This window comes from Streptomyces sp. NPDC012794, assembly GCF_042901085.1.
GTDB lineage: Bacteria > Actinomycetota > Actinomycetes > Streptomycetales > Streptomycetaceae > Streptomyces.
The window spans coordinates 19,882-131,629 of sequence record NZ_JBIBCI010000011.1; the positions used below are offsets into that span (position 1 = coordinate 19,882).

The 111,748-nt window shown below is 74.6% G+C and carries 98 protein-coding genes, 1 tRNA gene, 4 pseudogenes and 1 riboswitch (1 of these 104 cut by a window edge); of the genes and pseudogenes, 59 read left to right on the forward strand and 44 right to left on the reverse strand.

What is annotated here, in order from left to right:
• Positions 1–247: 247 nt before the first annotated feature.
• Complete coding sequence (locus tag ACFY7H_RS21095; RefSeq protein ID WP_388940065.1) at positions 248–892, reverse strand: TetR/AcrR family transcriptional regulator; 645 nt, start codon at positions 890–892, stop codon at positions 248–250.
• Positions 893–1,042: 150 nt separating this feature from the next.
• Here ACFY7H_RS21095 and ACFY7H_RS21100 point away from each other — a divergent pair, with 150 nt between their 5' ends.
• From ACFY7H_RS21100 to ACFY7H_RS21130, 7 genes and pseudogenes are all read left to right on the forward strand, one after another.
• A complete protein-coding gene (locus ACFY7H_RS21100) occupies positions 1,043–1,945 on the forward strand; it encodes a phosphatase PAP2 family protein (protein WP_388940067.1) in 903 nt (300 codons plus the stop codon).
• Positions 1,942–2,811 carry a hypothetical protein gene (locus tag ACFY7H_RS21105; protein ID WP_388940068.1) on the forward strand — a complete coding sequence of 290 codons (870 nt, stop codon included), beginning with the start codon at positions 1,942–1,944 and terminating at the stop codon, positions 2,809–2,811. The genes ACFY7H_RS21100 and ACFY7H_RS21105 overlap by 4 nt, the downstream gene beginning before the upstream one ends.
• Positions 2,812–2,852: 41 nt before the next feature.
• Positions 2,853–2,986: pseudogene (locus ACFY7H_RS21110) on the forward strand (GlsB/YeaQ/YmgE family stress response membrane protein); the annotation flags it as partial.
• Between the two features lie 68 nt (positions 2,987–3,054).
• Positions 3,055–3,444 carry an S-adenosylmethionine--2-demethylmenaquinone methyltransferase gene (locus ACFY7H_RS21115; RefSeq protein ID WP_388940070.1) on the forward strand — a complete coding sequence of 130 codons (390 nt, stop codon included), beginning with the start codon at positions 3,055–3,057 and terminating at the stop codon, positions 3,442–3,444.
• Between the two features lie 72 nt (positions 3,445–3,516).
• Positions 3,517–5,205 (forward strand): peptide-N4-asparagine amidase, encoded by a 1,689-nt coding sequence (locus ACFY7H_RS21120; protein WP_388940072.1) that lies wholly within the window; start codon positions 3,517–3,519, stop codon positions 5,203–5,205.
• 27 nt (positions 5,206–5,232) lie between these two features.
• Complete coding sequence (locus tag ACFY7H_RS21125) at positions 5,233–6,891, forward strand: serine/threonine-protein kinase (RefSeq protein ID WP_388940073.1); 1,659 nt, start codon at positions 5,233–5,235, stop codon at positions 6,889–6,891.
• A 102-nt stretch (positions 6,892–6,993) separates the two neighbouring features.
• A complete protein-coding gene (locus ACFY7H_RS21130) occupies positions 6,994–7,923 on the forward strand; it encodes a squalene/phytoene synthase family protein (protein ID WP_388940075.1) in 930 nt (309 codons plus the stop codon).
• 21 nt (positions 7,924–7,944) lie between these two features.
• On the opposite strand, the gene ACFY7H_RS21135 is transcribed toward ACFY7H_RS21130, so the two are convergent.
• From ACFY7H_RS21135 to ACFY7H_RS21145, 3 genes are all read right to left on the reverse strand, one after another.
• On the reverse strand, positions 7,945–8,721 hold the full coding sequence (locus tag ACFY7H_RS21135) for a transglycosylase SLT domain-containing protein (protein WP_388940076.1): 777 nt from the start codon (positions 8,719–8,721) through the stop codon (positions 7,945–7,947).
• Between the two features lie 433 nt (positions 8,722–9,154).
• A complete protein-coding gene (locus ACFY7H_RS21140) occupies positions 9,155–9,565 on the reverse strand; it encodes a RidA family protein (protein ID WP_388940078.1) in 411 nt (136 codons plus the stop codon).
• 100 nt (positions 9,566–9,665) lie between these two features.
• Positions 9,666–10,595, reverse strand: a complete 930-nt coding sequence (locus ACFY7H_RS21145; RefSeq protein WP_388940079.1) for a dihydrodipicolinate synthase family protein — start codon at positions 10,593–10,595, stop codon at positions 9,666–9,668.
• Between the two features lie 71 nt (positions 10,596–10,666).
• On the opposite strand from ACFY7H_RS21145, the gene ACFY7H_RS21150 reads away from it, so the two are divergent.
• The 5 genes and pseudogenes from ACFY7H_RS21150 to ACFY7H_RS21170 all read left to right on the forward strand — a co-directional run.
• A complete protein-coding gene (locus ACFY7H_RS21150) occupies positions 10,667–11,662 on the forward strand; it encodes a LysR substrate-binding domain-containing protein (RefSeq protein WP_388940081.1) in 996 nt (331 codons plus the stop codon).
• A gap of 85 nt (positions 11,663–11,747) precedes the next feature.
• The gene (locus ACFY7H_RS21155) at positions 11,748–12,833 is read left to right on the forward strand and encodes an S-(hydroxymethyl)mycothiol dehydrogenase (protein ID WP_388940083.1); all 1,086 of its coding nucleotides are present in this window, start codon (positions 11,748–11,750) and stop codon (positions 12,831–12,833) included.
• A 213-nt stretch (positions 12,834–13,046) separates the two neighbouring features.
• On the forward strand, positions 13,047–14,357 hold the full coding sequence (locus tag ACFY7H_RS21160; protein WP_388940085.1) for an alpha/beta fold hydrolase: 1,311 nt from the start codon (positions 13,047–13,049) through the stop codon (positions 14,355–14,357).
• 87 nt (positions 14,358–14,444) lie between these two features.
• The gene (locus ACFY7H_RS21165; RefSeq protein WP_388940087.1) at positions 14,445–15,209 is read left to right on the forward strand and encodes a PIG-L deacetylase family protein; all 765 of its coding nucleotides are present in this window, start codon (positions 14,445–14,447) and stop codon (positions 15,207–15,209) included.
• A 49-nt stretch (positions 15,210–15,258) separates the two neighbouring features.
• Positions 15,259–15,762: pseudogene (locus tag ACFY7H_RS21170) on the forward strand (enoyl-CoA hydratase/isomerase family protein); the annotation flags it as partial.
• 78 nt (positions 15,763–15,840) lie between these two features.
• Here ACFY7H_RS21170 and ACFY7H_RS21175 read toward each other — a convergent pair.
• Positions 15,841–16,197: pseudogene (locus tag ACFY7H_RS21175) on the reverse strand (SDR family NAD(P)-dependent oxidoreductase); the annotation flags it as partial.
• A 17-nt stretch (positions 16,198–16,214) separates the two neighbouring features.
• Positions 16,215–17,342, reverse strand: coding sequence for a hypothetical protein (locus tag ACFY7H_RS21180; RefSeq protein WP_388940089.1), 1,128 nt, complete (start codon positions 17,340–17,342; stop codon positions 16,215–16,217).
• 340 nt (positions 17,343–17,682) lie between these two features.
• On the opposite strand from ACFY7H_RS21180, the gene ACFY7H_RS21185 reads away from it, so the two are divergent.
• The 6 genes from ACFY7H_RS21185 (at position 17,683) to ACFY7H_RS21210 (ending at position 22,994) form a co-directional block, all read left to right on the forward strand.
• Positions 17,683–18,693 (forward strand): NADPH:quinone oxidoreductase family protein, encoded by a 1,011-nt coding sequence (locus ACFY7H_RS21185; protein WP_388940091.1) that lies wholly within the window; start codon positions 17,683–17,685, stop codon positions 18,691–18,693.
• Positions 18,690–19,880 carry an acyl-CoA dehydrogenase family protein gene (locus ACFY7H_RS21190; RefSeq protein ID WP_388940093.1) on the forward strand — a complete coding sequence of 397 codons (1,191 nt, stop codon included), beginning with the start codon at positions 18,690–18,692 and terminating at the stop codon, positions 19,878–19,880. The genes ACFY7H_RS21185 and ACFY7H_RS21190 overlap by 4 nt, the downstream gene beginning before the upstream one ends.
• On the forward strand, positions 19,877–21,034 hold the full coding sequence (locus tag ACFY7H_RS21195; protein ID WP_388940095.1) for an acyl-CoA dehydrogenase family protein: 1,158 nt from the start codon (positions 19,877–19,879) through the stop codon (positions 21,032–21,034). The genes ACFY7H_RS21190 and ACFY7H_RS21195 overlap by 4 nt, the downstream gene beginning before the upstream one ends.
• A 74-nt stretch (positions 21,035–21,108) precedes the next feature.
• Positions 21,109–21,669: a GNAT family N-acetyltransferase gene (locus ACFY7H_RS21200; protein ID WP_388940097.1), complete on the forward strand. Its 561-nt coding sequence runs from the start codon at positions 21,109–21,111 to the stop codon at positions 21,667–21,669.
• 67 nt (positions 21,670–21,736) lie between these two features.
• On the forward strand, positions 21,737–22,105 hold the full coding sequence (locus tag ACFY7H_RS21205) for a tyrosinase family oxidase copper chaperone (RefSeq protein ID WP_388940098.1): 369 nt from the start codon (positions 21,737–21,739) through the stop codon (positions 22,103–22,105).
• 25 nt (positions 22,106–22,130) lie between these two features.
• Entirely contained in the window at positions 22,131–22,994 is an 864-nt protein-coding gene (locus ACFY7H_RS21210) for a tyrosinase family protein (RefSeq protein ID WP_388940100.1), read from the forward strand.
• A gap of 93 nt (positions 22,995–23,087) precedes the next feature.
• Here ACFY7H_RS21210 and ACFY7H_RS21215 read toward each other — a convergent pair whose 3' ends face one another.
• Positions 23,088–23,375, reverse strand: coding sequence for a chaplin (locus tag ACFY7H_RS21215; RefSeq protein ID WP_388940102.1), 288 nt, complete (start codon positions 23,373–23,375; stop codon positions 23,088–23,090).
• 278 nt (positions 23,376–23,653) lie between these two features.
• On the opposite strand from ACFY7H_RS21215, the gene ACFY7H_RS21220 reads away from it, so the two are divergent.
• Complete coding sequence (locus tag ACFY7H_RS21220; protein WP_388940104.1) at positions 23,654–25,108, forward strand: carboxylesterase/lipase family protein; 1,455 nt, start codon at positions 23,654–23,656, stop codon at positions 25,106–25,108.
• On the opposite strand, the gene ACFY7H_RS21225 is transcribed toward ACFY7H_RS21220, so the two are convergent.
• Entirely contained in the window at positions 25,086–26,513 is a 1,428-nt protein-coding gene (locus ACFY7H_RS21225; RefSeq protein ID WP_388940106.1) for an alpha/beta hydrolase-fold protein, read from the reverse strand. The genes ACFY7H_RS21220 and ACFY7H_RS21225 overlap by 23 nt on opposite strands.
• Positions 26,514–26,834: 321 nt before the next feature.
• The gene (locus tag ACFY7H_RS21230; RefSeq protein ID WP_388940108.1) at positions 26,835–27,521 is read right to left on the reverse strand and encodes a GNAT family N-acetyltransferase; all 687 of its coding nucleotides are present in this window, start codon (positions 27,519–27,521) and stop codon (positions 26,835–26,837) included.
• 140 nt (positions 27,522–27,661) lie between these two features.
• Between ACFY7H_RS21230 and ACFY7H_RS21235 the strand changes: the two genes are divergently transcribed.
• From ACFY7H_RS21235 to ACFY7H_RS21245, 3 genes are all read left to right on the forward strand, one after another.
• The gene (locus tag ACFY7H_RS21235; protein ID WP_388940110.1) at positions 27,662–28,468 is read left to right on the forward strand and encodes an alpha/beta fold hydrolase; all 807 of its coding nucleotides are present in this window, start codon (positions 27,662–27,664) and stop codon (positions 28,466–28,468) included.
• Positions 28,469–28,553: 85 nt separating this feature from the next.
• On the forward strand, positions 28,554–29,783 hold the full coding sequence (locus tag ACFY7H_RS21240; protein WP_388940112.1) for an MFS transporter: 1,230 nt from the start codon (positions 28,554–28,556) through the stop codon (positions 29,781–29,783).
• A gap of 12 nt (positions 29,784–29,795) precedes the next feature.
• Positions 29,796–30,479, forward strand: coding sequence for a (2Fe-2S)-binding protein (locus ACFY7H_RS21245; protein ID WP_388940114.1), 684 nt, complete (start codon positions 29,796–29,798; stop codon positions 30,477–30,479).
• A 25-nt stretch (positions 30,480–30,504) separates the two neighbouring features.
• On the opposite strand, the gene ACFY7H_RS21250 is transcribed toward ACFY7H_RS21245, so the two are convergent.
• Positions 30,505–31,329, reverse strand: coding sequence for a peptidoglycan recognition family protein (locus ACFY7H_RS21250; protein WP_388940115.1), 825 nt, complete (start codon positions 31,327–31,329; stop codon positions 30,505–30,507).
• A 227-nt stretch (positions 31,330–31,556) separates the two neighbouring features.
• Between ACFY7H_RS21250 and ACFY7H_RS21255 the strand changes: the two genes are divergently transcribed.
• Positions 31,557–32,675 carry a hypothetical protein gene (locus tag ACFY7H_RS21255; protein ID WP_388940116.1) on the forward strand — a complete coding sequence of 373 codons (1,119 nt, stop codon included), beginning with the start codon at positions 31,557–31,559 and terminating at the stop codon, positions 32,673–32,675.
• A gap of 83 nt (positions 32,676–32,758) precedes the next feature.
• Here ACFY7H_RS21255 and ACFY7H_RS21260 read toward each other — a convergent pair whose 3' ends face one another.
• Together ACFY7H_RS21260 and ACFY7H_RS21265 are read right to left on the reverse strand one after the other, a co-directional pair.
• The gene (locus ACFY7H_RS21260; protein ID WP_388940117.1) at positions 32,759–34,528 is read right to left on the reverse strand and encodes a S8 family serine peptidase; all 1,770 of its coding nucleotides are present in this window, start codon (positions 34,526–34,528) and stop codon (positions 32,759–32,761) included.
• 282 nt (positions 34,529–34,810) lie between these two features.
• Positions 34,811–36,178, reverse strand: coding sequence for a cation:dicarboxylate symporter family transporter (locus ACFY7H_RS21265; protein WP_388940118.1), 1,368 nt, complete (start codon positions 36,176–36,178; stop codon positions 34,811–34,813).
• Positions 36,179–36,335: 157 nt separating this feature from the next.
• Between ACFY7H_RS21265 and ACFY7H_RS21270 the strand changes: the two genes are divergently transcribed.
• Positions 36,336–37,988 (forward strand): ATP-binding protein, encoded by a 1,653-nt coding sequence (locus ACFY7H_RS21270; protein ID WP_388940372.1) that lies wholly within the window; start codon positions 36,336–36,338, stop codon positions 37,986–37,988.
• Positions 37,985–38,683: a response regulator gene (locus tag ACFY7H_RS21275; RefSeq protein ID WP_388940119.1), complete on the forward strand. Its 699-nt coding sequence runs from the start codon at positions 37,985–37,987 to the stop codon at positions 38,681–38,683. The genes ACFY7H_RS21270 and ACFY7H_RS21275 overlap by 4 nt, the downstream gene beginning before the upstream one ends.
• Here ACFY7H_RS21275 and ACFY7H_RS21280 read toward each other — a convergent pair.
• The 5 genes and pseudogenes from ACFY7H_RS21280 to ACFY7H_RS21300 form a co-directional block, all read right to left on the reverse strand.
• A complete protein-coding gene (locus ACFY7H_RS21280) occupies positions 38,641–39,486 on the reverse strand; it encodes a tyrosinase family protein (protein ID WP_388940120.1) in 846 nt (281 codons plus the stop codon). The two genes, ACFY7H_RS21275 and ACFY7H_RS21280, sit on opposite strands and share 43 nt — an antisense overlap.
• Positions 39,486–39,875 (reverse strand): tyrosinase family oxidase copper chaperone, encoded by a 390-nt coding sequence (locus ACFY7H_RS21285; RefSeq protein WP_388940121.1) that lies wholly within the window; start codon positions 39,873–39,875, stop codon positions 39,486–39,488. The genes ACFY7H_RS21280 and ACFY7H_RS21285 overlap by 1 nt, the downstream gene beginning before the upstream one ends.
• Positions 39,876–40,290: 415 nt before the next feature.
• Positions 40,291–42,762, reverse strand: a complete 2,472-nt coding sequence (locus ACFY7H_RS21290) for a Helicase associated domain protein (protein ID WP_388940123.1) — start codon at positions 42,760–42,762, stop codon at positions 40,291–40,293.
• Between the two features lie 95 nt (positions 42,763–42,857).
• Positions 42,858–44,543: a sigma-70 family RNA polymerase sigma factor gene (locus ACFY7H_RS21295; RefSeq protein ID WP_388940125.1), complete on the reverse strand. Its 1,686-nt coding sequence runs from the start codon at positions 44,541–44,543 to the stop codon at positions 42,858–42,860.
• 391 nt (positions 44,544–44,934) lie between these two features.
• Positions 44,935–46,258: pseudogene (locus ACFY7H_RS21300) on the reverse strand (glycoside hydrolase family 18 protein).
• A 246-nt stretch (positions 46,259–46,504) separates the two neighbouring features.
• On the opposite strand from ACFY7H_RS21300, the gene ACFY7H_RS21305 reads away from it, so the two are divergent.
• Positions 46,505–47,587, forward strand: coding sequence for a dihydrodipicolinate reductase (locus tag ACFY7H_RS21305; RefSeq protein ID WP_388940126.1), 1,083 nt, complete (start codon positions 46,505–46,507; stop codon positions 47,585–47,587).
• Complete coding sequence (locus tag ACFY7H_RS21310) at positions 47,584–48,063, forward strand: carboxymuconolactone decarboxylase family protein (protein ID WP_388940128.1); 480 nt, start codon at positions 47,584–47,586, stop codon at positions 48,061–48,063. Before ACFY7H_RS21305 ends, ACFY7H_RS21310 begins: the two co-directional genes overlap by 4 nt.
• 72 nt (positions 48,064–48,135) lie before the next feature.
• Here the strand turns inward: ACFY7H_RS21310 and ACFY7H_RS21315 are convergent, their stop codons facing one another.
• Together ACFY7H_RS21315 and ACFY7H_RS21320 are read right to left on the reverse strand one after the other, a co-directional pair.
• A complete protein-coding gene (locus ACFY7H_RS21315; protein ID WP_388940130.1) occupies positions 48,136–49,791 on the reverse strand; it encodes a GMC oxidoreductase in 1,656 nt (551 codons plus the stop codon).
• A gap of 125 nt (positions 49,792–49,916) precedes the next feature.
• A complete protein-coding gene (locus ACFY7H_RS21320; RefSeq protein ID WP_388940132.1) occupies positions 49,917–50,375 on the reverse strand; it encodes a DUF4352 domain-containing protein in 459 nt (152 codons plus the stop codon).
• 131 nt (positions 50,376–50,506) lie between these two features.
• Between ACFY7H_RS21320 and ACFY7H_RS21325 the strand changes: the two genes are divergently transcribed.
• Positions 50,507–50,580: transfer RNA gene (locus ACFY7H_RS21325), tRNA-Trp, on the forward strand.
• A gap of 69 nt (positions 50,581–50,649) precedes the next feature.
• Here the strand turns inward: ACFY7H_RS21325 and ACFY7H_RS21330 are convergent.
• Positions 50,650–51,291, reverse strand: a complete 642-nt coding sequence (locus ACFY7H_RS21330; RefSeq protein ID WP_388940134.1) for a PASTA domain-containing protein — start codon at positions 51,289–51,291, stop codon at positions 50,650–50,652.
• A gap of 263 nt (positions 51,292–51,554) precedes the next feature.
• Positions 51,555–51,693: riboswitch (cobalamin riboswitch) on the forward strand.
• A 34-nt stretch (positions 51,694–51,727) separates the two neighbouring features.
• Here ACFY7H_RS21330 and ACFY7H_RS21335 point away from each other — a divergent pair.
• Genes ACFY7H_RS21335 through ACFY7H_RS21345 form a run of 3 tightly spaced genes read left to right on the forward strand, consistent with a single transcriptional unit; the run spans position 51,728 to position 54,542 of the window.
• On the forward strand, positions 51,728–52,717 hold the full coding sequence (locus ACFY7H_RS21335; RefSeq protein ID WP_388940136.1) for an ABC transporter substrate-binding protein: 990 nt from the start codon (positions 51,728–51,730) through the stop codon (positions 52,715–52,717).
• 8 nt (positions 52,718–52,725) lie between these two features.
• Positions 52,726–53,754, forward strand: a complete 1,029-nt coding sequence (locus tag ACFY7H_RS21340; RefSeq protein WP_388940138.1) for a FecCD family ABC transporter permease — start codon at positions 52,726–52,728, stop codon at positions 53,752–53,754.
• Entirely contained in the window at positions 53,751–54,542 is a 792-nt protein-coding gene (locus ACFY7H_RS21345) for an ABC transporter ATP-binding protein (protein WP_388940140.1), read from the forward strand. The genes ACFY7H_RS21340 and ACFY7H_RS21345 overlap by 4 nt, the downstream gene beginning before the upstream one ends.
• A gap of 66 nt (positions 54,543–54,608) precedes the next feature.
• On the opposite strand, the gene ACFY7H_RS21350 is transcribed toward ACFY7H_RS21345, so the two are convergent.
• On the reverse strand, positions 54,609–54,989 hold the full coding sequence (locus tag ACFY7H_RS21350) for a VOC family protein (protein ID WP_388940142.1): 381 nt from the start codon (positions 54,987–54,989) through the stop codon (positions 54,609–54,611).
• A gap of 348 nt (positions 54,990–55,337) precedes the next feature.
• On the opposite strand from ACFY7H_RS21350, the gene ACFY7H_RS21355 reads away from it, so the two are divergent.
• Together ACFY7H_RS21355 and ACFY7H_RS21360 are read left to right on the forward strand one after the other, a co-directional pair.
• Complete coding sequence (locus ACFY7H_RS21355; RefSeq protein WP_388940143.1) at positions 55,338–56,285, forward strand: aldo/keto reductase; 948 nt, start codon at positions 55,338–55,340, stop codon at positions 56,283–56,285.
• Entirely contained in the window at positions 56,282–57,256 is a 975-nt protein-coding gene (locus tag ACFY7H_RS21360) for a D-2-hydroxyacid dehydrogenase family protein (RefSeq protein ID WP_388940145.1), read from the forward strand. Before ACFY7H_RS21355 ends, ACFY7H_RS21360 begins: the two co-directional genes overlap by 4 nt.
• A gap of 36 nt (positions 57,257–57,292) precedes the next feature.
• Here ACFY7H_RS21360 and ACFY7H_RS21365 read toward each other — a convergent pair whose 3' ends face one another.
• Both ACFY7H_RS21365 and ACFY7H_RS21370 read right to left on the reverse strand, forming a co-directional pair.
• Positions 57,293–58,195, reverse strand: coding sequence for an ABC transporter permease (locus tag ACFY7H_RS21365; protein WP_388940147.1), 903 nt, complete (start codon positions 58,193–58,195; stop codon positions 57,293–57,295).
• Positions 58,192–60,939 carry an alpha/beta fold hydrolase gene (locus ACFY7H_RS21370; protein ID WP_388940149.1) on the reverse strand — a complete coding sequence of 916 codons (2,748 nt, stop codon included), beginning with the start codon at positions 60,937–60,939 and terminating at the stop codon, positions 58,192–58,194. The genes ACFY7H_RS21365 and ACFY7H_RS21370 overlap by 4 nt, the downstream gene beginning before the upstream one ends.
• A gap of 153 nt (positions 60,940–61,092) precedes the next feature.
• Here ACFY7H_RS21370 and ACFY7H_RS21375 point away from each other — a divergent pair, with 153 nt between their 5' ends.
• From ACFY7H_RS21375 to ACFY7H_RS21385, 3 genes are all read left to right on the forward strand, one after another.
• Positions 61,093–62,631: an ATP-dependent DNA ligase gene (locus tag ACFY7H_RS21375; protein WP_388940374.1), complete on the forward strand. Its 1,539-nt coding sequence runs from the start codon at positions 61,093–61,095 to the stop codon at positions 62,629–62,631.
• A 78-nt stretch (positions 62,632–62,709) separates the two neighbouring features.
• A complete protein-coding gene (locus ACFY7H_RS21380; protein WP_388940151.1) occupies positions 62,710–63,372 on the forward strand; it encodes a helix-turn-helix domain-containing protein in 663 nt (220 codons plus the stop codon).
• Between the two features lie 238 nt (positions 63,373–63,610).
• The gene (locus tag ACFY7H_RS21385; RefSeq protein WP_388940153.1) at positions 63,611–63,853 is read left to right on the forward strand and encodes a DUF6126 family protein; all 243 of its coding nucleotides are present in this window, start codon (positions 63,611–63,613) and stop codon (positions 63,851–63,853) included.
• 144 nt (positions 63,854–63,997) lie between these two features.
• Here ACFY7H_RS21385 and ACFY7H_RS21390 read toward each other — a convergent pair whose 3' ends face one another.
• A complete protein-coding gene (locus tag ACFY7H_RS21390; protein WP_388940155.1) occupies positions 63,998–65,557 on the reverse strand; it encodes an MFS transporter in 1,560 nt (519 codons plus the stop codon).
• 248 nt (positions 65,558–65,805) lie between these two features.
• On the opposite strand from ACFY7H_RS21390, the gene ACFY7H_RS21395 reads away from it, so the two are divergent.
• The 4 genes from ACFY7H_RS21395 (at position 65,806) to ACFY7H_RS21410 (ending at position 68,716) form a co-directional block, all read left to right on the forward strand.
• Positions 65,806–66,834 carry a malectin domain-containing carbohydrate-binding protein gene (locus ACFY7H_RS21395; RefSeq protein ID WP_388940157.1) on the forward strand — a complete coding sequence of 343 codons (1,029 nt, stop codon included), beginning with the start codon at positions 65,806–65,808 and terminating at the stop codon, positions 66,832–66,834.
• A gap of 109 nt (positions 66,835–66,943) precedes the next feature.
• Positions 66,944–67,732 (forward strand): hypothetical protein, encoded by a 789-nt coding sequence (locus tag ACFY7H_RS21400; protein WP_388940158.1) that lies wholly within the window; start codon positions 66,944–66,946, stop codon positions 67,730–67,732.
• A 37-nt stretch (positions 67,733–67,769) separates the two neighbouring features.
• Positions 67,770–68,462 carry a hypothetical protein gene (locus ACFY7H_RS21405; RefSeq protein WP_388940160.1) on the forward strand — a complete coding sequence of 231 codons (693 nt, stop codon included), beginning with the start codon at positions 67,770–67,772 and terminating at the stop codon, positions 68,460–68,462.
• Positions 68,459–68,716, forward strand: coding sequence for a hypothetical protein (locus tag ACFY7H_RS21410; RefSeq protein WP_388940161.1), 258 nt, complete (start codon positions 68,459–68,461; stop codon positions 68,714–68,716). The genes ACFY7H_RS21405 and ACFY7H_RS21410 overlap by 4 nt, the downstream gene beginning before the upstream one ends.
• Positions 68,717–68,751: 35 nt before the next feature.
• On the opposite strand, the gene ACFY7H_RS21415 is transcribed toward ACFY7H_RS21410, so the two are convergent.
• Both ACFY7H_RS21415 and ACFY7H_RS21420 read right to left on the reverse strand, forming a co-directional pair.
• A complete protein-coding gene (locus ACFY7H_RS21415; RefSeq protein WP_388940163.1) occupies positions 68,752–70,149 on the reverse strand; it encodes a gluconate:H+ symporter in 1,398 nt (465 codons plus the stop codon).
• Positions 70,150–70,182: 33 nt separating this feature from the next.
• Positions 70,183–70,674 carry a gluconokinase gene (locus ACFY7H_RS21420; RefSeq protein WP_388940376.1) on the reverse strand — a complete coding sequence of 164 codons (492 nt, stop codon included), beginning with the start codon at positions 70,672–70,674 and terminating at the stop codon, positions 70,183–70,185.
• A gap of 157 nt (positions 70,675–70,831) precedes the next feature.
• Between ACFY7H_RS21420 and ACFY7H_RS21425 the strand changes: the two genes are divergently transcribed.
• On the forward strand, positions 70,832–71,542 hold the full coding sequence (locus ACFY7H_RS21425; RefSeq protein ID WP_388940164.1) for a FadR/GntR family transcriptional regulator: 711 nt from the start codon (positions 70,832–70,834) through the stop codon (positions 71,540–71,542).
• Positions 71,543–71,577: 35 nt separating this feature from the next.
• On the opposite strand, the gene ACFY7H_RS21430 is transcribed toward ACFY7H_RS21425, so the two are convergent.
• Entirely contained in the window at positions 71,578–73,458 is a 1,881-nt protein-coding gene (locus ACFY7H_RS21430; RefSeq protein ID WP_388940166.1) for an ABC transporter ATP-binding protein, read from the reverse strand.
• A 396-nt stretch (positions 73,459–73,854) separates the two neighbouring features.
• Between ACFY7H_RS21430 and ACFY7H_RS21435 the strand changes: the two genes are divergently transcribed.
• Positions 73,855–74,277, forward strand: coding sequence for a DUF350 domain-containing protein (locus ACFY7H_RS21435; RefSeq protein WP_388940168.1), 423 nt, complete (start codon positions 73,855–73,857; stop codon positions 74,275–74,277).
• A gap of 87 nt (positions 74,278–74,364) precedes the next feature.
• On the opposite strand, the gene ACFY7H_RS21440 is transcribed toward ACFY7H_RS21435, so the two are convergent.
• Complete coding sequence (locus ACFY7H_RS21440; protein WP_388940170.1) at positions 74,365–75,576, reverse strand: pyridoxal phosphate-dependent aminotransferase; 1,212 nt, start codon at positions 75,574–75,576, stop codon at positions 74,365–74,367.
• Between the two features lie 94 nt (positions 75,577–75,670).
• Between ACFY7H_RS21440 and ACFY7H_RS21445 the strand changes: the two genes are divergently transcribed.
• Complete coding sequence (locus ACFY7H_RS21445) at positions 75,671–76,330, forward strand: winged helix-turn-helix transcriptional regulator (RefSeq protein WP_388940172.1); 660 nt, start codon at positions 75,671–75,673, stop codon at positions 76,328–76,330.
• A 65-nt stretch (positions 76,331–76,395) separates the two neighbouring features.
• On the opposite strand, the gene ACFY7H_RS21450 is transcribed toward ACFY7H_RS21445, so the two are convergent.
• The 4 genes from ACFY7H_RS21450 to ACFY7H_RS21465 form a co-directional block, all read right to left on the reverse strand.
• Positions 76,396–77,616, reverse strand: a complete 1,221-nt coding sequence (locus ACFY7H_RS21450; protein ID WP_388940174.1) for an acyltransferase — start codon at positions 77,614–77,616, stop codon at positions 76,396–76,398.
• The gene (locus ACFY7H_RS21455) at positions 77,613–78,656 is read right to left on the reverse strand and encodes an alpha/beta hydrolase (protein WP_388940176.1); all 1,044 of its coding nucleotides are present in this window, start codon (positions 78,654–78,656) and stop codon (positions 77,613–77,615) included. The genes ACFY7H_RS21450 and ACFY7H_RS21455 overlap by 4 nt, the downstream gene beginning before the upstream one ends.
• A gap of 221 nt (positions 78,657–78,877) precedes the next feature.
• Positions 78,878–80,053 carry a glycosyltransferase gene (locus tag ACFY7H_RS21460; protein WP_388940177.1) on the reverse strand — a complete coding sequence of 392 codons (1,176 nt, stop codon included), beginning with the start codon at positions 80,051–80,053 and terminating at the stop codon, positions 78,878–78,880.
• A 111-nt stretch (positions 80,054–80,164) separates the two neighbouring features.
• Positions 80,165–80,323 (reverse strand): DUF6126 family protein, encoded by a 159-nt coding sequence (locus tag ACFY7H_RS21465; RefSeq protein ID WP_388940179.1) that lies wholly within the window; start codon positions 80,321–80,323, stop codon positions 80,165–80,167.
• 306 nt (positions 80,324–80,629) lie between these two features.
• Between ACFY7H_RS21465 and ACFY7H_RS21470 the strand changes: the two genes are divergently transcribed.
• Both ACFY7H_RS21470 and ACFY7H_RS21475 read left to right on the forward strand, forming a co-directional pair.
• Complete coding sequence (locus tag ACFY7H_RS21470) at positions 80,630–81,088, forward strand: hypothetical protein (protein WP_388940181.1); 459 nt, start codon at positions 80,630–80,632, stop codon at positions 81,086–81,088.
• A 44-nt stretch (positions 81,089–81,132) separates the two neighbouring features.
• Positions 81,133–81,669: a hypothetical protein gene (locus ACFY7H_RS21475; RefSeq protein WP_388940183.1), complete on the forward strand. Its 537-nt coding sequence runs from the start codon at positions 81,133–81,135 to the stop codon at positions 81,667–81,669.
• Positions 81,670–81,673: 4 nt separating this feature from the next.
• Here ACFY7H_RS21475 and ACFY7H_RS21480 read toward each other — a convergent pair whose 3' ends face one another.
• Positions 81,674–82,357 (reverse strand): response regulator, encoded by a 684-nt coding sequence (locus ACFY7H_RS21480; protein WP_388940185.1) that lies wholly within the window; start codon positions 82,355–82,357, stop codon positions 81,674–81,676.
• The gene (locus tag ACFY7H_RS21485) at positions 82,354–83,769 is read right to left on the reverse strand and encodes a sensor histidine kinase (protein ID WP_388940187.1); all 1,416 of its coding nucleotides are present in this window, start codon (positions 83,767–83,769) and stop codon (positions 82,354–82,356) included. Before ACFY7H_RS21485 ends, ACFY7H_RS21480 begins: the two co-directional genes overlap by 4 nt.
• Before the next feature lie 109 nt (positions 83,770–83,878).
• Here ACFY7H_RS21485 and ACFY7H_RS21490 point away from each other — a divergent pair, with 109 nt between their 5' ends.
• On the forward strand, positions 83,879–84,274 hold the full coding sequence (locus tag ACFY7H_RS21490; protein WP_388940189.1) for a hypothetical protein: 396 nt from the start codon (positions 83,879–83,881) through the stop codon (positions 84,272–84,274).
• Here ACFY7H_RS21490 and ACFY7H_RS21495 read toward each other — a convergent pair.
• From ACFY7H_RS21495 to ACFY7H_RS21505, 3 genes are all read right to left on the reverse strand, one after another.
• Positions 84,228–85,526: a hypothetical protein gene (locus ACFY7H_RS21495; protein WP_388940191.1), complete on the reverse strand. Its 1,299-nt coding sequence runs from the start codon at positions 85,524–85,526 to the stop codon at positions 84,228–84,230. The genes ACFY7H_RS21490 and ACFY7H_RS21495 overlap by 47 nt on opposite strands.
• A gap of 27 nt (positions 85,527–85,553) precedes the next feature.
• Positions 85,554–87,119 carry an FAD-binding oxidoreductase gene (locus ACFY7H_RS21500; protein WP_388940193.1) on the reverse strand — a complete coding sequence of 522 codons (1,566 nt, stop codon included), beginning with the start codon at positions 87,117–87,119 and terminating at the stop codon, positions 85,554–85,556.
• Positions 87,120–87,238: 119 nt separating this feature from the next.
• On the reverse strand, positions 87,239–90,133 hold the full coding sequence (locus tag ACFY7H_RS21505) for a BTAD domain-containing putative transcriptional regulator (protein ID WP_388940195.1): 2,895 nt from the start codon (positions 90,131–90,133) through the stop codon (positions 87,239–87,241).
• A gap of 336 nt (positions 90,134–90,469) precedes the next feature.
• On the opposite strand from ACFY7H_RS21505, the gene ACFY7H_RS21510 reads away from it, so the two are divergent.
• Entirely contained in the window at positions 90,470–90,898 is a 429-nt protein-coding gene (locus ACFY7H_RS21510) for a hypothetical protein (protein WP_388940197.1), read from the forward strand.
• Between the two features lie 291 nt (positions 90,899–91,189).
• Here ACFY7H_RS21510 and ACFY7H_RS21515 read toward each other — a convergent pair whose 3' ends face one another.
• Both ACFY7H_RS21515 and ACFY7H_RS21520 read right to left on the reverse strand, forming a co-directional pair.
• Positions 91,190–91,834: a class I SAM-dependent methyltransferase gene (locus ACFY7H_RS21515; RefSeq protein ID WP_388940199.1), complete on the reverse strand. Its 645-nt coding sequence runs from the start codon at positions 91,832–91,834 to the stop codon at positions 91,190–91,192.
• 59 nt (positions 91,835–91,893) lie between these two features.
• Positions 91,894–93,495: an IucA/IucC family protein gene (locus ACFY7H_RS21520; RefSeq protein WP_388940201.1), complete on the reverse strand. Its 1,602-nt coding sequence runs from the start codon at positions 93,493–93,495 to the stop codon at positions 91,894–91,896.
• 85 nt (positions 93,496–93,580) lie between these two features.
• Here ACFY7H_RS21520 and ACFY7H_RS21525 point away from each other — a divergent pair, with 85 nt between their 5' ends.
• Together ACFY7H_RS21525 and ACFY7H_RS21530 are read left to right on the forward strand one after the other, a co-directional pair.
• On the forward strand, positions 93,581–95,119 hold the full coding sequence (locus tag ACFY7H_RS21525) for an IucA/IucC family protein (protein ID WP_388940203.1): 1,539 nt from the start codon (positions 93,581–93,583) through the stop codon (positions 95,117–95,119).
• Positions 95,120–95,253: 134 nt separating this feature from the next.
• The gene (locus ACFY7H_RS21530; protein ID WP_388940205.1) at positions 95,254–96,045 is read left to right on the forward strand and encodes a GntR family transcriptional regulator; all 792 of its coding nucleotides are present in this window, start codon (positions 95,254–95,256) and stop codon (positions 96,043–96,045) included.
• A gap of 118 nt (positions 96,046–96,163) precedes the next feature.
• On the opposite strand, the gene ACFY7H_RS21535 is transcribed toward ACFY7H_RS21530, so the two are convergent.
• Positions 96,164–96,523 carry a MarR family transcriptional regulator gene (locus ACFY7H_RS21535; protein WP_388940208.1) on the reverse strand — a complete coding sequence of 120 codons (360 nt, stop codon included), beginning with the start codon at positions 96,521–96,523 and terminating at the stop codon, positions 96,164–96,166.
• Between the two features lie 164 nt (positions 96,524–96,687).
• On the opposite strand from ACFY7H_RS21535, the gene ACFY7H_RS21540 reads away from it, so the two are divergent.
• From ACFY7H_RS21540 to ACFY7H_RS21550, 3 genes are all read left to right on the forward strand, one after another.
• Positions 96,688–97,656: a SigB/SigF/SigG family RNA polymerase sigma factor gene (locus ACFY7H_RS21540; RefSeq protein WP_388940210.1), complete on the forward strand. Its 969-nt coding sequence runs from the start codon at positions 96,688–96,690 to the stop codon at positions 97,654–97,656.
• A gap of 208 nt (positions 97,657–97,864) precedes the next feature.
• A complete protein-coding gene (locus ACFY7H_RS21545; RefSeq protein ID WP_388940378.1) occupies positions 97,865–98,926 on the forward strand; it encodes a glycine betaine/L-proline ABC transporter ATP-binding protein in 1,062 nt (353 codons plus the stop codon).
• The gene (locus ACFY7H_RS21550) at positions 98,926–100,719 is read left to right on the forward strand and encodes an ABC transporter permease/substrate binding protein (RefSeq protein WP_388940212.1); all 1,794 of its coding nucleotides are present in this window, start codon (positions 98,926–98,928) and stop codon (positions 100,717–100,719) included. Before ACFY7H_RS21545 ends, ACFY7H_RS21550 begins: the two co-directional genes overlap by 1 nt.
• Before the next feature lie 66 nt (positions 100,720–100,785).
• Here ACFY7H_RS21550 and ACFY7H_RS21555 read toward each other — a convergent pair whose 3' ends face one another.
• Positions 100,786–102,942: an MMPL family transporter gene (locus ACFY7H_RS21555; RefSeq protein WP_388940213.1), complete on the reverse strand. Its 2,157-nt coding sequence runs from the start codon at positions 102,940–102,942 to the stop codon at positions 100,786–100,788.
• Positions 102,943–103,241: 299 nt separating this feature from the next.
• Here ACFY7H_RS21555 and ACFY7H_RS21560 point away from each other — a divergent pair, with 299 nt between their 5' ends.
• The 4 genes from ACFY7H_RS21560 (at position 103,242) to ACFY7H_RS21575 (ending at position 106,007) form a co-directional block, all read left to right on the forward strand.
• Positions 103,242–104,411, forward strand: a complete 1,170-nt coding sequence (locus ACFY7H_RS21560; RefSeq protein WP_388940215.1) for a sensor histidine kinase — start codon at positions 103,242–103,244, stop codon at positions 104,409–104,411.
• Between the two features lie 35 nt (positions 104,412–104,446).
• Entirely contained in the window at positions 104,447–105,115 is a 669-nt protein-coding gene (locus ACFY7H_RS21565; RefSeq protein ID WP_388940217.1) for a response regulator, read from the forward strand.
• 141 nt (positions 105,116–105,256) lie between these two features.
• Complete coding sequence (locus tag ACFY7H_RS21570) at positions 105,257–105,505, forward strand: hypothetical protein (RefSeq protein ID WP_388940218.1); 249 nt, start codon at positions 105,257–105,259, stop codon at positions 105,503–105,505.
• Between the two features lie 88 nt (positions 105,506–105,593).
• On the forward strand, positions 105,594–106,007 hold the full coding sequence (locus ACFY7H_RS21575) for a hypothetical protein (protein WP_388940220.1): 414 nt from the start codon (positions 105,594–105,596) through the stop codon (positions 106,005–106,007).
• Between the two features lie 46 nt (positions 106,008–106,053).
• Here ACFY7H_RS21575 and ACFY7H_RS21580 read toward each other — a convergent pair whose 3' ends face one another.
• Entirely contained in the window at positions 106,054–106,791 is a 738-nt protein-coding gene (locus tag ACFY7H_RS21580) for a hypothetical protein (RefSeq protein ID WP_388940222.1), read from the reverse strand.
• Positions 106,792–106,967: 176 nt separating this feature from the next.
• Here ACFY7H_RS21580 and ACFY7H_RS21585 point away from each other — a divergent pair, with 176 nt between their 5' ends.
• A complete protein-coding gene (locus tag ACFY7H_RS21585) occupies positions 106,968–107,216 on the forward strand; it encodes a DUF6158 family protein (RefSeq protein WP_388940223.1) in 249 nt (82 codons plus the stop codon).
• 131 nt (positions 107,217–107,347) lie between these two features.
• Here the strand turns inward: ACFY7H_RS21585 and rpmG are convergent, their stop codons facing one another.
• Positions 107,348–107,512 carry a 50S ribosomal protein L33 gene (rpmG, locus tag ACFY7H_RS21590; RefSeq protein ID WP_388940225.1) on the reverse strand — a complete coding sequence of 55 codons (165 nt, stop codon included), beginning with the start codon at positions 107,510–107,512 and terminating at the stop codon, positions 107,348–107,350.
• A gap of 125 nt (positions 107,513–107,637) precedes the next feature.
• Between rpmG and ACFY7H_RS21595 the strand changes: the two genes are divergently transcribed.
• Positions 107,638–109,263, forward strand: a complete 1,626-nt coding sequence (locus ACFY7H_RS21595) for an MFS transporter (RefSeq protein ID WP_388940227.1) — start codon at positions 107,638–107,640, stop codon at positions 109,261–109,263.
• 93 nt (positions 109,264–109,356) lie between these two features.
• Here the strand turns inward: ACFY7H_RS21595 and ACFY7H_RS21600 are convergent, their stop codons facing one another.
• On the reverse strand, positions 109,357–110,712 hold the full coding sequence (locus ACFY7H_RS21600; RefSeq protein ID WP_388940229.1) for a tetratricopeptide repeat protein: 1,356 nt from the start codon (positions 110,710–110,712) through the stop codon (positions 109,357–109,359).
• A gap of 163 nt (positions 110,713–110,875) precedes the next feature.
• On the opposite strand from ACFY7H_RS21600, the gene ACFY7H_RS21605 reads away from it, so the two are divergent.
• On the forward strand, positions 110,876–111,748 hold the 5' portion of the coding sequence (locus ACFY7H_RS21605; protein ID WP_388940231.1) for a M64 family metallopeptidase. 474 nt of this gene lie beyond the right edge of the window; 873 of the gene's 1,347 nt are visible here — the first part of the coding sequence; its start codon is at positions 110,876–110,878; the stop codon falls past the right edge of the window.

Here is a 111,748-nt window from a genome sequence, read left to right on the forward strand (position 1 = left end):
CGGGGGCCCGCATGGGCGACCACGAGACCCGGTCGTACCGACGGGTGCGCGGCGGTGGGGGGGGGGGGGGGGGGGGGGGGGGGGGGGGGGCGGGGGGGGGGGGTGGGGGGGGGGGGGGGGGGGCGCCGCCGGCTGGGGGGGGGCCCCCCCCCCCCCGTCCGGGTGGCGCGCTGCCGCCGTCCCCACGTGGCAGCGCGAGCGGTCCGCCGTCCGGTCATCGTGAACGGCGGCCCGCCGGTTCAGGGGGTCAGGGGTGCCCGGCCGTGGCCGTGTCCGCCGCCGGGGGCGTGATGCCCAGCGCGGGCAGCAGGGCCGCGTCGACGAACCTGACCAGGTAGTCGGCGTCCGCGTAGCGCTCCTCCAGTACGGGCCGGATGCGCAGGACGCCCATCAGCTGCGCGGGCAGGAACTCCACGGCCGGATGGTCCGGGGCGATCTCGCCGCGGGTCACGGCCCGCTCCACGATGGCGCCGAAGGCGGACAGTTCGGGCTCGACCAGCGCCTCGCGCAGCGCGGCCCGGAGCTCCTCGTCGCTGAGCACGGCCACCCCCAGCGCCTGGGTGAGGCGGGTGTCGCGGCCCGAGGTGCCGGCCGCGATCCGGGCGGCCTCGCGGAGGTCCCCCGCCAGCGTGCCGGTGTCCACGTCCGCCAGGGTCCGCTCGCCGCGGCGGGCACGGCTCGCGCGCAGGGCGGCGGCGACGAGCTGCGGCTTGGTCTTCCACTGCCGGTAGAGCGTGGACTTCCCGCAGGACGCCCGGGCGGCGACGCCCTCCATGGTGAGGGCCTCGTACCCGTTCTCGCGCAGCTGGTCGAGGACGACGTCGTAGAACTCCTGCTCGCGCTCCGGGCTGATCTTGGAGCGGCGCGCGGTGGCCTGCGGCGTCGACGTCATGGGTGGGGATTCTCCTCGCGGGATCCAGGCGGTGGGTCCGTGTTCCGAGTGTACGGCCATCCGAGCTTATCGGGACACCAGCGTATCGATACGCTCATGTATCGATACACTGGCGTGTCGATGGAACCCGAAAGATAGTGAGACCGGGGGATGACCTCCCACACCGCTCCGGACCGGCCACCCGCCGGTCACCTCGGCGCCCGCCGCCGGCTCATACGCGAGCTGCTGCTCGTCGCGGGCCTCTTTGCCGCCTACAAGGCCGGCCGGATGCTCTCGACGGGCCGCACAGACGAGGCCTTCCGCAACGCCGGCCGGGTATGGGACGCCGAACGAGCCCTGCACCTGCCCGGTGAGGGCGCCGTACAGGGGCTGCTCCTCCACTGGGACGCCCTCGTCCACACCGCGAACACCTACTACGCGGCCGTGCACTTCCCGGCGACCGCCCTGTTCCTGGTCTGGCTGTACCTGCGCCGCCCCCGGCACTACCTGTGGACCCGGCGGGTGCTCGCCGTCCTCACCGGCGCCGCCCTCGTCCTGCACCTCTCCTTCCCGCTCGCACCGCCCCGGATGCTGGGAGCCGCGCACCTGGTGGACACCGGGCAGGTGTACGGGCCGACCGTCTACGGGGCCGCGCCCGAAGCCGACACCATGGCCAACCAGTTCGCCGCGATGCCCTCGCTGCACTTCGGCTGGGCGCTGATGCTGGCCCTCGGCATGATCGCCGCGACCCGCTCGCGGTGGCGCGCCCTGTGGCTGCTGCACCCGCTCGTGACCCTGCTCGTGATCGTGGGCACAGCCAACCACTACTGGCTCGACGCGATCGTGGCCGCCCTGCTGCTGTGCGCGGCCCTCCTGCTGGTCCCCCGTCCGGCCGCCGACGGCGCGGCCGCCCCGGAGGTACGGAGCCTGCCGCGCCCGCGTCCGGCGGTGCGGCCCGGCCCGGACGGGGTCGTGGGCGTCGCGGGTGCGGGTGTGGGTGCCGGTGCCGGGGCGTCCGGCTCCGGCGGCGCCCCGCGCGTCCCCTCCGCCGTCTCCGCGGGAGCCCGGCGGTGAACGCCACCGTCCTCGCCGTCGCCCTCTGCCTGGCCTCGGCCGCCACTTACGCGGCCGCCGCCGTCGCCCAGGAGCGCCTGGCCCGCCGGGCCGTCGCCCGCAGCGCCCGGGCCCTGCTCGGCAACGGGGCCTGGTGGTGGTCGGCCGGACTGAACGCCGCCGCGGCGCTGCTGCACGCCGCCGCGCTGCGCTACGGACCGCTGACCCTCGTCCAGCCGCTGGGAGCGCTCACCCTGGTCGCCGCCGTCCCGCTGGGCGCCCGGGGCGCCGGACGGCGGGTCGCCGCCACCGAGTGGCGGGGCACCCTGGCCACCGTCGCCGGGCTCGCACTGCTGCTCCTGCCCGCCTCCGGCCCCGCCCCCGACGACACCCTCACCCTGGCCGAGGCGCTCGCCGTGTCCGGAGCCACCGTCGTGGCGATCCTCCTGCTCACCGCCCGCAAGGACCCCGGCCCGGGGCTGCGCCACGCCACCGCCTCCGGACTGGCCTCCGCCGTCGCCTCCGCCCTGACCCAGACGGTGGCCGTGGCGGGCGGCCGGGGCGGCGCCCTGCTCAGCGGCCGGGTGATCACCGTGGCCCTGCTCGTGGTGGTGTTCGCCGTCGGCGGGATGCTGCTCTCGCAGCGGGCCTACCGGGGCGGCCTCGGAGCCCCGCTCGCCGTCGTCAACCTCGCCAACCCGCTCGCCGCGGCCGCGATCGGCATGGTCCTGCTCGGCGAACGCCTCCAGGGCGGGCCGCTCGGGATCCTGCTCGCCGCGGCCGGAGCCCTCGCGGCCACACGCGGGGTGCTGCTGCTGACCCGTACCGCGCCCACCGCACCGGCCGCCGGACCCCACCCCGTGCCGGCCGGCCATGTGACGGCCTGAGCCGCCGGCGCGGGAGAACCGTTCCGCCCCCGGTGTGCGTCCTCTCCGCCACGCTCCTCCACCGCCCGGTCCAGGCGCCTTCTTCGACCTCGCCACCTGGGGTTCGGCCATCGCGGGCTCCCTCGTCCTGCTCATCGGCTACCGCCGCCTCCTCTTCGGCGACTCCCGCGACTGAGCCGCACACCAGGCCCCGGCAGCCCTTTCCGGCCACGGCATCAGGCCGGGCCCCGCGCGACGCACGAGATGCGGGGAGCCCGGACCCCTCAGCCTCACCCCGTCCCCACCGCCGACCTGCACGACGAGCAGGGCGAGGACCTGGGCATCTGCGCCACCCCGTTCCGCCGGATCGGCGGCCGCCACCTGTACGCCGGACCCGTGCGCACGGTCCGCTGCCACGAGGACAACGCCCTGCTGCGCGAACTCCTCCACACTCCCGGCGGGGGAGCGGTCCTCGTCGTCGACGGCGGCGGGTCCCCGCGCACCGCCCTGGTCGGCGACCTCGTCGGCGGCGCGGCGCACCGCTCCGGCGGGGCCGGGCTGATCGTCCACGGCATCGGCGGGGTCACCTTCCGCGCGGGCGACACCGTGTACGTGGACGACGACGGCGTCGTGGTGCTGCCCGCCGGGCACTGAACGGCGGTTTCCCGCCACCCTGCGGCCGGGGGCCTGGCGGCGGCGGTCCGGCAGGGGTTTCACTGCGGGCCCATGAGACGACACAGGATCATGGGCCTGCTCGGCGCCCTCACTCTCGCCGCCGGGGTCCTGGCCGGACCCGCGGCCGCCGCCGGATCCCCCGCCGCCGGACCCGCGGCCGCCGGACCGCCCGCCGCCGCTGACGCCACCGCCGCCGGGCCCGGGGCCGAGGGGCCCCTCCCGCCCGCCGAGTTCGGCACCGACTGGCACGACCCCCTCACCGCCGCCCCGCCCGTGGAGCGTCCCGAGACCCGCTCCTGCGAAGTGATCCTGGCCGAGGCCCAGTTCCGCGACTTCACCCCCTACCGGGGGACCTACGCCCCGCCCGCCGGCTGCGGCCGCTCCGGCTGGGCCAAAGCCGTCCTGCGCCTCGACGGCAAGGTCGAGGGCCGCCAGTACGACCGCCTCGGCAACCTCACCCTCGGCGGCGTCGAGATCCTGCGCACCTCCACCCCGCAGCCCTCGCCCGACGGCATCACCTGGTCCGTGGAGAAGGACGTCACCCGCTACAGCGACCTCCTCGGCCGCCCGCAGCCCGTCGAGATGCTGATCGGCAACGTCGTCAACGACACCTACACCGGCGTCATCGACGTCAAGGTCACCCTGACCCTCTACACCGCCGACCGGCACCACCGGGCCCCCGACACCCCCGACCGGGTCCTGCCCCTCACCACCCCCGCCGTCACCACCCCGCGCAACACCGAGCGGCTCCTCGCCGAGGTGTACGCCACCGGCTCCGGCGGCGGCTGCGAGGAGTACTGGTACATGACCGTCCCCGACGCCGCGCCCTACTCCTGCAAGGCCCCCGACGGCCCCCACCGCGAGGTGCGGATATCCGTCGACGGACGGCTCGCGGGCCTCGCCGCCCCCTTCCCGACCGTGTGGACCGGCGGCTGGTCCAACCCCTTCCTCTGGTACGTCACCCCCGGCCCCCGCGCCTTCGACGTCCAGCCGATCGTGTACGACCTCACCCCCTACGCAGCCCTCCTCAACGACGGCCGCGAGCACCGCGTCGAGGTCTCCGTCTCCGGCGTACCGGCCGGCCAGGCCGGCTGGAGCACCCCCGTCAACCTGCTGCTCTGGCAGGACCACGGCCGCCAGGTCGTCACCGGCGCCCTGACCCGCCACGAGGAGGGCGCCCCCACCGGATCCTCCCGCTGGACGCCCGCCGCCCCCGGCGGCGAACACCGCCTGGACACCGACGGGGGCCACCGCCTGACCGTCGCCGGGTACCTCGACACCTCCCACGGCCGCGTCACCACCACCGTCACCCGGGCCGTGTCGCACACCTCCGCGCACCGCTGGACCGACGGCGAGAACCGGGACGCACTCACGGCTTCCTGGACCGACGAGGAGAGCGTCACCCACGGCGCCGCCACCACCCGCACGGCCCGCACGTACACCATGGACGGCGAGACCACCCTCGGCACCGGCGACCGGCTGCGCACCGTCCTGTCCCTCGGGGACCGGGCCGACACCGTCACCCTGCGCGGCGGCCGCCAGACCGGCCGTTCCCTCCTCGACCACCGGTACACGGGCGACGCCACGTACACGGCGAACGTCCCGCGCGACCAGCGGCACGCGGTCGGCACGTCCACCGAGCGCTACCGGCTGTATGGGACGGACGCCGGGGCCGGCTGTTACGACCGTACGGTGTCCACCGCGCAGGGCACCGTGACGGAGGACCGCTTCCGCTGCTGACGGTGGCGGGGCCTACGATGACCGCCCATGGAGATGAGTGAGGCCGGCAGACGGCTGATCGACGGCCGTTTCGAACTGATCGGCCCCTTGGGCGCCGGAGGCATGGGCACGGTGTGGCGCGCCCGCGACATCGCACTGCACCGCGAGGTCGCCCTGAAGGAGGTGCGCCCGCCGGACCCCGCCACGGCCGCCGCGCAGCCGGACCTCGCCGTCCAGCTGCGCGAGCGGGCCATCCGGGAGGCCAGGGCCCTGGCCCGCCTCGCCCACCCGAACGTGGTGACCATCCACCACATCGTGGAGCCCGCGCCGGGGACGGACGGCCACCCGTGGATCGTGATGGAGCTGCTCAGGGGCGGTTCACTGCACGACCGGCTCGCCACCGGACCGATGCCGCTCGCGGAGGTGGTGCGGCTCGGGCTCGACATCCTCTCCGCCCTGCGCGCCGCACACGCGGAAGGTGTGCTCCACCGGGACGTGAAGCCGGCCAACGTCCTGCTGCGGCCCGACGGCTCGGCCGTACTGACCGACTTCGGCATCGCCGCCGTGCACGGGGCGACCGCCCTCACCTCCACCGGGGTGCTCATCGGCTCGCCCGAGTACATCGCCCCCGAGCGCTGCCGGGGCGAGGAGGGCCTGGCGGCCTCCGACCTGTGGTCGCTCGGCATGCTGCTGTACGTGGCCGCCGAGGGGACGCACCCGCTGCGCCGCGCGACCAGCCTGGCCACGGTGGTCGCCGTCCTCGACGAGCCGATCCCCGCTCCCGTGCGCTCCGGCCCGCTGGGGCCCGTACTGGAACGGCTGCTCGTCCGGGACCCCGCGGCGCGGCCCGACGGCGGTGAGCTGGAAGCGCTGCTCCGGGGTGTGAGCACCGCTCTCGGGATGGGCGCCGGTACCGCCCAGGCCCCGCCGGTCGCGGGCCCGTACGGCCCATCACCCACGGTGTCGGACGCCCGCTCCTTCACCCCCGGTGGCGGCTCCCCGTACGCGCCCACCACGCCCGTCCCCGGTACCGCCCCGGCCCGGGGACGCGGCCGCGCGGCGCTGATCGGCGCCGCCCTGGCGCTGGCCCTCGCCGGCGGGGTGGCCGGCCTCGTCCAGGCGCTGCCCGACGGCAAGTCCTCCGGCCGGCAGGCCACGGGCCCCACCGCCACGGCCACCCCGGCCGCCGTCACCCCCGGCGCGGCGACCCCCGCCGGCCGGACGGGCGCCACGCCGCGGGGCCAGGGCGGCCAGGCCGCGGCCAAGGGGAACCTGCTCGCCCCCGACCAGGTCCGCACCGTAGTCGAGGCGTTCAAGCAGCGGACCGGCACCACCACCTTCGTGGAGATGACCGTCTACGAGGGGTACGTGCTGGCCTCCATCCCCACCGCCCCCGGCGCGGACACCTTCGACCGCTACCAGTACCGCGACGGCCAGGTGACGCACGCCGGCCCCGGCGGCACCGTCAAACAGGACGAGCCGCTCATCGACATGGCGGGCGTGAAGTGGGACGCCCTGCCCGCCCTCCTGGACCGCGCCCAGCAGGAACTGGGCGTCACCCAGCCCACCTCCCGCTACGTCATCGTCGAGCCCTGGCTCTTCGACGCGACCCCCTCCATGCGCCCCTACCTGACCGACGAGTACGGACGGGGCGGCTACGTGTACGCCGACACCCAGGGCAACGTGAAGAAGGTCTACCGCTCCTGACAAGGCGTATCCGCACACCCGCACATACCCGCAGACCCGCCCACCCGTACGCGCGCCCGGGCGCGGACGGGTGGGCGGACACGGTCCGAGGAGACGGCCACCATGCCCAGCTGGCGCACCACCCTGACCCGGGCCGGGATCACCGACCCCCGGCTGCGGGCCGACTTCACCCATGCCGCACGCAGGGTGCTGCGTCGCGAACCGGCCCCCTACCTCACCCTGCGCCTGCTGGCCGCGCCGCCGCTGGTGCCCTGGCTGGCGGCCGGGCTGGCCTTCATGAACCTGGTCGACGACGTGGCCGAGACCGGCACCCCGAGTGCCCGGGCCGCCGGGCTCGCCACGCTGGCGCGGCGCACCGGAGCGGCCCTGGAGAGCGGCGACAGCCCGGACCCGCTGCTGCGCGCCTACGCCCACGCCGTGAGCACCCGGGGCCTGCCCGGGCACTGGGTCACCCGTTTCCTCGACGGCGCCGCCACCGCCGAGGCCGGCTTCGACGGCTTCGCCACCGAGGAGGACTTCCAGACCTACCTCGACGCCTACGCCTGGCCCGGGGTCATGGTCTTCACCGGCCTCCAGTACGAGGGCGGACCCGACGCTGCCCAGGCCGCCGGCTGGCGCGGCTTCGTGGACGCCGCCCAGCGGGTCGACTTCCTCGCCGATCTCGCGGGCGACCTCGCCGACGGGCGGCTGTGCGTCCCGCGCTCCCGGCTCGACGAGCACTCCGTCACCCGCGCCGACCTGGAACGGGCCCGCGACTCCCGGGAGGTACGCGCCCTCCTCGCCGCCGAGTGTGCCCGCGCGCGGACCGCCCTCGGCGCCGCCGAAGGCGTCCTCGGTCTCACCGAGCCCGGACTGCGGCCGGTGGTCGAGGCCATGACGGAGCTCATGGGACACCAGCTGACCGCGGTGGAGAAGGCCGGCACCGGTGCCCTGCGCAAGGACGTCGGCTACGGCCTGACGGCACCCGTGGTCACCCTGGTCCGCGCGCGGCGCCGCCGGTACCCCGGGCGGACCACGGCGGCGCCGCGCTGACGCCCCGCCGGGCGGGACCCGTCAGTACGGGCCGTTGACGTTGTCGATCGAGCCGTAGCGGGCGGCGGCGTAGTTGCAGGCCGCGGTGATGTTCGCGACCGGGTCGTACGAGTCCATGGAAGTGCCCGGCACGTGGTAGGCGCGGAAGGTCGGGTCGATGACCTGGAGCAGGCCCTTGGAGGGGATGCCGGCCGCGGCGTTGGAGTCCCAGTTGTTGATGGCACGGGGATTGCCCGAGGACTCGCGCATCACGTTGCGGTGGATTCCGTTGTAGGTGCCGGGAATTCCATGCTTGGCCATGACGGCCAGTGACTGGCGGATCCAGCCGTCGAGGTTGTTCGCGTACGTGGTGGCCGGTTTGGCGGCGGGCTTCGCCGCGGCCGCCCGTGCCGCCGCGCCGATGCTCAGCTTCAGGCCGGGGCGGATCACCGAGGGGTTCTGGCCGATGGCGTTGCGGTTGGCCGCGTAGAGCGCCTGCCAGCCGCCGCTCACGGAATGCTCGGCCGCGATCTTCGAAAGGGTGTCACCGCCGACCACGGAATAGGTGACGGCCGCCGCGGCCTTTTCCACGGACGCCTTTTTCGAGACGGACTTGTCCACGGCCGGCTTCTGCACCGCCACGGCCTTCTTCACGGACGCCTTGACGAGCGACGCCGGAGCCGGCTGCGTGCCGGCCGCCCCGGCCGTGGTGGCGCTGATCAGCGGAAGGGCGAAAGCCGCTCCGCCCGTACCGGCGACCGCGAGTCCGCGGGCGATCCGGTTCTGCTTCGGCCGACGGTGCTTACCGTGTCGGGGCATGGCGCTGTTCCTCACGTGGGGGTACGGGAGAGCCCCGGCGGCGGCCGGATTCGGCAGTCGGCCGCGGGGAGTGAGGTGACCGTAGGCGAGTGCGACGGGCGGGAACAAGACGAGAATTCCGCCCGGAGATCGACTTCCCGTCCGTTGTCCGGTAAATGACCATGACGGGCGGATCACGGAAAGGCCGATTTCCTTTCCGTGGAAAGGGAATCGGCCGTTCCCGGTGAATTGATGTTGAGTGGGCCCGCGTGACCCACATCACGGGCCGGGCAGGTTTGAGGCCGCCTCGTCCAATACGGTCAATTCGCGCCCCGATGCTGCCGATTCGGGCGACCCGCCCGAGGCTGGCGAATCGCACGCAATAGGACATTCAAGCCCGCCTGCGGCCGCCCCGGGGCCTGCGACCCGTCCCGACTCGGGGCGTGCGGGCCGCTCAGTCGGGCAGCGCGACGGTGAGGTCCACCTCGACCAGCTGCCCTGCGAAGCCCAGCTGCGCGACCCCCAAGAGCGTGCTGGCGGACGTGAAGGCCGGCCCGAGGGCGGAAGCGGCAAGCCGGTGCCAGGCGAGGCCCAGGTCATCCCTGTCATCGCTGCGCACGTAGATCACCGAACGCACCACGTGCTGCGGCTGGGCGTTCACCGCCGCGAGGGCGGTCAGCGCGTTCGCGGCAACCTGATCGACTTGCACCGCGAGGGAGCCCGGGCCGACGAGGGAGCCGCCCTGGTCGAGGGGGCACTGCCCCGCCAGATAGGCCGTTCGGCCGGTCTCCACCACGGTGATGTGGTGGTAGCCCGGCGTCGCGTGCAATTGATCGGGGTTGATGCGGCTGATCTTCGCTGTCATGCCGCGAGTCTGGCCGGTCCGCCCCCGGACGCGCATCCGAATTCGCCCCACCGCGCGGCCGTCCGGCGCGGTGCTGGGTTCGCCCAGTCGAAGAACGAGCTCAGAGGGAGGCCAGCGCCTCCAGTGTGGCGTCCACGGCTCCCCGGGACGCGGGCAGCAGGGGCAGGCGTACGTCCGGGGTGGGGATCCGGCCCTGCGCGTGCAGCACCCCCTTGACCACCGTCGGGTTCGGCTCCGCGAAGGCCGCCGCCGAGACCCGCGCCAGCCCGTGCCCCAGCCCCCGGGCACGCCCGACGTCGCCTTCCCGCCAGGCCGCCGCGAGCTCCACGAACCGTTCCGTCGCCAGATGGGCCGAGGCGAGCACCGCGCCCGACGCGCCCAGCGCCAGCATCGGCGACGCGTACGCGTCGTCCCCCGCCAGGACGGAGAACCCCTCCGGCAGCCGGCCCAGCAACGCCACCGTATCCGCGTCGATCCCGCCCGCCGCGTACTTCACCCCGGCCACCCCGGGCAGCGAGCCCAGCGCGCGCAGCGCGTCCGCGTCCAGCGGCTGCCCCGTCCGGTACGGGATGTGATAGACGATCAGCGGCAGCGGACTGACCTCCGCCAGCCGCGTGAAGTGCGCCAGCACGCCCGCCGCCGAGGGCCGTACGAAGGACGGTACGGTCACCAGTGCCGCCCGGGCCTGCGGCCACCGCGCCAGCCGCGCCAGCGCCGCCTCGCTCGCCCTGGTCCCGCTCGCTCCCGCCCCCACCGTGAGCGGCACCCCCCGCTCTCCGCAGACCCGGGCGCAGACCCCCGTGACCAGGTCGCGCTCCGCCTCGTCGAGGGCGGCCGCCTCGCCCGTCGTACCGAGGGCCACGATCCCGGCCGCCCCCGCGTCGAGCACCTCGTGCGCCAGGGCCTCCAGCGCCCCGGCGGCCACCTCCCCGTCACGAGCGAAGGGGGTGACGAGCGGGACGTGGATCCCGTCGGGAGTGAAAGGGGTGACATCGGTGAATTGTCCGGCCTGTGCCGTTTCCTGTCGCATACCGAAGAGCTTCGCCCGGACCGAGCGCCGAATCCAGTTCGCGTTCCTTACCCAACCCGTAAGCTGAGCCGATGCTCGACGTACGCCGCCTGCGCCTCCTGCGGGAACTCGCCCGCCGGGGCACCATCGCCGCCGTGGCCGAGGCCCTCGCCTTCAGCCCCTCCGCCGTCTCCCAGCAGCTCTCCGTCCTCGAACGGGAAGCCGGCCTGCCCCTGCTGGAACGCACCGGCCGCCGGGTCCGCCTCACCCCGGCCGCCCAGAACCTCGTCCGGCACGCCGAAGCCGTCCTGGAACGCCTCGAACAGGCGGACGCCGACCTCGCGGAGGCCCGCAGCGGCCTCGCCGGCGTCCTGCGCGTCGGCTCCTTCCCCACCGCCACCCGGGCCATCGTCCCGGCGGCCCTCCTCCACCTGGCCCGGCGCCACCCCGGGCTGGAGCCGAGGGTCCGCGAGACCGACCCGGCGGCGGTCGCGCACGCGCTACGGGCCGGGGACCTGGACGTGGCCCTGGTCCACGAGTACGACTTCGTCCCCGCGCCGCCCGAGCCGGGGCTCGCCACCCGCCCGCTGTACGGGGAGACGATGTACCTGGCCACCCCCGCCGGCCCGCCCCCGGACCCCGCCGGCCCGCCCCCGGACCCCGCCCCCGACCAGGGCCCGCCCCCGGTTTCCGGCCCCTCCCCGGCCTCCGGACCCGACCAGGGCGCGGTCCTGCGTACCCACCAGGACGCGCCCTGGATCACCGCCACACCCGGCACCCTCTGCCACGCCATGACCGTGCGGGCCTGCCAGGCGGCCGGATTCGCGCCCCGGATCCGGCACCAGGTCGACGAGTTCGACACCGTCCTCGCCCTGGTCGCGGCCGGGCAGGGAGTGGCCGTCGTCCCCCAGCTGGGAGTGACCGGACCCCCGGACCCCGGCCTCACCCTCACCCGCCTCCACATGGAACGCCGCACCAAGATCGCCTTCCGCGACGGCGCCGCCGCGCATCCCGCCGTGGCCGCCTTCGCCGCGGCGCTGCGCGCGGCCGTGCCGCCGGATCTGGCCGGAACCGGTGGGGGCGGATGACGCGAGGCCCCGCACAACTCCCTTGGGGCGCCCCGCCCGTGTACGTTCGTTGATCCAGACCGAGCCGAACAGAACGGGGTACGACGTGACACATCGCGTACGAGGGGTCATCGCGCGGAGCAAGGGCGCACCGGTGGAGACGACCACGATCCTCGTGCCCGACCCGGGGCCCGGCGAAGTCCTCGTCAAGGTCCAGGCCTGCGGGGTCTGTCATACCGACCTGCACTACCGCGAGGGCGGCATCAACGACGAGTTCCCCTTCCTCCTCGGCCACGAGGCCGCCGGGACCGTCGAGTCCGTCGGCCCCGGCGTCACCTCCGTCGCCCCCGGCGACTTCGTGGTCCTCAACTGGCGCGCGGTGTGCGGCACCTGCCGGGCCTGCAAGCGCGGCCGGCCCTGGTACTGCTTCAGCACCCACAACGCCGCCCAGCCCATGACCCTCGAGGACGGCACCCCGCTCTCCCCGGCCCTGGGCATCGGAGCCTTCGCCGAGAAGACCCTGGTCGCCGCCGGACAGTGCACCAAGGTGGACCCCGCCGCCTCGCCGGCCGCCGCCGGACTGCTCGGCTGCGGAGTCATGGCCGGCCTCGGCGCGGCCCTGAACACCGGCAACGTGGGGCGCGGCGACTCGGTGGCGGTCATCGGCTGCGGCGGAGTGGGCAACGCCGCCGTCGCGGGAGCCCGGCTGGCCGGTGCTTCGCGGATCATCGCCGTGGACCTGGACGACCGGAAGCTGGAGTGGGCGCGTGGGCTGGGCGCCACCCACACCGTCAACGGGCGTACCGAGGACGTGGTCAAGGCCATCCAGGAGCTGACCGGCGGGAACGGCGCGGACGTGGTCATCGAGGCCGTCGGCCGCCCCGAGACCTACCGTCAGGCCTTCTACGCCCGCGACCTCGCCGGCACCGTGGTCCTGGTCGGCGTACCGACGCCGGACATGAAGCTCGAACTCCCGCTCCTGGACGTCTTCGGACGCGGAGGCGCGCTCAAGTCCTCCTGGTACGGGGACTGCCTGCCCGAGCGCGACTTCCCGTTCCTGATCGACCTGTACCTCCAGGGCCGGCTCGACCTCGACGCCTTCGTCTCGGAGACCATTCCCCTCGACGGGGTCGAGGAGGCCTTCGCCCGCATGGAGCGCGGCGAGGTGCTCCGCTCGGTGGTCGAGTTCTGACCGGCTGACCGGCTGACCGGCTGACCGGCTGACCGGCTGACCGGCTGAGCGGCTGGCGGTGGCCCGTGGCACCGGTCCTGTGGCCCTGGCCGTCCGGCCGGGGCCACGGGGGGGCCTAGACTCGGCCGGGACGTCAGCCCCGGCCCCCCGGCCCCGCCGCGACCCGGCGAAGGCGCGGGGGAGGGCATCCGTACCCAGACCCAGGGGCCGTCCGTGACCCTCCCGCGCAGCTACCGCCAGCCCGGTGTCGTCCTGACCGACCACCACTTCACCGTGCCGCTCGACCACGACCGCCCCGACGGGGAACGGATCGAGCTGTACGCCCGCGAGGTCGTCGCCAACGACAAGGACCCCGAGCGGCTGCCCTGGCTGCTGTACCTGGAGGGCGGCCCCGGCTTCGGGGCGCGCCGGTTCACCGGCCGCCAGGCCTGGCTGGAACGGGCCCTCGCCGACTACCGGGTGCTGCTCCTCGACCAGCGCGGCACCGGCCGCTCCACGCCGCTCAACCGGCAGACCCTGCCCGCGCTCGGCACCCCGGAACAGCAGGCGGACCACCTCGCCCACTTCCGCGGCGACTCCATCGTGCGCGACGCCGAGGCCATCCGCCCGGCCCTCACCGGTGGCGCCCCCTGGACCGTGCTCGGCCAGAGCTTCGGCGGTTTCTGCGCCACCCACTACCTCTCCACCGCGCCCGGGGGGCTGACCGCCGCCCTGATCACCGGCGGACTGCCCTCCCTCGACGCGACCGCTACCGAGGTGTACGAGGCGGCGTACCCCCGCATCGAGCACAAGAACCTGGCCCACTACGCCCGCTACCCGATGGACGTCGAGCGCGCCCGCCGCATCGCCGCCCACCTCGCCGAGCGCCCGGCCGAACTCCCCGGCGGCCACCGGCTCACCGTCGAGGCCTTCCAGTCCCTCGGCCTGGTCCTCGGCGCCGGCGACGGCAGCCACCAGCTGCACTACCTCCTCGAGGACGCCTTCGTCACCACCCCCGCCGGGCCCGCCCTCTCGGACGCCTTCCTGGAACGGGTCCGCACCCACCTGTCCTTCGCGGGCCACCCCCTCTACGCCCTCCTCCACGAGGCGATCTACGCCCAGGACCCGGCGGTGCCCACCGCCTGGGCCGCCGAACGCGTCCGCGCCGGACAGCCGCGCTTCGACGCCGCGAAGACCCTCGCCGGCGACGACCCGCTCCTGTTCACCGGCGAGACCATCCACCCCTGGCACTTCACCACTGACCCGGCCCTGATCCCCCTGCGCGAGACCGCCGACGTCATGGCGTCCCGCACCGGCTGGCAGCCGCTGTACGACCCGGCCCGCCTCGCGGCCAACGAGGTACCGGTGGCCGCCGCCGTCTACCACGACGACATGTACGTGGACACCGCGCACTCGCTGACCACGGCCCGTGCGATCCGCGGCCTGCGGACCTGGGTGACGGACGAGTTCGAGCACGACGGCGTCCGCGCCGGCGGGCCCCGCGTTCTCGACCGGCTGCTGTCCCTGGTCCGCGACGAGGTCTAGACATGGCCGGGCCGGGCCGGTGTTTCGCCCGGTGCTGCGCCGGAAAGGTCCGCCGGTCTTCGCGGTCACCGCACTAGGGTGCGGCGTATGACCGAACAAGCTGATCAGCAGCCCCCCTTGCAGCCCATGCCCGCCGACTGGCGGCGCGCCCTCGCGGTGGTGGCCCACCCCGACGACCTCGAATACGGCTGCGCCGCGGCCATCGCCGAGTGGACCGACGGCGGCCGCGAGGTCACCTACCTCCTCGCCACGCGCGGCGAGGCGGGCATCGACGGGGTCGCCCCCGACGAGTGCGGCCCGCTGCGCGAGGCCGAGCAGCGGGCGAGCGCGGCGGTCGTCGGGGTGTCCACGGTGGAGTTCCTCGACTACCGCGACGGGGTCATCGAGTACGGCCTCGGCCTGCGCCGGGACATCGCGGCGGCGATCCGGCGGCACCGCCCCGAGCTGGTCGTCACCCTCAACCACCGCGACACCTGGGGCGGGGCCGGTGGCGGCGGGGCCTGGAACACCCCCGACCACAAGGCCGTCGGCCGGGCCGTGCTGGACGCCGCCGGCGACGCGGGCAACCGGTGGATCTTCCCCGAGCTCATCTCCGAGCAGGGCCTGGAGCCGTGGGACGGGGTGCGCTGGGTCGCGGTGGCGGGGACGACCATGCCCACCCACGCCGTCGACGCCGGGCCCGGTCTGGAGCGCGCGATCCGGTCCCTGCTGGAGCACAAGGCGTACATCGGCGCGCTGACGGACCAGGACCCCGAGGAGTACGTACGGAACTTCCTGACCGGCAACGTCCAGCAGGCGGCGGCACGCTTCGGCGGCCGCCCGGCGGTGCCGTTCGAGGTCTTCCCCCGCTGACCGCACCCCCTTGAGCTGGCGCTCCGTCAGTCACGTGGGGGTGCCGAACGTGATCGACACGGTCGGCGGGGAGGTCGGCGAGGGCGCGGAGCGCATCCGGCTGGAGGCAGAGGACGGCATCGCGCTCCTCACCCTCTGCCGCCCGGACGAACTCAACGGCTGGGGCTGGGAGTCCACCCGCCAGCTGGGCCTGCTCGCCGACCGGATCCGCTTCGACCCCGGCCTGCGCGCGGTCCTGCTGCGCGCGCAGGGCCGGGCCTTCTGCGCCGGCATCGACGTGACCGCCCCCGGCGGCGACATCATGGGCGACTCCGCCGCCGAACGGACCCGGAACTACTGCGAGGGCATCCGCTGGGTCCACGAGCGCTTCGCCGTCCTGGCCCGTCTGCCCCAGCCGGTCGTCGCCGCCGTCCAAGGCTGCTGCCTGGGCTTCGGCTTCGAACTGGCCCTGATGGCCGACATCCGTGTCGCCGCCGCCGCCGACGCCGTCTTCGCCCTGCCCGAGGCCCGGCTGGGCGTGGCGGTGGACGCCGGCGGCGATCTGCGGATCGCCCGCGAGGCCGGCGCGGGCTGGGCGAAGCTCCTCGGCGGGGCTGGGGAAGTTCGCCGAGGCGTTGTTCACCAGTACGTCCGGCGGTCCCAGCGCGGCCCCGGCGGCGTCGAAGGCGTCCGCGACCCGCTCGGGGTCCCGGATGTCGCAGACGGCGGCCGTCACCCGGCCCGCGCCGGGTACGGCCGCCAGCTCCTCGCACGCCGCGGCCGGCGGCCCGGCGCGGCGCCCCGCGATCAGCAGGTCCGCCCCCAGCCGGGCGAACTCGGCGGCGATGGCCTTGCCCAGTCCGGTGCCGCCGCCGGTCACCAGGACCACCTGCCCCCCGTACGTGCCGGGGGGCAGGGCGGCGGCGCCGAGCGGCGGAGGCGCGGGCAGCCCGCGCCTGATCTCGTCCGTCATGGGGCATCGATAGCGCGCCGGGGCGCAGATCGCCATGCCCGCGACGGCGCCGGCTACTGGGGCAGGTACGCCTGCTTGGTGGCGCAGGTCCAGATCACCGGCTTCAGCGTGCCGCCCGCGTTGACGGCCGCGCCGCCGACGCGGCCGTCGTCGGAGACCGACGCGGCGGCGCTGGCCTGCCGCGCGGCGAGCCGGGGCAGGGCGAGCACCGGCCCCGTACCGGGCCACAGCTGCGCCTGGTCGGGGAGGGTCTGCTCGTCCGGGTGGAACTTGGCGGTGCCGGCCGAGACGCCGGTCGTCGGGCTGATCGCCTCGAAGGTGCCGTAGGGGTGGGTGTTCAGCACCCCGGGGGAGGCGGCGGGCCCGGTGTGGGGCGGCGTCCAGGTCATGGGCTTGTACTGGTACCCCATGCCGTACCAGTCGTAGCCGACGACGCGGCCGCTCTCGTCGAGGTCCTGTGCGTAGCTGTCGTTCGCGGTGGCGGCCAGAGCCCTGGCCGGTCCGCCGTCGGCGGGCCAGAGCACCGGGTAGGACCCCTCCCGGTGGGCGCCCGTGTTCGGGTCCTCGTAGTTCTCCCGCGCCATGCCGAGGACATCGCCGCCGTTGTTGATGCCGGTGACCAGTTCGACCGAGGTGCCGGGCAGGGCGTCCGCCGGCAGGGCCAGGTCGCGGACCTTCTGACCGTCCTTCCAGACGACGCCCACGCCCGTCCGTACCCGCGAGACGACGTAGCCGGCGTCGTTGACGTCGGCGTCGTCCGACGCCCAGTCGCTCCCCGGCAGCCGGGTGACCGCGGTGTCGCCCGCCCGGTAGGTGAAGGCGTAGCCGTCGGCGCCGTGGACGGCGCCGACCATCAGACCGCTCGCGTTCACCCCGAGTACCGCGCCCGAGGCGCCGGCCTCTGACAGCGGGACCCTGTGCAGCCGGGTGCCGGTCCAGTAGACGGGCTTGCCGCCGGAGCGGCCGACGGACAGGTTGCCCGGGCCGAGTCCGAGGACGCCCTCGGCCTGCTCGTTGCCCACGTTGTAGCCGCCGGACCCGATGGAGCCGAGGACCTGGATCCGGGGCGTGCAGGAGGCCGCGGCCGCGGTCGCGGCGGGTCCGGCGGCGGTGACGAGGCCGGCCAGGACGAGGGCGGCGGTGGCCGCCGAGCCCGCGCCGCGCGTGCGTGTGCTGTTCATCGTTCGGTTTCCCCCTGTGGTGTGTGCTCGTGGCGCGGCACCGGCGCCCGTCCGGAGCGGCGGGCTCCGGGCAGGCGCGATCCCCTGGTGCGTCATATGCCCGGTGACAGCGGCCCGTTGATGCTAACGCCCGGGACTGACGTTCACCTGTCGTTCGTACGTCCGGTTTCCGGAGGGGGGTGTTCCCGTGCGGGCAGGCGTCCGGCCGGCTGGGATGTGCTCCCGCGCGGGTGGCGGGTCCACCCCGGCCGGGAGGAGCCGGTCCAGGGTTCCCAAGGAGGCAAGCGACCGCTTAGTATGCCCGGGAGCGTGGTCCCTCGACGGCGGCTGGAGGCCCCGGATGCAGGCATGGCGAGTACACACGACCGGTGAACCCCGCGAGGCCATGCGCCTCGAAGAGGTCCCCGAACCCGTGCCGGGCGACGGCGAGGTGAAACTCCGGGTCCTCGCGGCGAACGTCAACTTCCCCGACGCGCTCCTCGTCCGCGGCCAGTACCAGATCCGCCCGCCCCTTCCCTTCACTCCGGGCGTCGAGATCTGCGGCCTGACCGAGGACGGCCGGCGCGTCATCGCCAACCCCTCCCTGCCCCACGGCGGATTCGCCGAGTACGTCACCGCCCCGGAGCGCGCCCTGCTCCCCGCCCCCGACACCCTCGACGACGCCGAGGCGGCGGCCCTGCACATCGGCTACCAGACCGGCTGGTTCGGCCTCCACCGCAGGGCCCGGCTCCGGAGCGGCGAGACCCTGCTCGTGCACGCCGCCGCCGGCGGGGTCGGCAGCGCCGCCGTCCAGCTCGGCAAGGCCGCCGGAGCGACCGTCATCGGCGTGGTCGGCGGCAAGACCAAGGTCCGCACCGCCGAGGAGCTCGGCTGCGACCTCGTCATCGACCGCACCGCCGAGGACGTCGTCGCCCGCGTCAAGGAGGCCACCGGGGGACGAGGCGCCGACGTCGTCTACGACCCGGTCGGCGGCGACGCCTACACCGCCTCCGCCAAGTGCGTGGCCTTCGAGGGCCGCATCGTCGTCGTCGGCTTCGCCAGCGGCAGCATCCCCGCCCCGGCCCTCAACCACGCCCTGGTCAAGAACTACGCGGTACTCGGCCTGCACTGGGGCCTCTACGCCGCCAAGGACCCCGCCGCCATCCCCGCCTGCCACACCGAACTCACCCGCCTCGCCGCCGAGGGCGCGATCAGGCCCCTCGTCAGCGAACGCGTCCCGCTCGACGGAGCCGCCGACGCCGTCCAGCGGCTCGCCGACGGCACCACCACCGGCCGGCTGGTCGTCGTACCGTCCCTCCCGTCCGTGCCGTCCGCTCCCTCCGTGCCGTCCCCGCACGGAGCCGCCCGATGACCGCCGACGCCGAGGACCTCCTCGCCCGCACCCGGGATCTGCTCGCCGCGCACCCGCCCGGCACCACCGCTCCCTCCGACTTCCTGCGCGCCCGCTTCGACGCCGGACTCGCCTGGGTCCACTACCCCGAGGGACTCGGCGGACTGGGCGCGCCCCGCGCCCTCCAAGCCGTCGTGGACGCCGAACTCGAAGCCGCCGCGGCCCCCGACAACGACCCCCGGCGGATCGGCATCGGCCTCGGCATGGCCGCGCCCACGATCCTCGCGTACGGCACCGAGGAACAGAAGCGCCGCTTCCTGCGCCCCCTCTGGCTGGGGGAGGAGGTGTGGTGCCAGCTCTTCAGCGAGCCCGGAGCCGGCTCCGACCTCGCCGCCCTCGGCACCCGCGCCGTCCTCGACGAGGCGGCGGGCGAATGGGTGGTCGACGGCCAGAAGGTATGGACCTCCAGCGCCCACACCGCCCGCTGGGCCATCCTCCTCGCCCGCACCGACCCCGCCCTCCCCAAGCACCGGGGCATCACCTACTTCCTGTGCGACATGCACGCCCCCGGCGTCGAGGTCCGCCCCCTGCGCCAGATCACGGGAGAGGCCGAGTTCAACGAGGTCTTCCTCACCGGCGTCCGCATCCCCGACACCCACCGCCTCGGCGCCGTCGGCCAGGGCTGGGACGTCGCCCGCACCACCCTGATGAACGAACGCGTCTCCATCGGCGGCATGCGGATCCCCCGCGAGGGCGGCATGATCGCCCCCGTCGCCGCCGCCTGGCGCGAACGGCCCGCCCTGCGCACCCACGCCCTGCACCAGCGGCTGCTGGAACTGTGGGTGGAGGCCGAGGTGGCCCGCCTCACCGGTGAACGGCTGCGCCAGCAGCTCGCCGCCGGCCAGCCCGGCCCCGAGGGCAGCGGGATGAAGCTCACCTTCGCCCGCCTCAACCAGGAGATCAGCGGCCTCGAGGTGGAACTCCTCGCCGAGCAGGGCCTCCTGTACGAGGACTGGACCATGCGCCGCCCCGAGACCGTCGACTTCACCGGCCGCGACGCCGGCTACCGCTACCTGCGCGCCAAGGGCAACAGCATCGAGGGCGGCACCAGCGAGATCCTCCTCAACATCGTCGCCGAACGCGTCCTCGGACTGCCCGCCGAACCGCGCGACGACAAGGACACCGCCTGGAAGGACCTCTCCCGATGACGACGCAGCCAGCACCGGCGCCGCAGCCCGGCCCGCCGGCCCCCGGCGCCCCCTACGACCTGCTCTACTCGGAGACCGAGGAGGAACTGCGGGCGGCCGTACGCTCCCTGCTCGCCGACCGCTGCGCCCCCGCGAGCGTCCTCGCCCGCGCCGAGAGCGGCCGCCCCCACGACCCCGCGCTGTGGCGGACCCTCGCCACCGGCATCGGCGCCGCCGGACTGCTCGTCCCCGAGAAGCTCGGAGGAGCGGGCGCGAGCCACCGCGAGGCCGCCGTCGTCCTGGAGGAGCTCGGACGGGCCGTGGCACCGGTGCCCTACCTCACCGGCTCCGTCCTCGCGACGGAGATCCTGCTCGCCGTCGCCTGCGACAGCGCCGAAGCCGCCGCCCTGGTGGCGGAGGCCGCCTCCGGACGCCGGATCTGCGTCCCCGCCCTCCCCCTCACCCTGTCCCCCGGAGCACCCCTGCCGGCTCCGGTCCACGACAGCGGCGGCGGGGTGCTCAGCGGCACCGTCACCTCCGTCGCCGACGCGGACGCGGCCGACACCCTGCTGGTCCTGGCCGACACCGGGCTGTACGCCGTCCCCGCGGACCGCGCCGCCCTGACCGCCCTGGTCCCGCTCGACCTGACCCGGCCGCTCGCCACCGTCACCCTCGACGGCGCCTCCGGCACCCGCCTCGCGGACCCCGCCACCGCCCGGTCGGCCATCGCCGGAGCCCTGCTGTCCGGCGCCGGACTGCTGGCATCGGAGCAGCTCGGGCTCGCCGAATGGTGCCTGACCGAGACCGTCGCGCACGTGCGGGGCCGCCACCAGTTCAACCGCCCCGTCGGCTCCTTCCAGGCCCTCAAGCACCGCCTCGCGCGGCTGTGGCTGGACGTGGCCTCCGCCCGCGCGGCGGCCCGCGCCGCCGCCGACGCCCTGGCCACCGGGGCCCCGGACACCCCGCTCACGGTCGCGGTCGCCCAGGCCCACTGCTCGGGGGTCGCCGTTCGCGCGGCCGAGGAGTGCGTCCAGCTCCACGGCGGCATCGGCATGACCTGGGAACACCCCGCCCACCTCTACCTCAAACGGGCCAAGGCCGACTCCCTCGCCCTGGGCACCGCCGGCCACCACCGCGGCCTCGTGGGGGACTTCGCGGAACTCCCGGCGCCCTGAGACCGCGGCGGGGGTGCCGCGCACCACGGCACCCCCTCCCCGGCCCGCCCCGGACCGCTTCCCATGCTCACCGCATGACGGCAACGATCACCCGGCTCACCGCCACCGCCCTCGCCGCCCACCGCGACGAGCTGGCCGCCCTGCTCGTCGACACCTTCGGCGACGGCGCCTCCCTCGGCTTCCTCGCCGGCCTCGGCCACGAGGACGCCGCCGCCTGGTGGGACTCCCTGCTGCCCGCCGTCGCCGAGGGAGCCCTCGCCCTCTGGGCCGCCCGCGGCGCCGACGGCCGCCTGGAGGGCACCGTCAGCCGGTACCGGGAGTCCAAGCCCAACGGCCGCCACCGCGCCGAGCTGCGCAAGCTCATGGTCCACCCCGCCGCCCGGGGCCGCGGGACCGCCCGCGCGCTCCTCGCCGCGGCCGAGCGGGAAGCCGCCCTCGCCGGGATTGTCCTGCTCTTCCTCGACACCGAGACCGGCAGCGGGGCCGAGGGCGTCCACCGCTCCGCCGGCTGGACCGAGGCGGGCACCATCCCCGACTACGCCGCCGACCCGGCCGGCGCGCTGCGTCCCACCACCCTCTTCTACAAGCACCCGCGGCACCCGGATCACCCCGGGCACACGGAGCGCACCGGCTGACAGGTGACCTCCCACGGCCGCTCCTCGTTGGACCTGCGAACACGGACCGCCGAGCGAGGGAGACCGTATGTACGCAGCACCCGCCGCACCACCGACCCGCCGCGCGGTCCTGCGTACGGCCTTCGTCGCGGCCGTGGCGGGCGGCGTGGCCGCGGCCCTGGCACCCGTTCTGCGCGCCCGCGGCCCCCGCCAGACGCTCACTCCGGCCCCGCTCGCCGAGGAGACGTACCGGGGCCGCCACATCAGCGTCGACCTCGCCTCGGCGCAGGTGCGCATCGACGGCCGCCCCCTGCACGTCATGCGGCGTGCCGACGGGAGCTACCTCAGCGGGGTCAACCACTTCGAGTCCTACGGGACCCCGATGGAACTCGCCCGTGCCGCCGTCGACGAGCTAGGCACCAGCCAACTGGCCGTCACGCCCCCGCACCACGGCTGACGGACCGGAACAGGAGAAGCCCGCGTTGTACACCCGGCAGAACCAGAAGAACCTGACCAGTGCTCAGAAGAAGCGGTTCACGGCCGCGCTGCTGGAACTCAAGCGCAACGGCACCTACGACGAGTTCGTCCGTACCCACGGCACCTACTTCGTGCCCGACCGGGAGCGCAAGCGGCGCGTCGGGCACATGTCGCCGTCGTTCTTCCCCTGGCACCGGCGCTACCTGCTGGAGTTCGAGCAGCGGCTGCGGGCCGTCGACCCGCAGGTCACCATCCCGTACTGGGACTGGACCAGCGACAACAGCCCCGCCTCCTCCCTCTGGTCCGAGGATTTCCTCGGCGGCACCGGCCGCGAGGGCGACCGCCAGGTGATGACGGGTCCCTTCGCCTACGAGCGGGGCAACTGGACGATCACCGTCGGCGTCAGCGAGGCCCGTTTCCTCACCCGCAACCTCGGCCGCCCGGCCAACCCGATCACCCTGCCGACCGCCGCCGAACTCCAGTGGGCTCTCGACGACCCGGTCTACGACTCCTCGCCCTGGGACTCCACCGCCCGCGGCGGCAGCTTCCGCAACAAGCTGGAGGGCTGGGCCGCGCCCAAGAGCGAGCGCTGGCGCAACCACAACAAGGTCCACCAGTGGATCGGCGGCCACATGACGGGCGGCACCGCTCCCAACGACCCGGCCTTCTGGCTGCACCACGCCTTCGTGGACCTGCTCTGGGACCGGTGGCAGCAGCGGCACCCCGGCTCCGGCTACCTGCCGGCGGCCCCGCTGGAGCTGGGCGACCTCCAGCGCGGCCGGGTGATCTCCCTCGACGAGCCGATGCCCCCGTGGGACGTCACCCCGCGCGAAATGCTGGGGCACCGGGGCGTCTACCGCTACGAGTGACCGGCCGGGCCCCCGTCGGGGCGGCCCGGGCCGCACGGAAAGGGCCCCCGCCGCACGGCGGGGGCCCTTCAGCCAGTCAGGCGGGCGAGACGATCACTCGCCGTAGCTGCCGCCCTCGGTGTGGTGGTTGTCGCCGCCACCCGACGCGTTGACGCAGGTGTTGCCGAAGGCCGGGTTCAGCAGGGCGATCACGTTGACGGTGTTGCCGCAGACGTTGACCGGGACGTGGATCGGGACCTGCACCACGTTGCCGGACCCGACACCGGGGGAGCCGACCGCCGCACCGTGCGCTCCGGCATCGGCGACAGCCAGACCCGCACCGGCGGCCACGGCGGTGCCCGCCACAGCGGTGATGGCGAATGCCTTCGCGATACGCGACATCAAGATCTCCTCATGAGATGTGGGGCGCCGCATCATTGCGGCTTGTGACATGGCGTACAACGCGGCGGAAGCCGAGTGGTCACGGCCGGTTCGGCTAACGGGTGGCACGAAAACGGACAGAGCCGGAGTACGACCGTGCCCGAGTGACCGTTCCCCGCCAACACAAGCGACACTCCCGGCCCGCGCGCGATCCGTTACGCGCGACCCGATCGTGCCTTGTCACGCCGTGGACGCCTGTGCGACGGTGCCCCGGAGGACACCCCGGTGAGGAGAGACGGATGAGCGCAGCGGGCGGCGGACGGCCCAGGGCCGGTACCGCGGACGGCATCGTGGAGGGCCGCTGGGAGACGGACGGGACCGCCGTCTTCCGGGGCATCCCCTACGCCGCCGCGCCCGTCGGACCCCGCCGGTTCGCCGCCCCGCGGCCCCCGGCCGGCTGGGACGGCGTACGTGACGCCGGGGCGTTCGGGCCCACCGCGCCCAAGGTGCCCTACCCGCCCTCCTTCGCGGCCCTGCTGCCAGATCCGAAGGTCCCCGGCGCGAACTGCCTGAACCTGAACGTCTGGACCCCGGACCCGGCCCCCGGCGCCGGCCTGCCGGTGATGGTGTTCCTCCACGGCGGCGCCCACACCCGCGGCTCCTCCGCCGTCCCCGTCTACGACGGCTCCGCCTTCGCCCGCGACGGGGTCGTGCTCGTCTCGGTCAACTTCCGGCTCGGCGTCCTCGGCTACGGGCTCTTCCCCGACGCGCCCGCCAACCGCGGCCTGCTCGACCAGATCGCCGCCCTCGAATGGGTACGGGACAACATCGCGGCCTTCGGCGGGGACCCCGCCCGGGTCACCGTCTTCGGGGAGTCCGCCGGAGCGATCAGCGTCGGCGCCCTGCTCGGCGCGCCCCGCGCCGAGGGCCTCTTCGCCCGGGCCGTCCTGCAGAGCGGCGCCCCCGAGGCACTGCCGCGGGACGCGGTGCGGACCATGGTGCGGCGGATGGCCTCGCGGCTGGGAGTGCCCGCCACCGCCCGGGCCTTCGGGGCGGTGGGCCTGCCCGCGCTGCTCGCCGCCCAGGCGGCCGTGCTGCGGCGCTCCTCCCCGGTACTGGGCGGCCCCGCCTTCGGGCTGGTCACCGACCCGGACTCGCTCCCCGCCGACCCGCTGGAGGCGGCCACCGCCTCGAAGGTGCCGCTGCTGCTGGGCTGGACCGCCGAGGAGCACCGGCTGTGGCTCGCGCCGACCGGCGGGGCGCGGCTGCTGGACCGCCTCGGCCCGGCGGCCGTGGCACTGGGCAGGCTGCGCAGCGGCAAGGACCGGGCCGCCGTACGGGCGTTGCGGGCCGCGCTGCCCGGGGCGTCCCCGGCCGACCTCGCCGGGCAGCTGATCACCGACCGGCTGCTGCGCGACCCGCTGCGGCGGCTCGCCGGGGCCGCGCGCCCGGCCCCGAGCCACCTGTACGAGTTCCGCTGGCCCAGCGGCGTACCGGGCCTCGGCGCCTGTCACGCCCTGGAGCTGGGGTTCGTCTTCGACACGCTGCGCGTGCCGGAGTCGGCCTGGCTGGCCGGGGCGGGCGCCCCGCAGGCGCTGGCCGACGAGATGCACGGCGCCTGGGTCCGCTTCGCCACCACGGGGGACCCCGGCTGGGCGCCGTGGGACGGCAACGGCCCGCCGAAGGTCTTCGACGGGCCGGAGCCGGAGGCAGTACGGGGCGCGGAGGTCGTTACTCCACGGGTCCTTCCATGACCTTGCTGATGAACTCCATCGGGCCCAGGCCCATGTTCGGCACGTAGGTCTTGGCGTTGTGCTGGCCGCCCGGGATCACCCTCAGGCTGGTGTGGATCGGGCCCTTGGTGTAGGTCTGGACGAACTTCTGGACGTCCGGCAGCGTCTTCTTGTTGCTCTCGTTGTCACCGACCTGGAAGGCCAGGTAGACGTCCGGGCCCTTCTTGTCGATCAGCTGCTTGGCGAGGACCTCCGGGTTGTTCTCGGCCTTCTCCTTGTCGTAGCCCTTCCACAGGGAGGAGTCCGGGACGATGTCCGGACCGGAGGCGATCACGGCCTTGAACTTGTCCGGGTGCTTCAGCACGGCCTTCAGGCCGGCGAAGCCGCCGGTGGAGGAGCCCATGAAGGCCCAGCCGTCACGGGACTTGACGGTGCGGAAGTTCTCCCGCATCAGGTCCGGGACGTCCTCGGTCAGCCAGGTGCCCATCTTGGGCTGGCCGGGGATGTCGGAGCCGTCCCAGTAGACGCCCTTGTCGTCCGGTCCCGGGTTCAGCACCGGCATGGCGAGGAGGAAGGGCTTGCCCTTGCCCTCGTGGTACCACTTGCTGATGCTCGTCTGGAGGCCGAGGTCGGTGCCCATCCAGTAGTTGTTCGGGTAGCCGGCGCCGCCGGGCAGGGCGATCATGACCGGGAAGCCGCTCTTGGCGAACTTCGGGTCGTTGTACTCCTTGGGCGCCCAGACCCAGACCTTGCCCGAGAAGCCGGACTTCTTGCCGGTGATGGTGGCCACGCCGATCTGCGTGCCGTCGCTCAGGGTCGAGGTGTTCTTGAAGTCGGTCTTCGGGCCGGTGGGCATCGACATCTTCGAGTTGGGCGCCTGCTTGGCCGCGCCGTTCTTGTCGCCGCCCGGGGTCTGGCCGAAGGAGACTTCCTTGCCCTTGTCCGTGAACGGGGGTATCTCGAAGTAGGTCATCGTGCCCGCGGCGATGCCGCCGAGGGCCAGGACCGTGACGCCCGCGATGATCCAGCGCTTCGCCTTGGACTTGCGGCGGGGCTCCTCCTCGTAGTACGGCTCGGCGTATCCGTACGGGGGCTGGTCGTGGCGCTGCTGGTACGGCTGGTCGTACCGCTGCTGCTCGTAGTCCGGCCGCTCGTAGCGGGGCTGCGCCTGCGTGGCCTCGTCGTAGCCGCCGGGGCGGTACTGGTCCTGGCCCTGCGGGGCGCGGGGCGGCTGCGGCCGTCCCTGCGGGGGGCCGCCGTAGGGTCCGGCGCCCTGCGGGGGCCGGGCGTAAGGCGGTTGGGGGCGGCCGCCCTGGGGGGCGTACTGCGGCGGGCCCTGCTGTCGGCCTTGCTGCCGGCCGGAGGAGGGCTGCTGCCCTTCCGGCCGGTACGGCGGCTGGTCGTGGCCGTCGGGTTCGTACGACATCTGCGGTGGCTCTCCGGCTGTTGCTGCCCCGTGCGGGGATGGTCTGCTTCCGTTCGAATGATGAACGAAAGCGCTGCTGGGTTCCTCATTTTTACTTCTCTTGGGATTCCGGGGAGGAGTTCATTACCCGTCACCCGCGGCGCCCCCGGTGTTCCCTTCCCGTCATCCAAGCATCCGTGGATCATGCACATGCCGGTGGGTACGGTGTGCCGGGCCGGACCCGGCCCCCGATGCGGGAAACGCGCTCGCCCCGCCCCGCCCCGGCTGGTCACCGGGGCAGGAGCGGGGCGAGGGGCGCGCGGGAACGCGGCAGCAGGACCGTTACGCCGGGATCAGCGTCCGGCGCGGGCGGCGGCGCGGAGCGGCGTTGGAGAGCCGCAGCTCGATGACCGAGCGGACGGTGGGCCACTCCTCGTCGAGGACCGAGTAGAAGGCCGTACTGCGCACCGCCCCGTCCAGCCCCCGCGAATGGGCCCGGCGGACCCCCTCGCAGGTGAAGCCGAGACGTTCCATCGCGGCGCGGGAACGCCCGTTGCGGGCGTCCGCGCGCAGCGAGATCCGCCGCACGCCCCAGGTCTCGAAGGCATGGCGCAGCATGAGCAGCTTCGCCTCGGTGTTGATGCCGGTGCCCTGGGCGGCCGGGGACAGCCAGGTGTTCCCGATCTCGGCGGCATCGGGGACCGCCGTCGCCGGATCACCGAAGGGGACCCCGGGGACGGCGGGCCACACCAGCGGACCCTGCCAGTAGTCGAGATCCAGGAAGCGGGTCGAACCGACCACCCGGCCGTCAGTGGCTCTGACGACGGCGAACGCGAGCGATCGACCCGCTGCCTGATCGGACAGGGCGCGGTCGATGTACTCGTGGGACGCCTGCAACCCGTGCGGCACGGGAGTGAAGGCGTAAGTCGTACGATCCTCGGCCCCGGCCTCGGCCAGGGCCTCGGTGTGCTGGGGGGCGAGGGGCTCGAGCCGCACGGAGCGGCCGGCGAGGAGTACGGGTACGGGCACGGAGCCTTCGGTCCTTCTGGGCGGTGGGGTGGTTGCACAGTGTGCGCTCCTGACGTCGCCCCCCGCGCAAAACGCGGGTGAAAGGCAACGAGCGGTCAGGTGAACGCGAGTGGCTCAATGTAGCCCCTTAAAGTCCTCTCATGAACCCCCAATTCGGCAATGGCGCGGCAGCGTTTTGTGATGACTTCGGCACCCGCGGCGCGGAGGCCGTCCTCCTGGTGCACGGGCACCCGTTCAACCGGTCCATGTGGGCGCCCCAGGCGGCGGCGCTGACCGCTGCCGGCTACCGGGTCATAGCCCCTGACCTGCGCGGATACGGAGAGAACCCGGCGGTCGGCGAGAAGACCCCGTTCGCGGACTTCGCCGACGACCTGGCCGCCCTGCTCCGGCGCCTGGGTATCGAACAGGCGGTCGTCGGAGGAGTTTCCATGGGCGGGCAGATCGCGCTCGAGCTCCGGTTGCGCCACCCGGGTCTGGTGAGGGCCCTCGTGCTCTCCGACACCTCCCCCGTCCCGGAGTCCGAGGACGGCAGGAAGTCCCGCCGGGAGCTCGCCGAGCGGCTCCTCGCGGAGGGCATGTGTCCGTACACCGAAGAGGTCATCGACAAGATGCTGGCGCCCTACAACGTCACCGGCCAGCCGGAGACCGCCGCCCGGGTCAGCGCCATGATGCGCGCCACCGACCCCCGGGGAGCGGCGGCGGCCCTGCGCGGACGGGCCGAGCGGCCCGACTACCGGCCCGTGCTCGCCGCCCTGCCCGAGGACGTCCCCTGCCTGGTGCTGGTCGGCGCGGACGACGTGTACACCCCGGTCGCCGAGGCCGAGGCGATGTGCCGGCTCGCGCCGCACGCCCGGCTGGCCGTGATCGAGGGGGCCGGACACCTGCCGGGAGTGGAGCAGCCGGAGGCCTTCAACCGGGCCCTGCTGGAGTTCCTCACCGACCTCTGACCCACGTGCGGCCCGCCGAGTGGCCCACCTGATCCATCGCCGACCGGCCCGCCGGGGAGGGCCGGTCCGCTGGTGGAATGTGCCGGTGACGACACGGTTCCTTCCCGCGCCCGGCGCCCCGCGCCGCCTGGCCGCCGCCCAGCTCGCCAACTCCGTCGGCGACGGCGCCTACTACGTGTGCTCCGCGCTCTTCTTCACCCGCTTCGTGGGGCTCTCACCGGCCCAGATCGGCCTCGGCCTGACGGCTGCCTGGGCGGTCGGCTCGCTCGCGGGCGTCCCGCTGGGGGCGCTCGCCGACCGGCGCGGGCCACACGGCACCTCGGTGCTGCTGGCGCTGGCCACCGCCGTCTCGGTGGCCTCCTTCCTGTTCGTCCGCTCCTTCGGGGCGTTCCTGAGCGCCGTCGTCCTCTACGCCGTCTCCCAGTGCGGGCTCGCGGCCGCCCGTCAGGCCCTGCTCTCCGGGCTGGTCGCACCCCGGGAACGGACCGGCCTCCTGGCCCACCTCCAGTCCACCCTCAACGCCGGACTCGCCCTGGGCGCCGCCCTCGGCGGACTGGCCCTGAGCGCCGGCACCGAACGCGCCTACCTGGTCGTCTTCGCCCTCGACGCGGCCGGCTTCCTCGTCTGCGCCGCCGTACTGCTGACCCTGCCCGCCGTGGCGCCCGCCCCCGAGCGGCCGGCCGGGGAGCCCCGGCTGGCGGTCCTGCGCGACCGGCCGTACGCCCTGGTCACCCTGCTGAACGCGGTCCTGCTGCTGCGGATGCCGCTGCTGAGCCTGGCCGTGCCGCTGTGGATCGCGGAACGCACCCAGGCCCCGGGCTGGCTGGTGTCGGCGCTGTTCGTGCTCAACACCCTCGCCGTCATGCTGTTCCAGGTGCGGCTGGCCCGGCCCGTCACCGACCTGGACAGCGCCGGGCGGGCCCTGCGGCTGTCGGGGCTGGTCATGGCCGCCTCGTGCGCGGTGTTCGCCGTATCCGCGCTGCCCCGCGCGGGATGGGCGGCGGCCGCGCTGCTCGTGGCGGGCGCCGCGCTCCAGGCCGACGCCGAGATGCGGCAGTCGGCCGGGTCCTGGCAGATCGGCTTCGCCCTGGCCCCCGCCGGGCGGACCGGGCAGTACCAGGGCTTCTTCGGCACCGGCGTGCCCGTGGCCCGGACCCTGGGGCCGCTGCTGCTGACCACGCTGCTCCTGCCGTGGGGCATCCCCGGCTGGCTGCTGCTCGGCGGACTGCTGCTGGCGGCCTCGTACGCGATGGGGCCTGCCGCCCGCTGGGCGGAGTCGGCCCGGACCCCGGTCCCGGCGGCGGACGCCGCCTGAGATCATCCGGGGATGGACATGGACGACGTACTGCGCCGGCTGGCCGCCGTCGGGCCCTTCTTCACCGTCCCCTGCGGCGGGCCGCCGCCCGCGCCGGGCTTCCGGCCGCTCGCGGAGCTGTACGGGGAACCGCTCGGGCCCTACGTCACCGAGGTGGGCCGCAGGATCCGCAGCGGACCGGGACGGGTCGCGGCCTCCACCGCCCAGCTCGGGATCGCCTCCCGGCTGTGGTCGCTGGGCCTCGGCTGCGCCGCCCTGTCCGGGCGCCTGCCGGACCTGGACCCCGGCCGGGTGTGGTGGCGGCTGCCCGACGGCGGCTCGCTGGAACTGTGGCTGCCGGACCCCGCGGACCTGCCCGCCCGGGCCCTCGGGGAGAGCGTCCTCGGCAACCTCGCCCGGCTGGACGCCGCCCTGCGGGAGCGGTACGGGGTCTCGGCGAAGGTACTGCGCGGCAACGCCGCCTCCGGGCTGACCGGCGCCCTGCGCGTCCTGCTCGACCGGGTCCCGCCCGAGCCGGAACGGGTGGCCGTGGAGCTGGCCGCTGCCCTCCTCGCCGACGACGGGCCCCTCGCCGGCACCGGAACCTTCGTCCACGAGCCGGGTCTGGGCGTGGCCTTCGTACGGCGCAGCTGCTGCCTCTACTACCGGGTGCCCGGCGGCGGACTCTGCGGGGACTGCGTACTGCGGACCCGGTAGGCACCCCGCCCGGCGGGCCGCGGCGTCAGCGGGCCCGCAGCGGGTCGAGCAGGCCCTCCGGCAGGTACTCCCTACCGGCGAGGGCCGCCGGATCCGGGGCCCAGCCCGGCGGCAGGCCCACGGGCCAGCGCGGCAGCGGCACGGGCTGGGTCTCGCCGAGCCTGCGGCCCACGGCATCGCGCAGCTTCGGCAGCATCGAGTAGAGCTTGTCTCCGGGGCAGGCGGTGCTGTTGAAGTCCCGGTGCCCGTAGATCTCGGAGGTGGGCACGTCGTACTGGCGGCAGACGTGGGCGCACAGGTCGGCCAGGGCGGAGAACTGCGCCGCGGGGGGCTCCTGCGCCGTGTAGGTGCCCTCGTTCTCGATGCCGATGGCCGCACTGTTCTGGCCCACGCAGTGGGCGGCCCGCACCATCCGGTTCCCGGAGGTCAGCGCGGCCAGGCTGCCGTGGCGGCCCTCCATCGTGAAGGCGCCCCGGCTGATGGTGAAGTGCTGACCGGTGTCGATCCAGCCCTGCATGTCCATGTGGTACGTCTGGACGGCGCGGGCCAGCCGGTGGGCCCGTTCCCGCGAGTAGTCCGTGACGTTGGCCGTGGCCGTGTGGTGCACGATGATCCGCTCGGGACGCGAGCCGAGGACCACCACGGGCTCGGACGCCTCCCGCGCTCCCCAGCCCGCGCAGTCGGTGATCTGCGGCACCGTGGAGCCGTCCCGGCCCCCGAGCGCCCCGCGGCCGGAGGAGACCCGGGCCGCGGAGGCGGTGGCGGAGGGCAGGACGGTGAAGGCTCCGAGTGCGAGCGCGGCGGAGACCAGGTTCCGCCGGGAGAGGCGGGCGGGGGGTGTCGATGTCATGGATCAGCCTGTTCCGGTGGGGGATAGGCATCCATAGAAGGGGCCCGCGCCGCGCGGGGCACGCAGGCGCTCCGTGGGCCGTGCCCGAGTACCGGCCGAACGGCGCACGCGGACGCGCACGCCCCTACGGCCGTTGCCCCGGCGACACGGCCCCCTGTGGCTGCTCCCGCCCCGGCCCTGCCGCCACGCGGTGGTCTTTCCGGTCATCCGCCTGTTCAATGCGGCAGATGACCGAGACCGATGCCGACCGGGGCGCCTGGGCCGCGCTGTTCGAGGACTTCCGTCCTTCCCCGTCCACCGCCAGGGCGTGGCTGCGAGGTCTCGGGCACAACCGGGCCGCCCCCGCCGAGGTACTGATCGGCCTCCTCGACGCGTCGGAGCCGCTCCGCCCGTACTTCCTGTACCGCGACGACCTCCCGCCCGGAGTACTGGACGCGGCGGCCGTCCACCCCGCGAGGGCCGTCCGCGTCGCGGCCGCGGAGTCGGGAAGGCTCTCGCCCGGGCAGTGGACCCGGCTCCTCGCCGCCACCGAGAGCGCGGCACTCCGCGATGTCCTGGCCGAGCTGGCCGCCGAGCAGGCCGAGTCCCGGGAAGCCCGGGGGCGGACCGGCGTGGAACGGGCACCGGACTCCGGCTCCCGGCCCCCCAGCGGCCCGGCCGAGATCGAAGCGATGGCCGCCGGGGTTCCCGACATCACCCCCGACCACCGGACGTACGCGCTGTGGTGGATTGGCGCCCTCCACGACGACCCCGACGCGATGCGCCGGCTCGCCGCGTCGCCGAAGCTGTGGATCCGCCGCAGCGTGGCCCGCGCCCCGCACCTGCCGCCCGACGTCCTGGAACGCCTCGCCCGGGACGAGGACCGCGTCGTGCGCCTGTTCCTCGCCGAGTCCTGCGAGGACGCCCCGGCGGACCTGCTCCTGGAGGTGTGGAGCTGGTGGCAGGGAGGCTTCTCCTTCCCCGGGCGGCCCCGCAGCCACCCCAACTTCCCCCGCAGCGGCCTCCTGCGCTTCGCCGGGGATCCCGAGCCGCGCCTGCGCCTGCTCGCCCTCGACGATCCGGCGTCGGACGCCGGCCTCGTCGAACGGTTCGGTCATGACCCCGACCCCCGGGTGCGGAGCCGGGCCGCGGCGGACCGCCGCCTGTCACCCGCGTCGGCGGTGCGGCTGGCGGCCGACGCCGACTGCGGTGTCCGCTGCTCGGCCCGGAGGAACCCCGTCCTGCCGCCGCACGCCCTGATCCCCCTGCTCCTGGACGAGCGCGGTGCCGAGGAGGCCGCCCGCAACCCGGCCGTTCCGGTGGCGGCCATGCACCGCCTGGTCGCGCTGGCGGCCGCACGGGCGTGAAACCGGCGCGGGGCCACCGGGGAGCGGTCCTCCCGCTCCCCGATGGCCCCGCAGTGGCCCCGCGACGTTCCCGAGGACCTTTCCTAGAAGGTCAGGTTCCAGGAGTCGATCTTGCCGGTGTCGCCGCCCGCGTTGTCGTTGACGCGCAGCTTCCAGGTGCCGTTCGCGACCTCGGAGGAGGCGTTGACGGTGTAGGTCTGGTTGATGTTGTCCGCGCTGCCGCCGGCCCGGTTGTGGACCGTGTAGACGGTGCCGTCCGGGGCGATGAGGTCGACCTTCAGGTCACCGGTGTAGGTGTGCGCGATGTTCACGCCGACCTTGAGGGTGGCCGGGGCGTTGCCGGTCACGCCGGAGACGGTGATCGGGCTCTCGACCGTGGTGTTGTCGCCGATGGCGAAGTCCGCGGTGTTCTCGAAGTACTTGCCGGCCGGAGGCGTGGAGCCGCCGACCGCCTTCAGCGCGTCGACCTGGCCCTCGCCGAAGAAGGCGTTGTTGGCCGTGGTGCCGGTGCAGCGGCTGTCCGAGGGGCAGGCGATGTCGTTGGCCTGGGTGGCCAGCCGGTCGCGGATCTGCGCCGGGGTCAGGGCCGGGTTGGCGCTCACCATCAGCGCGGCGACACCCGCCACGTGCGGGCTGGCCATCGACGTGCCGCTCTTGCTGCCGTACTTGCCGCCCGGGACGGTCGAGTAGACGTCCTGGCCGGGGGCCGAGACGTCGATGACGCCCTGGCCGAAGTTGGAGAACGAGGCCTTGGTGGTGCCGGTGCCGTTCGCCGCGACCGTGACCACGCCGGGCAGTTCGGTCGGGATGTCGACGCAGGCGTTGGTGATGGTGCGCGTGACCGGGGTCGAGTCGTTGGGGCTCGCGGTGTCGGTCGTCTTGTGGGCGAGGTCGTAGTTCTCGTTGCCCGCGGCGGCGATCTGGAGCGAGCCCTTGCCCTCGGCGTACGCCTGGGCGCGGTTGACGCCCTCGATGATGGCGGCCTGGTCGAGGTTGTCCGGGCAGTTGAACTGCCACGGGTCGGTGTAGTAGCTGTTGTTGGTGACCTTGAAGCCGTGGTCACCGGCCCACACGAACCCGCAGATGGTGTTCTCGGCGAAGAACAGCGAGGTGTTCGGCTCCGCGATGCGGACCGAGGAGATCTTCACGTTCGGGGCCACGCCGATGACGCCCTTGCCGTTCTTGGCGGCGGCCACCGTGCCGGCGACGTGCGTGCCGTGGTCGCCGACGTCGCGCCAGGCGCCGGCGCGGGTGTCGGTCTTGCCGTAGGCGCAGGAGACCGAGTCGGCGGCGTTGAAGTTGGGCGCCAGGTCCTGGTGCTGGTCGTCGACGCCGGTGTCGAGGATGCCGACCTTCACGGCGGCGGAACCGGCGTTGACGGCCCAGGCCTGGTCCGCCTTGATCTGGGTCATGTCGGCGCGGACCGGCTCGCCGGTCGGGGTCGTCGACTGGGCCGGGTTGGCGGGCAGCGCCGGGTTGTAGGCGTCGGCCGGGACGTCCGAGGTACGGGTCGCGCCGACCTTCTGCACCCCGCTGACCCCGCGCATCGCCGTGGCGAAGCCGCTGGAGGCCGAGTGGGCGACGATCACGCCGATCGCGTCGTAGGACGCGAAGACCGTGCCGCCGTTGGCGGTCACGGCCGAGCGCACCGCGGAGCTGTCACCGGGGGCGGTGATCACGAGGTAGGCGCGGGTGCCGGCGGCCCAGGTCGCACTCTGGGAAGCCGGGGCCGCAGCCTTGGGGGCCGCCGCGGGGGCGGCGGCCGGGGAGCCGGAGGGACCGACGGGAGCGGTGCCGGCGAGCGCGGCGGGGGCTCCGAAGGTGAGGGCGGCGCCCATGGCTGCCGCCAGCACGAGTGCACGTCGAGGTCGGCTGGATATGTGGGGTATCAATGCGTCCTCCGATGACGGCCCGGTGGTGCTGGTGGCACCTGCCGGGCCGTACGAAACGAGTGGTGGACGCAAGATGTCAGACGCGCTGCCCCGTAGGGAAGTACCTTTCCCGGCGGCAGAGTTGAAGATCACATGGCCGAAAGTGGCGGTTCGCGGCTGTTCGTTGGGGTTTGACGCGGGGGTCGGCCGGGCTGGGCACCGTGGGGGCGAGCCCTGCCCGGCCGGGTCGCGCGGGTGCGCCGGTCAGACCGGCACACCGTCCTTGGCGCCGGCCGTGTGGCCGGGCACGGCCGGCGGGGCGGTTTCGGCGGCCGGCGCGTGGCCGTCGTCGACCAGCGTGGCCTCGTCGAAGGGCATCCGGCCCGCGAGGACCTCGGCGGCCCGCCCGCGGTCGAACTCCTTGGTCCACGTCCCGATCAGGACGGTCGCGACGGCGTTGCCCGCGAAGTTCGTCAGCGCCCGCGCCTCGCTCATGAAGCGGTCGATCCCGACGATCAGGCCCACCCCGTCGACCAGTTCGGGCCGGTGCGACTGGAGGCCGCCGGCCAGGGTGGCGAGACCGGCGCCGGTGACACCGGCCGCGCCCTTCGAGGCCACGATCATGAAGAGCAGCAGCGAGATCTGCTCGCCCAGGGCCAGCGGCTTGCCCATGGCCTCCGCGACGAAGAGGGAGGACATCGTCAGGTAGATGGCGGTGCCGTCCAGGTTGAAGGAGTAGCCCGTCGGCACGGTGATGCCGGTGACCGGCCGGGAGACGCCCAGGTGCTCCATCTTCGCGATCAGCCGCGGCAGCGCCGACTCCGAGGAGGAGGTCGACAGGATCAGCAGGAACTCCCGGCCCAGGTAACGCAGCAGCGCGAACACGCTGATGCCCGTACAGACCCGCAGCAGGGTGCCCAGCACCACGAAGACGAAGAGCAGGCAGGTCGTGTAGAAGCCGATCATGATGACCGCGAGGGACTTCAGCGCGTCGATCCCGGTCGCTCCGACCACGGCCGCGATCGCCCCGAAGGCGCCGACGGGCGCCACCCACATGATCATCGCCAATACCCGGAACACCAGCTTCTGCACGTGCCCGATCCCGCGCAGCACCGGTTCGCCGGCCGGGCCCATCGCCTGGAGGGCGAACCCGCACAGCAGCGCCACCAGCAGGGTCTGCAGCACCTCGCCGCCGGTGAAGGCGGAGACCAGGGTGGTCGGGATGATCCCCAGCAGGAACTCCTGGGTGGTCTCCGCCCCGCCCGCCTTGGCCTGCGCCTCGCCGGCCCGCGCCGCGGCCTCGGTCAGCTGCAGTCCGCTGCCCGGCTCCAGCAGGTTCCCCACCAGCAGGCCGATGGCCAGCGCCACCGTGGACATCACCATGAAGTACCCGAGGGCCAGCCCGCCCACCGCGCCGACCTTGGCGGCCTTGCGGACCGAGCCGATGCCCAGCACGATCGTGCAGAAGATCACGGGCGAGATCATCATCTTGATGAGGTTGACGAAGCCCGTGCCCAGGGGCTTGAGCTCCACGGCCACGCCGGGCGCGGCGAAGCCGACGGCGATGCCGAGCAGTACCGCGGCGATCACCGCGATGTAGAGGTAGTGGGTTCTGTCGCGTCTGGCGGCCATGTCGCGTCTCCTGGTGGTGAGGTCGTTCCGGGAGACCATCGCCCAGCCTGTGACCCCGGTCACCCTTGCGTTCATTGAGTTCACGGGCCGGTGCACACTGAGCGTCATGTTCCGCTTCCTCCGGCCGCCCCGCAGCCTCGCCGGCCAGCTCTTCGCCATGCAGGTCCTGCTGGTCACGCTCGTCGTCGCAGGGTGCGCGGTCTTCGCGTACGCGAGCGCCCGCGAGCAGGCCGAGGACGCCGCCCGGCGGCAGGCCGGGGCGGTGGCCCGGGCCGTCGCCGACTCGCCCTCCGTACGCGAGGCCGTACGCACCGGTGCGGGCGGAGCGGACCCCTCCACCGCGCTCCAGCCCTACGCCGAGCGGGTGCGCACCGACTCCGGCGTGGACTTCGTGACGATCATGGCCCCGGACGGCAGGCGCTGGACCCACCCCGACCCGCGCCGCATAGGCGAGCGCTTCCTCGGCAACACCGCCCCGGCCCTGCGCGGCGCGACCTTCAGCGAGACGTACACCGGCACCCTCGGCCCCTCCATCCGCGTCGTCACCCCGCTCAGGGACACGGACGGCACCGTCATAGGCCTGGTCAGTGCCGGGATCACCGTCCGCGCCATCAGCGCCCGCCTCGCGGAGCAGCTCACCGCCCTCGCCTGGGTGGCGGCCGGGGCACTGGCCCTCGGCGCGGTGGGTACGTACGTGGTCAACGCCCGGCTGCGCCGCCACACCCACGGCATGAACGCCGCCGAGCTGAGCCGGATGTACGACTACCACCAGGCGGCCCTCCACGGGGTCCGGGAGGGGCTGCTGATGCTCGACGGTCACCGCAGGATCACCCTCATCAACGACGCGGGCCGCGAACTGCTCGGCCTGTCCGGGGAGGTCACCGGCACCGGAGTCGCCGACCTGGGTCTGCCCGCCCCGCTCACCGGGGCGCTGCTCGCCGACCGGCCCCGGGTCGACGAGGTGCACCTGACGTCCGAGCGGGTGCTCGTCGTCAACAGCTCGCCGGTGGCCGGCGGCGGCCGCCGCGGCACCGTCGTCACCCTGCGGGACCACACCGAACTCCTGGCCCTCACGGGGGAGCTGGACCACGAGCGCGGGTTCACGCAGGCGCTGCGCTCCCAGGCCCACGAGGCGGCCAACCGGCTCCACACCGTCGTCTCCCTGATCGAGCTGGGCCGCAGCGAGGAGGCGGTGGACTTCGCCACCGCGGAACTGGAGCTGGCCCAGGCCCTGACCGACGAGGTCGTCACCGCCGTCGGTGAGCCGGTGCTGGTAGCCCTGCTGCTCGGCAAGGCCGCGCAGGCGCACGAACGCGGCATCGAGCTGGTCGTCACCCCGGAGTGCGGGGCGATCGAGGCCGGCCCGGGGGTACCGCCCGCCCGCGACCTGGTGACGGTGCTCGGGAACCTCGTCGACAACGCCCTCGACGCCCTGACGGGAGTGCCCGGCGGGCGGATCACCGTCACCGCGCGCCGGGACCCGGACGGGCTGCTGCTGCGGGTCGCGGACAACGGGCCCGGCCTGCCCGAGGGGGTGGACGTCTTCCGGCGCGGCTGGTCGGGCAAGGGGGAGGGGCGGGGCCTGGGCCTGGCCCTGGTGCGCCAGGTCGCCCACCGGCACGGCGGCTCGGTGGAGGCCGGGGGCGCCCCGGGCGGCGGAGCGGCGTTCACGGCGCGCCTGCCGGTGCCTCCCGCGGCCGCGGCCACCGGGCCGGCGCGGACGGGTGGAGCCCCGCCGCCCCCACGGCACGACACGGACGCTCCGGCCGGGGGGCCTCCCGGCCGGGCCGCCGGGGGAGGTGCGCGATGAGCGGGCCCGTACGCGTCCTCGTCGTCGAAGACGACCCCGTCGCCGCCGACGCCCACGCGCTCTACGTCGGCCGGGTGCCCGGCTTCACCGCCGTGGCCGCCGTCCATTCCCTGGCCGAGGCCACCCGCGTGCTGGAGCGCACCCGCGTCGACCTGCTGCTGCTCGACCTCACCCTGCCCGACGGCCACGGGCTGCGCTTCGCGCGCGGACTGCGGGCGGCCGGGCACCCCGCCGACGTGATCGCGGTGACCTCCGCGCGGGACCTGGCCATGGTCCGCGAGAGCGTCTCGCTCGGCGTCGTGCAGTACGTGCTCAAGCCCTTCGCCTTCCCCACCCTGAGGGAACGGCTGCTGCGCTACGCGGAGTTCCGCGCGGCCGCGGGCGAGGCGGCGGGCCAGGACGACGTCGACCGGGCCCTCGCCGCACTGCGCCCGCCCGCTTCGGCCCAGCTGCCCAAAGGCCTCAGCGCCCCGACCCTGGACCGGGTCGCGGCGCTGCTGCGGGCGGCGCCCGAGGGGCTGACCGCCGCGGCGGCGGCCGAGGCGGCCGGGATCTCCAGGATCACCGCCCGCCGGTACCTGGAGCACCTGGTGGACACCGGCCGCGCGGACCGTACGCCCCGGTACGGCCAGGTCGGCCGCCCCGAACTGCACTACCGCTGGCTGGCGGCGGCCGGTTCGGTGTCGAACGTGTAGAACTTCCGGTGGTCGAGCATGTCCGCCGGGGTGACGTCGTTCCACGGCCGCATCGTGTCGCGCAGGTCGATCACGTTCGGGGTGCCGGCGGCCGGCAGGTAGGTCGAGTTCGGGTTCTTCGCCTGCCAGTCGGCCCACAGCTTGTCCACGAAGGCGTGGTGCATCCAGAAGACGGGGTCGTTGGGGGAGACGCCGGTGGCCATCTGGCCGCCGACCCACACGTGCACCCGGTTGTGGAGGTTGGCGCCGCGCCACCCCTCGAGGTGGTTGCGGAAGCCGTTCGAGGAACTGTTCCAGGGGGCCGTGTCGTAGACCGGCATGGCCAGTACGGCGTCCACCTCGGCCCGCGTCGGCAGCTGCGCGACGCCCTCGCCGAGCGCGCGCCGCAGGTAGTTGCGGCCGTCCACGCGCACCGCTATCTCCCACTTGCCCGTCGCGTAGGCGAAGGGGCCGTCCATGACCTGCCCGTCGCGGGCGCGGCCGGTGCCACCGAGGAAGTCGGCGGCCCAGAGGGAGGAACGGGCGGTGCGGTCGGCGGTCCAGTCCCAGTACGGCAGCGAAACGCTCTTGTCCACCGCCTGAAGAGCCGCCTCGAACTCGAGCAGAAAGCGGCGGTGCCAGGGGAGGAAGGAGGGAGAGCGGTGACCCACCCGGTCGCCCGAGTCGGTGTCGCTCATGATGAAGCCGTTGTGGGTGGTGACGAAGCGGTCGTATCGGCCGGTCCGCTTCAGTTCGAGCAGCGCGTTGGTGAAGGCGCGCTTCTCCTCGGCGGTCAGCGCGGCCTGGTTCTTGCGCACGGCCATCACATGCCGCCCGTCTGCATCGGGGCGAGCTGCGAGCCCTGGAGCTCCCGCACGGCGGCGCGGGCCAGCGAGGTGGGGTCGGCGTACGTCTCGTAGTGGTTGACGACACTGATCCAGGTGCCGTCGGCGTTGCGCATGACGTGGAGCTCGCGGCCGTCTATCCGGACGGTCGGCATGCCGGCGCCGTGGTGGCCTCCGTGGTGGCCGCCGCCGGTCGCGGGCGATATCTGGATGCGGCGGCCCTGGTACACCTCGTCGACGGTGCCGGCCGGGGTGGCGGCGGCGCGGGAGTCGGTGGCGGCGGCGTGCGCGGTGGCGCCCGCGATGCCGAGGACGGTGAGTGCGCCGGCGGTGGTGCCCAAGGCCTGCCGGCGGGTGATCTTGTTCATGGCGGAAGAACTACCAGGACCCGTACGACAGTTGACCGCTATCCGGACATCGGCGGATAAGTTCTGTGTAGAACCAGTTGGATGATCTTCCCGTCCGGACCGGCTCCAGTGGCCCGGACGGGAAGATCTACGGAAGAAATACTACTCGACGGTAATTTTTTCGGTCCGGCGGGGCCCCTATGCGGGGGGTCACATCGCAGACTCGGCCGGAAGCCATGCCGGAAAGCGCCCCGCACGACCGGTTTTCCAGGGTTTCTGGAGCCGCGCCGCAAGGCGGTATGCCCCGACGGTCCCGATATGGCGCTGTGTCGTACGAAGGGCACCCGCGCCCGGGACGCCGAGAAGGAGGCCTCCGCCCTCAGCCGTGTCCTGGCGGGCCGCCCCTCCTGCCACCCGGACCCGGGCCCGGCGGCACTCAGGCCGACGCCGACCAGCGCATCCCCAGCTCCGTCAGCGCGGCCACCCGCTCCGGGGCCAGCTTCGCCGCCCGTGAACGCTGGTTCGCGATCCACGCGCCCAGCCGCAGCTCCTGCCCCCCGACCGGCTCCACGTGCGTACGCGGCACCCGCAGGTGCCCCTCGCGGGCGTGGAACCGCCGGGCCGCCTCCAAGTGCCCCGCCCACGCGGCGGCATGACTGCGCCGCGGCGGCGGGCGCTCCGCCTCCGTGGCCGGTGTCAGCCCCAGCGCGTGCTCCAGCAGCCACCGCTGCGCCCAGGCCAGGCGTTCCCACCCCAGCCGCTGGCTCCGCACCCACAGCCCCAGGTCCTCGCCCTGGACCACCACCGAGCCCGGACCGGACGGGACGGCGCCGCCCGCGTCCAGATGGGCGCGGGTCAGCCGGAACGCCCGCTGCCAGCCGATGTCCCAGGCCGGACACCAGGACGGGTCGATCTCGTCCAGGGCCTCCCGGCGCTCCTGCGGCAGCGCACCCGGCCCCTCCCGCCGGGCGGCGGCCCGGTTGTTCTTCATCCACACCCCGACCGGCATCCCGTGCCATGTGGCCTCCACCGGCGGCAGCAGGTGCCCGTGCTCGGCGGCCCAGGCGCGGGCCGCCGCGAGCCCCTCCTCGAAGGCCACGTCGAAATGGCTCCACACCATGCCGAGTTCCTCCAGCTCCCGGGTCCGCTCCCGGCCCAGGGCGCCCCTGCGGTACGTACGCCGCGCGTCCGCGATCCACTGGCCGAGGGGGAAACCCGCCAGCGCCGCCGGCCACGCCTCACCGCCCGCCGGCACCCTGAAGGCGAACGGCACCTTCAGGTCCCCGGCCGACGCCGCGTAGATCCGCGCCGCCTCCACCCCGCGCCGCCACTGCGTGTGCTCCGGATTGAGCACGCGCAGCCGGATGAACGCCGCCAGCAGTGCCGGATCCCGGGGCACGGAGAAGCTCAGCAGCGCCCGGGCCGCCGCCCCGGGACCCGTGCCGGCCCCGGCCGCCGCCGGGGCCTTCGCCGCCGCGCTCGGCGCCTGCGGCTGGGCCAGGGCCTCCACCAGCCTCGAGTCGTGCGCCCTCAGCGCCTCCAGGAGCCGCGCGAGGTCCCCGTACGCCCGTGACGTCAGCATCGACTCCGGTGACTCCCCCGGCCCCAGCAGCACCGGCACCACCAGGGAGGCCACCTTGCCCTCGCCCGGCCGCATCCGCAGCGCCCGGCCCACCGCCTGCACCAGGTCCGGCATGGAACCGCGCACGTCCGCCCAGAAGACGGAGTCGCACTCCTTCGTGTCCACCCCCTCGCCCAGCACGCGCACGCTGCCCAGGAACGCCTTGTCCGCGACCCGGTCGGCGGCGAACGCCTCCAGCACCCGCCGCCGGTGCGCCGCCGTGTGCTGCCCGCACAGCCAGTCCGCCCAGACCGTACGCGGATACACCGGAAGCGCCGACCGGCTCGCCGCCCGCAGCCGGTCCGCGACCGCCGGAAGCCCCGCCGCGAACGCCTCGGCCTCCTTGGTGAGGTGGTGGAACACCAGCGTCCGCCGGAAGCCCTGGTCCGCGGCCGCCTTCACCAGCGCCGCCTGGAGCGCCGCGAGCCGCATCCCGCGCACCCGGTCGGAACGGCCGTCGGCGCCCAGCAGCACCGCCGCCTGGAAGCCGGGATCGCTGACGTCCACGCACACCACCCGGTACGGGGCGCAGATGCCCCGGTCGATGGCCTCCGACAGCGACAGGGTGTAGCAGCGGGCGCCGAACGGCCCCTGCGGATCGTCCTCCATGGACGCGACGAGCCCGCCCCGGCCCCGCGGCTCCGCGCCGCCGGCCGTCTCCGCCGCGTACGCGCCCGCCTCCTCGGCCTCCTCGGGTTCCTCGCTCTCCTCGCCGTCGCGCCACACCCGGGGCGTGGCCGTCATGTACAGCCGCCGGACCGAGGGGATCCGCGCGTTGTCGTGCACCACCGCCCAGGGCTTGCCGATCCGGCCGGACGTACGGTGCGCCTCGTCGACCACAACCAGGTCCCAGGGCGGCAGTCCCTCCAGGTGCGCCCGCTCGATGGTGCCCAGCCCCAGCGAGGCGTACGTGGCGAACACCGTCACCCGCTCCACCGGCCGGGAGCCCCACCGGGCCAGCTGCGCCGGGGCGGTCGTGGTGGGCACCCCCACGTCCTCCCCGCGCAGCGAGCACACCGCGAGCGCCCGGCCGGTGCGGCCCCCCTCCCGCCAGGCGGCGACGGTCTGCACGAGCAGATCGAGCGAGGGGACCAGTACGAGGACCCGGCCGGCCCGCAGCTCCTCGGCCGAGCGCACGGCCACCAGGGACTTGCCGGAGCCGGTGGCCATGATCACCTGCGTCCGCAGGCCCCGCTCGGGCACCCGGCCGGTGGCGGGCAGCTGCAGCGCGCGCACGACGGCGTCGACGGCCTCGCGCTGATGAGGGCGCAGCTCTTGCTTGGCCATGCACCTCACCCTGCCCGCTTTGATCTGCCCGTTCGGCTCCAGGCCCTATCTTGCCCCGATTCTGAGTCAAAGAGGAGGAAGCGACACCGGCAGGATCAGCGGGCGCCGAAGTTCTGCGTCCACCAGGGCCCGCCGGAACCGGAGTGGATGCCCACGCCGATGTCCTTGAAGGAACAGTTGAGGATGTTGGCGCGGTGGCCCGGGCTCTTCATCCAGGAATCCATCACGGCCTGCGCGGTCTGCTGCCCCCTGGCGATGTTCTCCCCGTACGTCGACCACCGGTACCCGGCGGCCGTCGTCCGCGCCCCCGGGTCGGCGCCGTCGGGGTTGGTGTGCGAGAAGAAGTCCCTCCGCGCCATGTCGGCGGAGTGCCGCTGGGCGGCGTCGCGCAGCTGCGCGTCCTCCCTCAGCGGACCGCAGCCGGCCGCCGCACGTTCGGAGTTGACCAGGGAGACGACCTGCCCCGCGACCCCCGCCGGGGCCGGCCCCGGGGCGGGCGGAGCCGGGGGCTTCGCCGTGCTCTTCGTCGGCGCGGGAGCCGCCGAGGCCTGCGCGGCGCTCGCGGAGGCCGAGGGGGAGGACGAAGCGGACGCCGAGGGGGACGGCGAGGCCGACGCGGAAACGGAAGGCGAGGGGGAGCCCGGGGCGGAGGCGGACGGCTGCGGCGCGGCGGAGTCCGGCGCGGAGAGGGCCGCCAGCGGGGAGGGGGACGCCCCGCTCGCCCCGGCGTCCCGCGAACCGGGCAACTGGCCCAGGTACACCAGGCCGCCGCCCGCGACGCACGCGGCGACCACCGCCCCGCCGATGGCCCGGCGCCGGTTCTGGCGCCGCTTGCGCTGCCCCGCGCGGCCCGCCGGCCCGTCGGGGCCGTCCGGGCCGGCGGCGGAGTCCCCGCCCTTGCGGCGGGCGGCGCGGCCCGGGCCCGACACCACCGGCGAGAGCTGCGTCGCCGCGTCGGCGAAGGCCGCGCCGGCCGGGGCGTAGCCGGCGGCCACGGAGGCCCGTACTCCCTCCAGGAGCGCCGCCGCGACCGGGACCAGCGCCAGCCCCGCCAGCAGCCCCTCCACCGGCACCAGTCCGTTCCACAGGCCCGAGCAGCGCAGGCACTCCCGGGCGTGCCGGGCTATTCGCTTGCGCCACAGCGCGGAGGGCCGGCCGTCCCAGGTGCCCGTCATCGCCCGCAGCCCCTCGCAGGGCGGCTGCGCCTCCAGCGCCCGCTCCACCACCCGGGCCGACTCCAGCTGCGCCTTCATACGCTGCACGCGCACCGCCGTGTGCTGCGGGGTCAGCTCCAGGGCGGCGGCCACGTCGGCCCGGGTCAGCTCACCGGCGCACTCCAGCCACCACAGCGACAGCAGCGCCTGGTCCTCGCGCTCCAGCCAGCGCGTGGCGCGGGCCGTCTCGCGGCGCTGCCCGGACAGGTGGAGCCGTACGACCGTCAGGTCGGCGAAGTCGGCGCCGGGATCGGCGACGTCCTGGGCGGCCTCCAGCCCGCTCTGCCCCGGACCGCCGCTGCGGGCCTGCCAGTGCGCCCGTACGCGGTTCATCGCGATGGCCACCAGCCAGGACCGGAAGCTCTCGTCCGCCCGCAGCCCGCCCAGCCCGTCGAGGGCCCGCAGCATGGTGTCCTGCACCACGTCGTCCACGTCGTGGGAGCCGTTCAGAGCGCGCCCGACGATGTTGTAGACGAGCGGCAGGTGGGCGCTGACGAGCTCGTCCTGCGCGCGGGGATCGCCCGCGCGGGCCGCTGCCACCAGCTCTGCCGTGTGCTGTGTACTCATGTGAAGTCCCTGTCCGTACCGGCGGTCGATGTTGCCCGATAACTGGGAGACCGTCGAGTGGGACCCGGATAACAGTTATCCGGAAGAGTCTTTTCTGCGCGCCTTCGCGGGCGCGATGACGAAGGTGTTCCGCCACGCCCTGGCCCGGCTGCCCGGCTGCCCGCCGTCCGCCGGTCACGGCTGCGCGCCCGGGCAGGAGCGGCCGCCGCCTGATCATCCGGCCCGGGCCGTCGTGCCAGGCGGTGAGCTGGTCCCACCTGGCACCGGCAGACCGGCCGAGGTGGTCACGACCGTCTCCGTAGGCGCTTCGCGAGGTGCGGTGACCGCCGGGACCGGTACGTGGTGGGGCCGCCGCCGGGCCGGACGGGGCTCTCGGCCCGGCGGCGCCGGTTCAGCGGCCGCGCAGGCCCTCGTCGACGGCGGTGGTCAGCTCGCCGTCCGCGGTGTCGGCGTCCAGGGACCGGAACATGGCCCCGCCCAGACCCCGTTCGCGCGCGTACCGGGCCTTCGTCCGCAGCACCTGAGGGTCGTCGTACGTCCACAGGGTGGTGCCGTCGAAGAGCCAGGCGTGGCCCCCGCGCCGGTCGCGGTGCACCTGGAAGGTGCCGGAGGCGGCCGGCTTCCTCTGCTCCTCGTCCTCGTACCCGGCCGCCCACTTCGCCGGCGCCGGGCCCGCGGCCGGCCGGCCCATGCCGTCCCCGCCGCCGGTGACCCCGGTCCAGCCCTGCCCGTATAACGGCATGCCGACCACCAGCTTGCGCGCGGGCGCCCCGCGCCGCAGCCAGGACTCCACCGTGCCGTCCACGCTGAAGTCGCCGCGGGCGTACAGCGCGGACTGCTGGGCGGTGGTCCTCTCCCCGGACACGTGGAAGTCGTAGCCCTGGAGCGTGACGAAGTCGAGGTCGCGCATGACGCGGCGGACGTCGAAGCCCGCGTCGATCTTGGCGGGGGAGGCCGGGACGAAGGCCGTCAGCTCGTACGAGCGCTTCCGTTCGCGTCCGTAGGCGTCGAGCTGGGTGCGGAACTCGCGCACCAGTTCCGTGAAGTCGCGCCGCTCCTCCGGCCGGAACACCGTGTCGGTGCCGCCGCCGAGCCCGGCCACTCCCAGTCGAGGTCGATGCCGTCGAAGGCCCCGGCCGCGGCGCCCGGCCCGCCCCGGGCGCCGTCCCGCGGGAGGTCGCCCTTGAGGTAGAGGTCGATGCAGGAGCGTACGAGGGCCTTGCGGGAGGCGGGGTGAGGGCCGCGTCCGAGAAGTGGGTGGACCAGCTCCAGCCGCCCAGAGAGATCAGTACCTTCAGGCCGGGGTGCTTGGCCCTGAGCTCCTTCAGCTGGCTGAAGTTCCCGGCCAGGGGCTGCTCCGGCGTGTCGGCCACACCGTCCACGGACCCGGCCGCGTCCAGCGGTCGCGCGTAGTCGGCCCGACCGTCGGCCTCGCCGGGGACGCTGCCGGTGAAGCACTTGCCGTCGGCGCCGATGTTGCCGAAGGCGTAGCTGACGTGCGTGAGTTTCCCGGCCGTGCCGCTCGCGTCGAGGTCCTTGACCTGGAAGTCGCGCCCGTAGACGCCCCATCGGGTGAAGTAGCCGACCTTCCGGTACGCGCGGCCGTGCGCGCCCGCTCCGTCCCGGTCCCCGGCGGCCGCGGCGGGCGGGAAGGCGGCCAGCAGGGACAGGGAACAGGCGGCGACGGCCAGCCGGCCGAACGTGCTGCGGCGCATGGGACGCATGGGGTGCACAGGATGCTTGGGACGCATGGGCCTTTGCGGATGCGGGAAGTGGTGCTCCTGAGCCGTGCGTCGACGGGCGGCCCCGCACCGGCGGCGCCCGTCCCACCCCGGAACTTATTGGTCTGGACCACCCACGGTCAAGGGGGTGCCGGCACCCGGCCCCGCCCCGCGGACGCCGTCCGAAAAACCTCCTTCACGACGCTGGGCACCTCCACGCGCCCTCGCTACCCTCCGCGCATGATTCCCACGGTGGTCTGGGGCACCGGCAACGTCGGCCGCGCGGCGATCCGCGCCGTCGACGCCCACCCGGCGCTCGAACTCATGGCGGTCGTCGTCCACAACCCCGCGAAGGCCGGCCGTGACGCCGGTGAACTCGCCGGCCTCGGCCACCGGCTGGGGGTGGCCGCCACCGACGACATCGAGGCGGTGCTCGCCGCCCGCCCGACGGCCGTCGTCTACGCCGCGTCCGGCGACATCCGCCCCGACGGCGCCCTCGCCGACATCACCCGCGCCATCGCGGCCGGCGCGGCCGTGGTCAGCCCGGCCCTCTACCCGCTCTACGACCACCGCGGCGCCCCGCCGGAGTTCCGGGACCCGGTGCTGGCCGCGATCGCCGCGGGAGGCGGCTCGTTCTTCGCCTCGGGCGTCGACCCCGGCTGGGGCAACGACGTACTCCCGCTGCTGCTCAGCGGCCTGGGAACCACCGTCGACGCGATCCGCTGCCAGGAGATCTTCGACTACTCCACGTACGACCAGCCGGACTCCGTACGCCACCTCGTCGGCATGGGCCACCCGATGGACTACCAGCCGATGATGCTCGTACCCTCCGTCCCGACCATGGTCTGGGGCGGCCAGATCCGGATGATGGCCCGCGCCCTCGGCGCCGAACTCGACGAGATACGCGAGACCTCCGACCGCCGCGCCCTCGACACCACGGTGAGCACCCCGTCCATGGGCGAGTTCGAGGCGGGAACCCAGGGCGCCATCCGCTTCGAGGTCCAGGGCATCGTCGGCGGCGAACCCCGCATCGTCATCGAACACGTCACCCGCATCCACGCCTCCTGCGCCCCCGACTGGCCCGCCCCGCCCGACGGCGGCGCCGGAGCCCACCGGGTGGTCATCGAGGGCCGCCCGCGCATCGAGGTGACCGTCGAGGCCACCGACGAGGGCGAGAACCGCTCGGCGGGCGGGAACGCCACCGCCGTCGGACGGCTGGTGGGAGCCATCGACTGGCTCGTGGCCGCCGAACCCGGACTCTACGACGCCCTCGACGTCCCGCTGCGGCCCGCAGTCGGCAGACTCGGAAGGAAACAGCCATGAGGATCGACGTCCCCGAGGGACAGCACCCGATCGAGTACGTCTGGGGCGACATGGTCCCCGGCATCGGCACGGCCGCCGCCAACTTCTCCCTCTCCGTCTACGCCCACACCACCCTGGGCCTGCGCGAGTTCGAGGCGGCGCGGCTGCGCATCGCGCAGATCAACGGGTGCGTCTTCTGCCTCGACTGGCGCACCGAGCGGGACGGGCAGAAGGTCGAGGAGGAGTTCGCCGACGCCGTCACCGCATGGCGCACCACCAAGGCCTTCGACGACCGCACCCGCCTCGCCGCCGAATACGCCGAACGCTACGCCCTGGACCACCACAACCTCGACGAGGAGTTCTGGGAGCGGATGACCGCGCACTACAGCCAGCTGGAGATCGTGGAACTGAGCATGAGCATCGGCTCCTGGCTCGCCTTCGGCCGGCTCAACCACGTACTGGGCCTCGACAGCGTCTGCGTGCTGCCGGGCGGCTGAACGGTGACGCCCCGGCCACCGCACGGCCCGGGGCCGCCCGGTGGATCCGGACGGCCCCGGGGTGAGGCCTCCTCAGAGGTCCGTCGCGATGATCCTCTCCATGTTCCGCTCGGCGAGGGCCGTGATCGTCACGAACGGGTTGACGCTGGTGTTGCCGGGGATCAGCGCTCCGTCGATGACGTACAGGCCCGGGTGCCCGTGCAGCCGGCCGTAGTTGTCGGTGGCCCTGTTCAGTACCGCGCCGCCCAGCGGGTGGTACGTCAGGTGGTCGCCCCAGACCCTGTTGGTGCCGAAGAGGTCGGTGCGGTAGATCGTCCCCTCTTTGGCGTTGATCCGGTCGAAGATGGTCCTGGCCATGTCGATGGACGGCTGTTTCCAGGCCGTCTGCCAGTCCAGCTCGACCTTCCCGGCCGCCGCGTTCCACGAGAACCGCGCGCGGTGCGGGTTCTTGGTGATGGAGAGGTAGAAGGACGCGTATGTCTCGATCCCCGTCGGCAGCGGGGCCACCTCGGCGAAGGCGCCGCCCGCGTCCCAGTTGTCGATGCCGCCGCAGGGGATGGAGGCCTGTACCTTCCCCGTCGGGTCCCACATATGGTTGGCGCGGCCGCACATGACGTTCCCGTTGTCGCCCCAGCCCCTGCCCACCTCGTCGTTCAGGTGCGGCAGGGCGCCCGTGGCCTTCAGCCGGACCAGCAGCTTGCTGGTCCCGACGCTGCCGGCCGCGAAGAACACCCGGTCGGCGGTGACCGTCTTGGTGGCGACGACGTCCCCGGTGGTGCCGAGCTGCTCCATGACGACCGTGTAGCCGCCACCGTCCGAGGGGGAGACGGTGGTGACCCGGTGCAGGGGCGAGATGGTGACCCTCCCGGTCGCCCTGGCGGCGGCCAGGTAGGTCTGCTGGAGGGACTTCTTGCCCGCGTTGTTGCCGTAGAGGATCTCCCCGTCGAGGGCGGACTTGGGAACGGTGCCGGCCGCCTCCTGCTCCATGTAGGCCCAGTCGTAGACGTCGGGGACGAAGACGAAGGGGAAGCCGGAGCGCTGGGCGTGCTTGCGGCCGACGCGGGCGTACTGGTAGCAGGCGACCGTCTCGAACCAGTCCGGGTCGACGAGTCCCACTCCGAGCCCGGCGTTGGCCCGCGGATAGTAGGTGCGGTACATCTCCTCGGCGTCCACCGAGGGGAGGACGGCGGCGAAGTTCTGCCGCCTGGGGGTCACGGCCATACCGCCGTTGACCAGCGAGCCGCCGCCGACGCCACGGCCCTGGTAGACGGTGATCCCGCCCATCTCCTCGGCATCGAGGATGCCCGTGTACCGGGGGACGTCCTTGTCGATGGGGAAGCCGAGGAAATTGCTCAGCGGTGCCTTGGTCCTGGTGCGCAGCCAGTACGAACGGTAGTCGGGCCTGGTGGTGTTGGCGAAGATCTTGCCGTCGCTGCCGGGGGTGTCCCAGGCCATGCCCATCTCGGCCATGTGTACGGGGACGCCGGCCTGGGCGAGCCGCAGCGCGGCGACGGAGCCGCCGTAGCCGGTGCCGATCACGAGGACCGGGACGTGCGCCCCGGATGCGAGGGGAGTGGGGGCGTGCGCGGCCGCCATGGCCGGTTCGGCATGGGCGGGGGGTGTGTTGACCGCGAGGGCGGCCGCTCCGAGAATAGAACCAGTTCCAGCGATGAATCCGCGGCGGGAAACACCCCTGGACACCTTGCTGTTCAGGCTTTTGTCACTCATGTGACGTTCCTCACTCTCGATGGAGTGGGAACAAGTTCTACTGGCGAACGCCTGCTAAGTCACTACACGCGTCGCGGTAACTTCCGGCCGGTTCCGGCCCGTTCGCGGCGGCGGGGCCCCGAGGCTCAGGGCAGGCTCCAGTGGCCCACGTCGTCGCCCAGCCCCGCGTCCAGCGCGAACTGCACCGCGGCGAGGCGGGCGTCCTCGGGGAGCCGGAAGGTGACGAACCCCGAGGCCGAACCACCGGGAGGCAGGGTGAGGGTGCCGGGAAGGCTCGGCCCGGCGCCGGTCGCGGTGCTGGAGCCCGTGAACCGCTGCCCTTCGGCGTCGAGGAGGTGCGCGGCCGGCGCGGGGGAGTCCTCGTACGGCACCGTCCCGGTGTTCTCCAGGCGCAGCTCGACGGCGACCAGCCGGTCGGCGTCCACACGGCCCGCGGGGTCGACGACCCGGGTCAGCGTGACGTCGAGCCGCTCCCCGGGCCGGCTCCCGTCGAGGGGGACGGTCTCCCCGGACCCGTCGGGCCCGGCGCCGACCAGCAGGAGCGCGAGGAGGGGCCCCAGCAGCCGCCCCGCACGGTGGCGCACGACTCCTCCTCCACTCCGCGTACCCGCCCCCTCCCCGCCCACGATCCTCCGCCGGCCCCGCTCCCGCCACCGGCGACACGGAATATGGATTGGATCTCCCGCCCGCTTCATGGCAGGCTTGGCGCCACTGGAGGGGTATAGCTCAGCTGGTCAGAGCGCTGGTCTCCAAAACCAGATGTCGTAGGTTCGAATCCTGCTACCCCTGCCGAGCCGGACCCCGGGAGATCACTCCCGGGGTCCGTTCTTGTTTCCGCGTCCGCGGGGCGCCGGGCGGTCAGGGGCAGGTCTCGTCGGTCTTGGCGACGGTGAAGGTGACGGGCTGGCCGTTCAGCGCGGTCCCTGCCTTCGGGTCCTGGGAGCAGACCTTCCAGTTGGACTCCTGAAGGACCATGCGGCTCTGCACCGCGTCCTTCACGGTGATCGACGCGTTGGCCGGCAGGGCGGCGCGGACGGCCTTCATGCCCTGTCCGGCGAAGTTCCCCATGGTGTTCCCGACGGGCTTGGGAGCGGGCGCGTCCACAGCGGGGCAGGACTCTTCGAGCTTGACGGCGCCGAAATCGATGGTGGTGCCGGTGTCGACGGTGCTGCCGCCGGCCGGGGTCTGGGAGCAGACCTTCCAGTTGCGGTCGAGGGTCTGAAGCCGGTCGCGGCCGAGCGCGTCGTGGGACTTGAGCACGTAGAACCCCGCGGCCTGCGCCTCGTCCTGGGCGGTTTGAAGACCCTTGCCGACGAAACTGGGGAGCCGGCCCGCCTTCACCGGTGCTGGTGTGGGGGCGGCGGACGAGGGGGTGCCCGGCGCAGCGGGCGTGTCGGCTGCCGCGGGCTTGCCGGCGGTACTGGCGGCCGGGGGATTACAGCCGGCGAGGGCCAGGGCGGTGGCGGCGGTGAGCAGGGTGATCGTGTGGCGTGTGCGCATCGCGCCATGTTCGCCGGGAACGGGTGGCTGTGGGGTGGCTGTGACCGGTCTGTGACGTGTGCAAGTCCCGCACGGTGGCGGGACTTCGGCAACCGGGCGCGCCGGAGCCGTGACCAGGGCCGGGCGCGTGCCGCCCGGTTCCGACGACGCCCGTGGCGTCCTGGGCGTGTTGCCGGACAGGTGGGTGATGCGGCCGGCGGTGTTCGGCCTCCGCCGGAGCGTCAGGATCCGTGGCCCCTTCCGGGGGGGGCGAACACCGCGTCTGGCAGACTTGGCACGGTTGTCCCGGCGGTGCAGGACAGGAAACCGGTGTGAATCCGGTGCGGTCCCGCCACTGTGACCGGCCGCCGCGTCCGCGCGACGGCCGGGAGTCAGACACTGACGCACCGCCTCTTCACTTCGACCGGGGACGAGGATCCCCCGGAGAGGCCTCATCATGTCGCGTGTCCGCGCCGCCGTGCGCTCCTTCCTGCCGCTCGCTCTCGTCGTGCCGCTCGCCGCCTGCGGCGGTCCGCCCGGGGCGGAGCGGCCCGGGCCCGGTGCGCACGCCGCGCCCGGGTTCCCGTACGCCGTGACCAACTGCGGCGTCAGCACCACCTATCAGGCGCCGCCCGAACGCGCCGTCACCATGAACCAGCACGCCACCGAGATCATGCTGGCCCTCGGACTCCAGGACCGGATGGCCGGCACCGCGTATCTCGACGACTCCGTGCTGCCCGCCTACCGGCCCGCCTACGACAAGATCAAGGTGCTGGCCGAGGAGTACCCCTCGAAGGAGGTGCTCCTCGGGGCCAACCCCGACTTCGTGTACGGCGGTTACGCCAGCGCCTTCGACAAGGGGCAGGGCCGGGACCGCGAAGGGCTGGCCAAGGCCGGCATCAACTCGCGGCTGAGCGTGGAGTACTGCACCCAGGGCCCGGTCGGGCTCGAACAGCTGAAGACCGAAATCACCGAAGTCGCCCGGACCTTCGGCGTGCCCGAGCGCGGCGCGGCCCTCGTCCAGGACGAGCAGCGCCGCGTCGACGCCGTCACCGCCCGCGTGAAGGACAGGCCCCGGCCGTCCGTCTTCGTCTACGACTCCGGGGAGGCCTCCGCCTTCACGTCCGGCGGCAACGGCATAGGCAACGAGATCGTCTCCCTGGCCGGGGGGACGAACGTGTTCGCCGACCTCAAGGACACCTTCGGCGACGTGCCGTGGGAGAAGGTCATCGAGCGCGGTCCCGAGGTCATCCTCATCTACGACTACGGCGGCACCACCGTGGAGGCCAAGAAGCAGCGCCTGCTGAACGATCCGGCGCTCGCGCGGGTTCCCGCCGTCAGGGACCGCCGGTTCGTCGTGCTGCCGCTCTCCTCGGCCGTGCTCGGGGTCCGCGTCGCCGACGCCGTCGAGTCCCTGGGCCGCCAGCTGCACCCCGACGCCGCGTGAGCCGGGGCGTGAGGGGGCGCCGTACCGTCGGTGTCCTGGTGCTCCTCGCCGCCGCGCTCGCCGCGGCGGCCGTGGCGGGGCTCGCCCTGGGACCCGTACGGATCGCCCCCGGTGAGGTCGTCGGCATCGTCCTCCGCGGCCCCGGGATGCCCGGCGCCTTCCCCTCCATCGTGTGGGACGTGCGGATGCCGCGCGTGCTGCTCGGGGCCGTCGTCGGGGCCGGGCTCGCGGTCTCCGGCGCCGTGCTCCAGGCCCTCGTACGCAACCCGCTCGCCGATCCGTTCCTCCTCGGGGCCTCCTCCGGAGCCTCGGCGGGAGCGGTGCTGGTCATCGTGTCCGGCGCGGGCGCCGCCGGACTCGCGGGCGGGCTCGGGCTGCCGGCCGCCGCGTTCGCGGGCTCGACGGTGGCGCTCGTCGCCGTCTACGCCATGGCCCGGCGCGGCGGCACCATGAGCACCGGGCGGCTGATCCTGGCCGGGGTCGCCGTGCAGTACGTCCTGTCCGCGCTGACCAGCCTGGTCCTCGTGCTGTCCGCGCACCCCGACCAGATCCGCACCGCCCTGTTCTGGTCCCTGGGCGGCCTCGGAGGGGCCCGCTGGGAGGAACTGGCACTGCCGGCCGCCGCGCTGCTCGCCGGCACCGGCCTGCTGCTCGCGCTGGCCCGGCCGCTGGACCTGCTGCTCGCGGGGGAGGAGGGAGCCCGCACGCTCGGCCTGGACACCGGACGCTTCCGCGCCGCCGTGTTCGTGGTCTCCTCCCTCGTCATCGGGGTGCTCGTCGCCTACAGCGGGGCGATCGGCTTCGTCGGGCTGATGGTCCCCCACGCCGCCCGGATGGCGGTCGGCGCCGGCCACCGGGCCCTGCTCCCGGTCGCCGCGCTGGCCGGCGCGGTCTTCCTGGTCCTGGCCGACCTGGTCGCCCGTACGGCGGCGGCTCCCGAGGAGATCCCGGTCGGGGTGGTCACCGCACTGCTGGGCGGCCCGTTCTTCCTGTGGATGCTGCGCCGGACGGGCCGGTCCGAGGCGGTGGCCGGATGAACGGCGGACCGGCGGAACTCGCCGTCGAGGCCCTTCGTTACGAGGTGGACGGGCACACCCTGCTGCACGGAGTCGACCTCACCGCCCGCCCCGGTGAGACGGTCGGCGTGGTCGGGCCGAACGGCAGCGGCAAGACCACCCTGCTGCGCTGCGTCTACGGCGCCCTGCGGCCCACCGCCGGCCGGGTGCTGCTCGACGGGGCCGATGCCGCGGCGCTCGGCGTCAAGGAGCGCGCCCGGCGGGTGGCGGTGGTCCCGCAGGACGCCACCGGCACCTTCGGGCTGACGGTCCGCGAGGTCGTCGCCATGGGCCGCAGCCCGCACAAACGGTTCTGGGAGCAGGACGGCCCGGAGGACCGGCGGCGCGTGGCCGAGGCCCTGGACAGGGTCGGCGCCGCCGCCTGCGCGGAGCGCCGCTTCGAGGAGCTCTCCGGCGGTGAGCGCCAGCGCTCGCTCGTCGCCCGCGCCCTCGTCCAGGAACCGGGCCTGCTCGCCCTGGACGAGCCGACGAACCACCTCGACATCCGCTACCAGCTGGAGGTGCTCGGCCTGGTCCGCGCCCTGCCCGCGACCGGGCTGCTCGTCCTGCACGACCTCAACCTCGCCGCCTCCTTCTGCGACCGGCTGTACGTCCTGTCGGCCGGCCGGGTCGTCGCGGCCGGCCCGCCGGCCGAGGTGCTCGACGAGGACCTGCTGGCGGAGGTCTACGGCGTCCACACCCGCGTCGGGGTACACCCGACGACGGGCGCCCCCAGCATCGTCTACCTGCCGGAGCCGGCCGCCGGATGAGGCCACCGCGGCCGAACGGATGGAGGGGCCCCGGCGCGTGGCGCCGGGGCCCGTCCATGGGCCGTGCTAGCCGCCGTAGGGGCGGGTGATGATCTCCATTCCGTGCCCGGCGGGGTCCAGGAAGTACACCCCGCGGCCCCCGTCGTTGTGGTTGATCTCCCCGGGGTGCTTGCCGTGCGGGTCGGCGAAGTACTCGACCCCCGACGCCCGGATCTTCTCGAAGGCGGAGTCGAACTCCTCCTCCGAGACCAGGAACGCGTAGTGCTGCGGGGTGATGGACTCGGCCGGGACGGCGGCGAAGTCCAGGGTCACGCCGTTGGCGGTGGACACCGGGACGAAGGGACCCCACTCGGGGCCGACTTCAAGACCGAGGATGTCCGCGAGGAAGGCGGCGGACCGCTTGTTGTCGAGGGAGTGAACGATCGTGTGGTTCAGCTGGACGGACATGGGTGGATGCCTCCGAAAGGCATGTCACGGCACCTCCATGCCTCACCCGGTCGGTGACCAGCACGCGATGCCGTCACCTTGATCCTAAGCACCCGCCCGGGTGCGGTCCACCCCTTTCGCGCCGGAGCGGGCCCGGGCTCCGGCCTCCCGCCCGGGTCGGCCGTCGTCCGGACGGCCACCCGGGCCACAGACCAACCGGTATGCCTACACTGCGACTTCGCCGATCACACACCGGCCGGAGCCGAGCGGACCGGCGAACCGCACCAACCCCGCCACCCATCCCCACCGCACCACCCATCCCCACCACACTGACCGCGCGAACCCCACGAGTACGGAGGAACGACCCGTATGCGCTATCTCCCCCTGGGCACCTCAGGGCTGAAGGTCTCCGCCGTCGGCCTCGGCTGCAACAACTTCGGCGGCCGCCTCGACGCCCAGGCCACCCGCGCCGTCGTCGACGCCGCCCTCGACTGCGGGATCACCCTCCTCGACACGGCCGACATCTACGGCGGCCGCGGCGGCTCCGAGACCCACCTCGGCCAGGCCCTCAAGGGCCGCCGCGACCAGGTGGTCCTCGCCACCAAGTTCGGCTACGACGGCGTCGACATGGGGTACGGCCCCGCCGCCGGCGCCCGCGGCGGCCGCGCCTACATCCGGCGCGCCGTCGAGGAGTCCCTGCGCCGCCTGGAGACCGACCACATCGACCTCTACCAGCTGCACAGCCCCGACCCCGCCACACCCGTCGCGGAAACCCTCGCCGCCCTCACCGAGCTCGTCACCGAGGGCAAGGTCCGCTACATCGGCCACTCCAACCTCACCGGCTGGCAGCTCGCCGAAGCCGCCCACGTGGCCCGCGAGACGGGCGCCGTGCCCTTCGTCTCCGCGCAGAACGAGTGGTCGCTGCTCCAGCGCTCCGCCGAGCGGGAGCTGGTCCCCGCCGCCCGCCACTACGGCCTCGGGGTCCTCCCGTACTTCCCGCTGGCCAACGGCCTCCTCACCGGCAAGATCCGCCGGGGCGCACCCGTCCCGGCCGGCTCCCGCCTCGAAGGCCGCGACGCCTACCTCACCGAGGAGCGCCTCGACACCGTGGAGGCCCTGGCCGCGATCGCTGGGAAGCACGGCCGCGGCGTCCTGGAGCTGGCCATCGGCTGGCTCTCCGCCCAGCCCGGCTGCTCCTCCGTCATCGCCGGCGCCACCTCGCCCGAGCAGGTGCGCGCCAACGCGGCCGTGGCCGACCGCCCGCTGGAGGCGGAGCTGCTGGCCGAGATCGGCGAGGTCGCGGAGGCACACGCATGAGCGGCCCGCTTCGCTGCGCGGTCCTCGACGACTTCCAGGGGGTGGCCACCAGCCTGGCCGACTGGTCCCCGGTCACCGGCCGGGGCGTCGAGGTGGTCACATACGCCGACCACCTCGACGACGAGGACGAACTGGCCGCCCGTCTGGCCGGCTTCGACATCGTCGTCACCCTGCGCGAACGCGTCGCCTTCCCGGCGGGCCTGCTGGAGCGGCTGCCGCGCCTGCGCCTCCTGGTCGCCAGCGGCATGCGCCACTCGGTCATCGACCACGCCGCCGCCCGGCGCGCCGGGGTCACCGTCTGCGGCACCGCCAGCTCCTCCACCCCGCCCGTCGAGCTGACCTGGGCCCTGCTGCTGGGCCTGGCCCGCGGGATCGTCCAGGAGAACACCGCCCTGCGCGAGGGCGGCCCCTGGCAGCAGACCGTCGGCGCCGACCTGCACGGGCGGCGCCTGGGCCTGCTGGGCCTCGGCAAGACCGGCAGCCGCGTCGCCCGGATCGGGCTCGCCTTCGGCATGGAGGTCACGGCCTGGAGCCGGAACCTCACCAAGGAGCGGGCGGACGCGGAAGGGGTGACGCTCGCCGCGTCCAAGGAGGAACTGCTGGCCGGCAGCGACTTCGTCTCCGTCCACCTCGCCCTCGGCGAGCGCACCCGCGGCCTGATCGGCGCGGCGGAGCTGGAGCTGATGCGGCCGACCGCCTACCTCGTCAACACCTCCCGCGCCGCCATCGTGGACCAGGAGGCGCTGCTCGACGCCCTGCGCGCCGGCCGCATCGCGGGGGCCGGCCTCGACGTCTACGACACCGAGCCGCTGCCCGCCGGACACCCGCTGCGCACCGCCCCGGGGCTGCTCGCCACCCCCCACCTCGGCTACGTCACCCGCGCCAACTACGCCACCTACTACGGCGAGGCCGTCGAGGACATCCTGGCGTTCCTCGACGGCTCGCCCGTGCGCGTCCTGGGCGGCGGCTGAACCGGCGGGCGGTTCTCCCGCTCGGCGCCCTCCGCCTCAGGAGGTGATGTCCTTGCGGGAGAACCCCCGGAACGCGAGCGCGAACAGCACCACGGCGTACGACACGGACACCGCCGCGCCCTTGACCATCCCGCCCCACTCCAGTTGCGGCTGCAGGGCGTCCGCCCAGGCGAACTGCCAGTGCGCGGGCAGGAACTCGCGCCACGAACCGAGGGCCGTCACCGCGTCGAGCACGTTACCCACGATGGTCAGGCCGACCGCCCCGCCCACCGCGCCCAGCGGCGCGTCCGTCCGCGTCGACAGCCAGAACGCCAGCCCGGCCGTCACCAGCTGCGACACGAACACGAAGGCGACGGCCAGCGCGAGGCGCGGCACGGTGTCCCCGGCGGGCAGCGCCCCGCCCGTCGGGAGTCTGAGCGGCCCCCACCCGTACGCGGCCGTCCCCGCCGCCAGCGCCACCACCGGCAGCAGCACGATCGCCGCCAGGCTGAACCCCAGCGCCACCACGAGCTTGCTCCACAGCAGCCGGGCCCGGGGCACCGGCGAGGCCAGCAGGTAGCGCAGCGAGGACCAGCTCGCCTCCGAGGCCACCGTGTCCCCGCAGAACAGCGCCACCGGCACCACCAGCAGGAAACCGGCCGACACGAACAGGCAGGTCGCCGCGAAGTTCGCGCCGGACGCCGTGGCCGTGTCGATCAGGCTGACCCGGCCGTTGCCGCCGCCGCGCCCGTCGTCGTCCGGGCCGCCGCCCACCGCGAACGCGATGATCATGACGAACGGCAGCGCGGCCAGCACCCCGCCCATCACCAGCGTCCGCCGTCGCCGCCACTGCCGCAGCGCCTCCACGCGCAGCGGCAGCGTCCGGCCAGCCCGGTAGCCGGGCGCGGTCTCCCGGCCGGGCGCGGTCTCCCGTACGGGCTCCTCCTGGACGGCACTCATGCCGCACCTCCGATCAGGGTCAGGAAGGCGTCCTCGAGCCTCCGGTGCGGCCCCACCGCCGCGACCGGCAGCTCCAGCCGGACGAGTTCGCCGATCAACGCGGCGGGCGTCGCGCCGTCGAGCCGTACGAGCAGCCCCTCCTCGGAGCGCACCGCGGAGGCCACCCCTTCCAGGGCGGCGACCTTCCCCACGGTCACCTCGTCCACCGGCTCCGCCAGCGCCACCAGCAGGGTGTCCCCGCCGCCGGTGATCTCGGCGACCTCGCCCGCCCGCACGAGCCGCCCGCGGTCCATGACCACGAGGTGCGTGCACGACTGCTCGACCTCCGACAACAGGTGGCTGGAGACGATGACCGTCCGTCCGCCGGCGGCGTAGCGGATCATCACGTCCCGCATCTCCCGGATCTGCGGCGGGTCCAGACCGTTCGTCGGCTCGTCGAGGATCAGCAGGTCCGGCATCCCCAGCATGGCCTGCGCGATCGCGAGCCGCTGCCGCATGCCCTGGGAGTACGTGCGCACCGCCCGCTCCAGGGCGTCGCCGAGCCCGGCGATCTCCAGGGCCTCCGCCAGGTGCGCGTCCTCGGCGGGACGGCCCGTGGCCTGCCAGTACAGCTCCAGATTGGCCCGGCCCGTCAGGTGCGGCAGGAACCCGGCGCCCTCCACGAACGCCCCGACCCGTGAGAGCACCGGAGCCCCGGGCCGGACCGCGTGTCCGAACACCCGGACCTCACCGGCGTCCGGCGCGATCAGGCCCATCAGCATCCGCAGGGTGGTGGTCTTCCCGGCCCCGTTGGGCCCCAGCAGACCCAGGACCTGGCCCTTCTCCACCCGGAACGACAGGTCCCGCACGGCGTAGCGGTCCCGGGCCCCGGCGTAGCGCTTCGTCAGCCCGGTGATGTCCAGTGGTACGTCGGCCAGCGCCGGTTCGGGCTGCGGTGCCCCCGCCCGCGTCGCCGCGCGGCCCCCGCCGGTCCGCCGGATCCCGAGGAGCCCCGCGGCCAGCGCCAGCGCGGCCAGCGGCAGCCCCCAGGTCCAGGCGGGCAGGCCGGCGGACGCCGTGCGCACCCCGTCCGCGACGGGCACCCGCAGCGGCCCCTCGGCGGAGACGGTGTACGCGGCCGGCGCGGCCGGAGAGGCATAGCCGAGGTCGGTGGCCGCGACCACCAGCCGCAGCCGGTGCCCGGCCTGGACGGTGTGGTCCACGGCCGGGAGCCGCAGCTCCACGGTCCGGCCCCGCCCGGCGTCCTCCACCCGTACGGGCGCGACCAGCTGCGCCGGCAGCACCTGCCGGCGGCCGTCGGGCCCCACGTCGTACACCTTGGCGAACAGCACGGCCGACCCGTCGGCGGCCGTCGACCTCACCTTCAGGGTGACGGCCGGGGTCCCGGTGACCCGTACCGCCGCGGGCAGCGGCTCCGACTCGAAGCGGGCGTTCTGCCCGGGGAAGTCCAGCGACAGCCCGGCTCCGAGGGAGGCGAGCTGTCCGCCCACCCCGGGCAGCGAGGACAGCGCGGGCGGCGCTCCGCCCGCCGGGTTGGCGAAGGTCTGCTCCCGCCCCGACAGGGCGAAGGCGCGCGGGTCCGGGACGAGCCCCGGGTAGCGCTCCCCGGTCGCGCCGCGCAGGGTGAGCCGGCCGTCGGTGGAGTCGATCCCGCCGGACCGCGTCACGCGGAAGGCCGGGCCGGTGTCCACCGCCTCGTCGCCCTTCAGGTAGCGGTCGAACCAGGCGGCCACGCGGGCCTCGATGCGGGCGGCCTCGCGCATGCCGCCGTCGTGCCCGCCGGCCGCCCAGTCCACGGCGACGGGAGCGCCGTTCGCGGAGATGGCCTGCGCCATCGCGTCGGCCTGGTCCAGCGGGAAGAGGGAGTCGTCCTGCCCCTGCACGATCAGCGCCGGCACCTTGATCCGGTCGCCGACGGCCGAGGGGCTGCGCCGCTCCAGCAGCTCGCGCGCCTCGGCGTCGGGCTTCCCGGCCACCGCGACGCGCTCGTACATGGCGCACAGCCGCGGCTCGAACCGGCCGCAGCCCGGCCCGCCCGTCCCGACGGGTGCGCCCGCCGCACCGCCGGCCGGCGGCTGCGCCGGCTGGAAGCCGCCCGCCGCGCCGGTGGTGAAGAAGATCCCGGCCCACAGCTTCTTGAACACGCCCTGCGGGAAGAGGGCGTCGGCCAGGTTCCAGTAGGTGATCTGCGGGGCGATCGCGTCCACCCGCCGGTCGTACCCGGCGGCCAGCAGGGCCACGGCCCCTCCGTACGAGGCCCCGGCCACGCCCACCCGCGGGTCGCCGTCCGCGTCGAGCCGTACGCCGGGCCGGCGGGCCAGCGCGTCGACGAGCGCGGAGACGTCCTTGACCTCGTGCTCCGGGTCGTTCAGCCCGATCGTCCCGCCGGAGCGGCCGAAGCCGCGCGCCGACCAGGTCATGACGGCGTAGCCGGCGCGGGCGAGGCGTTCGGCCTGGGCCCGGACGTCGTCCTTGCTGCCGCCGAAGCCGTGGCCGAGGAGCACGGCGGGGCGTTCCCGCGAGGGGTCCCCGGAGGTGAAGAAGGAGGTGTCGATCCCGGTTCCGGACGCGCCCGGCGCGGGCGTGTCCACTCCCGGCACGCTCACGAACCGGTCCTCGCGGTGCACGGCCGGCTCGTCCCCGGACGCGGCGGCCGTCCAGGTGCCGGCGCCCGCCAGGACCGCGAGGGCGGCGGCACCGGCGAGCAGGCGGTCCCGGGGACGCCGGGGCAGTCGAAGCTTCATACGGGCACCCTAAAGCCCGTGATCGCCTTCCCCGAGCTCCCTCAGGGGGAGCCCGGCCCCTTCTCCAGGACTACCCGGGCGGCCGGGCGTACCGCGCCCGCGGTACGCCGCCCCGACCTGCGCTGCGGCCGCGGCGGCGGGAGGATGGACGGCATGCTGCTGGCCGAGGTCGCGCGCGTGTCCCGGGAGGTCGCCGAGACCTCCGCCCGGTCCCGGAAGACCGCCCTGCTCGCGGAGCTCTTCGCGGCCGCCCCCGCCGAGGAGGCGGGCCTGGTGATCGCCTACCTCTCCGGGCGGCTCCCGCAGGGCCGGCCCGGCGTCGGCTGGCGCACCCTGGCCCAGCACACCGCCCCCGCTGCCGAGCCGACGCTCACCGTGCCGGCCGTCGACGCCGCCGTGAGCGAGCTGGCCGCCGTGGCCGGGCCGGGGGCGCAGGCGGAGCGCCGCCGCATCGTCGCCGGCCTGCTGGGCGCCGCCACCGAGGGCGAACAGCGCTTCCTGCGCAGCCTGCTGTCCGGCGAGGTGCGCCAGGGCGCGCTGGACGCCGTCGCCCTGGAAGGGGTGGCAGCGGCCGCCGGGGTACCGGCCGCCGAGCTGCGCCGCGCCGTGATGCTGGACGGCTCGCTGCCCCGGATGGCGGCGGCGGTCCTGGCCGGCGGCGCCCCGGCGCTGCGGGACGTCACCCTGCGCATCGGGCAGCCCGTACAGCCCATGCTGGCCGGGACCGCCCGCTCCCTCGCCGACGCCCTGACCGCGCTCGCGCCCTGCGCGGTGGAGGAGAAGCTCGACGGGATCCGCGTCCAGGTCCACCGCGACGGGGACGAGGTACGGATCCACACCCGTTCCCTCGACGACATCACCGGCCGGCTGCCGGAGGTGGCCGAGCTGGCGCGGAGCCTGCCCGGGGAGCGGTTCGTCCTCGACGGGGAAGTCATCGGGCAGGGCGCCGACGGCCGGCCGGTGCCCTTCCAGGAGATCGCGGGCCGGGTCGGCTCCCGGCTCGACGTGACGGCGGCGCGCGAGGCGCTGCCGGTGACCGCGTACTTCTTCGACGTGCTGGCCCTCGGTGACGACGTCCTGCTGGACCTGCCGGTCCACGACCGGTACGCGGCCCTGGCCGGCCTGGTTCCGGAAACCTGGCGGGTACGGCGGCTGGTGGTGGAGGACGCCGTGGCGCAGGCGGCCGAGGCCGAGGAGTTCCGGACGGCGACCCTGCGCCGGGGCCACGAGGGGGTCATGGTCAAGGCCCTCGGCTCCCCCTACGCGGCGGGCCGGCGCGGGAAGCAGTGGCTGAAGGTGAAACCGGTGCACACCCTCGACCTGGTCGTGCTCGCCGCCGAATGGGGCCACGGCCGCCGCACCGGGCTGCTGTCCAACCTGCACCTGGGCGCGCGGGCGGGCGACGGCACGTACGCCATGCTGGGCAAGACCTTCAAGGGGCTGACGGACGAGATGCTGCGCTGGCAAACGGGCCGGCTGCGCGAGCTGGCCGTGGAGGACGACGGCTTCACCGTCCGGGTCCGGCCCGAGCTGGTGGTGGAGATCGCCTACGACGGCCTCCAGCGCTCCCCGCGCTACCCGGCCGGGGTCGCCCTGCGCTTCGCCCGCGTCCTGCGGCACCGCCCGGACAAGGAGGCGCGGGAGGCGGACACGGTGGAAACGGTGCTGGAGCAGCGCCGCCGGGAGGAGTGAGGGCCCCCGGGGCCGGAGTTTTTTGCCTCAGAGGCAAGGAGGATTGCCGGAAAGGCAAGACTCTGGCTCAATCGGGGTATGACGCCCCCTTCCGAGGAACCAGAAGGAGCCCGAGGCGCCCTGGCCCCCGAAGCCGCCGACGGCACCGCCGACGAGCTGCCCGCCGTCGCCCCGCAGCTGCGGGAGCTGCGCCGGCGCGCAGGGCTCACGCTGGAGGCCGCCGCCGCGCGGGCCAGGCTCTCGCCCGCGCACCTGTCCCGGCTGGAGACCGGCCGGCGCCAGCCCTCGCTGCCGCTGCTGCTCGGGCTGGCCCGCACCTACGGTACGACCGTCTCCGAGCTGCTCGGCGAGACCCCTGCCGTCGCCGATCCCATCGTACGGGCGGGCGGGCCGGGGGCTCGCGAGGCCGACGGGTGGACGTACTGGCAGGCGGGCGGCCCCGGGCGGGGGATGCAGGCGCTGCGCGTCCGCGTCCCGCACGGGCGCGGCCAGGGCGAGCTGGTCCGCGTCCACCCGGGGGAGGAGTGGCTGTACGTGCTCGGCGGGCGCCTGCGGCTGCACCTGGGGGAGGCCGAGCACCTGCTGGAGCCGGGGGACAGCGCGCACTTCGACTCGCTCACCCCGCACCGGATCGGCGCGGCCGGGCCGGGCGGGTGCGAGCTGCTCTTCGTCCACACGCTGCTGCAGAGCAGCCTCGCCGGGCTGTGCCTCGGCGACGCCAAGACCACGCGCCAGCACTAGGCCATCTCTTTCGGATCTTGCTCCCCCAGCTACCGCTGGGAGGTGCCCCCAGAGCCGCGACGCCTGGCACGGCACCTCTCCGCGCTGTCGGCACAGCCGAGTACGTCCAGTTACGCGCGCTGCGCCTCCGCCTCGCGAGGCACCGCACCAGACGCCGCGGGCTTGACCGGCAAGATCCGAAAGAGACGACCCAGGGGGAGCCGTACCCGTGCCCGAGTCGCATTCCAGAGGAGACCAGATGCCCACCACAGCACGTCAGAACGCCGACCGGACCGCTGACCAGGACGGACAGGCCGGTGAGGCCGGTCAGACGGCCGACCGGACCGCTTCCGGGGAGGCGGCGCCGTTGACCTTCCGTCGGCGCTTCGAGTCCAAGTTCCCGCGCGGTCTGATCATCAGGCTCGTCGCGTACCTGTTCGTCGGCCACCTCTTCGCCTTCTTCGTCTACCTGCTCTTCGTCCTGGGCGGCCAGAACCAGTAGTCCCCATCCCGCCACAGCGCCGCGCAGAGCACCGCCCCGGCGGCCGGCACCGCCCCCAGCGGCCGCAAGCCAGGCACACCACCCCCAGGGCGGCCACGGTCGGGCCCGCCGCCGCGCTCCAGCACGCGCGGCCGGCCCGCGCCGTCAGGGCCGGGCCGGGAGGTCCGCCCCGGCTTCCGGCTCGGGGTGTTCGAGCGGCGGGGAGCCGACCGCGCAGTGCGTACGGCACTGGGGGTGGCAGGCCCCGGCCTCGGGGGCGCGTACGGTCGCCCAGGCGGTGACCGCGCCCGCCACCAGAGCCCCGGCGCACCAGAGCATGGCCCGCCCGAAGGCCCCGTCGAAGGCGCCGGCCGACAGGTACGCGTCCGGGCCCATCCCCGCCAGCAGCGGCAGCGCCGCCACCGCGAGCAGCCCGGCGGCCCGCGCGGCGGCGTTGTTGATGCCGCTGGCGAGGCCCGCCCGGCCCGTCGGCACGGAGGCCAGGACGGTGGAGGTCAGCGGGGCGACCAGCAGGGCCATGCCGGCCCCCATCACCACCATGGCCGGCAGGACGTCCCGTGCGTACGAGGCGTCCGGGCCCGCGCGCTGCATCAGCAGCGTCCCGGCGGCGCACAGCAGGGGCCCGAGGGTGAGCGGGACGCGGGGCCCGATGCGTTCCCCGAGCTCCCCCGCCCGGGACGACAGCAGCAGCATCAGGACGGTGGTGGGCAGCAGTGCGGCCCCGGCGCCGAGGGCGGAGTACCCGGCCACCACCTGGAGCTGGAGCACGACGAGGAAGAAGAAGCCGCCGAAGGCCGCGTAGACGAAGAGGGTGACCAGGTTGACGGCGGTGAACTGCCGGGAGGAGAAGATCCCCGGCGGGAGCATCGGATCCGGCCGGCGCCGCTCGACGTACACGAAGAGGACCGCCAGCAGGACCCCGCCCACGGCCGCGCCGACGACCGGGGCCGTCGCGGACCGGGCTTCGATCAGCGCGTACGTCAGCAGGGCCAGGGCGGCCGCGCCGAGCACCGCGCCGAGCACGTCGAACCGCCCGCTCGCCTGCGGGTCCCGCGATTCCGGAATGTGCTTCAGGGCGGCCGGCACGCACAGAGCGGCCACCGGGACGTTGATCAGGAACACCCACCGCCAGCCCGGCCCGTCCACCAGCCAGCCGCCGAGGAACGGTCCGACGGCCGCGCCGACCCCGCCGAAACCCGACCACAGGCCCACCGCGCGGGCCCGGTCGGCGGGCCGGATCGAGCCCTGGATCAGCGCGAGCGAACCGGGTGTCAGCAGTGCGCCGCCGATGCCCTGGAGGGCGCGGGCGGCGATCAGGATCCCGGCGTTCGGCGCGAGCCCGCACAGCAGCGAGCCGACCGCGAACCAGACCACGCCGAGGACGAAGATCCGGCGCCGCCCGAAGCGGTCGCCGAGCGCCCCGCCCACCAGGATCAGCCCCGCCAGGGTCAGCAGGTAGGCGTTCACCGTCCACTGGAGGACGGCCAGGTCGGCGCCGAGGTCCCGCCCGATGCGGGGCAGGGCCACGTTGACCACGGTCGAGTCCAGCAGTGCCATCGCCGACCCGAGCACGGTGGCGGCCAGGACCCACCGTCCCCGCGCGGAGCGCAGTGCGACCTCCGGCTCCGCGGCGGGCGCGGGGCCGGGCCGGGGCGCCGGCGGGGGGCCGTTCTCGGGCGGGGGTCCGCCGGGTCGCGCGCTCATCCCTCCAGGCTGACGCGGCGGCGCCCGGAAGGCCACCGGGCGGGGGCCGCGGCCGCCCGTCACGTGGCGCACGCGGCCCTCTTGTAATGCACATGGCACCTCTCGGAGCATGACCCGCGCACCTCACGCAGGGGCTTTCCACCCGATCCCACCATCCGCACGATCCAACCGACGCCTTCACGTACTCCTTCAACACGCCCGCCCTCACCGACGGCCTCTCCGTCGGCTTCCGCACCACCCGCAGCGGCGTGGTCACCGGCCGGGTGCTCGACGCCAACGACGGCAACGGCGTCCCCGGCGCCACGGTCACCGTCGGCAGCGGCGACGCGGCCGTCTCCGCCACCACCGCGGCCGACGGCGGGTACGCCGTCCAGAGCCCGTCGGGCGTCCGTACGGTCACCATGGCCGCGCCCTCGTACGAAACCGCCGCCACCACCGCCGACGTGAAGCCGGCCGAGGTCACCGGGGCCGACCGCTCGCTGCGCACCGGCCGGGTCACCGCATCCGCGCCGGCCGTGGAACTGGTCCTCCCCGCCGGCCGGCGGCGCACCCGCACCCTGGAACTCACCAACCCCGGCCTCGCCACGGCCTACACGGTCGCCGAGGACGCGCCCTGGCTGACGGCGTCCCCGGCGGAGGGGAACCTGCCGGCCGGCGGCAAGGCCCCGCTCACCCTGACGGCCGACACCGCCGGGCTGGCCCCGGGCACGGTGCTGAGCACCGGCCTGCGGATCACCTCGGCCAGCGGCCGCAGCCCCGTCCTCACCGTCCCCGTCAAGATCGTCGTCCCGAGGTACCAGAGCGCCGTGGACGCCGGCTCCGACTACCCGGGCACGGACTCGGCGGGCGACTCCTGGTCCCCGGACCGCGCCTACACCCCCGGCTCCTACGGCTACCAGGGCAACGGCGGCGTCCACTCCACCGGCCGCGCCATCGCCGGCACCGACGACCAGCGGCTCTTCCGCAACGCCCGCGAGGGCATGTACGAGTACCGCTTCGACAACGTCCCCAACGGCACCTACACCGTGGAACTGGGCTTCGCCGAGCTCACCCCCACCAGGCCGGACAAGCGCGTCTTCGACGTCCTGGCCGAGGGAGCCCAGATCCTGCCCTCGCTCGACATCTCCCTGGAGGCCGGCACCTACACCGCCCTGACCAGGACCTACACCGTCAAGGTCACGGACGGCGTGCTCAACATCCGCTTCGTGACGCACCACGGCGCAGGCAAGCCCCTGGTCAACACCCTCCGGGTGACCGACCGCCCCGACGCGCCATAGCCACGCGCGCCGCCCGCCCCCGGCAATCGGGTGGCGGGCGGCGACCGCGCCGGGACTCCCCGGCGGACCTGCCCGGCCCGCCCGGCGGGGCGACGTAGCGTGGACGACCATGACGCCGCAGATCGAGGCACTCGCACGCGCCGCCGGCCCGGCCGCGTTCTGGGCGGTGGGATCGGCGGACGCCGTCCACGCCGCACACCCCGGCCCAGAGGGCGACGCGGACCCCGCGGACGCGCCGGACGGCTGGGGCACCCCGGTCGAGGCCGGGGACCTGACCGCGGTACTCGCGCTCTGGCCCGTCATCGGCCGCCTCGTCGCCCAGGGCGAACTCACCCTGCACACCCCCCTCACGGCCTACGGGACGGCCCCCTCGGCGGGACTGCCCGCCGGCACCACCGCCCACCACCTGCTCACCCGCGGCGACGGCCCGGCTCCCCTCGCCGCCCTCACCCGCCTCGCCGAACACCTCGCCGACACCCCGCTGGCCGACTGCGCCCACAGCCGCGTCTGGCAGCCCCTCGGCATGACCCGCACCCGCTTCGCCGCGGGCACACTGCGCACCTGTCCGGCCGATCTCGCCCGGTTCCTGCGCCATCTGCTCTCCACCGCCGACGAGCCCGTCCCCCGCGCCTGGACCGCCGAGTCCCTGAGGATCCGCACCGGCGAACTCACCCCCTCGCGCGGCCTGCTCTGGCACCCCGCGCCCGCCGGCGTCTGGACCCACCACCCCCCGTCCGGCTCCGGCCCGGGCGTGTGGATCTCCCCCCGCCAGGGCCGCTGGGCGGTCCTCGTCCCCGGCGCCGGAGCCGTTGCCGCCGGCCCGCCGCGCGCCGCGTTCCGCGAGGCCGCGTTCGGTTCCGCTCCCGCGCGCGCCGCCCGCGGCGCCGACGTACGGTGATCCCGAAGTCACCGCACGCAGCCCCCGCGAGGAACCCATGTCCGATGCCGCGACCGCCCAGGCGACCGACCCGGACGCCGGCACGCTCGACGCCCTGTGCCGGGACCTGGCCGAGGCCGCCGACGCCGTGGGCGAGGCCGCCCGGTACGCCTCCGCGCTCGCGTTCGGCGTCCGCCTCACGGCAGGGGAACCCGTGGGGCGCGGCGGCAGCAGGCGCCGCGCCTGGCGGACCCTGCTGCGCACCCTCACCGACCCGGCCGGGCTCGGCTGGGCCCCGCGCGGACGCGGCCTGGCCCGGGCCGGATGGCTCGCCGGGATCCTGGGCCGCCGGGAGAACCTCGCCGTCAGCACCGCTGTCTGCGGGCTGAAGGGGCGGATCCGCGCCGCGGGCGCCGGCCGCCCCGAACTGCTCGCCGACCCGGACTGCGCCACCGTGCTGCGCGCCGTCGCGGAGCACCGGCAGGCCGACGCCGCCCGCGGCTTCCGCACCCTGCTGCGCGAGCGGGGGGCCGGGCGGGCCTTCGCCCTGCTGTCCCCGTCCTTCGCGGACATCCTCGCCTGGGACGCCCTGACCGACGGGAACCCCTTCAACGACCACGCGGGCTGGCAGGTGGCCACCGGCCGGGCCGCCCCCGCCCGGCCCCTGCTGGGCCTCGGCGCCGCCCTGCGGGCCCTCTGCGCCCGCGGCCCCGGACCGGCCGCCCCCGCGAACCCCCGGAGGAGCCCGTGAGCGACTGTCCCCGGCCGAGCCGGCCCGCCCCGGCGGACGGCCTGCGCACCCACTCCGCCGCCCTGCGCTCCCACGCCCGCCGGCTGCGGGCGGGGGCGGCGGCCCTGGAGTGGCGCGGACAGGAGGCCGACGCCTTCCGCGCCGAGGTCGCCGTCCTCGCCGACCGCTGCGCCCGCGCCGCCGCCGGCCTCGCGCTGGCGGCGGCCCAGCTGGAGGGTGCCCACCTGCGGCGCGGACGGGGCCCGCTGGGCTGAACGGGCCGGCACGGTCGCTCGTACGGAACGGCTTGTCAGAGGACCAGTGACAGCAGCAGGACGAAGCCCAGCCCGGTCACCGAGATGATGGTCTCCATCACCGACCAGGTCTTGAGGGTCTGTCCGACGCTCATCCCGAAGTACTCCTTGACCAGCCAGAACCCGGCGTCGTTGACATGGCTGAAGAAGAGCGAGCCCGCCCCGATCGCCAGGACCAGCAGGGCGGTCTCCGTCGCGGGCATGCCCGCCGCCAGCGGCGCGACCAGGCCGGCCGCCGAGATGGTGGCGACCGTCGCCGAGCCGGTGGCCAGCCGGATGGCGACCGCGATCAGCCAGGCCAGCAGCAGGGCCGGGACGGCCCAGTCCTGTGAGAGGTCCAGGACCATCCGGCCCACCCCCGCGTCGATCAGCGTCTGCTTGAAACCGCCGCCCGCGCCCACGATCAGCAGGATCCCGGCGATCGGGGCGAGTGACTTCTCCACCGTGGACGACAGGGCCGCCCGGCTGAACCCGGCGGCCCGGCCGAGGGTCACCATCCCCACCAGTACGGCGGCGAGGAGGGCGATGAGCGGGGAGCCCGCGACGTCGGTGACCTTCTGGACGGCGTGGTCCGGGTCGTCGACGACGATGTCGACCAGCGCCTTGACCAGCATGAGCGCGACCGGCAGCAGCACCGTGGAGACCGTCGCCCCGAACCGGGGGCGCTGTTCGAGCCCGGCCGAGGGGCGCTGCGGGACCATGTGTTCCGGCGCCGGGACGTCCACCCAGCGCGCCGCGTACCGGGAGAACAGCGGCCCGGCGATGACCACGGTGGGTATCGCCACGAGGACGCCCAGGGCGAGGGTGACGCCGAGGTCCGCGTGCAGGGCGTCGATGGCGACCAGCGGGCCGGGGTGCGGGGGGATCAGCCCGTGCATCACCGACAGGCCGGCCAGCGCGGGGACACCGATCCGCATGAGCGAGTAGCCGCCGCGCCGGACGACCAGCAGCACCACCGGGATCAGCAGCACGATGCCGACCTCGAAGAAGAGCGGCAGCCCGATCACCGAGGCGATCAGCACCATCGCCCACGGCATGGCCCGGCCCCGGGCGCGGGCGAGGATGGTGTCCACGATCTCGTCCGCCCCGCCGGAGTCGGCGAGGAGCCTGCCGAGGACCGCGCCGAGGGCGATGAGGACGCCGACGCCCGCGACCGTGGAGCCGAGGCCCGTGGTGAAGCTCGCGATCGTCTTGTCCAGCGGGGCGCCCGCGAAGGAGCCGAGGGCGAGCGAGCCGACCGTCAGGGCGAGGAAGGCGTGCATCTTGAGGCGGGTGATGAGCAGGACGATGACGGCGATGCCCGCGAGGACGGCGACACCCAGCTGGGCGTCGCCGGCCGAGGTGATGGGTGCGGGGGCGGCCGCTGCCAGCGTCTCGACGCCGAGACCGGTCACGGTGGGGTTCCTCTGTCTCTCTCGGGGGAGCGGTCAGCTCTGGTGACGGGGCGGCCGGAGGGCGGCCAGCGCCCGTTCGGTGATCTCCTCGGGTGTGCCGGAGACATCGACGGCGATCCCGCGCTCGTCCGCGCCGAGCGGTTCGAGCACGGCGAACTGGGAGGCCAGCAGGGAGGGCGGCATGAAGTGCCCCCTGCGGTCCGCCATCCGCTTCTCGACGAGCGGCCGGTCCCCGGTGAGGTGGACGAACACGGCGTCCGGAGCGGCCGAGCGCAGCCGGTCGCGGTAGGAGCGCTTGAGGCAGGAGGCGGCGACCACGCCGCCGTGCGGCGCGGCCCGGTTGCGCATCCACTCGCCGATGGCGTCCAGCCAGGGCCACCGGTCGGCGTCGTCCAGCGGGGTGCCGGCCGACATCTTCGCCACGTTGGCCGCCGGATGGAAGGCGTCGCCCTCCGCGTACGGAAGGCCGAGCGCCTCCGCCAGCAGCCGGCCGACGGTCGTCTTGCCGGTGCCGGCGACGCCCATCACCACAATGACGCGCTGGGGGCCCACGTCGTACCTCGCTGTCCTCGTCGCTGGGAGTGGGAGCACCACTGAAGCCCATTAAGTAGTACTTATTCAAGGGCTGGGCGGGAAAACGTCGTATCTTTTGCCGGTGGGGGCGTCACCGTACGCTTACGCCATGACCACCGAAGGCAGTCCGGGCCGAGGACTCCACTCCGAGGTGCTGGACAGCCTCGGCCTCGCGATCACGGCGGGCGAGTACCCGCCCGGCAGCGTTCTGCGCACGGACGGGATCGCCGGGCGGTTCGACGCCTCCCGCACCGTGGTCCGGGAAGTGGTCCGCGTGCTGGAGTCGATGCGGCTCGTCGAGTCCCGGCGCCGGGTCGGGGTCACCGTCCGCCCCGCCGAGGAGTGGAACGTCTACGACCCGCAGGTCATCCGCTGGCGCCTCGCCGGCGCCGACCGTCCCCGCCAGCTGCGGTCACTGACCGTCCTGCGCTCCGCCGTCGAACCCGTCGCCGCCGGCCTCGCGGCCTCGCACGCCACCCCGGAGCAGTGCGCGCGGCTCACCGAGGCGGCCCTCGGCATGGTCCGCACCTCCCGTGGCCACCAGCTGGAGGGCTACCTCCACCACGACATCGCCTTCCACCGGACCGTTCTCGACGCCTCCGGCAACGAGATGTTCGCCCGGCTCGGCGACATCGTCGCCGAGGTCCTCACCGGCCGCACCCGGCACGCCGTGATGTTCCACGACCCCGACCCGGCCGCCGTCACCCTCCACGTACGGGTCGCCGAAGCGGTGCGCGAGGGCGACGCGGCCGCCGCCGAGACCCTGACCCGCCGGATCGCCCTCGGCGCCCTGGACGAACTCGACGTACTCGCCCCCTGAGGCGGCGCCCGGCGGCAAGAGGGGCCTGGCGTGCTTCAGCCGGCCGCGGCCGCGCCGTGCGCGGCGAACTGGGTCCGGTACAGCTCGGCGTACCGGCCGCCCGCCGCGAGCAGTTCGGGGTGCGTGCCGCGTTCCACGATCCGGCCGGCCTCCACCACCAGGATCAGGTCGGCGGCCCGGACCGTCGACAGCCGGTGCGCGATCACCACGGCGGTCCGGCCGGAGAGGGCCTCGGCCAGGGCCTCCTGCACGGCCGCCTCCGAGGTGGAGTCCAGGTGGGCGGTGGCCTCGTCGAGGATCACCACCCGCTGCCGGGCCAGCAGCAGCCGGGCGATGGTCAGCCGCTGGCGCTCCCCGCCGGACAGCCGGTAGCCGCGCTCGCCGACGACGGTGTCCAGGCCGTCCGGGAGGGAGGCGACCAGTCCGTCCAGGCGGGAGCGGCGCAGGGCGTCCCACAGCTCGTCCTCGCCCGCCTCCGGCCGGGCCAGCAGCAGGTTGGACCGTACCGACTCGTGGAAGAGGTGCCCGTCCTGGGTGACCATGCCGAGGGTGTCGCGGATGGAGTCGGCCGTGAGGTCCCGTACGTCGACGCCGCCCAGGCGGACCGCGCCCGCGTCGGCGTCGTACAGCCGCGGCAGCAGCTGGGCGATGGTCGACTTGCCGGCGCCGGAGGAACCGACGAGGGCGACCATCTGACCGGGCTCGGCGCGGAACGACACCTCGTGGAGCACCCGGGTGCCGCCGTGGGCGTCGAGCGCGGCCACCTCCTCGAGGGAGGCGAGCGAGACCTTGTCGGCGGAGGGGTAGCCGAAGGAGACCTTGTCGAACTCCACCGCGACCGGGCCGTCGGGCACCGCGACGGCGTCGGGCTTCTGGGCGATCAGCGGCTCCAGGTCGAGGATCTCGAAGACCCGCTCGAAGCTGACCATGGCGCTCATCACCTCGACCCGCGCCCCGGCCAGCGCGGTCAGCGGGGCGTACAGCCGGGTCAGGAGCAGGGCCAGGGCGACCACGGAGCCGGCCTCCAGGGTGCCGCGCAGGGCGAAGTACCCGCCCAGGCCGTACACCAGGGCGAGGGCCAGCGCGGAGACCAGGGTCAGGGCGGTGATGAAGGCCGACTGGGCCATCGCCGTACGGACCCCGATGTCCCGGACCCGGGCGGCGCGGGCCGCGAATTCGGCGGACTCGTCGGAGGGCCGCCCGAACAGCTTGACGAGGGTCGCGCCGGGGGCGGAGAACCGTTCCGTCATCTGGGTTCCCATCGCCGCGTTCAGCGCCGCCGCCTCCCGCTGCATCCCCGCCATCCGCGCCCCCATCCGGCGGGCCGGCAGCACGAACACCGGCAGCAGCACCAGGGCCAGCAGGGTGATCTGCCAGGAGATGCTCAGCATCACCCCCAGCGTCAGGAGCAGGGTCACGAGGTTGGAGACCACCCCGGAGAGGGTGTTGCTGAAGGCCCGCTGGGCGCCGATCACGTCGTTGTTGAGGCGGCTGACCAGCGCGCCCGTCCGGGTACGGGTGAAGAAGGCGACCGGCATCCGCTGGACGTGGTCGAAGACCGCCCGGCGCAGATCGAGGATCAGCCCCTCGCCGAGGGTCGCGGACAGCTTCCGGGTCAGCAGGCCCAGCCCCGCCTCGGCCACCGCGATCACCGCGATGAGCAGCGCGAGGCGGATGACGTCGCCGTCGTCCCCGTGCCCCACGATCGTGTCGACGATCCGGCTGGCCAGCAGCGGAGTGGCCACCGCCAGCAGCGCGCCCACCACGCTGAGCAGCAGGAAGAGGGTCAGCCCGCGCCGGTGCGGGCGGGCGAAGGAGGCGATCCGCCGCAGGCTCGCCCGGGAGAGCGGGCGGCGGTCCTGCTGGGCGTTGATCGCGCTGTGCAGCGAATGCCAGGCGGTGACTTCCATGTCCATGCCCCCACGCTAGAACCTCAACCAAACTTCGGGTCAAGGAATCGGGTGCGCTCACTCCGCCGGGTCCAACGGCGCGGGCCCTGAAGGGACTTCGCCGCCCGGCCACTGCCCCCCGCGCGGGTTTTCGGCCACCGCGATCCGGCGGGCGGGCGGCTCCGCCTCCCGTACGCGCAGCCGCGGCGCGCACGCGGCGAGGATCCGGCGCCACACCCCGAGGACGCCTCCGACCGCATCACCAGCGCCGTCGGCGCCGCCGCCTCCCGGGACCGCGCGGCCCTGACCTTTGCCGTTTCCTGGCCTCCCCATGGTCCGGGGCGGGGACCGTGCGATAGATTCGGCCTCCCCACGGCACGCCCTGGCCCATCATTTCCCACCCACGCGGAGACAGGCTTCTCAATGAGCGACATCGTCAACGGACTTGGCCGTACGAGCGCCTACGGCGCCCTCGGTCTGGTGCTGCTGATCCTCGGCATCGTCCTCGTGGACGTGCTGACGCCCGGGAAGCTCCCGAAGCAGATCTGGGAGGAGCGCAACCGCAACGCGGCCCTCCTGCTCAGCTCGGCGCTCCTCGGTATCGGCGGCATCGTCTTCACCTCGATCTGGACGACCTACGAGGACTTCGGCAAGGGCCTGGTGTCCACGGCCGCCTTCGGTGTCCTCGGTCTCGTCCTGATGGCCGTGGCCTTCCTGGTGCTGGACCTGGTGACCCCGGGCAAGCTCGGTGCCATCGTCGTGGACCCGGAGCCGCACCCGGCCGTCTGGGTCACCGCTTCCTGCAACCTCGCCGTAGCCGCGGTCGTGGCGGCCTCCATCGCCTGACGGCAGCGGAACGGGGACATGACGAGAGCACCGCTCCCGATCGGGAGCGGTGCTCTCGCGCGTGGTGGTGCGCCTCGTCCGCCCGCTCTACTGGCGGTAGCCGCTCAGGAAGCGGCCGATCCGGCTGATCGCGGCGTCCAGGTCGTCGGCGTACGGCAGGGTCAGGATCCGGAAGTGATCGGGGCGGGGCCAGTTGAAGCCGGTGCCCTGGACGACCTGGATCTTCTCCCGCAGCAGCAGATCGAGCACGAACCGCTCGTCGTCGTGGATCGGGTGCACCTTCGGATCGATGCGCGGGAAGGCGTACAGCGCGCCCTTCGGCTTCACGCAGGACACCCCGGGGATCTCGTTCAGCTTCTCCCAGGCCCGGTCGCGCTGTTCCAGGAGACGGCCGCCCGGGCCGGTCAGTTCCTTGATGGACTGGCGCCCGCCGAGGGCGGCCTGGATGGCGTACTGGGCCGGGGCGTTGGCGCACAGCCGCATGGAGGCGAGCATGGTCAGGCCCTCCAGGTAACTGCGCGCGTGCTGTCGGGGACCGCTCACCACCAGCCAGCCGGAGCGGAACCCCGCCACCCGGTGCGTCTTCGACAGCCCGCAGAAGGTGAGGACGACCAGGTCGGGGGCGAGGGCCGCGGTGCTGTGGTGGACGGCGTCGTCGTACAGGATCTGGTCGTAGATCTCGTCGGCGAAGACCATCAGCCCGTGGCCGCGGGCGAGTTCGAGGATGCCCTCCAGGACTTCCCTGGGATAGACGGCGCCCGTGGGGTTGTTGGGGTTGATGATGACCACGGCCTTGGTACGGTCCGTGATCTTGGACGCCATGTCGTCGAGGTCCGGGTACCAGTCGGCGGCCTCGTCGCAGACGTAGTGCACGGCCCTGCCGCCCGCCAGGGTGGTGACGGCGGTCCAGAGCGGGAAGTCCGGGGCCGGGATGAGCACCTCGTCCCCGTCCTCCAGGAGCGCCTGGACGGCCATGGAGACCAGCTCGGAGACTCCGTTGCCCAGGAAGACGTCGTCCACCGTCACGTCGGTGAGGCCGATGGCCTGGTAGCGCTGGACGACGGCCCGGCGGGCGGAGAGCACCCCGCGCGAGTCGGTGTACCCGTGGGCCTTGGGGAGCATCCGGATCATGTCCTGGACGATCTCCTCGGGCGCCTCGAAGCCGAACAGGGCCGGGTTGCCGGTGTTGAGGCGCAGCACGCTGTGGCCCGCCTCCTCGAGCGCGTTGGCGTGCTCGATCACCGGTCCCCGGATCTCGTAGCAGACCTCGCTGAGCTTGCTCGACTGCCGGAACTCCATGCCGTGCCCTCCCTGTTCCCGTACTCCGCACTTCCTGCTTGGTTTTACCAAGTAAGAGCTTGGAAAGTCCAACATGTTGTCTAGACTGCGCTGCATGTCACCACGTCAGCCACGCCGTCGAAGCTACGACCAGTACTGCGCCTCGGCCCGCGCCCTGGACGCGGTCGGGGACCGCTGGACCCTGTTGATCGTCCGGGAACTGCTGGCCGGCCCCCGCCGGTACACCGACCTCCACGCCGACCTGCCCGGAGTCTCCACGGACGTACTGGCCGGCCGGCTCAAGGACATGGAGGCGCAGGGCCTCGCGACGCGCCGCAAGCTCCCCCCGCCGGCGGCCGCGACGGTGTACGAACTGACCGCGCGCGGCGCCGGACTGCTGCCCGTGCTCACGGCGCTCGCCGAATGGGGCGCCCCCGAACTCGCCGAACGGCGCCCCACCGACGCGCTGCGCGCGCACTGGTACGCCCTGCCCCTGCTGCGCCGCCTCCCGGCGCCCGGGGTCCCGGCCGTCGTCGACGTGGTCCTGGACGAGGGCGTGTTCCACGTCCGCATCGGCGGCGACGGCCCGGCGGACGGGGCCGGACCCGCGTACGGCGACGGACCCGCGCAGGCGCCGGACGCCCGCCTGGTGCTCGACGCCGACACCTGCCGGGAACTGGGCGAGGGGACGCTCACCGTGGCACGGGCCGTCGAGGAGGGCCGGCTCCAAGTGGCCGGTGAAGGGCCCGCCGCCGACGCGCTGCGCGGGCACTGACCCGGGGAGGGACGGCCCGGGGCCCTCCCCGCCCGGCCCCCGTCCCCCCGTCCCCCCCGCCCCCGTCACGCCAGGCCCAGCGCGAACACCGCGAAGCCCGCCGCCAGCAGCCCCGCCACGGTACGGCGTACCGCCGGGGCCCGGCGGCCCCGGGCCGGGGGCGCCTCGAAGCGGCGCGCGTAACGGGCGATGCCCACCAGCAGCACCGCGAACAGTGGCAGCCACGCCGCCCGCGCCGCGATCCAGCCGAGGGTGTCGGGCGCCGTCGTCAGCCCCGCCACCTCGCCCGCGAGCGCCCCCGGAACGGCCGCCGCCAGCATCGCGGTCTGGTGCCAGCACAGGATCGTCATCGCGGACAGGTTGACCACCACCACCGGCGCCCACAGCGCCGGCCGGGCCAGCAGCCCCGCCAGCCGGTCCCGCAGCAGGATCGCCGCCCCTGACTGCGCCGCGGCCAGCGCCAGCACCAGCAGCGACGGCGGATGCGAGTTGGTCCGTTCCGCACCGGGCACCCCGACCATCGACGCCGGATAGCCGAACACCAGCAGCAGCGCCGCGAACAGCACGGCTCCGCCCGCCAGCAGCAGCCATGCCCCGCGCCGCCCGATCCGCCGCTCGCCCCAGTCGATGCCCAGCTGGTACGCGAAGAGCCAGCCCGGCAGGACGTTCAGCACGGACAGCCAGGACGGCACCGAGCCGGCGAACGGCCCGTACCGCAGGAAGTCCACCACCGCGACCGACCCGAGCAGCGGAGCCGCCGCCCACCCGCCGAGCCGGTGCGCGGCGCGCACGCAGTACGGGGTCAGGGCCGTCACCACCGCGTACACCCCGACGAACCACAGCGGTTGCACCACCAGCGTGGCCCCCGTCCGCAGGGTGGCCTCGGGCACGCCCGCCGCGTACAGCGCGGGCGCGGCCAGCGCCCACACCGCCGTCACCCCGAGCACCGGCCGCCCAAGGCGGACCATCCGCCCCTTCAGCCAGGCCCCCGTCGATCCGGTGCGACGGCGGAAGGAGAGCGCCGAGGCGTGCCCCCCGACCAGGAAGAAGACGCCGAGCATCTGGAGCACCCAGCTCGCCGGGGCGAGAGCGCCGAAGGCCGACAGCGGGCTCGCGTTGTGCAGGCCGCCGTCCGCGTCGAGGGTGAACCCGCCGAGCAGCCAGTGCCCGGCGGGCACCGCCAGTAGGGCCAGGGCGCGCAGGCCGTCGAGCGCCCGGTCCCGGTGGGCGGGGGTCTGCCCGTCGATCCGGTGCGCCGCGTCCCGCAGCCGGGTCGGCGCGCTCACCGGACCTCCCCTGCCGCGATCGCGGCGAACGCCGCCAGGGACCGGGTGCCGGGCGCGAAGTAGCCGGCGTGGCCGCGGACGTCGGACGCCGGCACCCGGCGCGCGCCGAAGGCGGGTGAGACCGGGTCGGCGCCGTGCCCGAGACCCGCGAACGCGACGTTCGGCACGTCCGCGATCCAGTCGGAGGGCCCGCGGGCCGCCCAGACGCGGGCCCGGGTGCCCAGGCCCGCGGCACTGTCCGCGCGCATGCCGGGGGAGCCGAGGACCACGAGGTCGGTGGCGTCCGTGTGGCGGGCCGCCAGCCCGCAGACCACCGAGCCGTAGCTGTGGCAGAACAGCACCGGGTCGGGCGCGCCGACCGCGTCCAGCCCGGCGGTGAAACGGGCCAGGCGGACCGCGCCCGCCTCGGCGAGCCGCCCGGTCGCCGCGTCCGGACCCACCCCCACCGGAGTGGTGTAGCCCGTCCACGCGACGACGGCGGTCGTCCCGCCGGCGGCCGCCCGCAGCGCACGCCCCATCCCGGCCGGCCCGGTGTGCGGGGCGCGCGGCGCGTCATGGGTGGAGGCGTCGTTGTCCGACCCCGGCACGATCACCGAGACGTGCGCCGCCCGCTCCAGGTCCCCGAACACCTCGGCGACCTGCCCCCGCCCGCGGGGGTCGAAGGCCAGGATCTGCCGGTCCGGGCCGGCGAGGGAGGCGTAGCGGGCCTCACCCGTGGCGAGGACGGCCATCCGGTTGGCCTCGTACCGCAGGGGGAGCGGCGCCCCCTCCAGATTGCCGACCACGAGCGGATGCGCCCGTACCAGCTCCCGGCGCGCGTCCCCGTCCAGGGCGGCGAAGAACCGGGCCACCTCGCGCGGGGAGGCCCCCGCCGGATCGGGCAGCGCCCGCCCGCCCACCGATGCCGCCCGCCAGGCGGCGCTGCCGGGCGGCGGCCCGGTGACGGCCGGCCGGCTGTCACCGGTGGCCCATCCCGCGGTTCCCGCGACGACGGCCAACGCCAGCGCGGCCGCGAGGGCCGTCCTGCCGAAGCGGCGCATGCCCTTCCCCCTCTCCTCGTGGCGGCCCCCGAGGAGGGGCCGTTGACGAGGAGGAAGGTAGGAAGGAGGTACCCGGCGGCACGTCGGACCGGAGAGCCAAGCCGGATGTCATACCCGGGTAGGGGGTGGAGGAGAACCCGGCGGGCGGGGACCCGGCGGGCGGGGGAGAACCCGGCGTACGGGGCGTCACCGACCGCCGGGCCCGGAGCCCGTGCGGCCGGTCAGCCGGCGGCCGCGGCCAGCAGTACGTCCACGAGGCGTTCGGCGGCGTCCGGCCGTCCGTACGCGCGGGCGCGCTCCGCCATCTGTGCCCGTCGGGCCGGGTCGGTCAGGAGCGGGCCGACCGCGTCCGCGAGGCTCTGGCCGGTCACCTCGCCGAGCAGGGCGACGGCGGCGCCCGCGTCGGCCAGGTGCTGGGCGTTGTGGGCCTGCTCGTTTCCGGCGGAGGTCGCCAGGGGGACGAACACCGCCGGCTTGCCCAGCGCGGTGAGTTCCGCCAGCGTGCCCGCCCCGGACCGGGACAGCACCACGTCGGCGAGCGCCAGTACGTCCGGCAGTTCCGGGCCGACGAAGCCGGTCACGTGGTAGCGGCCCGCCAGGACCGGGTCCAGGCCCGAGGCGGCGAAGCGGAGCTCGTCGACGTTGGCCGGGCCGCACTGGTGGATCACGTTGGCGTGGCTCAGCAGCCACGGCAGCACCTCGCGCACCACGCCGTTGATCTGCTGGGCGCCCTGCGCGCCGCCGGTGACGTAGACGGTCGGCAGCCGCCGGTCGAACCCGGTGAGGTTCAGCGCGTGCACGGCCTTGTCGGGGTGCCCGGAGAGCACTTCCGGGCGGACGGGGTTGCCGGTGACGACGGCGCGCCCCCGCACCTCGGCGGGCAGCAGCGGCAGCGAGGACTCCGAGGAGACGGCGATGCGCGTGGCCGATCCGGCCAGCTTCCGGTTGGCCAGACCCAGGCGCACGGTCTGCTCGTGCAGCACCAGCGGACGCTTGCACATCCGCGCGGCGAGACCGGCCGGCACCGCGACGTATCCGCCGGTGGCCAGCACGACGTCCGGAGCGAACTCGGAGACGATGGTGCGGGCCTGGGCCACGCCGAGCGGCACCTTCGCCATGTCCTTCATGTTCGCCGCGGACAGCATCTTCAGCGGGTTCGCCGAGCGGCGGATCTTCCCCGTGGCGACGGTCCGGAACGGGATCCCCTCGGCGGGGGCGACCCGCGCCTCGAGACCGTCGGCGGTCCCGATCCACAGCACGTCCAGGGTGCTGCCGACGGCCGCGAGGCGGCTCTGCAACGTACGGATCGCCGTCAGGGCGGGATAGGTGTGGCCACCGGTCCCCCCACCCGTGACGAGCAGCCGGAAGGAACGCGGAAGAGCGGAAGAAAGGTTCACGCGGTCACCCTAACCGCCGTGGTGGGACCCGCGCCGCGCCGGTCCCGGCCGGAACGGCACGGGCGTTCCCCGGCGGCGGATCCGCGGACCCGGCCGTGCCGTGCGGGCCGGCTACTTCCGGGCGTGCTCGCCCAGGTGGAAGAGCATCATGATGAAACCGGCGAACACGTGCGTACCGGCGATGTGGAAGAAGGCGCGCAGGGCGACGCCCTTGGCCTTCCACTCCTCGTGCTCCGCCGCGGCGCGCTTGTCCTGGGTGGCGTCCGTCATGGCGGCGGGCTCCTCCGGGGGATCGCGGGTCCCCCCAGTCCAGGCGGCCCGCCGGGCCGTCTCCTTCGGATCATCTGATGGCCCGTGGACGGGTGCCGCGGCGGAAGGGGGAGGTGAAGCGGGAGGACGACCCCTCCAGTGGCAGGCCCGTGTCACCGGCCGGACAATGGAGTTGCGCCCAGCCGAGGCCGGCGCGTCCGGGTAACCCGTCCGTCGCCTTCGCGATTCCCTGAGATCCGGGCACCTCCGCCGCTGCTTCCGTTCGGCCCGGCACCTCGGCACGGCCCCTCCACGGAGGCTTTTCCGATGACGAATCCCAGCGAGCAGCCCACCCCGACGGGATCCCGATCCCGCACCGCGTGGGACGTGTACTGCCCGGAGGAAGACCTCAACGTCCACATGCTGTTCCCCACGAAAGCGGCCGCCACCCAGGCGGCGGGCGAACACAACGTCCAGTTCACCCCACCCCACACGGCCCGCTGGGTGGTGCACACGCCCAGCGACGAGGACCCGCCGCACCTCACCGACGCCCAACGCGAGGCGTTCACGCGCAATGGGTCCGAATTCGCCGAACTGGAGAACCACAGCCGTTCGGTGCGCGAGGCCGCCGCGGCCCGTCTGCGGGAGGCGGACTACGATCCCGGTGGTCCTCTGTACTGCTATGTCTGCACGTGCAGTCAGTTCCTCGCGCCTGACGACGACGGCGGCCTCGACGCCCGGTGTCAGCGGGAATATAGCCGGCACACGTCGATGCAGCACGCCTGAGGAGCCCCGCGTCGACCGAGCCGGCCGGTAGGCATAATTCCGCCATGAACATGACTGGCGTGCGGCTGCTGCTCGCGACCGTACTGGCCGCGGCCGCGCTCAGCGGATGCTCCCACCTCTCGCCCTTCACGACCTGTGAGGGCACCGGTCCGCAAGTGGCCGCCCTCGACCAGTCGCCGGCCCTGGACCTGCACCCGCCAGGGGCCAGGCCCCTCCACGGCGGCGCGACGGACGGGGCCACCTGCACCGATGACAGCGGGGACGCCTGGCTGAGCGCGGACCGGCTGTACGTATACGACGGGAGCGCCGCGGACGTGCTGGCGTACTACGCGCGGGAACTCCCCGCGGCGGGCTGGCATCCGGTCCGGCGGAGCGGCCCGGTGCCGGCGGGCGGGACCCCCGTGTCCTGCTTCGAATCCCCGGACCGGCCCAGTGTCGTCGTCACCTTCGAGTCACCCGCCGACCTCCGCGAGTTCTACCAGGTGGACCCCGGCCCCGAGCCGGCCGGCTCCGCGCCCCGGACCTGGGTCCACGTGTACACCGAGGCGTCGACCGACGGATCGCGCATGGACTGCTACTGACCGGTCACGAGGCCGAGTCGCCCGGGCGGACCAGACCCGCCTCGTAGGCGAAGATCACCGCCTGCGCCCGGTCGCGGAGGTCCAGCTTGCCCAGGACCCGGCCGATGTGCGTCTTCACCGTCTGCTCCGCCAGGACCAGGTGGGCGGCGATCTCCTGGTTCGACAGCCCCCGCGCGATCAGCTCCAGCACCTCCGTCTCGCGCGGGGTCAGGCCGTTCAGCCGCAGCGCCGGGTCCTTGCGCGGGGCCGGCCGCTGCCGGACGAAGTCCGCGATCAGCCTGCGCGTCACCGACGGCGCCAGCAGGGCCTCGCCGGAGGCGACCACCCGGACCGCCGCGATCAGGTCGGCCGGCGGGGCGTCCTTCAGCAGGAAGCCGGACGCGCCCGCGCGCAGCGCCTCGTACACGTAGTCGTCGATGTCGAAGGTGGTCAGCATCAGCACCTTCGGCCGGTGCGTCACCCCCCGCGGCGGGTCCAGCAGCTCGCGGGCCGCCGACAGCCCGTCCAGCTCGGGCATCCGTACGTCCATCAGCACCACGTCGGGGTGGACCGTGCGCGAGACCCGCACCCCCTGGCGGCCGTCGGGGGCCTCGCCCACCACGTCGATGTCGGGCTGTGCCGACAGCAGCGCGGCGAATCCCGCCCGCACCATGGCCTGGTCGTCGACGATGATCACGCGGATGGTCAACTGGGGTCCTCGGTCCTGGAGTCGAGAGGGAGCCGGGCGGCGACCCGGAAACCGCCCTCGGGCAGCGGGCCCGCGTCCAGCGTCCCGCCGGTCAACCGTACGCGCTCGCGCATCCCCACCAGGCCGTGCCCCGTGCCCGTTCCGGAGACCTCCACCGCCGCCGCCGTGTCCCGGGCCGGACCGTTGACCACCAGGACGAGCACCTCGTCCCCCTCGGGGTTACACGTCACGGACACCCGGGTCCGTGCGCCCGGGGCATGGCGCACCACGTTGGCGAGGGCCTCCTGCACGATGCGGTACGCCGACAGGTCCACCGCCGGGGGCACGGCCGTCACGGCCAGCCCCGTCGCCAGGGAGAACTCCACGGGCTGCCCGGCCCGTACGGTCGCCTCCACCAGCTGCTGGATCCTTGCGATCCCCGGCTGCGGTGCCAGGCCGCCGCCCTCACCGCCGGAGCCGTTGGTGCCGTCGCCCCGCAGCACCGTCAGCAGCCGCCGCATCTCGCCCAGCGACTCGCGCGCACTGGACGCGATGGCCGCGAACTCCTCCCTCACCGGCTCCGCCATGCCGGGCAGCCGGTAGGGGGCGGAATCCGCCTGCACGGTGATCACCGACATGTGGTGGGCCACCACGTCGTGCAACTCCCGTGCGATCCGGGCGCGTTCCTCCAGCAGGGTGCGCCGCGCCCGCTCCGCCTCGCTGATGCTCTCCTGCTCGGCGATCCGCTGCCGCGCGTCACCCAGCCCGCGCAGCGCGCCCGACAGCGCCAGCACGGTCCCGCTCAGCACGAACAGCAGCGCGACGGTGGTCGTCACCCCCGCCGGCTGGAAGAAGCCGAGCACCACCCCGGCCGCGCCCGTCGCCAGCCACACCCCCACCAGGGTCCGCACCGGCTCGCGCAGCCCCAGGCAGACCATCAGCGCCAGGTACCCGACCACCACCATCGGCGTCCACGGCCAGGCGTGCCCGGCCATCCGGTCGGTTCCGATCAGCAGCGCCGCCCCGACGACGTCCGCGAGCAGCATCAGGCCCCAGGCCGCCAGCGGGCGCGACAGCGCCAGGAGCAGCGGTACCGTCTGGGCCACGCCGAGGGCCCCGGCCCAACCGCCGCCCATGCCGTAGTCGTTGGTCAGCACCGAGATGGTCGACGGCAGCAGCGACGCCACGAAGACGCCCGCCACGGCGAAGGGCAGCATCCGCTGCCACCGCCGGGGCGCCCGCGCGCACAGCGGCTCGCCCGGCCGGGCGGGCGTACGCAACGCCACGGCGAGCTGGGAGAAGGCGCCGGGCGTACGCGGCGCTTGCGTCTTGCGGGACGTGCGGGGCTTGCGGGATTCGGCCGTTCCGCCGGTCGTCCCGCTGTCGGCGCCGTCCCCGTCCGCGCGGGCCGGCCTGCGCACTCGAAGGCTCATGATCCGACCAGCCTATGCGCCCGCACCCCCCGCCGGGGCACGAGACAGGCGTCCCCGGATCCGACGGCGCTGTCTCGTTCCCCCGGCGGGTCCCGCTCGTTGAGCGGGCATGGAGCTGCTGCCGACCATCGCGGCGCCGGGCGTCGGTGAACGGGCCGACGCCGCGGCCGATGCCGCCTGCCACCTCTACGACGCCGTCACGCCCGCCACCGGTGCGGGGCCCGGCGGCTGGAGCCGGACCGCCGCCGAGGACGCCGCCGAGACCATCGAGACCACCGCGCACGCCCTCGCGTCCATCCACCCGCGCGCCGAGGTGATCCTCGCGCCGGTGCACGCGGCCCTGGCCGACCTGCGCCGCCAGCTCGCGCTCGCCCCGGCCGACCCGTTGACCGCCGAGGGGGTCCCGGCGACGCCCCGGACGGTCGGCAACCCGCGCCGTACCCGCTGGGTGCGGGTGCTCACCGCGCCCGTGCCCCGGCAACCGCCGTCCGGTACAGCTTCCTGATCTCCGCGCCGAAGTAGGAGCTGTACGAGGTGTCCGCGGTGGGCCCGCCCGTCTTCCAGCCGCCGATCACGCCGATGACGTCGCCCGTCTGGGTCCGCGTGTCGTAGTGCGCGAGGAAGGGGCCGCCGCTGGTCCCGCCCGGATAGCCGGTGCAGTCGATCCTCAGGAACGATCCGGGGCTCTTCGGGTCGCGGCTGGTGAACCTGGTCGTACGGTTCACGCAGACGCGCGGGCGCGCGGCCGACGCCGGATGGCCGACCAGCGTGACCTTGGAGTGGTTGAAGGCGGCGCCGGTGACGAGCCGGTTCCCGCCCACGACGTCCTCCACCGGGAGGCCGTCGGCGCCGGGCCCGACCTGGGCGAAGGCCACGTCCAGGGTGGCCGCCCGGTCGGGCCCGTCGGTGCGGTAGCGGGGGGCGATCCACACCTTCGAGCGCCCGGCCGCGTCGCGCAGCACCGGGAAGAGCCCGTACGGGCGCGGGTTCGCGCGCGTGTACTGCGGGACGAAGGCCACCTGGCGGGTGTCCGTGCCGAGCAGGCAGTGCGCCGCGCTGAGCACCATGTCGCGGCCGGGGGAGGAGACGACGCTGGCGGTGCAGAAGTAGGCGCCGCCGCCCTGCATGACGAACATCCGGCCCACCACCGGGATGCCGTTGAAGTCCTGCCCGACACCGGTGGTGGCCGGCAGGACCGCCGCGGCGGGCTTCGCGGACGCGGCGGACCGTGCCGACTCCGGGTCGGACACGGGCGCCGGTGAGGCGGGCCCGGTCGCCGGCTCCGGAGCCGGCGGGGGCGCGGGTGTGTCGCCCCCCGGGCCGGTGGTGCCGGGGCCGGCGGCGGAGGAGGCCGTGGCGGCGGGATCACCGGCTCCGGCATCGACGCCGGCTCCGGCTTCGGCATCGGCTTCGGCTTCGGCTTCGGGGGATACCGGTCCGTCCGGCTGGGCGGGGTCCGCCGGTGCGGCCGGGGACGGGGCCGAGGCGGGCGACGGGGCCGGTGCCGCCGAACGGGCGGCGGGCCGGGCGGGTGCGACGGCATGCGGGACCGTACCGGCGGCGGGGTCCGGTTGGGGCACGGGCAGGGCGGCGGCCATCCGGCCCTCCGTCCAGAAGGCCGCGGCCTCCCGCGCCGACCAGTGCTCGGAAGCCGCCTCCGCCCGCTCCGTCCGTGCCACGGGCAGGACCCCGCCCGGCAGGATCAGGGCGGCGGCCGCGGCGGCCGCGGCCGTCACCACCGTCAACAAACGTCGCATGTCTCGCTCGTTCCTGTCGTGACTGCCCTAGACAGCCTGGGGAAAACGGAACAGCCTGCCCGGGTCGTAGGCGCGCCTGACCTCCTCCAGGCGGGGGAGGTTGGACCCGTAGTAGGCCTCGCGCCAGTCGGCGAGTTTCGGATCGGCGTAGTTCTGGTAGGCGCGCCCGCCCGCCCAGGGGCGCAGATCCCGCCACAGCCCGTCGAGCCAGCCCTCGTGCCGGGAGACCTCGGCCGCCGTCGCGGACTCCGGCCAGTACGCGAGGTACTGGGCGAGGAAGGCGCTGTCCCGGTGGACGAAGGCGGTGCCGGCGGCGGGCACCCGGTTCACGGCCCCGCCGCACACCCCGTCGAACTGGACGACTCCGAAGCCGCCCCCCGGAGCCTGCCGCCCGTAGCGCCGGACCGCGTCCAGCACCGCCGCCAGCGCGCCCTCCGGGAGCCCTGCACCGCCCCAGAAGTCGGAACGGGCCGCGTACGAGTCCCGGCCCAGGCGCCCCCGCGGATCCCGGCCGGGCAGCCGGCCCGGCAGCCTGCACCCCGCGGCAGCGAGGTCCGCGCAGCCGGCCATGGCCCGCACGGTGTCCCCGTAGCCGCGTACACGAATCCAGCTGTCCCGCGGCTCCGGGCCCACCAGGCCGGTCAGCCGGGTCAGCTCCCGCTCGAGCTCCGCCCGCCCGTCGAGGCACACCACCCTGACGGCGGGCGCGGCGTCCCGGCCCGCCCTCACGGTGAACTCCACCTGGCTCCAGAACGGGTCCGTCAGCGCGCCCAGCCAGCGCTGCCAGCCCCTTACCACAGCCGCGGAGTCCCCGGCAGGCCAGTGCAGTTCGGCGAACGCGGCGTCACCCACCGGATGGGTGCGCAGCCGGAACTCGGTGACCACGCCGAAGTTCCCGCCCCCGCCCCCGCGCAGCGCCCAGTACAGGTCGGGGTCCCGGTCGGCGCCGACCTCGCGCACCACCCCGTCCGGGGTCACCACGCTGGCCCCCGACAGCCGGTCGGAGGTGGTCCCGTACGCCCGCGAACCCAGCCCCAGCCCGCCGCCGAGGGTGAGCCCGGCGATGCCGACGGAGGGGCACAGCCCGGCGGGGACGCCGAGGCCGCGCGCGGCGAGGGCCGCGTGCACCTCGGCGAGCCGGGCCCCCGCACCGACCCGCACCACGTCCCCCTCGACCGTCACGGCGGCCATCGCCCCGGTGTCCACCACCAGCCCCCCGGCGACCGTGGACCACCCCGCGTAGCCGTGGCCGCCGCCGCGCGGCACCACCGCCGCGGCGGAGCGGCGCGCGAAGTCCAGGCACACGGCCACGTCCCCGGCGTGCGCGGGGTAGGCCACGGCGCCGGGCGCCACGGCGTCGTAGCGGGGCTGGAACAGCTGCCGGGCCTCGGCGTAGTCGGCGTCCCCCGGAAGCACCAGCCGCCCGTCCATCGCGCGGCCCAGAGCCCCGAAGCCGGGGCCCGCCCCAGCCGCCGCACGCGGGCCCCGCCGCGCCCCGCCGTCCCGTATCCCGTCCGTCCGCGCGCTCGCCCCGGTGGCGGCGAGGACGGCGGCGGCCGCGGTCGCGAGGGCCCGGCGGCGTGGAAGGCTCATCCCCCCTTCCTGCCACCGCCGGGCCCGATCGCCGAGCAGGCGGGCCCGCCCGCCGCCGCTTCCCGCCCGAACGGACCAGGGCCGCGCGGGACGGCGGGGCCCGGCCGCCGCGCTCCGGCTCAGCGTTCCGCCAGGGCCTCCAGCGCGGCGCGGGCCGCGCTCTCGCCCTCCTCGTACGCGTGGGCCCGCGCCTCCCGGGCCGCGTCGCCGAGCTGGCGTACCGCCTCGACCCTGCGGCCCGTCGCGGCGAGCGCCTCGCCGTACAGGGTGCGCAGCACCACCCGCCGTGGCGCCGCCGCGGGCGGGGCGGCCAGGGCCAGGCCGCGAACCGCGTGATCGGCGGCCGCCTCGGGCGCGCCCACGGTCAGCAGGTGCTCCGTCAGGTGCTGGTGGGCCAGGGCGACCGTGTCGGTGCGGCCCGCCCGTTCCGCCAGGCGGAGGGCCGAGGACAGCAGCTCCCCGGGCCGGGCGCGTTCGCCCGTCCGGGTGAGCGCGACGGCGAGGTTGATCCGGGCGATGGCCTCCCCGGCCGTGTCACCCGCCAGGGCGGCCAGCCCGGGCGCCCGTTCGAGCTGCGCGAGGGCCTCCTGCGGCCGCCCTTCCTCGGACAGCACCCAGCCCAGCAGCGCCCGGGTCCGCGACTGGGCACCGGGGTCGCCGTCGGCCTCGGCGCAGACCAGCGCCCGTTCCAGCAGGGGCACCCAGCCGTCGCGGACCTGCCACACGATCAGCGGCCACTGGAGCAGCACCAGCCGCCAGGCGCGGTCGTGCAGCCCGGCGGCGACGGCCGACTCCACCGCGCCGCGCAGCGCGTCCCGTTCGGCGGCGAACCAGGCCAGGGCGTCCGCGCGGCCGGCGAACGGCCGCACCGGTGCGGCCCGCCGGACCCCCGCGGGCAGGGCACAGCAGGGCTCGCTGCCCGGCTCGGCGGCGGCGCAGGCCGCGAGGAGGGTGCGCAGCCAGTGGTCGAGCAGCCGCAGCAGCGCCTCCGGGTCGTAACCCGGCGACAGGCTGCGGGCGTAGAGCCGCACCAGGTCGTGCAGTACGTACGACTGCGGGCCCGCCTCCACGACCAGCTGGGCGGCAGCCAGCTGGTCCAGGGCGGCGGCGGCCTGGCTGGGCAGGCAGCCGGCGAGCGCGGCGGCCGTGCGGAGGTCGAGCGTGGCGCCGGTATGCGGTCCGAGGTGGTGGAACATCCGCCGGGCGGGCTCCGGCAGGTGCTGCACCGTGAGGCCCAGCGCGGCGGCGACGCCGGTGTTCCCCACGTTCAGCAGGTCCAGCCGGCTGTGCTCGTCGGCGAGTTCACCGGCGAAGGCGGCGAGGCCCTGGTGCGGGCGGGTGGCGAGCCGGGCGGCGGCCACGCGCAGGGCCAGCGGCAGGCCGTCGCACAGCCCGGCCAGGCGCGCCGCGGCCTCCGGCTCGGCCGCGACCAGGTCCGGGCCCAGGACGGCGGCGAGCAGCTCCGTGGACTGCGCGGCGGGCAGTTCGCGCACCGGTACGGGGCGGGCGGCGTCGGAGACCACCAGTTCCCCGAGCCGGCTGCGGCTGGTGACCAGGGTGGCGCAGCCCTCGCCGCCGGGCAGCAGGGGCCGCACCTGTGCGGAGTCACGGGCGTTGTCGAGCACGACCAGCATCCGGCGCCCGCAGGTCAGCTCCCGGTAGCGGGCGCCGAGGGCCTGCGCGGTGTCCGGCATCCGCTCGGCCGGGACGCCGAGCGCGAGCAGGAACTCGCGCAGCACGGAGGTGGTGTCCCGGGCCGGGACGGGGCTGTAACCGTGGAGGTCGGCGAAGAGCCGGCCGTCGGGGAAGTCCGCGCGCCGCCGGTGCGCCCAGTGCAGGGCGAGCGCGGTCTTCCCGACGCCGGCGCTGCCGGTGAGCATGACGACGGCGTCGGGGTGGGCGGCGGTGGCCCGGTCGAGCGCCGTCAGTTCGGCGGTACGGCCCGTGAAGCCGCCGGGGCGGCGCGGGAGGAGCTGGGGTACCGCGGGCGTGCGTGCGGGCGGGGCCGGCTCGGCGGATCCCGCGCCCGGTGCGGCGGATCCCCCGTCCGGCTCGGCGGATCCCCCGTCCGGCTCGGCGGATCCCCCGTCCGGCTCGGCCGATCCGCCGTCCGGTGCGGCCGATCCCGAGCCCGGCCCGGCGGGTTCCCCGTCCGGCTCTCCGGGTTCCCCGTCAGGCCCCCAGGCGGCCGGGGAGGGGGTGGCGGGCAGTCGGACGGCGGCGGTGGGTACGGCGGCAGCCGGTACGGGTGCGGGGACGGCCCGCGCGGGTGCGTCGGCCCGGAGCAGAGTGGTGTACGCGTCGGAGAGCACCGCTCCGGGATCGACACCGAGCTGGTCGGCGAGCAGCTCCCGCGTGCGGTGGTACCAGTCCAGGGCGTCCGACTGCCGGCCGGACCGGCCCAGCGCCAGCATCAGCGCCGCGACCAGCGGTTCCCGCAGCGGGTGCAGTACGGCCTCCGCCCGCAGCATGGCCGCCGCGGCCGAGTGCTCACCGAGGAGCGCGTGCGCCCCGGCCAGCTCCTCCACGGCCGTCAGCCGCATCTCGTCCAGCCCGTGCGCGGCGGCCTCCAGCAGCGGCCCGCCCACGGTCCCGCCGAGCGCGGGCCCCTCCCACAGCGCGAGGGCCTCCCGCAGCAGCCGTACCGCCCGGGCCGGTTCGCGCTGTTCCCGGGCGAGCCGGTGCAGCCGCTCGAAGCGGTGGGCGTCCACCAGGGATTCGGGCAGCCGCAGTGCGTACGCCGGTCCCTGGGTGAGGAGTTCCACACCGTGTGCCGGTGCCCCGTGCTCGGCGAACAGGGCGCGCAGCCGGGAGACGTGACCCTGCAGTACCGTTCGGGAGTGCCGGGGAGGGTCCTCGTCCCACAGCGCCCGCGTCAGCCGGTCCACCCCGACGGCCGCGTTGGGCCGCAGCAGGAGCATCGCCAGCAGGCTCCGCCGCTTGGCGGGCCCCAGCTGCACGGGCCTTCCGCACTCCGCCACCAAGGTGACCGTCCCCAGCACGCGGAACTCCATGCATGCCCCTTCCATCCGTTTTCCCCCACCCGAGCATATGGCTCCGCATTTCGGCCCATGAGGGGGATCCCGGCCAATCGCTCCCGGCCCGCCAATGCCGCCCCGCACCGCGCGCACCTGCGGCGACGCGCCGGCGGGCACCCGGAAGGGCCTCGTGGCGCAAGGATCGGCGAAACCCCGTTAGCCGGGCGTTAGGAGCGCGTTGGCGGCCGCTGGAAGTCTCTTGTCCGCCGGCGGTCCGCACGACGGTCCCGCCCTCCCGGCCCCGTGGGGGACGGGTCCCCGGGCGGACCGGCCGGCAACCTCAGAAGACCAGCGGGAACAGGGAGTCACTTCATGGCTTTATCCATCGTCCGCGCCTCGGCCCTGACGGCCTCCACCCTCGCCCTGGCCGGCGTGGCCCTGACCGGTGTGGCCTCGGCCGCCCCGGCGCAGGACCGGGCCCCCTCGGCGGCGGCCGCGTACTGTCACGTGCCCGGCCTCGGCGGCGACTACATCTGCGAGTACGGGGAGGCCTGGCAGACCTTCCCGAACGGTCAGCGCCAGGTCTTCATCGTCGGCTCCGACTTCGCGGTGTGGACCCGCTACAACTACACGAACGGCGATTGGTCCAGCTGGCAGTCGCTGAGCGGCAAGGCCCGCAGCGGCGTCCGGATCGAGGGCAACAACACCTGGACCCCCACGATCTCCGTCGTGGGCATGGACGGCGACCGCTGGTACCGCCACCGCCTGACCAGCGGCACCTGGACCGGCTGGCAGAGCTGACCCCTCCCCGCAGGCCCGGGCGGACGCAGCGGTGCTGCACCTCCGCGATGTCCGCCCGGCCCCCCTCGCGGGGGGGGGGGGGGGCGGGGGGGGGGCCCCCCCCCCCCCCCCCCGCGGGCCCCCCCCCCCCCCCCCCCCCCCCCCCCCCCGCGCGAGGTCGTGCCCGGCCGACCCCCGCGTCGGGCGTCGCGTCGCCGATGCGGCCGCCTCCGCCCGGTCGGCCCGGCCCGCGCCACGCCGCCCCGGCCGGCCCGGTGCGCGGCCCCCGGCGCCCCGGCCCCGGTGTCCGCCTCAGGCGTCCCGCTCCCGGCGGGCCAGCAGGAACCCCTGCGGGCCGTGCTCCCCGGCGTCCGGTTCCCGTACCATCCGGGCGACTTCCGCCAGCCCCGCCCCGGCCAGCAGCGAGGCGACCAGATCCGGTGGGGTGCCGTACACCTCGAGGTCGACCGGATGCCCGTAGGCGTGCTCCAGCCGGCGCCGCTCGTCCCCGGCCTCGAACGCGACGAGCGCATGGCCCCCGGGCGCCAGTACCCGGGCGAACTCCGCGAACAGGGCAGGCAGTTCGTCCGGCGGAGTGTGCACGGTGGAGTACCAGGCCAGGACCCCGCCCAGCACCCCGTCGGCCATGTCCAGCCCTGCCATCCGGCCCACGTCGAAGCGCAGACCCGGATAGCTGCGCCGGGCCACCGCCACCATCGCGGGGGAGAGGTCGACGCCGAAGGCCCGTACGCCGAGGCCGTCCAGGTACGCCGTTACGCGGCCCGTACCGCAGCCCAGGTCGGCGACGGCCCCGCCGCGCACGCACTCGGCGAAGGCGTTGAGCAGGGCCCGGTCCAGGGGCCGGGCGTCCAGGGCGTCGCCCAGCAGCCGGGCGTGGTCGACCGCGACGGCGTCGTACGACGCCCGGACGGCACTGAGGCGCGAGGTCTGTGTCATGCCCCTGAACAGTAGCCCGCCCGGCCGCCCCGCTCACCCCCTCCTCCGGCCGGCCTCCGTCAGCCCCCAGCCGCCTCCGGCCGCCTACCCCGGCCCCCGGCCGACGGCAGGGGCAGTTCGGCCCACTGGTCGCCCGGCACCCCCGGACTCAGCCGCATCAGCGTGAGCGCCTTCACCGGCAGCGGCCCGCTCCGCAGCGCCGCCGAGTCGGCGGTGGGCGCCAGGCCGTCGAGCCCGGCCGCGAGGCACTCCGCGAACGCCCCGGCCGAGCCCGCCGTCGAGGCGAGCGCCCCGGCCACCAGGGAGCCGAAGAGCTTGCGCCGCAGCACCGTCTCGTCGTCCGTCACGAGCCGCCCCGAGAGGGCCGGCACCGGCAGGCCGTGCCGGGCGAGACGGGCCGGGCTGATCCGGATGTCGGCCAGGTCGCGGTAGACCAGCCGCAGCGGGCTCCCGTCGGGCGCCAGCACCACCAGCAGGTTCTGCCCGTGGGCCTCCAGCGCCACCCCGAGGTCCAGCACCCGCAGGCACACCGACAGCGCGAGCCGGGCGAACGCCGCCCGCCAGGCGGGTGACCGCCCCAGCTCCGTGTCCGCCAGCGCCGCCACCGGGACGACCCGCTCGCCGGGCCGCGCGTACGCCTCCGGGGGCTCGCGGAGCACCGCGGCCAGATCCGGGCTGTAGGCGGTGGCCGCGCCCAGCGTCCGGGTGATGTGCAGGCGGCCGTCGAGCCGCTCGGTCAGCGCGTGGGCGAAGGCCGAGAGCACGGCGGCCGTCTCCACCGAGTACGCGGAGATGTCGCGGACGGAGGAGGTCAGCCGCGTGCTCAGCGCCGTCTTCACATGGGGGCCGCCCGCCGCCGGGGCGAGCGTCCGCAACGCCATCAGCGGATGTGCCGCGGGCCCGGGAAGGACCGTCTCGCCCTTCAGGACGTGCTCGGCCTGCCAGGGGTGCACCGGCACCAGGATCCGGTCCCCGTCGCGCAGGTGCTCCGGCCACTCCCCGGCCACCAGGCACTCCGCCGCCCGTACGGGGACCAGCCCGAGCTCCACCAGCGGCCGGTGCTCCGGCGCGTACGCCAGCTGCTCGGCCACCGTGAAACCCGGCCGGGACCGGCAGTTGGGGTGGTAGGGGTGCCCGTCCACCACCCGCTGCTCCCATTCCCACCCGGCCCGCGGCCCGGCTTCCGCCCCGTCCGGCCGCCCGGCCCGGGACAGGGCCAGGGAGGCGGTGCTGTCGTCCAGTTCAGCGGCGAAGGCGGCGCCGTGCGGCACCCGCAGCGCCCGGACCAGCCGCGCCGCCTGCCGGCAGGGCCGCCCGTCCAGCCGCACCTCGCCGACCCGGGAGTCGGTCGCGTAGGGGTCGGCGGGCGGACCCTCCAGCCGCCGGCCGCCGGCCAGCAGCAGCGTGAGCGAGTCCGCTCCGTGCTCCCGGCCCACCACCCACGGCAGCGGCTCGAACGCCAGTGCCCGCCACAGCCGGGTCAGCACGGCGGCGCGCGCACCGTCCAGCGAGGCCTCGTACGCGGCTGCCAGTCCGGGCCGTACGCCGGCCAGTGCGACCGCGACGGCCTCCTCGGCCGCGGTGGCGGGGGAGTGCCCGGAGTGGGGCGGGGGAACGTGCCTGCTGCGGTCCAGGGGTCCGGTCCTTTCGAGTCCGTCCATCGATGATCACGTCATCATCGCGGATACTGAAGATCACCGCCGGTGGTCCCTCCCGCGACCCCCCGGCACACCGGAGACGGACCGAATGGAACCAGTGGACCTGAACACCGCCGCCGACGCCTACAGCGCCGCACCGCTGCTGAACTGCCTGCTCCGGGAGGTGGGCGAAGCCGAGGGCGGGCGGGTCCACCGGCTGCGGGGGAGCGGCCGGCTGCTGCGCGTCGGCGGCGGACGCCGCCCGACCGGCCCCGAGCTGCGCACGGCGGACGGCTGGCATCCGCTCAGCCACGCGGAACTGGTCAAGCTCACCTCCGACGAACTGCTCCGGTACACCGGCGTCCCGAACGACGAACTCCCCGGCGAGATCGGCGACAGCCGCGGGGCCGTGGCCGCGCTGCTGGCCGCCCGGGCGGCCGCCGAGGCGCCCGGGGACCCGTACGTCCTGTCCGAACAGGCCCTGGTGACGGGTCATCCGCACCACCCCGCTCCCAAGGCCAGGGGCGGCGCGCCCGCCGCGAGCTGGCTGCCGTACGCCCCCGAGGCGCACGCCCGCTTCCCGCTGGTGATGCTGGGGCTGCGCGAGGACCAGGTGGCCGAGGAGGGAGGTCCGGCCGCCGCCGGTGCGGTCGACGCGCTGGCCGGGATCCTCGACGGCCCCCGCCCGCCCGCCGGTTACCGGGCGTTGCCCGCGCACCCCTGGCAGCTGGAGCTGCTCGCGGGCCGCCGGGAGCTAAAGGAGGCCTTCGCCGACGGCCGCCTGCTGCGGCTCGGCCCGACCCGGCTGCCGGTCTGGCCCACCGCCTCCGTGCGGACCGTCTACGCCCCGGATCCGGCGGCCGACCTGTTCGCCAAGTTCAGCCTCGACGTCCGCATCACCAACGACGTGCGCCGGCTGTGGCGCCACGACCTGCTGAAGCTGCGCCGCACCGACTCCGCCGTCGAGGAGGGGTTCGCCGATCTGCGCCGCCGGACGGGATCGGCCGCGGTGTGGCTGAGCGACCGCGGGTACCGCACGGCCGCCTTCGCCTTCGAGGAGCTGGCCGTCCTCGTCCGCGACGGGCTGCGCGCGGGCGTGACGGCCGGGGCGGTACCGCTGCTGGCCGCCGCGCTCGCCGAGGGATTCCCCGGGAGCCCGCTCGACGCCGCGCCCGACCCGGCCGGCTGGTGGCGGGCGTACCTGCGCCATGTCGTGCCCCCCGTCCTGGACCTGTTCGCCCGGCACGGGATCGTGCTGGAGGCCCACCTCCAGAACTGCCTGGTAGCGGTGGACGGCCGGGGAGTGCCGGTGCAGGCCCTCTTCCGCGACGCGGAGGGCGTGAAACTCCCTCAGGACATGCCGCGCGAGGCCGCCTGGCAGCGGCTCGTGTACTGCCTGGTCGTCAACCACCTCGCGGAGGTGGGCGGAGCACTGGCCGAGCGGCACCCCGGGGTGGCCGACGCGGTGTGGCCCGCGGTCCGCGAGGAGCTGGTGCGCTACGACACCGCGCACGGCCTGCCGGAGATCGCCGGACTCCTGACGGCCCCCTCGCTTCCGGCCAAGACGAACCTGCTGCTGCGCTGGACCCGGGCGGACGGCGCCGACGCGCGCTACCTGGCGCTGCCCAACCCCCTGCGGGGTGCGTGAGCGGGGACGGGCCGGGGCGTGGGATTCGGCCAAGGTGGCGGGGCCGCCGGAACTCCCGTACCGAAAGGTATAGACCAATGCTAGGTTGTCCGGGCAGACCGCGCAGTCCTTGACCACCCGTCAGAGGAGAAGCCATGCCCTCCCCTTCGCGGGGCGGCCGCCCGGCCGCCATGCCCAAGTACCAGCGGATCGCCGCACAGCTGCGGGACGAACTCGACCGCGCCGCCCGGACCTCCGGCGGCAGGCTGCCCTCCGAACGCACCCTGGCCGCCCGGTACGAGGTCAACCGGCAGACCGTCCGGGCCGCGCTCCAGGAGCTGCGCGCCGACGGACTGGTCGTCACCGGGCGCCGGGGCACCCGGGCCGCCGCCGCGGAGGCGCGCCGGGAGGCGCCCGGTCCGGGGTACGCGGCCCCGGCCGCCCGTGCCGGGTCGCGCGTGGCACCGCCCCGGCGGGCGGGCGCCCCCGTCACCCGGACCCGGCTCGCCCTGGTCACCGTGCCGCCATCGCTGGCCGCGCTGCTCGGGATGAGCGGCGGCGAGAGCACCCTGGTCCACCACCACCACGTGTACGGCCCGGCCGGGCAGGCGGTGCGGCACGCGGTGACGTACCTCTGCCCGCGCGTCGTCGCCCGCACCCCGGAGCTCGCGCCCTACCTCGACGGGCCGGACGAGGTCCGGAACGGGGACCTGCGACCGCTGCACCGCTGGCTGGAGCGGGCCGCCGCGCGCGGCCGGACCTCCGAGACCATCACGATGACCCGCACCAGCCACCCCGCGGCCGCGCCGGCCTGCGGGCTGTCCGTACGCCGCACCCTGCACGACGGCTCCGGGCGGCTGCTCGCCGTGACGGACCTGGCGTTCGCCGGCTGGGACCGGCTCACCTTCCACCGCGAGCCCGAGGCCATCGCGTTCCGGGTGACATGACCCACACGGCGGACCGGCGCCGGCCCGGGGCCGGGTGACATGACCCACACCACCGCCGGCCAGGGGTGTCCGGCGGATGGGGGCCCGGACGTGATCCGAGTGATCCGTCGGGCGTCCTCTACTCCACGGCGGCCGGGGCGGGCAGGTTCTGCGGGACCGGCCGCGCTTCGGCGGCTTCGGGGCCTTCGGCGGCGGGTGCGCCGGTGAGCAGGGAGAGGAGACCGGCCACCCGCACACCCGCCTCGGCGGGATGCCGGAACATGGCGCCCGGCGAGATCTCGTAGCGGTTGCGCCGCCCGTCCCGTACCCGGCGCAGGTAGCCGTCCGACTCCAGGTCGGTCACGATCGCCTGGACCGTGCGCTCGGTGAGTGCGCACACCAGGGCCACGTCCCTCACCCGCGCTCCGGGATCCCGGGCGATGGTCACCAGGACGCGTGCGTGATTTGTGAGAAATGTCCAGTTCTCTCGGCGTGTCATGCTCCCCATCCCGTCATGATGCGGCACATGTTTCCCGTGAAACAAGACGTGAAAGACGCGAAAAGCTTTTCCGGTATTTCTTGACGTGTGAGTGGATTCGGTCCAGAGTCGAGGGCAGTCACGGTCCCGCGCCGCAAGCCGACCAGCCCAAGGAGCGAACCCCCATGCCGGTACCCGCCCATCAGTTCCCTCTCGCCGCCCCCGCCGCGGCCGACACCGCCGGACCCCTTCTGCCCGGCCCCCGCAGCGGCCGTGCGGCGGCCCGCGAGGCCGGCCTGCCCCGGATCGACGAGCCCAGGGAGGTGGCCCCGGCGGACGCGCGGGAGCTGTCGAAGGTCTTCTTCGCGCGGCTCCGCGAACTCCCCGAGGGCACTCCTGAGCGGCAGTACGTCCGCAACACCCTGATCGAGATGAACGCCTCGCTCGTCCAGTACGCGGTCCGCCGCTTCCGCGGCCGCGCCGACGGCGCCGCCGGCGACGTCGAAGACCTCGTGCAGGTCGGCACCATCGGCCTGATCAAGGCCATCGACCGGTTCGACCCGGCCCGCGAGAACGAGTTCGCCACCCTCGCCATGCCGTACATCACGGGCGAGATCAAGCGTCACTTCCGCGACACCGCCTGGGCCGTCCACGTCCCGCGCCGGCTCCAGGAGCTGCGCATCGACATCGCCAAGGCGAAGGAGGAGCTGACGGTCCGGCTCGACCGCTCGCCCACCGTCCACGACCTCGCCGCACACCTCGACCTCGCCGAGGAGCAGGTCATAGAGGGTCTGGTCGCCGCCAACGGACACACCAGCGGCTCCCTCGACGCCCCGCACGCCGAGCACGGCGACGGCCCCGCCGAAGGCCACACCCTCGCCGAGGTGCTGGGGGAGGAGGAGCCGGCCCTGGAGCTCGTCGAGGACATCCAAACCCTGGCACCCCTGCTCGAACGGCTCAGCGACCGTGAACGCACCATGCTCCGGATGCGCTTCGGGGAGGAGCTGACCCAGGCTCAGATCGGCGCCGCCCTCGGTATCTCTCAGATGCAGGTCTCCCGGCTCCTGACCCGGCTCCTCACCCACCTGCGCACCTCCATGCTGGCCGACCCCGACCCCGGCCCCGCCGCCGAGCCGGTTCCCGGAAGCCGCTGAGGCCGGCGCCCCGTGGGCGCGACGGGCCGGCGTGAGTTGGATCACTACACCGTTTGCCGCAGCGAAGGCCGGGCACGCGGGCCGCTGGAGCGGAACCGCATGCTCCGGACGTTGGGCCGGGCCGCGGACCGCGCGGGCCGATCCCGCCCCGCTCCCCGGCCCGCGCCCCCGGCGGCGGGCCGGCCCCGGTACGACCCGCGAGGTGTATGTGTCCACGCTCCAGGCCGAGCACGTCTACAAGGTGTTCGCCAGACGCCCCGACCGCCAGGCGGCCGCGGTCCGCGCGCTCGAAGCCGGCGCCGACCGTGACGAGCTGCGCGCCGACGGCACCACGGCAGCGGTGATCGACGCCTCCTTCCGGGTCGAGCCCGGCGAGATCTTCGTCGTCATGGGCCTGTCGGGCTCCGGCAAGTCCACCCTCCTGCGGATGCTCAACGGACTCCTCGAACCGACCTCCGGCCGCATCCTCTTCGACGGTCAGGACCTCACCGCACTGACCCCGCGCGAGCTGCGCCGCGTACGCTCCACCAGGATCTCCATGGTCTTCCAGCACTTCGCGCTGTTCCCGCACCGCGACGTCCTGGCCAACGCCGCCTACGGCCTGGAGGTCCAGGGCGTCCCCCGGGCCGAGCGTGAACGGCGCGGCGCCGAGGCGCTGACACTGTGCGGGCTCGGCGGCTGGGAGAAGTCCTGGCCCGACGAGCTCTCCGGCGGCATGCAGCAGCGCGTCGGCCTCGCCCGCGCCCTGGCCACCGACGCCGACCTGCTCCTGATGGACGAGTCCTTCAGCGCCTTGGACCCGCTCATCCGGCGCGACATGCAGGACCAGCTCCTCGAACTCCAGCGGACCCTGAAGAAGACCATCGTCTTCATCACCCACGACCTCAACGAGGCCATGCGCCTCGGTGACCGGGTCGCCGTCATGCGCGACGGCCGCATCGTCCAGCAGGGCACCGCCGAGGACATCCTGACCCGCCCGGCCGACCGCTACGTCGCCTCCTTCGTCCAGGACGTGGACCGCTCCCGCGTCCTCACCGCCGACGCCGTGATGGACGAGCCCACCGGGACCGAGCACGCCTGCGCCTGCCCCACCGTCAGCGCCGACACCCCGCTCGCCGACCTCTGCTCCGTGAGCGCCCGCGTCCCCCACCCCGTCGCCGTCACCGGCGCGGACGGCGCCGTCGTCGGCTCCGTGCCCAAGGACCGGCTCGTCGCCTTCATCGGTGACGAGCAACGGCCTCCGATGGCCTGCGCGGAGGTGGCCGCCTGATGCCCCGCCTGCACCTCGGAGCCTGGGCCGACAGCGCGGTCGGCTTCCTCCAGCGCCACCTGTCCTGGCTCTTCGACACGGTCAGCGCCCTGGTCGGCGGCCTCTACGACGGCATCGACGCCGTCCTGTCCGCCCCCGCACCGCTGCTCTTCGCCGGCCTCCTCGCCCTCGCCGCCTGGTGGCTGCGCGGTCTGCTCGCGGGCCTCCTGGCCTTCGGTGCCTTCGCGCTCGTGGACTCCGTCGCCCTGTGGGACGAGGCCATGTCCACCCTGTCCCTGGTCCTGGTCGCCACCCTCGTCACGCTGGTGTTCGCCCTCCCGCTGGGCGTCTGGGCCGCGCGCTCCGACAAGGTCAGCGCCGCCCTGCGGCCCCTGCTGGACTTCATGCAGACCATGCCCGCCATGGTCTACCTCATTCCCGGCATCATCTTCTTCGGCGTGGGCGTGGTCCCCGGGATCATCGCCACGATCGTCTTCTCGCTGCCGCCCGGCGTACGGATGACCGAGCTCGGCATCCGCCAGGTCGACGCCGAACTGGTCGAGGCCGCCGACGCCTTCGGCACCACCCCGCGTGACACCCTCGTACGCGTCCAGCTGCCCCTCGCCCTGCCCACGATCATGGCGGGCGTCAACCAGGTCATCATGCTCGGCCTGTCCATGGTCGTGATCGCGGGCATGGTCGGCGGCGGCGGCCTCGGCGGCGCCGTCTACCGGGCCATCGGCAGCGTCGACATCGGCCTCGGCTTCGAGGCCGGTCTGTCCATCGTCGTCCTCGCCATGTACCTGGACCGCATGACGGGGGCCCTCGGCCGGCAGGTCTCCCCGGTCGGCCGCCGCGCCCAGGCCCTGGCCAGGTCCGCCGCGAGCGGCGCGGCCCGGCTGTGGCGCCACCGCCCCCAGCCCGCGTACGCCGTCACCGCGGCCGTCGTCCTCGCCCTCGTCGCGGGCGGACTGAGCACCTTCGGCGGCTCCACGGCGCCGGCGGCCGCGACCGGCGCCGAGAACACCGGCAAGGGCCGCGAGATCAGCATCGGCTACATCCCCTGGGACGAGGGCACCGCCTCCACCTTCCTGTGGAAGGAGCTGCTGGAACGCCGCGGCTTCCGGGTGGACGCCCGGCAGCTGGAACTGGGCGCGCTGTTCACCGGACTCGCCGGGGGCCAGGTCGACTTCCAGACCGACGCCTGGCTGCCCGTCACCCAGGCCCAGTACTGGGAGAAGTACGGGAACCGGCTGGACGACCTGGGTGCCTGGTACGGGCCCACCTCCATCGAACTGTCGGTCCCCTCGTACGTCGAGGACGTGCGCTCCCTGGAGGACCTCAAGGGCAAGGGGGCACGGTTCAAGGGCCGGATCATCGGCATCGAACCGAGCGCGGGCGCCATGTCCGTACTGAAGGACAAGGTCCTCAAGGAGTACGGCCTCGAAGGGGAGTACCAGGTCGTCGACGGCTCCACCCCGGGCATGCTCGCCGAACTCCAGCGGGCCTACGCCAAGAAGGAGCCGGTGGTGAGCGTGCTGTGGTCCCCGCACTGGGCGTACTCCACCTACGGGCTGACCAAGCTGGCCGACCCGAAGGGCGTCTGGGGCCGCGGCGACGGCATCCACACCCTCGCCCGCAAGGGCTTCGCCGCCGACGAGCCGGAGATCGCCGCCTGGCTGCGTTCCTTCAAGCTGAACGAGGCCCAGCTCACCAGCCTGGAGGCGAAGATCCAGGAGATGGGCAAGGGCAAGGAACAACAGGCCGTCCGCGCCTGGCTGACCGGCCACCCGGAGGTGGCGGGGCTCGTCTGACACGGCCGGGCCGCGGCGCCCGGGACCCCCAGCGGTCCCGGGCGCCCCGGCCTTCGCGTACGCGGCTCAGCCCACCGGCACCCGCTCGGTCTCGGGCCGGGCCGCCCGGTGCCCCTCCCCGCCCCGCACCCGCGGCCGCACCGGCCACCACAGGGAGCGGCCCAGCAGCGCGGCCAGCGCGGGCACCAGGACGACGGACAGGACGAAGGCGGACAGCAGGATCCCGACCGCCGTCGCGAAGCCCGTCTGCTGGGTCCCGGCGTGCGGGCTCACGGCGAGGCTGCCGAAGGACGCGGCGAGCACCAGTCCGGCCGTCGCGATCGCCGGCGCGGTGTGCCGTACGGCGCGGGCCACCGCCGCGCGGGCCGGTCCGGGCCGTTCCATCTCCTCCCGCAGCCGGTCGCTGATCAGGATGTTGTAGTCGGTGCCCAGCGCCACCACGAACAGGAACAGCACCAGCGGCAGCGTGAAGTCCACGCCCGGCCGCCCCAGTCCGTGCTGGAAGACCAGCGCCGACGCCCCCAGGGTGGCCGCGAAGCCCAGCCCGACGGCGATCATCAGCACCACCGGCGCGAGCAGGCTCCGCAGCAGCACCAGCAGGATCACCGCGATCAGCACCGCCGCCACCGGGAAGATGACCTTCAGGTCTTCGTCGACGGCGACCGCTATGTCCGCGAACACCGAAGCCGTACCGCCGACATGGGCCTCGGTCCCGGCCGGCAGGTGCACCCGGATGGTGTCCCGCACCGGCCCGGAGACCAGGTCGCGGGCCTGCTGCCCGCCGGAATCCACGGTCAGCAGCAGATCGATCCGGGCCGCCTTCCCGTCCTCGCTCACCACCGTCGGGGCGACCCCGCCCACCCCGGGGACCTTGGCCAATGCCCCGGCCAGCCCGGCCACGCGTTCCGGGCCGAGCGGAGCCCCGTCCTTCGCGGCGACGAGCACGCTCGCCGGGTCCGAGACACCGGCGGGCAGGGCGCGGGAGATCTCCGCGGCCGTCTCCACCGCGGCGGTCCGCTCGCCGTCCGCGCCGGACCCGTAGTCCATGCGGATGCCGGCCAGACCCGCCGTCAGGGCGCCGAGCAGCACCAGCGACGCGAGGACCAGCGCCACCGGACGCCGGGCGGTCAGCCGGCCGAGCGCGCCCGCCACACCCTCACGGGGCTCGCGCCGCAGGGCCTTCGAGGGCCAGAACATCCTCCGGCCGGTCACGGCCAGCAGCGCCGGCATCAGCGTGAGGCTGCCCAGCAGCATCACCAGCACCGACACCGCGATCGCCGGTCCCAGCACCCGGAACTGGCCGAAGGAGGCGATCCCGAGGGTGGCGAACGCGGCCACGATCGTCAGGGCCGCCGAAGTAACGGCCGTGCCCACCCGGCCCGCGACCTCCGCGGCCGCGGCGCGCCCGCTCTGCGCCGGGTGGCGCCTCAGCTGCTCACGGAAGCGGAACAGCAGGAAGAGGAAGTAGTCGATCCCGATGCCCATGAGCACCACGTTGATCAGGCCGGGAGTGGAGGGCGCCAGCCGGATTCCGCTCGCCATCGACGCCATGACCACCGCCCCGACCGCGGCACCGCCGATGACGGCCACCGAGACCAGGGGCAGCAGCGCCGCGAACACACTGCGGAACACCAGGACGTGGAGCAGCACGATCAGCCCCGTCACCACCGCGCCGACCACCGTCGACCGGGTCTTCTCGGCATCGGCGGTGTCCACCGTGGCGGCCAGGCCGCCCGTGAACCCCGTCCGCAGTCCCGCCTCCTGGAACGCGGCCCGCGCCTGCTCGCGGAACGCCTTGTAGGTGCCCTGTACCCCGGGGTCCTCCGGATTGCCCTTCAGCTCCACGGACAGCAGCCGGAAGGTCCGGTCTGGGGCCGTCATCCCGGCGCCGATGCGCGGGACCTGGGAGTGGTCCTGCGTGAACGGCGGATCGTCCTCCGTCCTCGGCATGGTGACCTTCGTGCGGGCCAGTCGCCGCGACACCTCCTCGATCCGGCGCTCGTCGGGCGCGGCGAGCGCCGCACCGTCCGTACGGGCCACCAGGACCGTCAGCGGGTCGGAGTCCGGCCGGGCCCCGAAGCTCTCCTCGGCGATCCGCAGCGCGGCCGCCGAATCGTAGGAGGCGGGCAGGAAGCCGTCGTTGCCGGGCTGGGTGGCGCGGAAGACGAACACCTGGCCCAGGATCGCCACCGCGATGCCCAGCACCGCCCAGAGGGCGATCACCTTCCATGGGTTCCTCGTCGAGCATCCCGTCAGGGCGCGGATCACTGTTCTCCTCCGGTGGTGCGTGCGGGTACCGGCCGGGGCGTCCGGCCGGTACCCAGAACATCAGCGTCCGGACGGGAAAACGTCCTGGTGGAGAAGGAGAACGCCGCCGGGACCAGAGTCCGGGACACCGCTGTGACCAGGACCCGGGTCCTGGTTGCACCCCGTCCCCTGGGCCGGTGTCCCGGGGACGGCCCGATGGGAGAATGGATCTACGAGGACGGCCCGTCGGCAGTCCGTGGCGGAGGGGCCGAAGGATGGGCACGCGTGCCGAGGGGCTGACGTGGACGCGCAACGACGCACTGGTGGCGGTCGGCGCGGCGGCCGTGGACCTGACGGGCTTCGCCTTCGACACCCAGTTTGAGGACGCCTCGCTGGAGGTCACCGCGGCGTTCTTCGTGGTGGCCTCGTCGCTGGCCCTGCTGGCCCGGCGCCGTCACCCGGCGGTGACCCTGGCGGCGGTCCTGCTCCTCGGCGCGGCCGTGAACCTCACGGCCTCGGTGTCCCCGCACTTCGGCCTCACCCCGGCCATCGCCCTGTACTCGGTCGCCGTGGCCTGCCGGCCCTCCGTGGTGGTGTGCGCCGCCCTCGCGACGGCCCCCCTCACCAGCCTCGGGCAAGGCGGCCTGCCCTTCGACCCGGGCGTCGGGCTCATCGCCAACACGGGCGCCAGCCTCCTCGTCGTCACCACGGGGCTCATGGCCAAGCGGTGGCAGCGGGAGACCGAGGCCAGGCGGATCCTGCTCGCCGAGCGGGCGGTGGCCGATGAACGCCGCCGCATCGCGCGCGAGCTGCACGACATCGTCGCCCACCACATCACCACCATGCAGCTCATGGCCGGCGGCGCCCGCGCCAACCTCGCCCACGATCCCGGGGCCGCCCGCGAGGCGCTGGTCATCCTGGAGGACTCCGGCCGGATGGCCCTCGGCGAGATGCGGCAACTGCTCGACGTCCTGCGGGCCGGGGAGGAACCGGAGACCGGCCCGCCCGCCCCGCAGCCCGGGGCCGCGGACCTGGAGCGGATCGTCACCGAGTCCCGGCTCGCCGGGATGGACACGGAGTTCACCGTCAGCGGCCCCGCCCGCCCGCTGCCGCCCACCGTCGGCCTCACCGTGTTCCGGGTCGTGCAGGAGGCCCTGACCAACGCCCGCAAGCACGCGGGGAACGCCCCGGCCCGGGTGCGGCTGACGTACCGGCCGGACGAGGTCGCCGTGGAGGTCTGCGACGAGGGCCCCGGCGACGGCGCCGCCCGGCGCACGCCCGGCCGGCCGGCCCGGCAGGGCGGGTACGGCCTGATCGGCATGCGGGAACGCGTGGCCCTGCACGGCGGCACCCTGGAGGCCGCTCCCCGCGACGACGGCGGCTTCCGCGTCGCGGCCCGCCTCCCGGTACCCCCCGACGGGACACCGCACCCCGGACACGCCTGACCCCCGCTCCCCCCGCGACGAGAGGAACACCACCGATGATCCGCGTGCTCATCGCCGACGACCAGCCGCTGGTACGGCGCGGCCTGGCCCTGATACTGGGGCCCGACCCGGACATCGAGGTGGTCGGCGAGGCGGCCGACGGGGCCGAAGCCGTGGACCTGGCCCACCGGCTGCGCCCCGACGTGGTGGTCATGGACATCCGGATGCCGGTGCTCGACGGCGTCGCCGCCACCGGACGGCTGGCCGAGGTCCGGCCCGAGTCCCGGGTGCTCGCCCTGAGCACCTTCGACATGGACGAGTACGTGGTCGCCGCACTGCGCGCCGGTGCCTACGGCTTCCTGCCCAAGGACATCTCCCCGGAGGAGCTGATAGCCGCCGTCCGCACCGTCCACACCGGGGAGGCCGCCGTCGCTCCGAGGCTGCTGACCCGGCTGCTCTCCACCTACGTACGCACCACCCCGCGCGAGCCCCGGCCCGCCCCGGAGGCCCCCGTCGGGCTCACCCCGCGCGAGCTGGAGATCTGGCGGCTGCTCGCGACCGGCCTGGACAACGCCGGCATCTCCGCGGAACTGGACATCAGTGTCTCCACGGTCAAGAACCACATCACGGCCGTCTTCGGCAAGCTGGGCGTACGCGACCGGGCCCAGGCGGTCATCGCCGCCTACGAGACGGGGCTGGTCCAGCCCGAGCGCGGGGGCGCTTGATCACCCGGTGCCCGCGGGAACACCGGAACCCCCTGGACTCATACGCCTGACCAGCCGGAACACTGGATGATCCGCCGGTGCGCGGGGAGCTCCGCGCATGGCACAGTGCCAGGAGCACAACCGCCGGACCAGGGAGCCCCCATGCGTGATCCGCACACCGCGCCGCCGGTACTCGCCGCGGCGTCCGAGTGCCGGACCGGTCCCCGCCCCGCCCCGCCGGCGTCCCCGCTGCCCGTCTGCCCGCGGTGCGCGGTCGCGCCGGAACGGATCTCCTGGCGCCAGCGCCCGGGCGAACCGGTCGACCTGCTCTTCGACCCCTGCGGCCACCGCTGGACCTCCCCGGCCCCGCCCGTCCTGGCCGTCACCCCGCCCGCCCCCCTCAGCCCCTGACGACCGCGCCGCTCCCCGGAGCGAAGCCCCCGGCGCCCTCCCGCCCGGGCCGTCCGCGGTGACCTCGTATCCTGCCCTCAGCACACCTGTGAGCAGCAGCATCGATGAGCCGTGTCGCGCCCCGCGCGCCGACCGGCGGGAGCGGGAGAACCTGATGGACGTGCAGCACTTCGAGCGGATCACCGCGTTCATCGAGGCCCGGCTGACCCCGTTGTTCGACGCGGAGACGGGAAGCGAGCGCGGCTTCGCGATGGACGACACCTCCCGGGCCCTGCGCGCGCTGCGCAACAGCGTGCTGGAGGCCTCCGCGGTCAAGGGGCTCATCGAGACCCGCGCGACGGCCGATCCGCTGCTGCGCAAGGTGATCGACCAGTCGGTGGAGCACCACTGGGACGTGCTGCGCGGCATCGCCCGCCAGTGGGAGGACCACGCCGACTTCCGCCGGGAGTTCAAACGCCACGCGTGGGAGCTCGACGGAACGCCCGCCACCGCCACCGCCTGACCCGCCGGACTCCGCGGACGGTGAACCGGGCGCCCGGTTCCCGGATCTAAGGGGTGGGGGTGCCCCCGATCAGGTTGTCGATCCGGCGCTGGAGTCCGCTCCAGCGCCGGTCGTGCCGGTACGCCCGCTTGACGGTCCGGGCCCGGGCCCCGGGCCGGTGGACGTAGAAGCGGCGCGCCCACGGTGACGCGGGCCGGGCCAGCCGTACCGCGGCGATCAGGGCGATGAGCGGCACGATCGCCCCGAGCATCGCGAGGCGCGGTTTGCCCTTGAGCAGTGCCACGGCGGCCAGCAGCAGGTTGAACAGCACCGTGGCCCCGAGGAGCAGACGGTTCGTCTGCTGGTCCTCGGTCAGGCCGTCGACGCCCAGCGGCAGGAACCCGCACAGCAGCAGTCCCGCCAGGGCCGACGTCATGATCACGGCCTCGACGCTGAGGGTGCCCTCCTTGCTCCAGTAGACGTCGCTCAGGTGCAGGATCAGGGCGAACTCGTCCAGGACCAGGCCCGTGCCCGTCCCGAACAGCACGGCCGCCACCCAGGAGCCCCACCCCGTCCGGCCACCGGCGATCGCGGTGAACCCGCCGACGGTCATCAGGACCACCCCGGGGACGCAGTGGTGCACGTGCAGACCGCCCGGCGCGATATTGCGGAAGGGGCCCTTCCCGGCCCGGATCAGCCGCGTGATGACGCGGGTCACCGCGAAGGTGACGACGAACGCCGACAACGCCAGGAGCAGCGGCAGTTTCCCCGGCTCCAGGATGTTGCGGTACCACCAGTCGCCCATGCCGTCACCCTCCCGGCACCGGCCGGCCCGCGCACCGCGAGGACCGCCGTTCGGGCGCCAGGGGGAGGCCCGCCGCGGCGGCCGGCGGAGCTCGGCCGGGCGTGCGGGAGCCGGGGTGCGGCCCGGACGGCTGATCGGACCCGACCCGTTTACCGTAGGACGTGGAGGTGGTTGCCATGGCGGAGCAGCACGCCGCAGGTGCGTCCGCGCGGGATCTGGAGGACGGCCGACTGCTCAAGGAGCTGGAGACCATCCACCGCACGCGCCACGAGACCTTGCTGCACGGCTCTGACGACGCGCTGGCCACGCACACCCAAAGGCTCAAGGAGCTGGAGGAGGAGTACGTGCGCCGCCACCCGGAGCGCGCCCCCAGTGCGGCCCGTACCCGCTCCGGAGCACGCGCCCGCACCTCGGGCGAGGGCTGAGCACGGGTTCCCCCGGAAACTGGTCCGCCCCGCGAATGCGCGGGGCGGCAGTGGGCTTGTGCCCTGCGGCGGGGCGGTGAAACCCGGTCCGTCGCGAATCGGCGCCGGCGAGGGCGCGCGGGGTCAGGGGGTCAGCGTTCTTCTCGGAAGTCGACGTGCCGGCGCAGCACCGGGTCGAACTTGCGCAGCACCATCCGGTCGGGGTCGTTGCGCCGGTTCTTGCGGGTGACGTAGGTGTAGCCGGTCCCCGCGGTGGAGCGGAGCTTGACGATCGGGCGTATGTCATCGCGAGCCATGACCTCAGTATATGACAACGGTTCCCATGTTCAATAGGCGGTGAAGGCACACCCGGGCCCACAGGTGAGTCATTCTTGCGTCCAGTGAGACAGATTTGTATCATTCGAGGCGAAGGAGGCTCATCATGGTGCCCGGAGAAGAAGTGCTCGACGCCGCCGGCCTCCCCGAGGCCACCGTCGGCGCCGCCGGGCGGCTACCTCCCGTGCGCTACCCCGAACGGAACTCCATGCACACCCCCACGCAGGACCCGCGCCGCTGGATCGTCCTCGCGATCCTCTCCGGCAGCCTCCTGCTCATCTCGATGGACACCACGATCCTCAACGTGGCCTTCCCCTCGCTCGTCGCGGACCTCAGGCCCGGCGCCGTGCAACAGCTGTGGATCATCGACGTCTACGCCCTCGCCCTGTCCGGGCTGCTGGTCACCGCCGGGGCCCTGGGCGACCGCTGGGGCCGCAAGCGGCTGCTCATGGCGGGCTTCGGCATCTTCTCCGCCGCCTCGCTGATCGCCGTGTTCTCCACCGAGGCCTGGCACGTGATCGCCGCCCGCGCTCTCCTCGGCGTCGGCGGCGCGGCGATCATGCCGGCCACCCTGTCGATCCTGCGCAGCGTCTTCACCGACGCCAAGGAGCGCGCTTTCGCCCTCGCCGTCTGGGCCGCCGTGTTCGGCGGCGGCATGGCCTTCGGCCCCGTCGTCGGCGGGCTCCTCGTCCAGGACCACGGCTGGCACTCAGCCTTCCTCCTCAACCTCCCTGTCGCCGCCCTCATCGTCGCGGTGGGCCTGCGCTACCTGCCCGAATCGCGCGCCCCGCGCGGCACCGGCCGGTGGGACTGGTGGGGCGTCGGCCAGTCGATCGTCGGCATGCTCGCCCTCGCGGGCGGCATCAAGCAGCTCGGCAAGAGCGGCGTCGCCGACCCGCTGCCCTGGGTCCTGCTCGCCGTCGCCGCCCTCGCGCTCACCGTGTTCGTCCGCCGCCAGCTGCGTCTGGACGAGCCGCTGCTCCAGGTGCGGCTGTTCACCAGGCCCGCCTTCAGCGTCGCGGCCACCGCGATCTTCCTGCCGATGGTCGGCATGGGCGCGATCCTCTTCCTCGTCACCCAGTGGTTCCAGTACGGCCAGGGCTACACCCCGCTGGAGGCCGGGCTGCGCCTGCTGCCCGCCCCGCTGGCGCTGATCTGCGCCTCGCTGGTGGCTCCGGCGCTGATGCACCGCTACCCGATCCGGCACGTCCTGGGCGCCGGGCTGGTGGTCCTCGCGGCCGGAATGGCGATGCCCTGGACCGTGCAGCGGTTCACCGAGCCCGGATATCCGGCCTTCGCGGCGGGGCTGACCGTGATGGGGCTGGGCGCCGGCATCGCGACCACCGTTGCCTCCGTGACCCTGGTCTCCGCCGCGCCCGCCGACCAGGTCTCCAGCGCGGCCGCCATCGAGGAGACCTGCTACGAACTGGGCTCCGCGATGGGCGTCGCCATCCTCGGCAGCACGGCCGCCGCCCTCTACCGGGGCAACCTGCCGGTGCTCGACCTGGACGGCCCGGCCGCGAGCGCCGTACGGGACTCGGTCGGCGAGGCGGCGCACACCGCCGAACGGCTCGGCGGCGCCGTCGGTCAGGCCCTCCTGGAGACCGCCTCGCACGCCTACACCCTGGCGATCACCCCGGCCTTCCTGATGGCCGGAGCCCTGGCCGTCGCCGCCGCGGCCACGACCTGGGCGCTGATCCCGCGCGACTTGGAGCCCACCGAGAACCACTGACCCGCCCGCCCGCCCGGCCGCGACGGGGTCACGCCCCCGCGGCGCGCCCGCACCGCCGCGACCGCGTGACGCCCGCACCGCTCCCGCACCGCCTCAGCGCGGCGCCGGGAGCGGTGCCGTGTGCGCCGGGGCGGCCGGAGCCGGGCCCAGGGTGGTCGTGCCGGGCGCCGAGCGGTACCCGAGTCCGGTGCGGTAGGCGTCCATCGCCGCCTCCGCACGCCCCGACCGGCGCAGCAGGTCGCCCAGCAGCCGGCACAGGTCCGCCAGGTCACCGTCCGCCCCGCTGCGCTCCAGCAGGGCCAGCGCCCGGACGAAGTGCTCCTCGGCGGCCTCGGTGTCCCCCCGTTCCTGCGCGATCAGCCCCAGCAGCCGGTGCGCGCCGCCCGCGTGCACCGCTCCCGGGTCCGACCCCTCCTCCAGCAGCCCCGACACCAGCTCCGCGGCCTCCTCGTACCGGCCCAGACGGCGCAGCACATCGGCCAGCTCCACCTCCACCTGCGCGGTGTACAGCGCCGCCCGCCGCGCCGTCAGCATCTCCCGGGCGATCCGCAGCTCCCGTTCCGCCGCGCCCAGTTCCCCGTGCTGCGCCTGGACGTAGCCGCGCATCCAGTGGCAGTGCGCCAGATCGGTGCGCAGCCGCAGCTGCCGGTAGACGGCCTGGGCCTTCGCCAGGGAGGCGTCGGCATCGGCCACCCGGCCCTCGGTCAGGAAGGTCCGCGCGACCTGCCGGTGCATCCCCGCCACCAGCGCCGGATCCCCGACCTGCGGAGCCAGCGCCAGCGCGATTTCCGCGGCATGGGCCGCGCGGGCGTGCGCGCCCATGTCGATGTACGGGCCGATGACCGCCGAGTACAGCAGCACCAGCGCCTCCGGGTCCCCGAGTCCGCCGGAGTTCAGCGCGTCGATCGCCGACTCCAGCAGGTAGCAGGCGTACCGCAGCTCCCCGGCCAGCAGGTGCGCGACGGCGCGCCCCCGGACCGCCCGGGCCCGGCGGGGCAGCGGCTCGTCCGCCAGCAGCAGCTCCGCCGCCTCGAAGTGACCTGCCGCCTCCGTCAGTTCACCGGACTCCAGCGCGCAGTCGCCGAGCCCGAGCAGGGCCTCGGCCCGCTCGTCGGTCAGGTCCAGCCGCTCGGCCTCGGCCAGCAGCCGCCGGAAGTGCGCCGCGGCCTCCTGCGCCGAGCCGGTGGCCAGGATGCGCTGCGCGTCGGTGAGGGCGAGCCGCAGTTCGGTGGCCAGGTGCGCGGGGCGCCCCGTGGCGAGCTCCTCGTACGAGGTGCCGAGCCGTTCGGCGAGGAAGCGCAGCGCGGTCTCCGAGGGCCGCACCTTGCCGGCCTCCAGGGTGGACACGTACGCCGGGGTGTACGCCGGTTCGGCCAACTGCCGCTGCGTCAGACCGCGTTCGGCGCGGAGCCGCTGCACCCGGCGCCCGATCTCGGCCGGTTCGTCCATGAACTCCCCCTGTTGTCACCCTGGGTGTCTCAACTCCCCAGTATTCAACGGCCGTCGGCCATTGCGCACCGCCTCGCCCGCCACCTAGTTTAAGCAGCCGGTTCAGCAGACTTAACCACTCGCTTAACCGTGCCCCCGACTCCCTTCCCCCACGGAGGACTTCATGAGGCGAACCGTCCGGCCGGCCCTGCGCACGGCGCTCGCCGCGGCCTGCGCGAGCGCCGCGCTCCTGGCCGCCGTCCCCGCGCCCCCGGCAGCCGCCGACCCGCCCCGCCGGACCGGTGTGGAGGTCGAGATACCCGGGCCGGAACACGGGGGCGACGCCGGATCCGGCCACGTCCTGGTGCCGGCGGCCGGACCGGCGAAGGCCGCGCCCCGGCTCTCCGAGGCCGCACGCGCCGCCGACGGCCGGGTCACCAAAATGATCGACAACGGCCCCACCGCGGACCGGCTGGACGTGGTCGTGATCGGTGACGGCTACACCGAGGGCGAGCTGGACCGCTTCCACACCGACGCCCGGGCCAAATGGGCCGAGGTCACGGCCGTCGAGCCGTACACCACCTACCGCGACCTCTTCAACGTGTGGACCGTGGACGCGGTGTCCGCCCAGTCCGGGGTCTCCGGCGACCCGGCCCAGGACACCGTCCGGGACACCGCGCTCGGCTCCTCCTTCTGGTGCGAGTCCATCGAGCGGCTGCTCTGCGTGGACCAGCCCAAGGTCGACGCGTACGTCGCCAAGGCGCCCGCCGCCGACCTGGTGATCGTCCTCGCCAACAGCGCCAAGTACGGCGGCGCGGGATACAACGAGCCGAGCGCCACCCTCGGCTACGAGGGCATCTCCACCGCGTCCGCCGGCCACCCCAAGTCCGGGCAGGTCGCCATCCACGAGACCGGCCACTCCCTCGGGAAGCTCGCCGACGAGTACTTCTACCCGGGCGTCCCCGGCTACGAGAAGTACACCGGCCGCGAGCCCGCCGACATCAACACCTCCACCCTGGACGCCTCCCGGATGGCCCGGGAGCGGGCCAAGTGGCAC

Bases quoted from the DNA above. Each gene is read 5' to 3' on its own strand.
- ACFY7H_RS21350 (WP_388940142.1), bottom strand. From the start codon at position 54,989: ATGTCCGTCCAGCTGAACCACACGATCGTTCACTCCCTCGACAACAAG.
- ACFY7H_RS21315 (WP_388940130.1), bottom strand. From the start codon at position 49,791: ATGAGTGACAAAAGCCTGAACAGCAAGGTGTCCAGGGGTGTTTCCCGC.
- ACFY7H_RS21510 (WP_388940197.1), top strand. From the start codon at position 90,470: ATGGCTTTATCCATCGTCCGCGCCTCGGCCCTGACGGCCTCCACCCTC.
- ACFY7H_RS21370 (WP_388940149.1), bottom strand. From the start codon at position 60,939: ATGAAGCTTCGACTGCCCCGGCGTCCCCGGGACCGCCTGCTCGCCGGT.
- ACFY7H_RS21535 (WP_388940208.1), bottom strand. From the start codon at position 96,523: ATGACACGCCGAGAGAACTGGACATTTCTCACAAATCACGCACGCGTC.
- ACFY7H_RS21465 (WP_388940179.1), bottom strand. From the start codon at position 80,323: ATGACGGACGCCACCCAGGACAAGCGCGCCGCGGCGGAGCACGAGGAG.
- ACFY7H_RS21390 (WP_388940155.1), bottom strand. From the start codon at position 65,557: ATGAGCGCGCGACCCGGCGGACCCCCGCCCGAGAACGGCCCCCCGCCG.
- ACFY7H_RS21360 (WP_388940145.1), top strand. From the start codon at position 56,282: ATGAGCGGCCCGCTTCGCTGCGCGGTCCTCGACGACTTCCAGGGGGTG.
- ACFY7H_RS21235 (WP_388940110.1), top strand. From the start codon at position 27,662: ATGAACCCCCAATTCGGCAATGGCGCGGCAGCGTTTTGTGATGACTTC.
- ACFY7H_RS21380 (WP_388940151.1), top strand. From the start codon at position 62,710: ATGACGCCCCCTTCCGAGGAACCAGAAGGAGCCCGAGGCGCCCTGGCC.
- ACFY7H_RS21400 (WP_388940158.1), top strand. From the start codon at position 66,944: ATGACGCCGCAGATCGAGGCACTCGCACGCGCCGCCGGCCCGGCCGCG.
- ACFY7H_RS21295 (WP_388940125.1), bottom strand. From the start codon at position 44,543: ATGAGTACACAGCACACGGCAGAGCTGGTGGCAGCGGCCCGCGCGGGC.
- ACFY7H_RS21490 (WP_388940189.1), top strand. From the start codon at position 83,879: ATGGAGCTGCTGCCGACCATCGCGGCGCCGGGCGTCGGTGAACGGGCC.
- ACFY7H_RS21385 (WP_388940153.1), top strand. From the start codon at position 63,611: ATGCCCACCACAGCACGTCAGAACGCCGACCGGACCGCTGACCAGGAC.
- ACFY7H_RS21215 (WP_388940102.1), bottom strand. From the start codon at position 23,375: ATGTCGCGTATCGCGAAGGCATTCGCCATCACCGCTGTGGCGGGCACC.
- ACFY7H_RS21570 (WP_388940218.1), top strand. From the start codon at position 105,257: ATGCGTGATCCGCACACCGCGCCGCCGGTACTCGCCGCGGCGTCCGAG.
- ACFY7H_RS21165 (WP_388940087.1), top strand. From the start codon at position 14,445: ATGACCGAACAAGCTGATCAGCAGCCCCCCTTGCAGCCCATGCCCGCC.
- ACFY7H_RS21135 (WP_388940076.1), bottom strand. From the start codon at position 8,721: ATGCCCCGACACGGTAAGCACCGTCGGCCGAAGCAGAACCGGATCGCC.
- ACFY7H_RS21115 (WP_388940070.1), top strand. From the start codon at position 3,055: ATGCGGGGAGCCCGGACCCCTCAGCCTCACCCCGTCCCCACCGCCGAC.
- ACFY7H_RS21100 (WP_388940067.1), top strand. From the start codon at position 1,043: ATGACCTCCCACACCGCTCCGGACCGGCCACCCGCCGGTCACCTCGGC.
- ACFY7H_RS21200 (WP_388940097.1), top strand. From the start codon at position 21,109: ATGACGGCAACGATCACCCGGCTCACCGCCACCGCCCTCGCCGCCCAC.
- ACFY7H_RS21425 (WP_388940164.1), top strand. From the start codon at position 70,832: ATGACCACCGAAGGCAGTCCGGGCCGAGGACTCCACTCCGAGGTGCTG.
- ACFY7H_RS21330 (WP_388940134.1), bottom strand. From the start codon at position 51,291: ATGCGCACACGCCACACGATCACCCTGCTCACCGCCGCCACCGCCCTG.
- ACFY7H_RS21470 (WP_388940181.1), top strand. From the start codon at position 80,630: ATGACGAATCCCAGCGAGCAGCCCACCCCGACGGGATCCCGATCCCGC.
- ACFY7H_RS21180 (WP_388940089.1), bottom strand. From the start codon at position 17,342: ATGAACAGCACACGCACGCGCGGCGCGGGCTCGGCGGCCACCGCCGCC.
- ACFY7H_RS21145 (WP_388940079.1), bottom strand. From the start codon at position 10,595: ATGCGACAGGAAACGGCACAGGCCGGACAATTCACCGATGTCACCCCT.
- ACFY7H_RS21290 (WP_388940123.1), bottom strand. From the start codon at position 42,762: ATGGCCAAGCAAGAGCTGCGCCCTCATCAGCGCGAGGCCGTCGACGCC.
- ACFY7H_RS21130 (WP_388940075.1), top strand. From the start codon at position 6,994: ATGCCCAGCTGGCGCACCACCCTGACCCGGGCCGGGATCACCGACCCC.
- ACFY7H_RS21265 (WP_388940118.1), bottom strand. From the start codon at position 36,178: ATGGCCGCCAGACGCGACAGAACCCACTACCTCTACATCGCGGTGATC.
- ACFY7H_RS21205 (WP_388940098.1), top strand. From the start codon at position 21,737: ATGTACGCAGCACCCGCCGCACCACCGACCCGCCGCGCGGTCCTGCGT.
- rpmG (WP_388940225.1), bottom strand. From the start codon at position 107,512: ATGGCTCGCGATGACATACGCCCGATCGTCAAGCTCCGCTCCACCGCG.
- ACFY7H_RS21355 (WP_388940143.1), top strand. From the start codon at position 55,338: ATGCGCTATCTCCCCCTGGGCACCTCAGGGCTGAAGGTCTCCGCCGTC.
- ACFY7H_RS21095 (WP_388940065.1), bottom strand. From the start codon at position 892: ATGACGTCGACGCCGCAGGCCACCGCGCGCCGCTCCAAGATCAGCCCG.
- ACFY7H_RS21530 (WP_388940205.1), top strand. From the start codon at position 95,254: ATGCCCTCCCCTTCGCGGGGCGGCCGCCCGGCCGCCATGCCCAAGTAC.
- ACFY7H_RS21475 (WP_388940183.1), top strand. From the start codon at position 81,133: ATGAACATGACTGGCGTGCGGCTGCTGCTCGCGACCGTACTGGCCGCG.
- ACFY7H_RS21225 (WP_388940106.1), bottom strand. From the start codon at position 26,513: ATGTCGTACGAACCCGACGGCCACGACCAGCCGCCGTACCGGCCGGAA.
- ACFY7H_RS21190 (WP_388940093.1), top strand. From the start codon at position 18,690: ATGACCGCCGACGCCGAGGACCTCCTCGCCCGCACCCGGGATCTGCTC.
- ACFY7H_RS21275 (WP_388940119.1), top strand. From the start codon at position 37,985: ATGAGCGGGCCCGTACGCGTCCTCGTCGTCGAAGACGACCCCGTCGCC.
- ACFY7H_RS21600 (WP_388940229.1), bottom strand. From the start codon at position 110,712: ATGGACGAACCGGCCGAGATCGGGCGCCGGGTGCAGCGGCTCCGCGCC.
- ACFY7H_RS21550 (WP_388940212.1), top strand. From the start codon at position 98,926: ATGCCCCGCCTGCACCTCGGAGCCTGGGCCGACAGCGCGGTCGGCTTC.
- ACFY7H_RS21560 (WP_388940215.1), top strand. From the start codon at position 103,242: ATGGGCACGCGTGCCGAGGGGCTGACGTGGACGCGCAACGACGCACTG.
- ACFY7H_RS21500 (WP_388940193.1), bottom strand. From the start codon at position 87,119: ATGAGCCTTCCACGCCGCCGGGCCCTCGCGACCGCGGCCGCCGCCGTC.
- ACFY7H_RS21125 (WP_388940073.1), top strand. From the start codon at position 5,233: ATGGAGATGAGTGAGGCCGGCAGACGGCTGATCGACGGCCGTTTCGAA.
- ACFY7H_RS21445 (WP_388940172.1), top strand. From the start codon at position 75,671: ATGTCACCACGTCAGCCACGCCGTCGAAGCTACGACCAGTACTGCGCC.
- ACFY7H_RS21515 (WP_388940199.1), bottom strand. From the start codon at position 91,834: ATGACACAGACCTCGCGCCTCAGTGCCGTCCGGGCGTCGTACGACGCC.
- ACFY7H_RS21485 (WP_388940187.1), bottom strand. From the start codon at position 83,769: ATGAGCCTTCGAGTGCGCAGGCCGGCCCGCGCGGACGGGGACGGCGCC.
- ACFY7H_RS21435 (WP_388940168.1), top strand. From the start codon at position 73,855: ATGAGCGACATCGTCAACGGACTTGGCCGTACGAGCGCCTACGGCGCC.
- ACFY7H_RS21255 (WP_388940116.1), top strand. From the start codon at position 31,557: ATGACCGAGACCGATGCCGACCGGGGCGCCTGGGCCGCGCTGTTCGAG.
- ACFY7H_RS21140 (WP_388940078.1), bottom strand. From the start codon at position 9,565: ATGACAGCGAAGATCAGCCGCATCAACCCCGATCAATTGCACGCGACG.
- ACFY7H_RS21540 (WP_388940210.1), top strand. From the start codon at position 96,688: ATGCCGGTACCCGCCCATCAGTTCCCTCTCGCCGCCCCCGCCGCGGCC.
- ACFY7H_RS21525 (WP_388940203.1), top strand. From the start codon at position 93,581: ATGGAACCAGTGGACCTGAACACCGCCGCCGACGCCTACAGCGCCGCA.
- ACFY7H_RS21195 (WP_388940095.1), top strand. From the start codon at position 19,877: ATGACGACGCAGCCAGCACCGGCGCCGCAGCCCGGCCCGCCGGCCCCC.
- ACFY7H_RS21440 (WP_388940170.1), bottom strand. From the start codon at position 75,576: ATGGAGTTCCGGCAGTCGAGCAAGCTCAGCGAGGTCTGCTACGAGATC.
- ACFY7H_RS21150 (WP_388940081.1), top strand. From the start codon at position 10,667: ATGCTCGACGTACGCCGCCTGCGCCTCCTGCGGGAACTCGCCCGCCGG.
- ACFY7H_RS21285 (WP_388940121.1), bottom strand. From the start codon at position 39,875: ATGAACAAGATCACCCGCCGGCAGGCCTTGGGCACCACCGCCGGCGCA.
- ACFY7H_RS21595 (WP_388940227.1), top strand. From the start codon at position 107,638: ATGGTGCCCGGAGAAGAAGTGCTCGACGCCGCCGGCCTCCCCGAGGCC.
- ACFY7H_RS21430 (WP_388940166.1), bottom strand. From the start codon at position 73,458: ATGGACATGGAAGTCACCGCCTGGCATTCGCTGCACAGCGCGATCAAC.
- ACFY7H_RS21345 (WP_388940140.1), top strand. From the start codon at position 53,751: ATGAACGGCGGACCGGCGGAACTCGCCGTCGAGGCCCTTCGTTACGAG.
- ACFY7H_RS21495 (WP_388940191.1), bottom strand. From the start codon at position 85,526: ATGCGACGTTTGTTGACGGTGGTGACGGCCGCGGCCGCCGCGGCCGCC.
- ACFY7H_RS21365 (WP_388940147.1), bottom strand. From the start codon at position 58,195: ATGAGTGCCGTCCAGGAGGAGCCCGTACGGGAGACCGCGCCCGGCCGG.
- ACFY7H_RS21220 (WP_388940104.1), top strand. From the start codon at position 23,654: ATGAGCGCAGCGGGCGGCGGACGGCCCAGGGCCGGTACCGCGGACGGC.
- ACFY7H_RS21310 (WP_388940128.1), top strand. From the start codon at position 47,584: ATGAGGATCGACGTCCCCGAGGGACAGCACCCGATCGAGTACGTCTGG.
- ACFY7H_RS21420 (WP_388940376.1), bottom strand. From the start codon at position 70,674: ATGGGCGTCGCCGGCACCGGCAAGACGACCGTCGGCCGGCTGCTGGCG.
- ACFY7H_RS21270 (WP_388940372.1), top strand. From the start codon at position 36,336: ATGCAGGTCCTGCTGGTCACGCTCGTCGTCGCAGGGTGCGCGGTCTTC.
- ACFY7H_RS21335 (WP_388940136.1), top strand. From the start codon at position 51,728: ATGTCGCGTGTCCGCGCCGCCGTGCGCTCCTTCCTGCCGCTCGCTCTC.
- ACFY7H_RS21580 (WP_388940222.1), bottom strand. From the start codon at position 106,791: ATGGGCGACTGGTGGTACCGCAACATCCTGGAGCCGGGGAAACTGCCG.
- ACFY7H_RS21375 (WP_388940374.1), top strand. From the start codon at position 61,093: ATGCTGCTGGCCGAGGTCGCGCGCGTGTCCCGGGAGGTCGCCGAGACC.
- ACFY7H_RS21250 (WP_388940115.1), bottom strand. From the start codon at position 31,329: ATGACATCGACACCCCCCGCCCGCCTCTCCCGGCGGAACCTGGTCTCC.
- ACFY7H_RS21405 (WP_388940160.1), top strand. From the start codon at position 67,770: ATGTCCGATGCCGCGACCGCCCAGGCGACCGACCCGGACGCCGGCACG.
- ACFY7H_RS21120 (WP_388940072.1), top strand. From the start codon at position 3,517: ATGAGACGACACAGGATCATGGGCCTGCTCGGCGCCCTCACTCTCGCC.
- ACFY7H_RS21305 (WP_388940126.1), top strand. From the start codon at position 46,505: ATGATTCCCACGGTGGTCTGGGGCACCGGCAACGTCGGCCGCGCGGCG.
- ACFY7H_RS21520 (WP_388940201.1), bottom strand. From the start codon at position 93,495: ATGGACGGACTCGAAAGGACCGGACCCCTGGACCGCAGCAGGCACGTT.
- ACFY7H_RS21505 (WP_388940195.1), bottom strand. From the start codon at position 90,133: ATGGAGTTCCGCGTGCTGGGGACGGTCACCTTGGTGGCGGAGTGCGGA.
- ACFY7H_RS21185 (WP_388940091.1), top strand. From the start codon at position 17,683: ATGCAGGCATGGCGAGTACACACGACCGGTGAACCCCGCGAGGCCATG.
- ACFY7H_RS21455 (WP_388940176.1), bottom strand. From the start codon at position 78,656: ATGCGCCGCTTCGGCAGGACGGCCCTCGCGGCCGCGCTGGCGTTGGCC.
- ACFY7H_RS21280 (WP_388940120.1), bottom strand. From the start codon at position 39,486: ATGGCCGTGCGCAAGAACCAGGCCGCGCTGACCGCCGAGGAGAAGCGC.
- ACFY7H_RS21585 (WP_388940223.1), top strand. From the start codon at position 106,968: ATGGCGGAGCAGCACGCCGCAGGTGCGTCCGCGCGGGATCTGGAGGAC.
- ACFY7H_RS21245 (WP_388940114.1), top strand. From the start codon at position 29,796: ATGGACATGGACGACGTACTGCGCCGGCTGGCCGCCGTCGGGCCCTTC.
- ACFY7H_RS21565 (WP_388940217.1), top strand. From the start codon at position 104,447: ATGATCCGCGTGCTCATCGCCGACGACCAGCCGCTGGTACGGCGCGGC.